The following is a 112841-nucleotide window of genomic DNA, read 5'->3' as shown; positions in this document are numbered from 1 at the left end:
GGTCCAGGAAGTGCTCGTGCAGATGGTCGACGTACTCGATCACGCGATCCTCCAGCGTTCCGCTGACCGCCACGTAGTCGAACATCGACAGGTGCTGCACCAGCTCACACAGTCCTACCCCGCCCGCGTGCGGACACACCGGTACGCCGAACTTCGCGGCCAGCAGCAGGATCGCGATGTTCTCGTTCACCCCGGCGACGCGGGCGCTGTCCAGCTGCAGCACGGACAGCGAACCGGCCTGCAGCATCTGCTTGAACACCACCCGGTTCTGTACGTGCTCACCGGTGGCGACCCGGGTCGGCGCGATCGCCTTCGCGATGGTCGCGTGGCCGAGGATGTCGTCCGGGCTGGTCGGTTCCTCGACCCACCAGACGTCGTACGGCGCCAGCGCCTCGATCCATGTGATGGCGTCGGCGACGTCCCAGCGCTGGTTGGCGTCGATCGCGATCCGGATGTCCGGGCCGACGGCCTCGCGAGCCAGCCGCATCCGGCGGATGTCGTCGTCGAGGTCGGCGCCGACCTTCAGCTTGATCTGGGTGAACCCCTCGGCGACCGCCTCGTGACACAGCCGGACCAGCTTGGCGTCGTCGTACCCGAGCCAGCCGGGCGTCGTCGTGTACGCCGGGTAGCCGCGCTCACGCAGCAGCGCCTCCCGCTCACCGCGACCGGCCTGGCCCTTGCGCAGGATCTCCAGTGCCTCGTCCGGGGTGAGCGCGTCGGTCAGGTAGCGGAAGTCGACCAGGTCGACGATCTGCTCGGGCGTCAGGTCGGACAGCAGCTTCCACAGCGGTACGCCGGCCCGCTTCGCGGCCAGGTCCCAGACCGCGTTGACGACCGCGCCGATCGCCATGTGCATGACGCCCTTCTCCGGGCCCAGCCAGCGCAGCTGCGAGTCGTGCACGAGCGACTTCCAGAAGCCGCCGAGATCGTTCAGCGTCGCCTCCAGGTCGAGCCCGACGACGTGGTCGCGCAGCGCCTCGATGGCGGCGGTCTGGACGTCGTTGCCCCGGCCGATCGTGAACGCGAACCCGTGACCTTCGAGCCCGTCGCCCGCGTCGGTGCGCAGGATCAGGTACGCCGCGGAGTAGTCCGGGTCGGTGTTCATCGCGTCGGAGCCGTCCAGGTCCAGCGACGTGGGGAAGCGGACGTCGTACGTCTCTAACTCGGTGAAACGTGCCATGGAGTGACCCGATCTGGTGCGGAGGGCGGTCTGTCAGAACGGATCCTATAGGATATGGGGGAGCTTCGGCAGGGGGTCCGGACCGCCCCCACTCACTAACACTGCGGAGTACCGGCCGGCTCACGCTCAGCGGCTGCTCGAGGCACCTCCCGGAGGGAGGTTGGTCAGTGGTGGCGGTCCGCGCTATACAGTCGTCTCCGTGGCAGAACTCCGGCTCGGTCAGCGCACGTTCGGGCCTGGCGAGTTCGCCGTGATGGCGATCGTGAACCGGACTCCGGACTCCTTCTTCGACCGGGGCGCGACGTACGCGACCGACGCGGCGTACGCGGCGATCGACCAGGCGGTCGCGGACGGCGCCGATCTGGTCGACATCGGCGGCGTGAAGGCCGGGTACGGCGAACCCGTCAGCGAGGACGAGGAGCTGCGGCGGACGGTCGACTTCGTCGCCGGCATCCGCGAGCGGCACCCGTCCCTGGTGATCAGCGTGGACACGTATCGCAGCGGCGTCGCCCGCCGCGTCGCCGAGGCCGGTGCCGACCTGCTCAACGACACCTGGGCGGGGTCCGATCCTGATCTCGTGCACGCCGCGGCCGAGTTCGGCGCGGGGCTGGTCTGCAGTCACGTCGGCGGACTCTCACCACGCACGGATCCACACCGGATGGCGTATGACGACGTGGTGGCCGACGTCATCCGTACGACGACCGCCCTCGCCGACCGCGCGGTCGCGGCCGGGGTGCGGCGGGACGGGATTCTGATCGACCCGACCCACGACTTCGGCAAGAACACCCTGCAGTCGCTGGAACTCACCAGGCGGCTCGACGAGTTGGCCGCGACCGGGTGGCCGGTGCTCGTCGCCGTGTCGAACAAGGACTTCATCGGCGAGACGCTGGAACTGCCGCCGGGTCAGCGGGGCAACGGCACGCTGGCCGCGTTGAGCATCTCGGCGTGGCTCGGCGCGCGGGTGTTCCGGGTGCACGACGTACCGGCCGCGCGGCAAGCGCTCGACCTGATCGCCGTACTGCGTGGGACCGCGCAGCCCGCTGGAACCCGAAGGAGCCTGGCCTGATGCGCCAACTCGAGGAACTGTCCGACGACGAACTGATCGAGGTCTACCGCGTCGAGGACCGCGCGGTCCCGCATCTGCGGGCAAACTTCGTCAGCAGCCTGGACGGCGCAGTCGAGATCGACGGCCAGTCCAAGGCGCTGTCGAGCGACTCCGACAGCCGGGTGTTCAGCGTGCTCCGGCGGCTGGCCGACGTGGTCCTGGTCGGTGCCGGCACGATTCGCGACGAGGGATACACCCCGCTGCGGTTGTCGGCGGCGAGCCGGGAGTGGCGGCAGGCCAATGGCCTGGCCGAGAACCCGACCCTCGCGGTGGTCTCCGGACGGCTCGAGCTGAGCCCGGTGAACCCGATCTTCCGGTCGGCCGAGCGGCCGATCGTGATCACGCACGCCGCCTCCCCGCCCGACCGCCGCGAGGCCCTGGCCGAGGTCGCCGACCTGGTCGTCCTGGGTGAAGCGGAGATCGATCTGCCCGCCGTGGTCGAGGAACTCGCCGCCCGCGGCATGCCGCAGATCCTCTCCGAAGGCGGCCCGCACCTGCTGGGCGCTCTGACCGCCGCCGACCTCCTCGACGAACTGTGCCTGGCTCTCGCGCCGCTCCTGGCCGGCCCCGGCTCCGGCCGCATCACCGCCGGTCTGCCCACCACTCTCACCCGCCGACTCAAGCTGGCAACGAGCCTGGCGGCCTCCGACGACTACCTCTTCTTCCGCTACCTCCGGGAGTCCTGACGTGCCCGTCGTCGCCGCCGCAGTCTGCCCCCACCCGCCCCTGCTGGTCCCGGAAGTAGCCACCGGCGCCGCCGCCGAGCTCGACGACCTGAGAGCCGCCTGCCTGGCAGTCGTCGATCGCTTAGCCGCCGCGGACCAGGTGGTAGTCATCGGTGCGGCGCCTACTGAAGGGGTGTACGACGGTTCAGCTGGTGGGGGATTCGGGGCCTATGGCGCCCCGTCGGTTCGGTTCGGGAGCGGCGAGCCGGTGCTGCCGCTCTCGCTGGCGATCGGCGGTTGGCTGCTCGAGCAGTCCAAGGCTGGTCACCTGGCTCGCACCTACCGCGCCGTGCCGGTGGACGCCCGGCCCGCGGACTGTGTTCAGCTGGGCAAGGAATTTGCTGACGGCAACGATCGGATCGGGTTGCTGGTGATGGGCGACGGCGCGCCCCGCCGCAGCGAGCACTCGCCGGTGCACCTGCATCCGCGCGCCGAGATCTTCGACGCCACCGTGGCACAAGCCTTCGCCGCCGCGGATGCCGACGTACTGGCCGCCCTCGACCCAGACTTGGCCGCAGAACTGCAAGCCGCCGGCCGCGCCCCCTGGCAGGTCCTCGCCGGGGCACTGGCCAACCTCAACGGCGAGCTCCTGCACGACGCAGCCCCGTACGGCGTCGGCTACTTCGTGGCCAGCTTCACCTAGTAGACCGGCACATCCGGCCAACGCGACGCGGTGTCAGCCAGGTCGCGACGACCGCCTGCGATCAGCTGCTCGACCAGCTCCACCCGAGCACCCCGTACGACGTCCACCGCGGCCTCGACGGTCTCGTGCGGGCCTGACCAGTTGCAGACCGCATCTCCGGCATACCAGTCACCGGCGGCAGAGCGTCGTACATGCGAGGCGGCCAGGCGAGCGGCGGGAAGTGCACAGTCGGCCAGCTGCACAACAGCATCAACAGCCACGACCGGCGCTCTCAGATCAAGCACCGGCCGAAGCTCAACCGCATCAGTGCGGACAAACTCGTAGCCGGCAGGCGCGCGCTCCGCCAGCCAGGCAAGAGCCTCTCCGGCTGTCTCCTGCAGCAGTGACGGATCGGCCAGCGTATGCACGCCGCACTGGCGGGTGTGCGTCGGCCGAAGCTCGTTCTGCCACAAACGGACCTGGAGTTCGTCGCGCCCCGACAAGCGCCGCCCGAGGATGCGGGCCAGGCCGACGACGTCGAAGTTCAGCTCGTCGGGAGTGCGTTTCCGTCCTGGCTCGAGCGGCCTGCCCGGCAGTGTCCCCCGAGTGGTCCACGGCCCGACATGCCACCGAGTCAGAACAGTCACGCAGAAGACCCTACAGAATCAGGCCTTGACGGGCGCATCCACACCGAAGGTCTTGGCGAGGTCGGTGAGGATCACCCAGGCGCCCTGCAGACCGACGGCGGTCATCCAGGTCAGGTCCTGCACCTCGTGCACCTTCGGGGCGAGCGGCTTCCAGAGCGGGTTGGCCTCGAACTCCGCCGCGGTCTTGGCGCCCACGCCCTTGTCGTCGGCGAAGGTGGTGACGAAGATCGCGTCCGCGTCGGCGTCCTTGATCCGCTCCGGGCCGATCTCCAGCGCGAAGCCGTCGACGTCCTGCGACTTCGGCCGGGCCAGGCCGGCGTCCTTCAGCACGATGCCGGAGAAGGTCGCCTTCTGGTACAGCCGGGTCGGGCCGTCGAGGAACCGGACCACCGAGACGGTCGGGTTCTTCGCCTTGGCGTTGATCGCGGTCCCGACGGCCTTGGCCGCGGTCTCGTACGCCGTGATCTCCTTGTCGGCCAGGGCTTCCTCGCCGAGCGCCTTGCCCTCGAGCCGGATGTTGTCCTTCCAGGTCGGCCCGGTGGTCTCCGACATGATCGTCGGCGCGATCTTGGACAGCTGCTCGTAGAGCTTCTCGTGCCGGACCTTGGCGGTGATGATCAGGTCCGGGTCGAGCTCGGCGATCTTCTCCAGGTTCGGCTCGGCCAGCGTGCCGACCGGCTGGGCGTCCTTGCCGAGCGTGTCGCGGTCGGCGCCGAGGTACTCCGGCAGCTTGTCCTTGATGCTGCGGTAGTCGGTGTAGCCGACGACCGGGGTGTCCAGGATCAGCGTCGCGTCGACGAAACTCGCGTCCAGGGCGACGACCCGCTTCGGCTTGGCCGGGATCTCGGTCTTGCCCATCGCGTGCTCGACCGTGCGCGGGAAGCCGGTGGACTCCGAGCCGGACGCCGCCGGGGTCTTGCCGTCGTCCGACGAGCCGCAGGCGGTCAGGGCCAGCGCGGCGACGGCGAACAGGGCGGTAATACGGTGCAGGCGCACGGGTCTCTCCTGGTGGGACATGGGGTCGCGTAGGGTGACTCACGACCACTGACAAGTAAGGCAAAGCTAACCTATGTCGTCCCCTGCTCGGCGCACAGTCGCGCTGATAGTGCTGATCGTCATACTCGCGCTGGTCTTTGTTGCCAGCTTGGCGTTCGGATCGCGCTGGCTCGGTCCGGGCGCGCTGTGGCACGCCCTGACAGCGAACGACGGCTCCGACCCGGACGTGATCATCCGGAGCCTGCGAGCGCCGCGGACGGTCGTTGCCGTGCTCATCGGTCTCTGCCTCGGTGTCGCCGGAGCCCTGATGCAGGGGCACACCCGCAACGCCCTCGCCGAGCCGGGCATCTTCGGTGTCAGCGCCGGAGCCGCCTTCGCTGTAGTCGTCGGACTACAGCTCGGAGTGGTCGACGCCGTTGGCGAAACAGTCTGGGTAGCGCTCGCGGGCGCCCTACTGGCGACGTACGGCGTGCAATGGCTCGCGTCGCGGGGGAGTGGTGCCAGTCCGGTCGGGCTGGCGCTGACAGGTGCTGCGGTGGCCGCGATGCTCGGCGCGATGACGTCGGCGATCGTCCTGCTGGACAACAACACTCTGGACGGCTACCGCTTCTGGGCGGTCGGTTCGGTGGCAGGTCGCGGTCTGGACGTCGCCGGGCAGGTGCTGCCGTTCGCAGTGCTCGGTCTGGTGCTTGCCGCAGTCAACGCTCGTGATCTCGACCTGCTGGCTCTTGGTGAGGATGTGGCCGCTGGTCTCGGGCTGTCGATCAACCGGGCTCGGCTGATCGGTCTGGGCGCGATCGGTCTGCTCACAGCGGCCGGAGTGGCGGCCTGTGGCCCGATCGGCTTCCTGGGCTTGCTGTCCGGCCATGTAGCCCGGCAGATCTTCGGTTCTCGCAACACCTGGTTGATTCCGGGCGCCGGACTGGTCGGTGCGAGCGCCATGGTGCTCGCGGACCTGGTCGGCCGGCTGGTTGGTGGTGCGGGCGAGCTACAAGCCGGCGTGGTGCTGGGCATCGTCGGTGCGCCGCTGTTCGTGCTGGTCGTTCGCCGTCGGGCGGTGGTGCTGTGAAATCCCGCACCGTCGTGTTCAGCCTGCTCTTCGCAGCAGTGGCGGTCGCTGCGGCCCTGCTCTCACTGAGCATCGGTACGTCGAAGGTCCCGCTCCCGGACGTGGTCGACGTACTGCTCGGTGGTGGTCGCCGTGGGCAACGACTGATCGTGCTGGACCTGCGGTTGCCGCGGGTCGCGACCGGACTGCTGGTCGGCATCGCGTTCGCCGTCTCAGGTGCCTTACTGCAAACGCTGTCGCGCAACGCGTTGGCCAGTCCGGACATCGTCGGCGTCAACTCAGGCGCTTCAGCCGGGGCGGTCGCGGTGATCGTGCTGGCCGGGACCGGCGGTGGCAACATCTCGGGGTTCGCCGGCAAGGTTGGGATCCCACTGGCTGCGGTCGTCGGCGGACTGCTCGCCACTGTGATCGTGGGCGTGCTGTCGATTCAGCGCGGTCAGGTCGACGGTGGCCGGGTCGTGCTGATCGGTGTCGGCATCGCCGCCGCGGCGAACTCGCTGGTCGCGTGGATGCTGGTCATCGGTGATGTGAACGACGCAGGCCGCGCTGCGGCCTGGCTGGCCGGCTCGCTCAACTCACGCGAGTGGAGTGACGCTATGCCGGTGCTGATCGCCGTCGTGGTGCTGTTGCCGGTAGCAATGATGTTCAACCGGGACTTGTCCGCCATGGTGCTCGGTGACGACGTGGCGTCCGCGCTGGGCGTGCGAGTGGCTCGCATTCGGTTGCTCCTGCTGATTGTGGCGACGGTCCTTGCGGCTATGGCGACTGCTGGTGCCGGTCCGATTGCGTTCGTCGCGCTGGTGGCACCACAGGTCGCGGTGCGGCTCACGCGGATGGAGCGGCCGCCGCTGGTGACGTCCGCGATGCTGGGCGCGGCGTTCGTCGTACTGGCTGATTTGGTTGCGCGCAACGGACTGGGCTGGCTTCACGTCGGGCCCTACGAGCTACCGGTGGGCGTGCTCACTGCCGCGGCCGGAGCGCCGTACCTGCTTCATTTGATCGGCCGTCAGCAGAAGGGGCGTTGACATGCACGTCGAGAACCTCACCCTCGCGTACGGCGCTGATGCGCCCGTGGTGTCCGGTCTGACACTGGAAGTGCCGGCCGGGCGCTTGACGGCGATCGTGGGACCGAACGGGTCCGGCAAGTCCACGCTGTTGCGAGGCATGAGCCGACTGATGGTGCCGCAGAGCGGGCAGGTGTTGCTGGACGGCGAGGACATCCACAAGCTGCCCGCCCGTGAGCTGGCGCGCAAACTCGGCGTACTGCCGCAAGGCCCGGTCACACCGGAAGGCATCACCGCGGCGGAGTTGGTGTCGCGCGGCCGGCACCCGCACCGCGGGCTGTTCGGGCGGCTGACCTCGGACGATGACGCGGCGATCGAGCAGGCGTTGGCTGCTGTCGAGCTGACCGAGCTGCGGGACCGCCCGGTCGATCAGTTGTCCGGTGGGCAGCGGCAGCGCGTCTGGATCGCCATGGTGCTGGCTCAGGGGACCGCTCACCTGCTGCTGGACGAGCCCACGACGTACCTCGATCTGGCGCACGCAGTGGACGTCATGAACGTCGTACATGCTGCAGCGCACACCTCCGGTCGCACAGTCGTCGTGGTGCTGCACGACCTCACGCTGGCTGCGCAGTACGCCGACCACCTGGTGGTGATGGGAGCCGGTGCGATCGCGGCTCAAGGCCGACCGGCCGAGGTCCTGACCGCTGAGCTGCTGGACGAGGTGTTCGGGCTCCAGGCGACGGTCGTGGAGGTCGGTGGCGCACCGGTCGTGGTGCCCGATCGTAGGCTGGCTGGGTGACCCACTCCGTTGATTCCCTCGTGGACATCCTGGCCGACTCGGTCGACTGGTTGTCCGTGCGTACGGCGGACGCCGTACCGGGACCGGACTGGGTGTCGTGCGCGCAGGTCGTCGCTGAGCAGCAGGCCGGCGGCGATCCGACTCTGGACTGGCGTAGCCGGGTGGCGGCCGACTATGCGCGTGAACATGCCATCGATCCGCCGACTCAGGTAGCGGCGATGTTCACGCTGATGTGGTACGTCCAAGTGCCCGCACTGGTGGCCGGAGTACTCGGTGCGGCGGTAGGGGTCACACCGGAGGTTTCCCCAGCGGCACTGGCGTTTCGGGTGCATCCGACCGCGCACTATCCGATCGAGGTCGCTCTGCTGTCGGATCGCGTCGTACCGGTGCAGACCGCAGCTGTGCAGCTGCAGCAGCATGCCAAGGCGTTTCTGGACTCATATCGGCCCGGTGTGAAGCTCGGCTCGCTGCAACGGTTCGGTGCGGTCGACGACGAAGTGCGGTCCGCGATCCGGCTTCCGCAACCGGCGCCGTACGCCGACGAAGCGGCCGCCGCATTCGGCGTTTCGCTCGAGCAAAAGCTCCGGACGTCCTGCTGCTACTTCTACGTCCTGCCCAGAGTGAACGCCTGCACCACCTGCCCCAGGTTCCGCTGACTGATTGAAGCGCTTCCACCAGGAAGTTCTTATCTGTAACGGAAAATGTCGGTGGCGCCGGGCAGAATGCCGGGCATGGCTCACATCCTGCAGGCGTCACCGACGAGTAATCCGGACTTGGTTGTCCAGTTCCGGCGCGAGAGCTACGGTCGCTGACGTGACCTCGTCCGGTGGTGCTCCGGCGACGACCCCGATCGGCTCCCGGGCCGAGGCCGAGGGCTATGTCGCGATGGTCTGTTTCAAGCACGGTCCTCCGCGCCTGCACGGCGTCGAGCTGGAGTGGACCGTGCATCATGCGGAGGATCCGCGCCGGCCGCTCGACGCCGACCGACTGAGCAAGGCACTGGGCGTGCATGCGCCCGCCACCCTGGTTCCCGGTAGCCCGCAGCTGCCGTTGGGCCGGGGCGCTCTGGTCACGGTGGAGCCGGGTGGCCAGGTGGAGATCTCCGGCCCCGCTTCCGCGTCGATCCAGCAGCTGGTCGACGACACCGCCGCCGACGCGGCCGAGCTGGCCGCGTTGTTGCAGTCCGAGGGTTTGACCCTCGGTGAGCACGGCCTGGACGCGTTCCGGACGCCGCGCCGCATTCTCACCGTCCCGCGCTACGCCGCGATGGAGCACGCCTTCGAGCGGCTCGGCCCGCACGGCCCCCGGATGATGTGCAGTACGGCGGGTCTGCAGGTCTGCCTCGACGCCGGTGCGGCGGACCAGACCGCACTGCGCTGGCGCGCCCTTCACGATCTCGGGCCGACCTTGATTGCCCTCTTCGCGAACTCGCGGCACCGAGCCGGGTCCGACACCGGCTGGGCCTCCGCGCGGACCGAGGCGACCTTCGGTACCTGTGCGCCGTTCACCGAGCCGCCGCCGCTGGACGGTGATCCGGCAGCCGCCTGGGCCCGGACCGCCATGGAGGCCCCGGTGCTGTGCCTGCGCCGCGGTGACAGCTGGATCGCACCCGACGGGCTGACCTTCGGCGACTGGGCCGATGGCCGGCTCCCCGGCGACAGACCGACGTACGACGACCTCGAATATCACCTGTCCACGCTGTTCCCGCCGGTGCGGCCGCGTGGCTACCTGGAGGTTCGCTACCTGGACACGCAGCCGGGGGATGGCTGGATCGCCCCCACGCTGCTGATCAGCGCCCTGATGTCCGATCCGGACCGAATCGACCAGGTGCTGGCCGCGGCCGAGCCCGGCGCAGGCCGCTGGTTCCCCGCCGCACGTGACGGCCTGAACGACAAACCGGTCGCCAAGGCGGCCACCGCCGTCGTCGACCTCGGCATCGACCTCCTCGACCGCATCAACGTCACCCCTGACCTTCGCGCTGCCGTCGCAACCCGGCTGCAGCAAGTCGTCGACAGCACCTCCGAAAGGCGAGCCTCATGAGTGAGCACCAACTCTCCGATCTGACCGATGAGGGGCTGCGAGCTTTCGTGGCTGAGCAGCTGGAGCGGTCACGGCGGCGGACTGCTCACCTGGCTGATGCGGTCGACACCGACGACCTGGTCAAGCAGCACTCCAAGTTGATGTCGCCGTTGATCTGGGACTACGCGCACATCGGCAACCAGGAGGAGCTCTGGCTGGTCCGCGATGTCGGTGGTCGCGAGCCGGTGCGGCAGGACATCGACGAGCTGTACGACGCGTTCATGCATCCGCGCGCGGATAGGCCGACGCTGCCGTTGCTGGGGCCGGTGGAGACGCGGGCCTATGTCGAAGAGGTGCGGGACAAGGTCCTCGACGTGCTCGACCACGTGAAGTTCGACGGTGGTCGCGAGCTGGTCGACAACGGGTTCGCGTTCGGGATGATCGTGCAGCACGAGCAGCAGCACGACGAGACGATGCTGGCGACCCACCAGCTGCGGCGCGGCGTACCGGTGCTGGATGCACCGCCACCGCCGGCCGGTCGGCGGTTGCCCGCCGCCGAGGTCTTTGTGCCGGGCGGCGTCTTCGAGATGGGGACGTCGGTCGAGCCGTGGGCGCTGGACAACGAGCGGCCGGCGCACGCCGTCCGGGTGGCGCCGTATGTGATCGACACCGTGCCGGTGAGCAATGCGGACTACCTGCGGTTCGTGACCGGTGGTGGGTATCAGGACCCGCAGTGGTGGTCCGATGCCGGGTGGGAGCACGTGCAGAAGGCGTCGCTGACCGGGCCGCGGTTCTGGGAGCTGGTGGACGGCGAGTGGTGGCAGCTGCGGTTCGGCAAGCGCGAGCAACTGCCGCTGGCGGAGCCGGTGATGCACGTCTGCTTCTACGAGGCCGAGGCGTATGCGAAGTGGGCCGGCAAACGGCTGCCGACCGAGGAGGAGTGGGAGTTCGCGGCGCGCTTCGACCCGGCGACCGGGCGGACGCGACGGTTCCCGTGGGGTGACGAGAGCCCGGGTCCGCAGCACGCGAACCTCGGTCAGCGGCACCTCGGCCCGGCGCCCGTCGGCGCCTACCCGGCCGGCGCCTCACCGCTCGGCGTCGAGCAGCTGATCGGTGATCTCTGGGAGTGGACGTCGAGCGACTTCACGCCGTACCCGGGCTTCCGTGCCTTCCCGTACGACGAGTATTCGCTGGTGTTCTTCGGACCGGAGTACAAGATTCTCCGCGGCGGGTCGTTCGCCACCGACGAAGTGGTTGCCCGCAGCACCTTCCGCAACTGGGACTACCCGATCCGGCGGCAGATCTTCGCCGGCTTCCGGTGCGCCCGGGATCCGCGGCCCGAGGAGCTGCGCGCCTGATGTGCCGCCATCTCGCCTACCTCGGCCCGCCGACCAGCCTCGCCGCCCTGGTGCTCGACCCGGAGCACTCGCTGTACGAGCAGTCCTGGGCGCCGAACGACATGCGCGGCGGCGGCACGGTGAACGCCGACGGCTTCGGCCTGGGCTGGTACGCCGCATCCGCCGCGATTGGTTCGGCGGTGGAGGCCGCGCCGGCTCCACGCCGCTACCGGCGCAACGTGCCGATCTGGTCTGATGACAACCTGCGCGACCTCGCCGAAGGAATCACCTCCACCGCGGTGATCGGCGCCGTACGGAACGGGACGGAAGCGATGCCGTACGGCGAGGCGACCGTGGCGCCGTTCCGCGACGGGCGCTGGTTGTTCAGCCACAACGGGAAGATCCCGGGCTGGCCGGAGTCGACGGTGAAGCTGGCCGAGCAGTTGCCGGTGGCCGACCTGTTGACGATGGGAGCGCCGGTCGACTCGGCGCTGCTGTGGGCCCTGATCTCCCACCGGCTGCGCGCGGGTGTCGCCGCCGCCGAGGCTGTCGCCTCCGTCGTTCAGGAGGTCGAGTCGGCCGCACCCAGTTCCCGGCTCAACGTCCTGCTCACCGATGGCGAGCAGCTCGTCGCCACCGCGTGGACCCATTCCCTGCACCTCCGCCGGACCGCCGACTCGACCACCGTCGCCTCAGAACCGTTCGGTACCGGGCACTGGGACGAACTCCCGGACCGCTCGTTGCTCCTGGCCACCGCCACCACCGTGAGCATCACCCCGATGGAAGGACCGCAGTGACTCAGATCGACGTCCACCTCACGCCGGACTATGCCGCTCGAACCCTCCGCGACGACGTCCGCGCCGGACTCACCGCCGATCCCAAATGGCTGCCACCGAAGTGGTTCTACGATGCCCGCGGCAGCGAGCTCTTCGAGGAGATCACCCGACTCCCCGAGTACTACCCGACCCGCGCCGAGCGCGAGATTCTGCAGGCCCGCAGCGGCGAGATCGCCGAGCTGACCAAGGCACGCACACTGGTCGAGCTCGGCTCCGGATCGTCGGAGAAGACCCGCCTGCTGCTCGACGGACTGCGTGATCACGGCACCCTGACCACCTTCGTCCCGCTCGACGTCTCCGAGACGGCGCTGCGGGAGGCGTCGGACGCGATCAACGCCGACTATCCGACCATCGACGTACACGGTGTTGTCGGTGATTTCACCGCCCACCTCGACAAGCTGCCCGGTGACTCACCGCGGCTGGTCGCCTTCCTCGGCGGCACGATCGGCAACCTGCTCCCGGACGAGCGCGCGACCTTCTACCGCTCGATCCGCGACGTCCTCGAGCCGGGGGAGTGGCTGCTCCTCGGCACTGACCTGGTCAAGGACCCCGCCACGCTGGTCGCGGCGTACGACGACGCCCAGGGTGTGACCGCGGAGTTCAACCGCAATGTGCTCCGGGTGATCAACCGGCAGCTCGGCGCCGACTTCGACGTGGACGCGTTCGAGCACGTCGCCCACTGGGACCCGGAGAACGAGTGGATCGAGATGCGCCTGCGCGCCACCAGCGCCCAACGCGTCCTGATCCCCGAGGTCCACCTCGAGGTCGACTTCGCCGAAGGCGAGATCCTGCACACCGAGATCTCCGCCAAGTTCCGTCCCGACGGCGTTACCGCCGAGCTCGGCGCCGCCGGCTTCGCCCCCACCGCCTGGTGGACCGACACCGGGTCCCGCTTCGCCCTCTCCCTCTGGCAAGCCGCCTGACCCTGCGGCCACCACCTCATCTTGTGTGAGGTGGTGGCCCGTGCAGGTCAGCCGCCGGACTTGATCAGGGCGTTGATCTTTTCGACGTAGGCGGGGAGGTTGCTGATCGGCTTCTTTCCGCTGAGGATGGGCTGGTACTCGGCGGTGGTGAGGTCACCGACCTGCTGGGCCCATTGGGTGGTGAAGCGGACGCCGACCGTCTTCTCGGCGGCCAGGTCGGCCTTGACCGTGTCGACGACCGTGGTCTGCTGGGCCTTGGTGAGCGAGTCGAAGTAGCTCGCCTGTGCCGGGGTGTAGGCCGGCGGCGCGACCGGGGAGGCCGGCAGGACAACATCCCAGACCTTGGTGTTGATGTACTGGAGCACCTTGAAGGTCGCGTCCTGGTCCTTCGTGTACTGCGGTGTGCAGATGCCGACCGAGTCGTACAGCGTGGCCGGCGTGGTCACCTTCGGGAACGGCGCGAACCCGTACTTCACCTTCGGCTTGTCGACCTGGAAGCCGGCCGCGAGCCACTGCCCACCGAACATCATCGGAATCTTGCCGGCCGCGAACAGCGACTGCGCGTTCGCGGCGTCGTACCCGGGCGGTGCGACCGAGCCGCTCTTGACCGCGTCGGCCAGCTTCTGCACACCTTCGGTGTACTTGGCGTCGGCCTCGGCCTTGGTCGGGTGGTTCACGTTGTCGGTGAACGGCGCGCCGCCGGCCGAGACGGCGTACATGCTCATCGTGAACGGGCCGTCGGGTCCGGTGAGCTGATCGGCGACCAGACCGTACTTCGCGCCGTTCTTGCCCTTCAGCTTCTCGGCGGCGGTGTACATCTCGTCCCAGGTCCAGCCGTCCTTGGGGACCTGCAGGCCGGCCGCGGTGAACGCGTCGGCGTTGTACCAGACGCCGTACGTGTTCATCAGCGACGGCAGTCCGCCCATCTGGCCGTCGGCGGTCTTCCAGTTCTCGATCGCGGAACCGACGAACTTGTCCGGACCGAAGTCGCCGGACAGCTTGCTGGTCCAGTCGACCAGCAGGCCCTGCTGGGTGTACTGCTGCTCGGTGTCGTTACCGCACCAGAACAGGTCCGGCAGCTTCTTCGCCTGGGTCAGCGACGACAGCTTGTCGCCGTACTGGCCACTCGGGGTGTCGAGCAGTTCGACCTTGATCTTGTCGTCCTTGAAGTCGGCCAGCGCCTTCTTGATCACGGCGTTGGTCTGGGTCGACTCCCACGTCATCACGGTGACGGTGACCGGCCCGTCGCTCGATCCCGAGTCCGAACCGCCGCAGGCCGACACGGCCAGCAGGCCGGCGCAGGCCAGCGCGGCGGAACCGATGAGCTTGGTCTTCACAGGTTTGTCCCTCATTTCTGGGTGGTGCTGCCGAGCGAGCCGAGGCCCTGGATGAAGTAGCGCTGCGCAACGAAGAAGAGCACCAACGGCGGCAGCATGTAGAGCAGGTTGGTGGCCATGTAGTAGCTCCAGTCCGGCGTCTTGCCGGCGAACGGCGAGATGAACGCCGCCATGCCGACCGACAGCGGCCATTTGCCGGAGGAGTAGAGGTAGACCAGCGGGTTGAGGTAGTCGTTCCACGAGGCCTGGAAGGCGAGGATCGCCATCGTGATCCAGGCCGGCCGGGTCAGCGGCAGCATCACCTGGGTGAAGATCCGCAGGTGCCCGGCGCCGTCGATCTTGGCCGCTTCGTCGATCGAGTACGGGATGGCCAGGAAGTACTGCCGGGCCAGGAAGATGAACAGCGGGTTCCCGCCCAGGAAGGCCGGCACGATCAGCGGCAGCCAGGTGTCGTACCAGCCGATGCTCTTGTACAGCTGGAAGAGCGGGATCAGCCCGACCACACCGGGGAGCAGCATGCTGCCGACGAACAGGTAGAACCACACCTTGCGGCCCGGGAAGCGCAACCGCGCGAGGGCGTAGCCGGTCATCATCGCGGTCATCACGCCGCCGAGCACGCTGAGCGCCGTGATGATGGTTGAGTTGAGCAACAGCCGCGGGAAGTGGATCACCTGCGGACCGTCGATGAAGTTGCGCCACGTCCATTCGCGGGGCAGCAGCCGCGGCGGGATCTCGAAGACGGCCGAGCCGCTCTTCAGGCCGATGGTGATCATCCACAACAGCGGCACGATCATCACGGCGGCCACGAACAGAGCCGTCACGTACCAGGCCGTCGTACCGATGAGACGGCCTGTGACAGGGCGCTGCTTTCGATCAGTCGGGAGTGTTGTCACTGTAGGTCCAAAGAGAGGTGAACTTCGCGGCGAGGGCGATGACGGCGATGATGATCAGGAACAACACCCAGACCTGTGCCGAGGCGTAGCCGAGCTGGGGGATCCGGCCGAGGTTGGGGAAGCCGTTGTTGTAGATCGACAGCATCAGCACGCTGGTGCTGAAGCCCGGACCACCGTTGGTGAGGATCTTCGGCTGGTTGAAGGTCTGCAGCGCGGCGGTGGTCTGCAGGATCACCTGCAGCAGGATGATCGGACTGATCGTCGGCAACGTGATCCGCGCGAACGCCGACCACGGACCGGCGCCGTCGACCTTGGCTGCTTCGTACAGCTCGGTCGGAACGGCCTGGAGAGCGGCCAGGAAGATGATCATCGTGCCGCCGACGCCCCACAACATCATCAGCACCACCGAGGGCATCGCCATCTTGGGGCTCTGCAGCCACAAGCTGGTCGGCAGTCCGAGGCGGTCGAGGACGGTGTTCAGGAGTCCGACCTGAGGATCCAGGATGAACTTCCAGAGCGTGATCGTGGCGACCGCCGGCAGAACAACCGGCAGATAGGCCAGCGTCCGGACGATCCGGACGCCGCGGAAGCGCTGGTTGCAGAACATCGCCAGTGCCAAACCGAGGATCAGTGAGAGCGGCACGTACAGGACCACCAGGTACCCGGTCGCGCGCAGAGCCGGCCAGAACGCCGGGTCGGTCGTGAACAGCCGGCGAAAGTTGCCGAGTCCAACGAAGACCGGATCGGCCAGGCCGTTGTACTTCGTCAGTGCGAGATAGAACGAGCGGATCAGCGGGTACGCGACGAACACCGTGAAGCCGATGATCGCCGGGGCGATGAACAGGTACGCCGCCATCGTGTCGGACCCGGCGCTGCGGCTGAGGCCGGCGCGGGGGCGACGGCGGGATCGATTCATCCGGCCTCCTGGACGGTAACGTTTCCAAGTTTTACTGTTGGGTGACGATGCCGTGTCGGGAAAAGGAAGTCAACCCTGTGTCCGAAACGTTTCCAAACACCTCCGGGGCCGCTCGGCCGACGATGATCGACGTGGCCCGGCGGGCCGGCGTCGGCCTCGGCACGGTCTCCCGGGTCGTGAACGGCGGGCACGGGGTCCGGGAGGAGACCGCCCAGCGGGTCCGCACCGCGATCGACGCCCTCGGCTTCCAGCGCAACGAGGTCGCTCGCGCGTTGCGGCCGGGGAAGAAGTCGTCGAGTCTCGCGCTCGTGCTCGGCGACCTGACCAACCCGTTCTACGCGACCATCGCGAAGGCCTCGCTCGAGGTCGCCGGGCAGTCCGGCTTCGCAGTCGTGCTGGGCAGTGTCGACGAGGATCCGGAGGGCGAGAAGCGAGCGATCCAGGAGCTGGTCAGTCGCCAGGTCGCCGGGCTGATGATCGTTCCGGACCAAGGGGATCACGCGTTCCTGGCCGGCGCCGGTGTCCCGGTGGTGTTCGTGGACCGGCCGGCGACCGGGATCGAGGCCGACATCGTGATGGTCGACAACGAGGGTGGCGGGCGGCTGGCCACCGAGCACCTGTTGGCGCAGGGGCACGAGCGGATCGCGATCCTGATGGCGCCGTCGTACTACACGACCGGTCGGCGACTTCGTGGTTTCCGGCGGGCGCATCGAGCCGCCGGGCTCGAGGTGGACGAGTCGCTGGTCGTGCAGCTGCCCGAGGGCAACGCGGAGTCCGCCGAGAAGGCGACCCGGGAGCTGATGTTGCGGCCCGATCCGCCGACCGCGATCTTCGCGTCGACCAACTTCCTCACCGAAGGTGTCCTGCGCGCGCTCGGTGAGCTGAAGCTCGAGCCCGCAGTGGTCGGCTTCGACGACTTCCGGCTGGCCGACATGCTGCCGACTCCGGTCACTGTGGTCGCCTCCGACATCGCTGAGCTGGGCCGCAGCGCTGCCCGCTTGCTGCTGGATCGAGCCGCCGGCACCGACCGTCGGCCGCCGCAGCGCATCGTGCTGCCCTGTGCGCTGATCGAGCGCGGTTCGGGGGAGCGGCCGCCGTCTGCTGGGAAGAGAAAAGGGCGCTGACCGAGCCTCGGAGTGGTTACTGTCGCCGAGTGTTCTACGAATCCTTCGGCAGTGGCCGCCCGATCGTGTTCCTGCCCGGCTGGGGTGGGAACAACGGTGAGGACCAAGCCATCCACGAACCTGTCTTCGCCCACCGCTCCGGCTGGCGCCGCATCTACGTGGACCCGCCCGGTACGAACAACCGCCCTGGCGAGCCGTCGATCACCGATCAGGACGGCATGCTCGACGCGATCGCGCAGACCATCGAGGACGCGCTGGGGGAGGAGGACTATGCGGTCGCCGGTACGTCGGCCGGTGGGCTCCACGCGCGCGGTCTGATCAAGCGCGACCCGGCACGAGTCCTCGGGCTGCTCCTGCGGGTGCCCGGTGTGGTTGCCGACCGCACCCTCCGCACGCTGCCGACGGACGAGCATCTCGACCGGTCGCCGGAGTACGTCGCCGCCGAGCAGGCCAAGGACGAGTTGTACTACGACCCCGCCGAGCGGTCGGCCGACCTGGAGTTCCTCGGGCGGATCCAGGCCGACCCGTCGACCTACGCGCTCCGCGACGATCCCGCCGTACGGTTCACGCGCCCGACGCTGATCGTGACCGGCCGCCAGGACACCGTCACCGGGTACGCCGACGCGTGGGGTCTGCTCGACGACTACCCGACCGCGACGTACGCCGTACTGGATCAGGAGGACCACGGCCTGCCAGTACGGCGACCCGCGCTCTATCAGGCGCTGGTCGCCGACTGGCTGGACCGGATGGAGGCTCAGAAGTTCGGGTAGGCCCAGCCGAGGTACTTGTTGAAGTAGGGCAGCTTGGCCAGGCCGATCTGGCTGTTGACGCTGGTCGCCCAGAAGTAGCCGTCGCCGCGGGCTACGCCGACGTGGCCGTACGGTGCGGCCAGGTCCCAGAACACCAGTGCGCCCTTGGGTGGGTTCAGGTCACCCGGGTGGGCGGCTCCGCGGGCGACGGCGTCGTTCCAGTCCGCCTTGGCCGACGCCCAGATGCCGGTCTTGCCGTACGAGTTCTCCGCCGCCATCTCGCAGTACCCCTGGAAGGCGGTCGAGCCGTTGCGAGCGGCGTACCAGGCGATGGCCTTGTCGGCGCGGGGGTTGCTCGCGCAGAGCGGGGCGACCAGGCCGCTGCTGCCGGTGTTCACGTAGGAGTCGGAGATGAAGCCCTTGCCGGGGATGTGGTCCCAGACGAGGCTGCGACCGTACTTGCCGGTCACCGGCTCGCCGTAGATCTGGCAGTCGATCTCGACCGCGCCGTTGGGCTGGGTGCCGACCGATCCGAAGCTGGTGGCGTTGCCGGACCGGATGGTCACGCCGGCCCCGCTGTCGGTGACGACGGTTCCGGTGGCGGCGTGGGCGGGGAGTGCCACGCCGCCGGCGACAGCGACGCCGGCGAGCAGGGCAGTGGTGGTGACGCGGGAGACGGTACGGAGGAGGGCGGTCCGCATGAGGGTGTTCCCTTCTGGAAGAAGTGCTTGTCTCGCAGGGAACCAAAGAGTGATGGCGTTGTCGCAGTGGGCAACGAACCGCCCGGCGGTGCCGGGCGGTCCGCCGGGCACTCAGAAGTTCGGTTGCGCCCAGCCCAGGTAGTTGGCGAAGTACGGCAGGCGTGCCTTGCCGATCCGGCCGTTCACGCTGGTGGCCCAGAAGTTGCCGTCACCGGTCGCGAGGCCGACGTGTCCGTAGCTGCTGATGTTCCAGAACACCAGTGCGCCCTTCGGCGGGTTGAGGTCACCGCGATGCGCGGCGCCCCGCCGTACGGCGTCGTTCCAGTTCGCGATGGCCGAGGCGTAGATGCCGGTCCGGCCGTACGAGTTCTCGACGGCCTTCTCGCAGTAGCCCTGGTACGCCGTCGATCCGTTGCGGTTGGCGAACCAGGCGACCGCGGTGTCGGCTCGCGACTGCGGTGCGGCGGAGCTGTGGACCGGTGCCGGAGCCGGTGCGGCGGTGGCGGTGGCGGTGGCGGGCAGGATGCCGGCGACCAGGGCGGTGCCGCCGAGCAGGGCCGAGACGGTGACGCGGGCCAGGAAAGATCTCATGATGATTGCCTTTCGCTGCGATGGGAGGGGCAGTTGCGACTGGCGAATTCGCTGTTACCCGAAGAGAATCAGTGCGTGATTGCGTTGTCGCAGTAGGCAACCGTAAAATGAAAACTATTCTCGCTAATTATCTGTAGGTTTTTCACCACGATCGAGGGCAGGATGGCGTCGTGAGACCAGCTCAGGCTCGCTTCGTGATCGGCTGCCGGATGCGGGAGCTCCGCGAGGCCGCCGGTGTGCCGCTGACCCGTGCCGCCGGGATGTCCGGCTGGGACAAGGGCCATCTGTCCCGGGTCGAACGCGGGCACACCAAACCCAGTCGCGAGTTGATCGAGTGGTACGACGCCTCGTTCGGCGCGCGGCAGGCGTTGATCAACCAGCTGATGGAGCTGGATGCCGCCGTCCGGGCCGGCCGGGACACGTCGCAGCGGGACTCGCGCCGGCAGGTTCAGCCGGTGTCGCTGGGCGGATCGGTGCCGGCCGACCACCATCCGGAGGACCGGGCCGAGCTGGTGGGGGAGACGGTGCCGGACGGGACGCAGGTCCGCCGCGACGAGACCTTCGAGAAGACCTGGCAGATCCGCAACAGCGGTGAGCGGCCATGGCGCGACCGGTGGCTGACCCGGCAGGGCGCCCCCGGCACTCCGGGCTGGCTGCGGTCGCCGGCGCGGGCACGCGTCCCCGACGCCGAGCCGGGGGAGGTGGTGGTCGTGACGATGCGGTTGCAGGCCCCGTCTCAGGTCGGGGCGTCGACGGCGTACTTCAAAATCACTGATGATGCCGGGCGCTTGTACTACCCCGGTCTGGAGTCGCCGCCGGTGTACTGCACGATCTTCACCGTCTACGACCTTTAGGGAATGCCCTTGTACTGGCTTTAGTACCTGGCCATCTGCCGCCTGTCCGGCTTACGTTGCTGCTTTCCTGCAACCCCGCCCGGACCACAGGAGCAGCAGTGCGCAAACCGCAGAAGATCGCAATGGCCTTGGCAGTGGCGCTTTTCGTGCCCCAGCTGGCCGTCAGCTCGGCCACGGCGGCACGCCCGGCCAGGGGTCCGGTGGACCCGCCGACGCCGTCCATCCCGCAGCGGTACCTCGACCAGCCGATCACCTGGTCGGTCTGTTCGTTCGATGCCGCCGTCAAGCGTTTGTACCCACAGGCGCCGACCACCAACTGTGCCAAGGTGAAGGTGCCGATGGACTGGGCGCACCCGAACGCGCATCCCGACGTCGAGGTCGCCGTCGCCTACAGCAAGGCCACCGGCAAGTCGAAGGGCCTGATGACCACGAACCCCGGTGGACCGGGTGGCGCGGGCCTCAGCCTGTCGGCGGCGCTCGCCGCGGAGAAGCCCCAGCTGTTCACCGACTTCGACCAGCTCGGCTTCGACCCGCGCGGCTTCGGAGCCAGTACGCCGTTGCAGTGCCTGACCACCACCGAGAAGCTGGCCGCGCTGCCGACGACTCCGGACTACAAGGAGCGCACCCGGCAGACGCACAAGGTCGAGGTGGCCGAGGCCGCGCTCCAGGCCGAGGCCTGCTCGGCGACGGAGTTCGGTCAGTTCGTCAGCAGCCAGCAGACCGTCTACGACATGGACTTCCTGCGCGCGCTCTTCAAGGCCCGCCAGCTCAACTTCATCGGCTACAGCTACGGCACCTGGCTCGGCGGCTGGTACGCCGACACCTACCCGCAGCGCGTCGGCCGGTTCGTGATCGACTCGAACATGGACTGGACCCACACCCAGTGGGAGAACACGAACTTCGACCCGTTCTCCGGCCAGCGCCGCCGCGACACCCAGCTGTTCCCGTGGATCGCCCGGCACGCCGACCAGATCCAGGGCCTCGGGTCCACGCCGAAGCAGGTGACCGCGTCGTACGACCGGATCCGCGCGAAGCTGGTCACGCTGGTCAAGGCCGGTACGTCGGAGGTCCGCGGTGACGATCTCGACGGCAAGATCTACAGCGTCATCTACGGCAACGTCCGGTTCATCCGTGGCACCGTCGACATCCTCGTGCACGACGAGTACACGAAGGACCCGTCGGCGTCGGGCAAGGTCGAACTGCGGCACGTCGAGAAGGCATGGGCCCGGCTCGCGCCCGAACTGCAGGCGTTCGACACCCTCGCCAACATCCGCGCCCGCTACCAGATCCCGGCGTCGGCCCTCACCGCCGCCCAGGCCGCGGCGGTCAGCACCGACTCGACCCGCTCGATCCTCGCCGACGCCCGCGAGGCCGCGCTCAAGTCGCCGTCGAGCGACGAGGTGTACAACCTCGGTGCCATCGGTACGACGGTCCGCTGCAACGACACCGCCTGGAACCACGACCCGAACTTCTACCTGCGCGAGTCCGACAAGATGGCCCGCAAATACAGCTTCTTCGGCTACATGAACGGCGTCTCGATGTGCGCCTTCTGGAAGTACAAGCCGCAGGACCGCAAGCTCGACCTGACCGGCTCGCCGCGGATCCTGATGGTCCAAGGCGAGCTCGACCCGGCCACGGCGTACGAGGGCGCCCTGCGCACCCACCAGGACACCGCCAAGGTGACCCGCTTCGTCGCCATCGACGACGAAGGCCAGCACGGCCAGTACGTCGGCTCCGCCTCCGCCTGCGCCGAAGCCATCGGCGACACCTTCGTCTTCACCGGCGAACTCCCCGCCCGCGACAAGGTCTGCGGCACCAGCCCGCTCCCCGCCGAACTGTCCGTCTACCCCGTCAACGGCCCGGTCGACGGCAACGCTGTCCATCTCCCGCGCTCCAAGTCCACCCCGCAGAAGGTGAACCCGCTGCTCCAGCAGGCGCTCGACACGATCGCTGCCGGCACGCTGCGGTAGTACTGCTCTGCGTTTCTAGAAGGGCCCGGCGTTCAGGCGCCGGGCCCTGCTTCTTTCTCGGCTGCGATCTCGGCGTCGAGTTCGGCGCGGCGGATCATCCAGCGGTCGGCGAGCCCCTTGACCTCGTCGGTGAGGAACTCGAAGAACCCCAGCGTGATGCGGACGCGCTCCTGGGCAGGCGTTCCGTCGCCGGCGGCATCGAGGACCTGACGCAGTGAGTTGGCCCACTGGATCAGGGCCTGGTTCTCGGACATCATCGACTGGTACCAGGAGTCGTCCTGGACGACGTACACGTCGCGGCGGCTGCCGGGCTCGCGCTCGCGGCTGGCCAGCCGCAGCTGGAGCAGGTAGTTGACCGCCCCGGAGACCGCCGCGGGGCTGGCCTGCAGCTGGTCGGAGAGCTCGGCCGCGGTCAGGCGGCCCGCCTCGCTGGTCAGGATGGCGGAGAAGACCCGGCCGGCCATCCGGGGCCAGCCCGTGTCGGCGAGCAGGTTGCCGAACTGCTCGGCGTACCGGCGGACGGCTTCGTCGTCGCGTTCTGCACTCACCGGCCCATCATCTCCTCTCGGCCCGCGGATTCGGAAGATTCACAATCTTCTGAATGAAGTGTACGTTATGAACCATGACATCAGCCATCGTGGTCTCCGGACTGCACAAGTCGTACGGCGCGACGCATGCCCTCGGCGGTCTCGACCTGGAGGTCGCCACCGGTGAGGTGCACGGATTCCTGGGCCCGAACGGCGCCGGGAAGTCCACCACCATCCGGGTACTGCTCGGGCTGCTCCGCGGTGACGAGGGCGACGTGTCGCTGCTCGGCGGGGACCCGTGGCACGACGCGGCCAAGCTGCACCGCCGGCTGGCCTACGTCCCCGGCGACGTCAACCTCTGGCCGAACCTGACCGGCGGTGAGGTCATCGACCTGCTGGGCCGGCTGCGTGGCGGGCTGGACCCGAAGAAGCGCGACGACCTGCTGCGCCGCTTCGACCTCGACCCGACCAAGAAGGGCCGCACGTACTCCAAGGGCAACCGTCAGAAGGTCGCATTGGTCGCAGCGCTCGCGTCTGACGTCGAGCTGCTCATTCTGGACGAGCCGACGTCCGGACTGGACCCGCTGATGGAGGAGGTGTTCCGGCAGTGCATCGAAGAGGAGCGGCAGCGTGACCGTACGGTCCTGCTCTCCAGCCACATCCTCTCCGAGGTCGAGGCGCTCTGTGACCGCGTCAGCATCATCAGGCGCGGCAAGGTCGTCGAAACCGGCACTCTGGCTGACCTGCGCCACCTCACCCGTACGTCGATCCACGCCGAACTGTCTGCCGCGCCAAACGGCCTTGCGTCGCTGCCAGGTGTGCACTCACTCGATGTCGAAGGCAACCGAGTGCACTGCGAGGTCGACACCGCCCAGCTCGACGCAGTGATGCGCCAGCTCGCCGCCAGCGGCATCAAGAGCCTGGTCGCGCAGCCACCGACCCTGGAAGAGCTCTTCCTGCGCCACTACGAGGACGATGCGGTGGCCGTCTCATGAGGGACTTCGTCGGTACGGCGACCCTGGTGCGGCTCGCACTGCGTCGGGACCGCATTCTGATCCCGACGTGGATCGTGGTGTTCGTCGTGATGGCCGCCGGCTCGGCCCAGGCCTCCATCGACCTCTACCCCGACGTCAACTCGCGCATCGAGGCCGCCCGGACCACCAACGCGTCTCCCGCGCTGGTGTCGCTCTACGGCCGCATCTTCGACGAGACCTCACTCGGTGAGCTCTCACTGTTCAAGCTGACCGCGTTCGGCGCCGTACTGGTCGGACTGCTCGCGTCGATCCTCGTCGTCCGCCACACGCGCTCCGAAGAGGAGTCCGGCCGCCTGGAACTGCTCAGCGCCGGCGTCCTCGGCCGGTACGCCGCCCTGGCCGCAGCACTGCTCGTATCGACGGGAACCGTTGTAGTGCTGGGCTTGCTGACCGCACTGGCCCTGATCGGCATCGGTCTCTCCGCCGCCGGCTCCCTCGCCTTCGGACTCGTCTGGACCTCCGCCGGACTCTCCTTCGCAGGTGTCGGCGCACTGGTCGCACAACTCAGCGAAGGCGCCCGCACCGCCAACGGCTTCACCGCCATCGCCCTCGGCGTCTCCTACATCCTGCGTGCGATCGGTGACTCCTCGGCCGACGGCAAGACCGAGTGGGTCTCCTGGCTGTCCCCGATCGGCTGGTCCCAGCAGATCCGCGCGTACGCCGGTGACCGGTACGTCGTCGTACTGCTGCCACTGGCCTTCCTTGCCGCCCTGGTCGCCGGCGCACTGGCCCTGACTCGCCGCCGAGACGTCGGTGCCGGCCTCGTCCGCCCGCGCCCCGGCCCAGCAGCCGCTGCCAAGTCTCTGCGCTCGCCCTTCGCGCTGGCCTGGCGCCTGCACCGAGGCGCCTTGTCCGGCTGGGCTTTCGCCTTCCTCCTCCTCGGCCTCCTGGTCGGCAACATCGCCAGCAACGTCGACGGCTTCGTCAGCAGCGCCAGCGCCCGCGAAATGGTCCAGAAACTCGGCGGCGTCCAAGCCATCACCGACGCCTTCCTCTCCACCGAGATGGGCATGGTCGGCCTGCTGGCCTCGGCGTACGGCATCCAAGCCGCCCTCCGCCTCCGCTCCGAAGAAACAGCCCTCCGAGCCGAACCTCTCCTCGCCACCAGCGTCACCCGCACCCGCTGGCTCGCCAGCCACGTCGCGATGGCGCTCCTCGGCACGACAGCCCTCATCCTCATCGCAGGCCTGGGCTCCGGCCTCTCCAGCGGCGCCTCCCTCGGCAACGTAGGCCATCAGGTCCCCCGGATGCTCGCCGCAGCCGCCGTCCAACTCCCCGCCATCTGGCTCGTCACCGCCCTCGTAGTAACCCTCTTCGGCCTGGCCCCCAAACTCATCACCGCCGCCTGGGCCCTCTACGGCCTCTTCCTCCTCCTGGGCCAGTTCGGCGCCCTCTTCAACCTCCCCCAGTCCCTCATCAACCTCAGCCCGTACGGCCACACCCCCCGCCTCCCCGGCGGCACCTTCACCCTCACCCCAGTCCTCACCGTCACCGCCATCGCCGCCGTCCTCCTAGCCCTAGGCGTATCCACCTTCCGCCGCCGAGACGTCGGCTAATCCGTTGCAACAAAGTGCAAAACAGTCCTCCGTGGTGCTCACCCCCTGTTAAGCTCCGCCCGCTCGGGGTGAGCGCCAGGGGAGGACTTTTCATGGGTACGCGACGCTGCCGCATGCCGTTCCGCAAGACGGTTACGGCTTTACTGACGGCCGTACTGGCGGTGTCGCTGCTGCAGGCAGTTCCAGCCACAGCGACTCCAGCCCCGAAGCCGCACGCCAAGACAGCGAAAGCGGCCGAGGCAGTCGAGGCCTGCGGTGCTGCACTGACCTGGCACACAGTGGTCGCGTGCGCGGAGCCCGCAGCCGAAACGGTCGACAGCTACCCGTTGCCGACGATCGATGCCACTGACCAAGTGGCGATCGTGCTCACCACGGCCGTCGACGGCGCCTGGCTCAGCGGTCGTCTGCGCGGCCCGGGCGGCGCGGTGGCGTGCTACGCCTACCCGGGAGACGTTCCCAAGGTGTGCAACGTCCAGCCTGGTAACTACACCCTGGACGTCGAGTCCAATAGCGAGCCCTCGCCCTACACCGTTTCCGTGGTCTCTGTTCGTACGGCGACCTGTGCGCCGCTGAGCGCAGGCGACCTCTCGCCGGCCTCGGCCGGGCGGAGCGGCGAGTTGGCGATCGAGATGGCCGCGGACTGCTACCAATTCGATGGAGCGGCAGGTGACGTCGTCAGGCTCGGCGCCGGCGCTGAGCGCGTCTATCTCTACGACGCTGACACCGAACTCGTCTGTCAGGCACAGCCCGGCACCCGCTGTGACCTCACCGGCAGCGGGCCCTACCGCGCGCTGGTCCTGCGGCCGCGGGCGAACGAGACGACCTACACGCTGCGCCTCGCCAAGCTCAACGCATCTGTCGGATGCGACACGATGTCCGCCGCGCCTTTCGGTGCACCCGGTGCGGCAACAGTCACAGGGACTCTGGCCGCGGAGGCTACGACCTGCCGCTCGGTCGCGCTGGCGGACGGTCTGGTCTGGTTGCGGTCTGCTTGGAAGCCGAGCACGGAGCGGCTCAGCAAGGTCGAGCTCTACAACGGCGCGGGTGAGCTGGTCTGTACCGACGCTCGCGATGTGGACTGCCGAATCTCCGCTGCAGGCGTGCACACAATCCTCTTCGACAACTCGGCGAACGACGCGGCTGCCACGTACAGCTTTGCCGCGGTCGGGCGCGGAGACGGCACCGGTTGCATGCCGACGGTCGGCACGAGCTGGGATCTGCCGCTGATCTCGGTGACCCCGGCGTCTGTGCTGCAAGTGGACTGCCAGCCGATCGATGCGGCAGCGGGCGACCGGATGAAGATCGAGTCATCGGCCGGGCAGGGCGTCGTGCGGGTCCTCGATGCGAACGACCTGACGGCCTGTGAGTTGCCATGGTCCGAGACCGAGTGCACTTTGTCGGGGACCGCGCCGTTCCGGATCGTCGTGACGGCTGGGGTCCCGCACCAGTTGGAGATCGGCCGACTGTCCAACGCGGCCGGCTGCACTCCGCTGACGATGACGAAGTTCGGCCAGGTCGGTGCGGTCGCGCCCGAGGGCAGCCGGTGCCGCGAGCTGACGGTCGGTACGGCGGCGACGTACGTGATCGATTCGGGTGTCGAACAGGGGGACGAGGCCACCAGCGGGAAGCCCGCCTACGGAGTCGACGGAAAGCCGGCGTGCACGAGACTTGTCAGGTGCGTTCTGCAGCCCGGCCGCTACGTCATCTTGGTGCCGTCCTCAGCCCACATCGCGACATTCCCGGTGACGGCGACCGACGGGTGCACGACTCAGGCTGCCGATGACTTCGTTCCGAAACGGGGGAGACTGGCCGACACCAGCCAGTTCGACTGTCTGACGTTGACCGCGCCGGCCGGTGCGGTGCTGAAGCCGCTCGAGCCTGCCGACCAGGCGAAGACCTCCGGTGTCGTCCTCGATGCGAACGGTACTGAGCTGTGCAGCTGGGGCAGGGACGTTCCTGCCTGCGCGTTGACCGGTACGGCGCCGTTCCGGGCGGTGATCGAGTCCGGTGAGTTCGCGCTTCCCGGGCCGTATGCTCTCGCATTTCCGCGGGTCGACCCGCCTGCGCGGTGTGCTGCCTTGCCACAGGGGGACTTCACCGCCCCTGGCGGGTCGACCGTCGCTCTGAACCCGGAGCGCTTCGCGACGTGTCTCCAGATTCCGGCCGCTGCCCACGCTGCGACCGAGGCAGTCCAGTACAGCCGCACGGCCGGTACCGGCCTGGCAGCGCTCGAGGTTCTGGACGCCGCTGGCGGTTCGGCGTGTGACTCACCGCAAAAGGTGGCGGCCTACGAGTTCTGCCGCCTCACCAAGGACCAGACGTATTCGGCGCTCCTGGTGGGCACCGACACCACGTCGACGTACCAGGTCGCCCGACGGGACATCACCGGCGGCGCCAAGGGATGCGGCGCGGTCGGCTCGACGACGGTCGGCAGTACAGCGGCCACCGCGACCGTCGACAAGAACCTGCTGCGCTGTCACAAGGTGACCGGTGCGGCGACCGACCGGTTCGTGTTCAACGTTCGCGACAAGAACTCGAGCACTGGGTTCGTCGTTGCCGATGCGGCCGGCGAACTGGGCTGCAGCTCGTGGGATCTCACGATGTGCCAGGCCGCGGGCAGTACGTCGTACCAGGTCGTGACGTGGAACGACGACACCGTTGCCCCGGCCACGGCGTACAAGCTCGAGGCTTTCCGGATTGCGACAGCAGCGGGTCCTGCACCGGAGTGCACCCGGGTCGCCAACTCGGGGTACGGCTTCGGACCGCTGACAGGTGAGTTGAACACCTCCCGGACCGCTGCTTGTGTGGTGTTCCCGATGGGAGCACGCCGGCAGTTGAACGGTAGCGCGGTGAACCAGGTGAGTTCCGGACCTGCTCCGCTGTTCCGTGACTACGGACCCGGCGGTGAATCGAACTGCATGTGGGCCGGTGAGCCCAGTGGCGAGTTCTACTGCACCGGCTCGGACTCCCCTTCGTGGACGGAGACCGGGTTGCTCTGGCTGCCGGAGAAGCCGGTTGTCTCCGCGCTGAAGTACACGACGAGCGCGACCTGTCCTCAGCCGCTCTGCGGCGGCGCAACGTTCGGCGTCAGCAGCGTCACCCCCGCCAGCGCGGCGGCAGGTGGTCCCGCGACGGTGACGGTCAAGGGGAAGTCACTGCATGTGAAGGACGTGGTGCGGTTCAAGGCGATCGGTAAGCCGGACTTGGCCGGTGTGGTGAAGTCGGTATCTGTCGATCGGACGGCGGCCACGGTCGTGGTTGACCTCAAGGGAGCCGCTCTCGGGGCACGGGACCTGGTGGTGGAGTCCTTCGCCGGCGGCTCCGGAACTGCGGCGAACGCGTTCACGGTGACTGCAGCGGCTCTGGTGAACACCCAGGCGCCGGCTCTGGTTGCACCGGTCCGGGTAGGGGCGGCGGTGAAGGTTTCGGTCGGCACCTGGTCGCCGGCGGCTACTTCGTACACCTACCAGTGGCGGGACAACGGCGCGGCGATCCGTGGGGCCGGGGCGGCGACGTATACGCCTGCGGCGGCGATGCTGGGCCACAAGCTGAGTGTGACGGTGACGGCTGCGCGGGCGGGGTATGCGAGCAAGGCTGTGACCACGGCTGCGGTTGCAGTGGCGACGGGGTTGGCGCCGAAGGCGACCAAGGGGCCGGTGGCGACGGGGACGTACAAGGTCGGGAAGACCGTCACCAGTACGGCGGGTACGTGGGCGCCGGCTTGTACGGCGGCGCGGTTCCAGTGGTATTCGGCGGGGAAGGCGGTGGCCGGTGGGACCAAGGCGTCGCTGGTGCTGACGAAAGCGATGGGGGCGAAGGCCTTGTACGTCGCTGTGACGTGTGCGCGGAGTGGACATGCGTCGGGGGTTGCTTCGACTCGGCCGGTGACTGTGGCTGTGTGACATCTCGCAGTGTGAGGCCCGCCCGGTGGTTGGGCGGGCCTTGCTGTTTACGATCGCGGGGTGTTCAGCGAGCGGTTGGTCGAGTTCTGGAGTGAGCGGCACTTGTGTGTTTTGAGCACGGTGCGGGCGGACGGGACTGTGCATGCGACGCCGGTGGGGGCGACGCTGGACGTCGAGAGCGGGGTGGTCCGGGTGATCTGCTCGGGGACGTCCTACAAGGCGCGGGCCATTAGGCGGCTGGGGGAGGCGGCGGTGGCGGTGACGCAGGTGGACGGGCGGTGGTGGAGCACGTTGGAGGGGCGTGCTGTCGTGGTGGACGAGCCGGAGCGGGTGCGGGACGCGGAGCGGCGTTATGCGCGGCGGTACAAGGAGCCGCGCGTGAATCCACAGCGGGTGGTCATCGAGATCACGGTGACGAAGGTGCTCGGCAATGGTGGTTGAGGTTGTCGGGATCGGGGCCGACGGGTGGGTGGGGTTGTCGCCGGTCGCGCAGGAGGTGATCAGCAAGGCTGAGGTGTTGCTGGGGAGCACGCGGCAGCTCGGACTGGTTCCAGCCGGTACGGCGGAGCGCCGGGCGTGGCCGTCGCCGTTGTCGGAGGCGTTGCCGGGGTTGCTGGCGGAGTACCGGGGACGGCGCGTTTGTGTGCTGGCCAGTGGCGATCCGACGTTCCATGGGATCGGTACGACGCTCGTTCGGTTGCTGGGGGCAAGTGCGGTGCGGGTGATTCCGCATCCGTCGAGTGTCTCGCTGGCCTGTGCGCGGTTGGGGTGGGCTCAGGAACAGGTGCAGGTGGTCAGCCTGGTGGGGCATCCGACTGAGCTGGTGCATCCGCAGGTGCAGCCGGGGCGGCGGTTGGTGGTGCTGAGCTGGGGTGCGCAGACTCCGGGCGAGGTGGCGGAGCTCCTGACAGAGCGCGGCTACGGCGCGAGTGAGTTCACGGTGCTGGAGCAGTTGGGCAGTCCGGGCGAGCGCGTGACCAGTACGACGGCTGACGCGTGGACCGGCGAGGTGGACCCGCTCAACGTGATCGGTGTGCTGTGTGCGGACGGACCGGTGTTGTCGACGGCGCCGGGGCTGCCGGATACGGCGTACGAGAGTGATGGGCAGCTGACGAAGCGTGAAGTGCGGGCGGTAACGCTGTCGCGGCTCGCGCCGGTGCCCGGGCAGTTGCTGTGGGATGTCGGTGGGGGAGCGGGCAGTATCGCGATCGAGTGGTCGCGGCATCACCCGTCCTGCCGGGCGATCGCGTTCGAGCGGGACGAGGAGCGGGTACGGCGGATCGAGCGGAACGTTGCCGCGCTCGGGGCGAAGGTGACGGTGGTGCACGGCGCGGCCCCTGCGGTGCTGCCGGTCTCCGAAGCGCAGGCAGGCGGTGCCGATGCACCCAGTGCGGTGTTTGTCGGCGGGGGCGCTACCGCGCCCGGCATGATCGAGGCCTGCTGGGCGGCGCTGCGGCCTGGCGGTCGGCTGGTGGTGAACGGGGTGACGCTGGAGACCGAGGTGCTGATTGCTCAGTGGTACAAGGAGCTGGGTGGCGATCTGGTGCGACTGGACGTCCAGCGAGCCTCAGCGGTCGGCGGAATGACCGGATGGCGTCCTGCGATGCCGGTGACGATTTGGAGTGTGACGAAGTGACTGTGCACTTCATCGGAGCCGGACCGGGTGCTGCCGACCTCATCACCATCAGAGGACGCGACCTGATCGTCACGTCACCGGTCTGCCTGTACGCCGGCGCGCTGGTGCCGGTCGAGCTCCTGGACCACTGCCCGGTCGGGGCGCGCAAGGTGGACACGGCCAACCTCGACCTCGACCAGATCGTCGCCGAGCTGGCAGCCGCGCACGAGGCCGGCCTGGACGTGGCGAGACTGCACTCAGGCGACCCGTCGGTGTTCAGTGCGATGGCTGAGCAGATGCGCCGGCTCGACGCGCTCAACATCCCGTACGACGTCACCCCCGGCGTACCGGCGTACGCGGCGGCCGCTGCGACGCTCAACCGGGAGCTGACCGTGCCGGAGGTCGGCCAGACGGTGATCCTCACCCGCGTCGGCGGCCGAGCCTCGAAGATGCCCGACGACGAGGACCTCAAGACGCTTGGTGCGAGCCGAGCGACGCTGGTGCTGCATCTGGCCGTCCAGCAGATCGACCGCGTGGTCGAGGAGCTCCTGCCGAACTATGGCGCCGACTGTCCGGTCGCAGTGGTCGCCAAGGCCTCACGGCATGACGAAGAGGTGCTGCGCGGCACCCTGGCCGACATTGCGGAGCAGGTGCAGGCCGCGGGCATTCGCCGTACGGCGGTGATCGTGGTGGGCAAGGTGCTGGCCGCGACGGAGTTCCGGGACAGCCACCTCTACTCGACGACCCGCGAGCGATGAAGGTCCTGCTGCTCGGCGGTACCGGCGAAGCCCGTGAGCTTGCCGCGCGGCTGACCGATATCGAGGTGGTGTCGTCATTGGCAGGCCGCACTCGGGAGCTGCAGCTGCCCAGGGGAGAGGTCCGCGTCGGCGGCTTCGGCGGCACCAAAGGTCTGACCGAATGGCTCCGGCACAACCCCGTGGATGCGGTCGTCGACGCGACCCATCCGTTCGCCGCGACGATGACCGAGCACGCGGTCGAAGCGACTCGCGCGGTCGGCGTACCGCTGCTAGTACTGCGTCGGCCGGGCTGGGTCGCGGGACCAGGCGACGACTGGCACTGGGCGGAGAGTGCCGAGGCCGCGGCCGAGTTGCTGCCGTCGTTGGGGTCCCGAGTGTTTCTCACGATCGGCCGCCAGGGGCTCGAGACGTTCGCCACCACCGGCCTCTGGACACTGGCGCGCTGCGTCGATGCACCCGAGCCGCCGCCGGCCTGGTGCACGCTGCTGCTCGACCGCGGCCCGTACGCCGTCGACGCCGAACTCGGCCTGCTGCAGCAGCACGCCATCGATGTCCTGGTCACGAAAGACAGTGGCGGACCGCAGACCGAAGCGAAACTCGCCGCCGCGCGGCAGCTCGCCGTACCGGTGGTGCTGATCCGTCGTCCACCGCTGCCGGCCGGTGCCGAAGTGGTGAAAACCGTGGCTGACGCGATCGCCTGGCTGCGGACTCGGTAGATTGACGCCATGGGGATTCAGATCGCGCCGAGCATCCTGGCCGCCGATTTCGCGCGGCTGGCCGACGAAGCGGCCGCCGTGTCGAATGCGGACTGGCTGCACGTCGACGTGATGGACAACCACTTCGTGCCGAACCTGACCTTGGGCCTGCCGGTGGTGGAGTCGTTGGCCAAGGCGACCGACACGCCGCTGGATCTGCACCTGATGATCGAGGATCCGGACCGCTGGGCACCCGACTACGTCGAGGCGGGCGCGTCCAGCGTCACCTTCCACGTGGAGGCGTGCCGGGCTCCGATCCGGACGGCGCGGGAGATCCGGGCCAAGGGCGCCCGGGCGGCGATGGCGCTCAAGCCGGCCACCCCGATCGAGCCGTACGAGGACATCCTGTCCGAGCTCGACATGATCCTGATCATGACGGTCGAGCCCGGCTTCGGCGGTCAGAAGTTCCTGGACGTGTGCGTGCCGAAGATCCGGCGTACCAAGGAGTTGCTGGACAAGCACGGCCTCGACCTGTGGATCGAGATCGACGGCGGCGTCTCGGCCGAGACGATCGAGCGGTGTGCCGAGGCCGGCGCCGATGTGTTCGTGGCCGGTTCGGCGGTCTACGCCGCGGACGATCCGAACGCGATGGTCGAGAAGCTACGCGACCTCGCCGCGAAGGCCGCTGGCTGATAGGTCCGCGGTCGACTGCTCGGGCGGGATCCTGAGCAGCAGAACCAGCGACAGCGCGGCGAGCGCGGTGGCGACCAGCCAGACATAGCGAACACCGAAGCTCTCGACGACAGCACCGGCCACCGCGGACCCGATCGCGGAACCACCCATCGCCGCGCTGCCCATCCAGCCGAACACCTCGGTTCGGACGGTGTCCGGTGTCAGCGCACCGAGGCGCTCGTACAGTGCGCCGATCGCTGGTGCCAGTGTCAGGCCGGAGACAGTCAGGGCAACCGCCAGTGACACCGGTGACCAGGTCGCGAACACGCACAACAGCATCCCGGCGGTGACCAGGGCAGTCCTGCGCCACAAGTACGACGTACGCCGCCCTGGCAGCGCACCCGCCACCGCACCGCCGACCAGGCTGCCGAACGCCCAGACGGCCTCCATGATCCCGGCGATCAGCCGGTTCCCGTGCTCGTCCGCGAAGGCGACGATGCCCAGTGAGATGCCGCTGAACGCCATGATCCACAGACCGAACGACAGGATCAACGGCAGCCGGTGGCGATGCCAGAGCAACTGACGTGCCGTCAGTGGCGGTGGCCCGTCCGCGTCGCGGGGGAGCGGCCGGGGTTGTCGGAGCGCGTACCACCAGATGAACACTGCGGACATCGATGCCGCCAGCAGCACGCCGAGCCGCGGGCTGGCCACGCTCACAGCTGTTGCCCCGAGCATCGGGCCGACGATGAACAGCAACTCCTGGGCGGTCGCATCCACCGAGTACGCCGTCCGCAGCGCGGGCCCCTGAACCACCCGCGGCCACGCGGCCCGCAAGGTCTGCATCACCGGCGGCACGAGCCCGCCGGCCAGGAACGTCAGGACCGGCAGCAAGCGGTAGAGCCCAGCGGGGACGGCCGCCACCAGCAGCAGCGCCACGCTCCACGACAGGCCGGTCAGCAGCAGCACCCCGCGAGCCCCACGCCGGTCGGCGGTGCGGGACCAGAGCGGGCCGGCAATCGCCATCCCGATCGAGTACGCCGCGGCAACGACTCCCGCCCAGCGGAACGATCCACTCAGGTCCTTGGCCAGAAACGCGACCGGCACCATGGTCGCGAGCACCGGCAGCCGGGCCAGCAAGGACGATGCCAGCAAACCCGGCACGCCACGCGTCCGCCACAGCTCGCGATACCCCGAAAGCTCCATGGCCGCATTCTGTCGGCCGCCTCCGACAATTACGATGGCTCGATGAGCGACCACAAGCCCGTCGAGAGCTGGCTGACCGACATGGACGGCGTGCTGGTGCACGAGGAGCGCGCGATCCCCGGCGCGGCGGACTTCATCGCGGCGCTGCAGGCCTCGGGCAAGAAGTTCCTGGTGCTGACCAACAACTCGATCTTCACGCCGCGCGATCTGCGCGCCCGGTTGCTTGCCGCGGGCATCGACATCCCCGAGGAGTCGATCTGGACCAGCGCGCTGGCCACGGCGCAGTTCCTCGACGACCAGCGCCCCGGCGGGACGGCGTACGTGATCGGCGAGGCGGGGCTGACGACGGCGCTGCACGAGATCGGCTACGTGCTGACCGATCGCGCGCCGGACTACGTGGTGCTCGGTGAGACCCGGACCTACTCGTTCGAGGCGATCACCAAGGCGATCCGGCTGATCGCGGACGGTGCGCGGTTCCTGGCCACCAACCCGGACCCGACCGGCCCGTCGCAGGAGGGTCCGCTGCCCGCGACCGGTTCGGTGGCGGCGCTGATCACCCGCGCGACCGGCGTCGCGCCGTACTTCGTCGGCAAGCCGAACCCGCTGATGATGCGCAGCGCGCTGAACCGGATCGAGGCGCACTCCGAGACGACGGTGATGATCGGTGACCGGATGGACACCGACATCATCAGCGGTCTCGAGGCCGGGCTGCGCAGTGTGCTCGTGCTGACCGGATCGACCGGTGAGCACGAGGTCGACCGGTTCCCCTACCGCCCGACGCGGATCGTGGAGTCGATCGCCGACGTCGTACCGCTGGTCACCGCGCTCGGCTAGCAGTTGAGCGTGCGGAAGCCGAAGCCTTGCGCCTTGAGCTTCTCGAGGATGCCCGGAAGCGCCGCGATGGTCTGACTGCGGTTGCCGCCGCCGTCATGCATCAGGATCACCGCACCGCTCTTCACGCCGCTCAGCACGCGCTTCTCGATCACCGCGACACCTGGCTTCGACCAGTCTCGCGAGTCGATCGTCCACAGCACCAGCTCTTTGCCGAGCTCCTTCGCCCGCTTCCGGACGGTCGCACTCACCCCGCCGTACGGCGGTCGCAGGCAGGTCGGCGTGGTGCCGGAGGCGGACTTGATCGCGGTGTCGGTGTCACCGACCTGCTTGCGGAAGCCCGCCGCGGTCTGGTGCCGGAGGTCGGCATGCGACCACGTGTGGTTCTGCACGCTGTGCCCGGCGGCCTGGATCGCCTTGGTCAGCTCCGGATGTTTCGCGACGTTCTTCCCGACCTCGAAGAACGTCGCCTTCGCGTCGTACTTCGCCAGCACCTCGAGCACCTTCGGCGTGTACGCCGGATCCGGCCCGTCGTCGAACGTCAGTACGACGTACTTGGCCGGAAGCGGCGTGGTCACCGGCGCAACGACCGCAGGTGGTGGCGCGGCCTGCGTGTGCGGGCGTGCGGCAACCACCACGATCGTCCCGATCACCGCACTGATGGCGACCAGGATCGCCAGCCCGGCCAACCGCTGACCGGTCCGCGTCAGTCGTGTCTCCATGCGTCCCCCAGGGCGGTGGGTGCCTCACAGTGCCCCCACCCTTCGGCAAGCATCCTGCAAAAGCTCGCCGCCCACACCGCTTCCGCGTCAACAAACCCGGATATCGGACGATTCAGAGCACCTGGGAGAGGAACTGCTGCAGCCGCGGTGACTCCGCGGCCGTGAAGATCTGATCCGGTACGCCGGACTCCACCACCACGCCGCGGTCCATGAAGGCGACCTGGTCGGCGACCTCGCGAGCGAAGCCCATCTCGTGGGTGACGACAACCATCGTCATTCCGGACTGCGCCAGGTCGGCCATCAGACCGAGCACGCCCTTGACGAGCTCCGGGTCCAGGGCCGACGTGGCCTCGTCGAAGAGCATCACCTCGGGCTTCATCGCCAGTGCCCGGGCGATTGCGACCCGCTGCTGCTGTCCACCGGAGAGGTTGCCGGGACGCGCCTCGGCCTTCTCCGACAACCCGACGAGCTCGAGTTGCGCCTTGGCCGCGGCCCGCGCCTCATCGAGCTCGAGCTTCTTGATCTTGCGCAGCGGCAGCGTGATGTTGTCGATCACGGTCTTGTGCGGGAACAGGTTGAAGTGCTGGAACACCATCCCGATCCGCCGCCGCAGGACGTCGGGATTCCCGCTCAGCACCGACTCGCCGCCGAGCCGGATATCGCCCGCGTCCGGCTCGAGCAGCCGGTTGACCGTCCGCAGCAACGTCGACTTGCCCGAACCTGACGGTCCGATCACACACGCCGTACGGCCGGCCGGAACGTCGAGGTCGACGCCGCGCAGCACCTTGTTCGTACCGAAAGCGAGCTCGACCCCGCGGACTTCGAGGCTCGCGGCGAGCTCAACGGTGGTCGGCATACGCGGGCTCCTCCAGTACGGCGGTGTCGGCGGGCCGGCCTTCACGCAACCGCTTGTCGATGTAGTTCACCAGATGCGTCAGTGGGACGGTGATCACCAGGTAGAAGATTCCGGCCAGCAGCAGCGGCGACAGGTTGCCGTCGGTCGCCGCGGAGTCCTGACCGATCCTGAAGAGCTCGCGCTGTGACGCGAGCAGGCCGAGGAAGTAGACCAGGCTGGACTCCTTCACCAGCGCGATGAACTGGTTGACCAGTGCGGGCAGCACCCGGCGAATCCCTTGCGGGATCACGACCAGCCGCATGCCGCTGGTGTAGCTGAAGCCGAGCGCTCGCGCGGCCTCCAGTTGGCCCTTCTCCACGCTCTGGATGCCGGATCGGAAGATCTCACCGATGTACGCCGACGCGATCAGCGACAGCGCCAGAATGCCCAGCGGGTACGGGTTCGGACCCCACCAGTGCCGAGTGATCGGTGACAGGCCCTGACCGATCAGCAGGATGGTCAGGATCGCGGGCAGACCGCGGAAGATGTCGGTGTAGATCTTGGCCGGCCAGCGCAGCCAGCGCTTGCGGGACAAGGACATCACCGCCACGACCATGCCGAGCACAGTGCCCAGCACGACCGAGGCGGCCGCCAGGATGAGCGTGTTGACCAGTCCCACCTTGAGCATCTCGGGCAGGACCGCCTTCATCGACTCCCAGTCGAGGAAGGTGTCGGTCAGCGTGGACCAGACATCCATCAGGCTTTGGGTGCCGTGAACTTGACGGTGCCGCTACCCGGCTTGAACGACTCCGGTACGGCGCGGCCCGGGTAGTACTGCTCGACCAGCTTCGTCCAGGTGCCGTCGGCAATGACCTCGTCGAGAGCCTTGTTCACGGCCTCGCGCAGCTTGTCGTTGCTCTTGGCCACCGCGTACGCCGTCGGCGCGGAACTCAGCTCCTTCGCGGCCAGAATCACCACGCCGCCGCCCTGCTCCTTGGCCATCTTCTCGCCGATCTCGGCCGGTGAGATCCAGGCGTCCGCCGTACCGGCCTTGAGCTGGCCGACGGCGGCGTTGTAGTTCGGTACGCGAACCGGATCGAGGTTCTTCTGCGTCGCGTAGTCGTCCTGGACGGTGCCCTGAACCACCACGACGCGCTTGCCGGCCAGCTGGTCGAACTTGGTGATCCCCGAGGTCTTGGTGGTGTTCAGACCGAGGTAGCCGAAGTCATAGCCATTGCTGAAGGCAACGGTCTTCTTGCGGGCCTCGGTGATCGTGATGGACGAGCTGCCGAGGTCGAACTGGCCGCTGTTCACCTGCGACAGCAGCGCGGAGAAGTCGGTCCCGACGAACTCCGGCTTGAGGTTCAGCTTGGCCGCGACCGCGGTGATCAGGTCGTTGTCGAACCCGGTGAACTTGCCGTCCTTGACGTACACGTTCGGCGGGGCGTCGGTGAGCGTCCCGATCCGCAACGTCCCGGTCTTGAGCAGACCGAGATCGGGGCCCGAGGCATCGGATTTGTCATCGCTGCCGCAGGCAACCAAGGCCAAGGCGAGCGTGGCAACGGCTCCGGCAGCGGTGATCCGCCGAAGGCGAGCACGGAAGGGGGCGCTGATGGCGCGCACGAGTTCTCCTCAGGTCGTTCGGGGTGGTACGCAGGGTGAACCACCCCGCGTCAGCAGCCAACACCACGTATCCGGCGGTCATTCCGTCCCGACACCCGCTGAGACGGCGCCGCAATGTCGACCGGACTTGTGTTATATGAGGCCGGCGCCCGGCTGTCCCGGGATGTGATCCAGGTCGTTGCGGCCCTTGCGCAGCGGTGCATACTGGGACCACGAGTGAACCCACTCGCGTGCTCCGGGGTCGGTGAAATTCCGAGCCGGCGGTGATAGTCCGCGACCCGGCTGCTGAAGTTGGCAGCCGGTTGACCTGGTGGAATTCCGGGACCGACGGTGAAAGTCCGGATGGGAGGCAGCACGCGATCGGCGGGAGAGCTCCGACGTTCGCGAAGTCGTGACGTGGGCCGTGGCCTGCGCGACGAGTGGGAGCGCCGGAGGTCTGGCGCCGGTCGCAGTTGTTTGTTTCTTCGGCCCCGGTGTGCGTCCGTGACGACGAGGGACCGTAAGTGACGAACGCAGGGCCTGACACGGCGCCGAACTCTGGGCCGAACTCTGGGCCGATCGACATCGCCTGGATGCGGCGGGCGATCGAGCTGGCTGCTCGTGGTGTCGGCAGCACCCACCCGAACCCGGTGGTCGGCTGCGTGATCACCGCTGCCGACGGCCTTCCGGCGGGGGAAGGATTCCACGCCGTCGCCGGTGGCCCGCATGCCGAGGTCGAGGCGCTGCGGATGGCGGGACCGCGCGCCCGCGGCGGTACGGCGTACGTGACACTGGAGCCGTGCAACCACACCGGCCGGACCGGGCCGTGTGCCGATGCGCTGATCGAGGCCGGCGTCAGCCGCGTGGTGTACGCCGTACCGGATCCGAACCGGCAGGCGTCCGGCGGTGGCGAGAAGCTGCGCAGCAAGAACATCCGGGTAGAGCAGGGCCTCCTGCAGGACGAGGCCGAGGCGGTCAACCACATCTGGCTGCACAGCGTGCGAACCGGGCGACCGTTCGTCACCTGGAAGTTCGCGACCACGCTGGACGGCCGGTCGGCCGCTCCCGACCGCAGCAGCAAGTGGATCACCGGGCCGGCCGCGCGAGCCGACGTACACCGTCATCGCGCTGAGTGCGACGCGATTGCGGTCGGCACGCAGACCGTGCTCTCCGACGATCCCGAGCTCACGGTCCGCGACGCGAACGACGTACCGGTGCCGCGGCAGCCGCTGCGGGTGGTCGTTGGCGACCGGGAGATCCCGGCCTCGGCCAAGGTCCGCAACGACCGGGCGCAGACGCTGCTGCTGCCCACTCACGACCCTGCCGAGGTGCTGCGGCAGCTGGATGACCGGCAGATCCGGCATCTCTGGCTCGAAGGCGGCCCGACGCTGGCCGCCGCGTTCATCCGCGCCGGCCTGGTCGATCAGATCGTCGCGTACGTCGCTCCGGCCGTCCTCGGCTCCGGCTTCGCCGCGATCGGCGACCTCGGTGCGGAATCGATCGACCACCTGCGGCGGTTCAACCTGACGGACGTGACGCGTCTCGGCGACGACGTCCGGCTGACGCTGTCACCTCTGGGAGGAAAGTAGATGTTCACCGGAATCATCGAGGAACTCGGCACCGTCGAGGCGCTCGACCTGCTCGACGGCGACGCGGCGCGGCTCACCATCCGCGGCCCCAAGGTGACCGAGGACGCCGGCCACGGCGACTCGATCGCGGTCAACGGCTGCTGCCTGACGGTCGTCGAGTACGGCGACGGTCTGTTCACCGCCGATGTGATGCGCGAGACGCTGCAGCGGACCAGCCTCGGCGCGGTCGAGAAGGGCTCGAAGGTCAACCTGGAGCGGGCGGTCACCGCGCACGCCCGGCTCGGCGGCCACATCGTGCAGGGGCACGTGGACGGCGTCGGCACGATCGCGAGCCGGACGCCGTCCGAGCACTGGGAGGACGTCCGGATCGCGGCCGGTCCGGAGATCCTCAAGTACATCGCCGAGAAGGGCTCGATCGCCGTCGACGGGGTTTCGCTGACCGTCACCGACGTCGACGACGTCACCGGCACCTTCGGGATCAGCCTGATCCCGACCACGCTCGAGCTCACCGTGCTCGGCGGCAACCAGGTCGGCGACACCGTCAACCTCGAGGTCGACGTGATCGCCAAGTACGTCGAGAGACTGCTCACCTCTGGAGGAGACAAATGAACGCGATCGACTGGTTGCTGCACGCGGAGGTGACGATCGCCGGCTCGCAGGTGCTGGTCCGGGAGATCGTCGGGAACGTGTTCGGGCTGGCCAGCGCGCTGTTCGGGATGCGTCGGCTGGTCTCGGCCTGGCCGGTGGGCATCATCGGCAACGTCCTGCTGTTCACCGTCTTCGTCGGCGGCATCTTCGACACGCCGCAGGACAAGGACCTCTGGGGTCAGGCCGGGCGGCAGGTCTTCTTCTTCATCCTCAGCGTCTACGGCTGGTACCAGTGGTACCAGACCCGTCACCGCGGTGCGGCGAAGGCGGTGACACCGCGCTGGGCGACGGGCCGGGAGCGCCTCGAGCTGCTCGGCATCGGCGTCGTGCTCTACGCGATCGGCTTCTTCGTCCTGCGGGCGCTGGGTTCCTGGGGGCCGCAGTGGGACGCGTGGATCCTGATGGGCTCGATCCTGGCGACGTACGGGATGGCGCGCGGGTTCGTCGAGTTCTGGCTGATCTGGATCGCGGTCGACGTGGTCGGCGTACCGCTACTGGTGCAGGCGAAGTTCTACCCGTCGGCCGCGATGTACGTGATCTACGGATTGTTCTGCGTCGTGGGCTTCGCGTCGTGGTGGAAGATTCAGAACCGGGAGCGGGTCACTCCGCCGGAAGCTGTGGTGGTGGGCTGACATGGGAGACGTACTCAAGCTCGACACGATCGAGCACGCGATCGACGAGATCCGGGCCGGGCGCCCGGTCGTCGTGGTCGACGACGAGGACCGGGAGAACGAGGGCGACCTGGTCTTCGCCGCCTCCAAGGCGACGCCGGAGTTGCTGGCGTTCCTGATCCGCTACAGCTCGGGCGTGGTCTGCGTGCCGATGGAGGGTGCGGAGCTGGACCGGCTCAGCATCCCGCTGATGACTCCGCACAATCGCGAGCGGATGCGGACGGCGTACACGATCTCGGTCGATGCGCGCGACGGCATCAGTACCGGGATCTCGGCGGCCGACCGGGCCCGGACGATTCGCGTGCTGTCCGATTCGGCCTCCGAGTCCTATGACCTGGTGCAGCCGGGACACATCTTTCCGCTGCGTGCGCGGGAGGGCGGCGTACTGGTTCGGCCTGGGCACACCGAGGCTTCGGTCGATCTCGCGCGGCTGGCCGGGCTGAACCCGACAGCCGTGATCTCCGAGCTGGTGAACGACGACGGCACGATGAAGCGCGGTCAGGACCTGCGCACCTTCGCCGACGAGCACGGGCTGGTACTGGTCTCGATCGACGACCTGATCCGGTACCGCCGGCGTACCGAGGTGCAGGTCGAGCGGGTGGCGACGACCACCCTGCCCACCCGGTACGGCGATTTTGTTGCCCACGGCTACCGAAACACGGTGGACGGATCGGAGCAGCTGGCGCTGGTCCGCGGCGACCTGAAGGACGGGCCCGCGCTGGTCCGGCTGCACTCGGAGTGCCTGACGGGTGACGTCTTCGGCTCGCTGCGGTGCGACTGCGGTCCGCAACTCGACGAGGCGCTGCGGCAGGTCGCGGCCGAAGGTGGTGTGGTGGTCTACCTCCGCGGTCACGAAGGTCGCGGGATCGGGCTGCTGCACAAGCTGCAGGCCTACGAACTGCAGGACGCCGGCCGGGACACGATCGAGGCGAATCTCGATCTCGGACTGCCCGCCGACGCGCGCGACTACGCTGCGGGCGCCCAGATTCTGGCCGACCTCGGTGTGAGCGAGGTGCGGCTGCTGACGAACAACCCGGACAAGGTGGCCGGCGTTCAGGGCCACGGGATCGACGTGGTCGAGCGGCGCGGCATCTCGATCGACCCGACCGAACACAACCTGCGCTACCTGCGCACCAAGCGCGACCGGATGGGCCACCACCTTCCCGGCGGCCTGCTGACCGAAGAGAACGGAGCCGGCTGATGTCGGGCAGTGGAGCACCAACGATCGAAGCCCCGCGCGCGGAAGGGGCCCGCGTCGCGATCGTCGCGGCGCTGTGGCACCCGAAGGTGACCGACTCCCTGGTCGCCGGCGCGATCCGTGCCCTCGACGACTCGGGCGTGACCGACTACAAGGTGATTCGCGTGCCGGGCTCCTTCGAGCTCCCGGTCGCGTCGTTGCACGCGGCCAAGGCCGGCTACGACGCCGTGATCGCTTTGGGTGTCGTCATCCGCGGTGACACCCCGCACTTCGAGTACGTCTGCCAGGCGACCACCGACGGCCTCATGCAGGTCGGCGTCAGCACCGGCGTACCGATCGGCTTCGGCGTCCTCACCTGCGACAACGACCCCCAGGCCCTCGACCGCGCCGGCCTCCCCGACAGCCGCGAGGACAAGGGCTACGAGGCCACTCAGGCGGCGCTGTCCACTCTGGTGGCCGTGCGAGGGTTGTGAGCTGTACCGAAGGACTGTTACTAGTGCCTGTCACAGCGCGCTTCCACGCCTGATCACCGGGTGCTGGTACGCGCTGCAGGCGACTATTAACAGTCCTTCGGTACGCCGCGGGTCTGAGCAGTCACCTCGTCCAGGAGTTGCTGGAGGGCGGTGGCTAGCTGGGTGCGGGCGGTGGGGGCGAGGGAGGCGACTAGTTCGGCTTCGCGGGTGAGGACCTGGTCGACGCTGCGTTCGATCAGGGCATGGCCGGCCGGGGTGAGCGTGACGACGACCGCGCGGGTGCCGTCGGAGGCGGGGCTGCGTGTGACCAGGCCAGTGTCCTCGGCCCGGGTGACGCGCTGCGAGATGGCTCCCGCCGTAACGAGCGTACGGCGGGCCAGCTCTCGAGTCGTCAGCTCGTACGGCGCTCCGGCACGGCGCAGCACGCTGAGCAGATCCAGCGTGGCCGGGTCGATGCCGAGGTCGGCGAGAACACGGCGGCGGTCGTCGGCGAACAGCTTGGCCAGCCGCCAGATCGGCGTGACGATCTCGATCGAATCGGTCGGTGTGCCGGGGCGCTCGCGTTCCCAGGCGCGGGCGATCTCCGCGGCGGGGTAGGGGCTGGGAGCGTCGAGCGGGTAGTTGTCGGTCACGGGCCCATGCTACGTTTAGGTCTAAACATTTAGGTCTAAACGTGAGGACGACAACTATGCGAACCATCGTGGTGACCGGGGGAGCGACCGGAATCGGACGGGCGACGGCGGAGCTGTTCCGGGCGAACGGCGACGACGTGGTGATCACCGGACGCCGGGCCGAGCCGCTGGCCAAGACCGCGGCGGAGCTGGGTGCCCGGGCGGTCGTGTGCGACGCGACCGACCCGGCGCAGATCGAGCAGTTGCTGGCCGAGTTGCCCGACCAGGTCGACGTACTGGTCAACAATGCCGGTGGCAACACCGACTTCGGCCGTCCCGAGGACAGCCTCAAGCAGGTGAAGGAGAACTGGCTGGCCAACCTCGAGGCCAACCTGATCAGCGCAGTACTGACGACCACCGCGCTCGCGCCGCGCCTGACCACGGCTGTCGTCCACCTCGGATCGATCGCGGGCGCCCGCGGCCCCGGCTCGTACGGCGCTTCCAAGGCCGCGCTCGCGCTGTGGAACGCCGACGTCGCCGCCGAGCTCGGTCCGCGTGGCATCACCTCGAACGTCGTCGCGCCGGGGTACACCGCGGAGACCGAGTTCTTCCAAGGCCGCCTCACCGAGGAGCGCCGCCAGACGTTGCTAGAGGCAACTATGACGAAGCGCGAGGGAGTGGTCGGCGACATCGCGGGCACCATCCACTTCCTCGCGTCCCCCGCCGCCAGGCACCTCACCGGTCAGGTCCTGCACGTGAACGGCGGTGCCCTGATCACCCGCTAGATCCGGGTGTGCGCCATCAACCAGTTGGTCACCCAGGTCTTGCCGCCGTCTTCGGAGAAGTCCTGTTGCCAGGCGGACTTGTCGGCGCCGGGCGTCCAGGTGAAGCGGACGTCGATCGGCCGGCCCTCCCAGACGTCGGGGCCTTCGAAGATGCCGAGTCCGTCGTCACCGAACGAGCCGACGACCGGGGTCTCCAGCTGGCCGCGGAGGCTGTTGATCCAGTGGATCGACCAGGTCTTCGTGGCGGGATTGAACAACCGCAACGTGGCGCCGCGGAAGCCTTCGGTCGGGAACCAGCCCTCGTCGAAGCTGATCGCCCCGTCGAAGTATGTCGTCACCTGCATCTCGGACTCGACCTCGTACCACTCGTGCGGCTCGCCGAGCGCAGGGCGACGGCGGCGGTTGGCCATGTGCCAGCGGCCGACCAGGAAGTCGAACTCACCAGTGACCTTCGGTACGTCGAGTGGCGGGGCCGGCGTGGTGCGGCGAGTGAAGTCCATCGTCCAGTTGGTCTCCCAGGTCGCGCCGCCGTCGTAGGAATAGGCCTGTTCCCAGTGGGCGGTCTGGACGGTGAGATCGGACCACTCGTAGCTGCAGAGGATCGGGCGGCCGTCCACGGCGTCCTCGCCCACCATGCGGCAGCGGGAGCCGTCAGCGGACCACTGGCCACGCACGGGCGGGTAGAGCTCCATCGTCGTGCTGTTCACCCACCAGATCGACCACTCCGAGGTCGTGGGGTCGAAGAGGCGGACGGAGAGCCCGTAAGTGCCTTTGGTCGGGAAGCGCATCTCGTCGATGCTGATCGCGCCGTCGAAGTAGGTCTTCGCGGTGGTGGTGCCGTCGTACTCGATCCATTCGCCGGCGATCAGCTGCCGGTGTCGGACGTCGAAGTCGCCGTTCAGGAAGTCGAAGTCGCCGGTCGCCTTGGTCCATGTCGTCATGAGGCTCAGCCTGACCGCAAAACCTGACAAGGCGTGGCAGTCTTTCCGGCTACTCTCAAGTCATGCGTTCGAGCCGGCTCTTGTCGATCCTGCTGTTGCTGCAGACCCGCAGACAGTTGACCGCGCGCGAGCTGGCCGACGAGCTCGAGGTGTCGCTGCGAACCATCTACCGCGACGTCGAGGCGCTGGCCGCAGCCGGAGTCCCCGTGTACGCCGACCAAGGCCGGGCCGGCGGATACCGGCTGGTCGAGGGCTACCGCACCCGGCTGACCGGACTGACCGAGCAGGAGGCCGCTGCACTCTTCCTGGTCGGCATGCCTGGACCGGCAGCCGCATTGGGCCTCACCGCCCAAACCAACGCGGCCGAGCTGAAGCTGCTCGCCGCACTGGCGCCCGACCAGCGTGACCGGGCCGGACGGCTCAAGAACCGCTTCCACCTCGACATGCCCGCCTGGTACGCCGACGCCGAGACCTCACCCCACCTGTCTGCCGTGGCGGACGCCGTACTGCATGACCGCCGGATCAAGGCCCGCTACCGCCGCTGGTCCGCACCGCGCGAGGTCGACCGGGTGCTCGAGCCGCACGGTCTCGTCCTGAAGAGCGGCAGCTGGTACGTCGTCGCCGCCACCGAGACCGGGATGCGCACGTACCGCGTCTCCAACATCCTCGAACTCACCCCGACCGACGAGCAGTTCACCCGGACCGGCGACTTCGACCTCGCGCGCTTCTGGCAGGACCACCTGCAGTACTTCGACCAGTCCCGCTTCACCGCCGAGGCCGTGGTCCGCGTCTCCGCCGACCTCGCCGCCCGCATGTACGACGTCTCGTTCCCGCTGCTCGTCGCCGCAGTAGCCGACGCCACGCCCGAGCCCGACGGCACTGTCGTCGTCACCCTGCCGATCGAGTCCATCGGCAACGCAGCCGCCAGCCTGGCCCGCTTCGGAAGCAACCTGGAAGTCCTGGAACCCCCGGAACTCCGGACCGAACTTGCCACGCTCGGCCGCACCCTCGCTGAGCTCTACGGCTCCTGATCGAACGAGCTGACGGCGCTCTGCCCTGCCTCGACAGTCCGCCGGACGAATCCCGCGATCAGGTCGAGCTCGTCCTCGGTGTAGTCGGCCAAGACCTCGTCCATCGCGCCGAGCATCGGCTGGTACAGCCGGAAGACCTCGACGCCACGATCGGGGAGCAGCCGGATCGTCACGCTGCGCCGGTCGGCCGCCGCGCGGTCCCGGACGATCCATCCGGCTCGCTCGAGCCGATCCAGGATCCCGGTCAGCGTGGCGGGGTGCAGCCCGGCCCGCTTGGCGAGCGCGCTCGGGGTGAGCGGGCCACTGCGTGACAGCACGTCCAGGCAGTCCAGGTCGACGTCCTTCAGCGCCAGCCGGCCGCCGACCTGATGGTTGAGCAGCGCGAGCTGGATCCGCAGGTCGCGGAGTCCGGCCTTGATGTCGTTCCCGGCCCGGCGGCGGTGACGCGCGTCACCCGATTGTGCCTGTTCCATAAATTATGAGTTCCGTACTATATGAGTTACAGATGACCTGGAAACCATAACCCAGGAGGGGTACGGATGAGGATCACAGTGTTCGGAGCGACCGGCGGGATCGGCGGCCACGTCGTTCAGCAGGCCTTGGCGGCGGGGCACGAGGTGACCGCGGTGGTGCGCGCCTCCTCGCCGTACGAGGTGCAGGGTGTCGAGGTCGTGCGCGTCGCCGGGCTGACCGAGGCGGATCCGCTGCTCGATGCGGTGGACGGCCGGGATGCGGTCATCTCCGGGGTAGGGCCTCGCACCGCCAAGTCGGGGGCGGTCGCGTCCGGAAGCACGCGGTCGATCCTGGCCGCCATGACGAAGACCGGCGTACGCCGCTTTGTCGCGGTGAGCGCTGCGCCGATCGGACCGACACCGCCGGGCGAGAGCTTCCTGAACCGCCGCCTGCTGCTGCCGATGATCAGGGCGATCGCCGCCGACGTGTACGCCGATCTCCGGGTGATGGAAGCCGATATCGCGAGCAGCGGCACCGACTGGACGGTCGTCCGGCCGCCCAAGCTGACCAAGCGGCCTCTCACGGGCAAGTACCGCACCAGCATCGGCGGCATCGTGCCGGCCGGCTACCTGATCGGCCGGGCCGACGTGGCCCACCTGATGCTGGCTGCCGTCGCAGACCCGGCGATGGTCGACCAGACAGTCGGGGTGGCGTACTGATGGACAGGCTCGTCCGCGCCGCCAGTCTGCTGTTCTCCGGCGCGGTGAGTCCCGCCAGGCGGACCTGAGCGGCGGGCGTCCGGAGCGAGCATCTAGGCTGGGCGGGCGATGAAGACCTTTGAGGAGCTGTTCGCCGAGCTGGGCGACAAGGCACGCACGCGTCCGGAGGGATCCGGCACCGTGGCGGAGCTCGATGCCGGCGTGCACACGATCGGCAAGAAGCTGGTCGAGGAGGCCGCCGAATCCTGGATGGCCGCCGAGCACGAGGGCAAGGACCGGGCCGCCGAAGAGCTGTCCCAGCTGCTGTACCACGCGCAGGTCATGATGATCGCGCTCGATCTGAAGCTCGAAGACGTCTACCGACATCTGTAGTCAGCACCTCACAGACCCGGTTCAAGTTTCGACAGATTGGGCAGTGCCATGCTGCGCGTCGCAGTACCGAACAAGGGCTCGCTGAGCGAGTCCGCGATCGAGATCCTCACCGAAGCCGGCTACAAACAGCGCCGGACCACCAAAGACCTCAGCCTGATCGACGTGGCGAACGAGGTGGAGTTCTACTACCTCCGCCCGCGCGACATCGCCGTGTACGTCGGCGAGGGCACCCTGGACGTCGGCATCTCCGGCCGTGACCTGGTGCTCGACTCGCACGCCGACGCGGACGTGATCATGGAGCTCGGCTTCGGCAGCTCCACCTTCCGGTTCGCCGGTCCGCCCGGGGTCGCGTCCTCGGTGAAGGACCTGTCCGGCAAGCGGATCGCCACCTCGTACGCCGGCGTCCTGACCGACCACCTCGCCGAGAACGGGGTCGACGCCTCCGTCGTCCGCCTCGACGGCGCGGTCGAGACGGCCGTCGCGCTCGGCGTGGCCGATGTCATCGCCGACGTCGTCGAGACCGGTACGACGCTGCGCCAGGCGGGCCTCGAGGTGTTCGGCGAACCGATCCTGCAGTCGCAGGCAGTCGTGCTCAAGCGCCACGGGGTGGAGAACCCGCCGGCCGGTCTGCAGCAGCTCGTTCGCCGGCTCGAAGGCGTCCTGATCGCGCGCAACTACGTGATGATGGACTACGACATCCCGGCCGACCAGATCGACGCGGCCACCGCGGTCGCGGCCGGTCTCGAGTCGCCGACGGTTTCGCCGCTGCACCGCGCCGGCTGGGTCGCCGTACGGGTGATGGTGCAGCGCGCCGAGGCGCAGCGCATCATGGATCAGCTCTGGGAGGTGGGCGCCCGTGCCATCCTCACCACCGATATCCACGCCTGCCGGATCTGAGATGACCACCGACCGGTTGTTCACGTTCCATCCGCGGAGCGTGGCGATCATGGCGGCGGTGATGGGGTTCTCGCTGATCGCGCTGTTCGCGGTGATCTGGACGCAGTTCGACGAGGGTACCAAGCAGACGTTCAGCTGGTTCCAGCGCCTGACCCTGCTGGCGTTCTTCGGCGCGATCCTGTGGATCCTCTACCGGATGGCGACGGTCCGCGTGTCGGCTTACGCGGACCGGATCCGGGTCCGCAACGTGTTCAAGTCGTACACGCTGCCCTGGTCGGACGTCAGCGCGCTCCGGTTCACCTCAGGCGACGCCTGGCTGCAGCTGTTCGATGCCGATGGCAACCGAATCGGCGTTCTCGCGGTGCAGGCCGCCGAGGGGCGCCGGGCGAGCACGGCCGCCAACGAACTGGCGGCCGTCGCCCGCGCCCATGGTGCGGGACCTACGAGGCTGACACCCGAAAGCTAGTTTCGTGTGACTGACCGGGCTCCAGGACGACCAGGTCCTGCCCGGTCACGAACGCGTCCGGCGGGCACGTCATCGGCTCGACGGCGAGCGCCGTACGGCCGATTGCGCTGCCGGTGTAGAGCTGCATCCAGGGCGTGTCGCCGCTCAGGGTCGACCGTGCGCCGGAGTCCGGGTCGGACAGGGTGACCGCCCAGCTGCCGCCGAGGCCGGTGAAGGCGTTGTCGATGTCGAGGTCGCCGAGCTGTCGCGCGGTCGAGAAGTCGAACGGCGATCCGGCGACCGGCGCGAGTCCGACCGGGGACAGTTGCTCCGGCGAGACCTCCAGCCATTGCTCGGCGGTGAACTCCAGCACGCACTCGTCGATCGGCCGGCCGACGCTGAGGTAGGGGTGAGCGCCATACCCGTACGGCGCCGCAGTCGCGCCGACGTTCGTGGCGGACGCGGTCACCGTCAGCTTCTCGTCGAGGTGGTAGTGCAGGCGGAGGTCGAGCTGGTGTGGGTAGCCGGGCTGACCTTGCAGGCGGTAGCCGACCTCTACGGTCGACGGGTCGGAGCCGTCGTCGAGGCGGTTCCAGTTCGCCCAGCGGGTGAGGCCGTGGATCGCGTTCCGGCGCGGCGGCTCGGTCAGGTACAGATGCTGGTCAACTCCACCGAAGCTGTACTTGCCGTCGGTGATCCGGTTCGGCCACGGGAACAGGTGCTGGCCGATTCCCGCATGCGCCGCTTCGTTCTCGGCGTACCCGAGCAGCACTTCGCGTCCCTCGAACGTGAGCCCGCGCAGTCCACCGCCCACGCTCACCACAGTCCCGGCGTACCCGCCGCCCGAAATCGTCCACTGGTCACCGCTCGGCAGCACGCTCATGCACCCATCCTCACAAACTGTTCCGTAGCGCTGTCCATCTGGGGCTGACCTGTTCGTGGTGATGCTGTAGACACGCCAACAGGAGGTAACACCGTGAAGTACTTGCTGCTGATCAACGCCGGCGAGCTCGACCTGTCCGGGGGAGCGGTCGGGTGTGAGCCCGAGGACTGGATGCGGTTCGACAAGGAGATCACGGACGTGGGAGTGGTCGTGGCGTCGGAGTCGCTGGCTGACCTGGTCACCCAGACTCGGGTGCAGGTGGACAACGACGGCAAGCGCACCGTGACGGATGGGCCCTTCGCCGAGACGCGCGAGGTGCTCGGTGGGTTCTACGTGATCGACGTACCGGACCTGGATGTCGCGCTCGACTGGGCGGCCAAGTGCCCGGGCTCGCGGGCCGGCGGTTCGGTCGTGGTGCGGCCGGTCGCGGAGTTCCCGGGGGTATGAGGGTGTCTGGGGAGTCCGCACCTACTGCGCGGCACTCGGCACGGCACCTCGCCGCACTGGTGCAAAGGGCTAGATGCTCCGCATCGAACCCTTCGCCCCAGCACACCGATGCACCGCACCGAGCACCTGCTCGCTACGGCGCCGACTCCCCAGACACCCTCTGACGATGGACCAGGTCGAGGCGGTCTTCCGGGAGGAGCGCGGCCGGTTGCTGGCCGCGCTGGCCCGGCGGTTCGGTGACCTCGACCTGGCCGAGGAGGTCGCGGCCGAGGCGATCGAGGCGGCGCTGGTCCGCTGGCCGGTGGACGGCGTACCGCCGAATCCGGGCGGTTGGCTGATGACGACCGCCCGGCGCAAGGCGGTCGATCGGCTGCGCCGGGACCAGGTGTACGCCGCGAAGCTCGCGATCCTGCAGGTGGACGCGGACCGGGCCGAGCCACCGCGCCCGGGCGGTGAGTTTCCGGACGACCGGCTCGAACTGTTCTTCACCTGCGCACACCCGGCGCTGGCCCCGGAGGACCGCGGGGCGCTGACGCTGCGCTGCCTGGCCGGACTCAGTACGCCGGAGGTCGCGCGAGCGTTCCTCGTTCCGGCCGCCACGATGGCGAAGCGGATCGTCCGGGCCAAGGCGCGGATCCGGGACGCCCGGATCCCGTTTCGGGTCCCGTCGGCGGATGAGCTGCCGGAGCGGTTGCCCGGCGTACTGCAGGTGATCTACTCCGTCTTCACCGAGGGGTACGCCGCCAGCTCGGGACCGTATCTGCAGAGGCTCGACCTCGCCGAGGAGGCGATCCGGCTCGCGCGCATCCTGCACAAGCTGCTGCCGGCGGAGCGCGAGGTCACCGGGCTGCTCGCGCTGATGCTGCTCGTGCACGCCCGCCGCGATGCGCGGAGCGGTCCCGACGATCAGGTGATCCTGCTCGAAGACCAGGACCGCAGCCGCTGGGACTCTTCCCACATCGAGGAAGGGCGCTCGCTCGTCGTCAGCGCTCTCACCGGCGGCCCAGCTGGCCCGTACGCCGTCCAGGCCGCGATCGCCGCCGTCCACGACGAGGCGCCGAGCTTCGCCGCGACCGACTGGCCGCAGATCGTCGCCCTGTACGACGTCCTGTCCGCCCTGGACCCGTCACCCGTGATCGCGCTCAACCGGGCGGCCGCGGTCGCCTTCCGTGACGGTCCTGAGGTTGCTCTCGACCTGCTCGACTCGCTGGCCGCCGAGCCTCGACTCCGCGACTACCACCCGTACGCCCTCGCCCGGGCCGACCTCCTGCACCGGCTGGACCGCCGTACCGAAGCCATCGCCGCCTACGAGCAGGCGTTGCAGCTCGCAGGCTCGGACCCCGAGCGCGTACACATCCACGCTCGCCTGAAGGCTCTTGGGGATAACTGACGGCTTGTCAGGGGTTGGGCCGGCTGCCAGCCTGACGGGTATGGAGAGCTTGTACGACGCGGCCGGTGGGATGGACGGGATGGTTCGGCTCGCGCATGCATGGCATGAGCGGGTGCTGGCCGACGAGGTGGTGAGCCATGCGTTCCGTCACGGGTTCCACCCGGACCACACCCAGCGGCTGGCGGCGTACTGGGCGGAGGCGCTCGGTGGGCCCGCGTGGGCGGACGGGGACGAGAGCACGGTGGTCTGGATGCACAGCGGGAACGGTGAGCATCTGGAGATGGATCGGCGCGCGATCGCCTGTTTCGACGAGGCGCTGGACGACGTGGGGCTCACCGGTGAGCTGAAGGACGTGCTGCACGACTACTTCGCTTGGGCGACGAACGTCTCGATGGCTCGGTACCACGGGTCGAAGGATCAGGTGCCGCGGGGACTGAGCGTTCCGCGGTGGTCGTGGGACGGGCTTCAGGAGGCCGCTGAGTGAGGTAGGGCTACCGACTTGGCCACTAGTTCGATGGCTGGGTCGTGGGGGAGCTCAGGGTTGCCGTCGACAACTACCTGGGCCCGGTCGCGGGTGGATTGCAGCGCGAAGTGGTCGCGTTCCCAGCGCATCCAGTCGAGCCAATGGTCACGCAGGGCCTCGCCGTCGCGCTCGATGCCGCGGTCGAGGCGAACCTCGTTGGTGGTCTCGATCCACAGGCGCAGGGACTGGAAGCGGTCGGCGTCGCGGTCGCAGGAGGTGACGCCTTCGACGATCAGCAGTTCGACCGTGACCGGTACGACGTGGAGTTCGGCGTACGCGGCCGTGTGCCAGTCGTAGCGGCGGTAACGACCTTCGCGGCCGTCGGCAAGCCGTTGCAGGACGTGGTCGCGGAGCAGGGCGAAACCGCGTTCGGCGCCGGACCAGCCGTCGTACAGGTCGTCCATGTGGATGACGTTGGTGTGCACGCCGCGGGCGGTGGCGCGGGCCTCGAAGCGGTCGGCGAGGGTGGACTTGCCGGAACCGGCCGGGCCGTCGATCGAGATCAGCCGGGTCCGGCCCAGCCGCGGGGGCGCGGCCTGGACGAGGTCGAGCAGGGAGTCCAGGGGGAGGAGGGTCTCAGTTGATTCCATGGCGCTTCAGGATGTCCTCGATCTCGTCGAACTCCGACGAATCCTGCTGTCCACCCTTGGCCTTGGGTTTCGCAGCTTTGGCAGGGGCAGCCGACGCGGGCGCCGGTCCGGTGGTGGTCAGCTCACCGGTTGGCTTGCTCTTCTTGGGTTCGCGGGGCGCGTCGCCGCGGCGGGACCGGGCGACGCCGGAAACGACGTACAGGACGACCGAGACGCCGAACAGCGCGACGCCCGCCCAGACGGTCGGCGAGAAGATCAGATGGGTGATCCAACTGACCGCTGACCGGACGACGTCCCAGACCAGTTCGAGCAGCCCGGTCAGGTAGAGCGAGACCGGGAGCAGTGACCAGGCCACACCGCGCGTCCCGGCCGCGAGCCCGCGCCGCCGCCAGGCCGCCCACGAGCCGATCAGGCCGAGCAACGTGAGGCCCACGCAGAACGGCAGCAGCGTCAAATCGTTGAAGTCAGGCACATACCCAGGCTCGCACAGTCAGGCCACGATCCAAGGGGGGAACAGCCCTGACGCCACCCTGAAACCGCGCTCCGGGGACAATAGGCGTGTGCAACCAGCAGAACGGCGTTTGGCATTCACAGGCTTCGACAACGACGACGGTACGGCGGACGCCGCGCTGGCGGCGGCGCTCGCGGCCGGCGATCACGGAGCGATGCTGGCCGCGCTGACCCGCGCCCGGCTGCTGGTCCCCGTGGTCGCGATGCTCGGCGAGGTCGAGTACGACGACCAGGGCCTGGCGCACGACAAGACCTCGGACATGGCGGTCGCGCTGCTCCAGGGCCAGGACGGCCGGAACGCGCTACTCGCCTTCACCGGCACCGAAAGCCTCGCCCGCTGGAGCGCCGAAGCCCGCCCGATGCCCGCCCAAACCCAGTTGGTGGCCACCGCCGCCATCCAGGAGGGCGCCGCCGCCATCGTCCTCGACATCGCGGGCCCCGCCGCCGGCGTGATCGAGGAAGACGACGTACGCCGCTTGGCCGCCGGCCTCCAGGTGGTTCGGCTGGAAGACGGCGGCTACGGCTGGATCGAGTCAGCCGACGGCTGAGGCCAGGGCGTCCATGGGCTTGGGGCGCATGGCGACCCGGCCGGTGATGGCGGTGGTGGGGAGGACCAGCAGCAGTACGACGGCGATCCAGGCGAGCAGGATCCACGGGGGACCGGAGGGGATCGGCCAGCCGCGGGTCGCGACGGCGATCGGGAGGACGGTGAAGGCGGCCGCGATCAGGCCGATCACCAGGCCGAGAGCCGCGATCACGAGGCCTTCGAGCATGAGCATTCGTGATACCTGGCGCCGGGTCGATCCGGTCAGGCGCTGGAGGCCGAACTCCCGGCGGCGGTCCAGTACGGCGACCGCGATCGTGTTCACGGAGGCGATCGCGGTGTAGGCGACCGCGATCCCGGCCAATAGGTAGGCGATGTACGCATCGACTCCGAGGCCGGCGTCGTAGCCTTCGCCGAGCAGTTCTCGGCCGCCGGCCGTGGTACCCGGCCACTGGGGAACGGCTTTCTTGTCGGAGGTCTTGATCAGCAGCATGCTCGGCAGGCCGGTTGTGGTGTGTGCGGCCAGCAGATCGGCGGGTAGCAGCAGCGGTTCGTAGCCGGACGGGCCCTCGGCCAGTGCCACGACCTTCACCTTCACCAGTGCGTTGTCGCCGAGCCGGACACCTAGCTCCGAACCCACGTCCACCTTGAGTTTCTGCGCCGTACCGGGTGGCAGGGCGATGGTCGAACCCCGCAGATCGTCCAGTGAACCCTTGGTGACCTTGCCTTTGTAGACCGGTCCGCTCAGACCGAGCAGTGGCCAGGCGTCGCTGGTGTGGGAGGCGTCGTACGGGGATTCGATCCAGCCCTTGCTGCGAACGAGTTCGGAGACGGCGGTGACGCCCGGCAGCGAACGAGCGCTCTCGGTGAGCGGCGCGGGGATGCCGCCGGTGGAGCTGGTGATGACGACGTCCGCGGCCAGGCTGCCGGTGGCCGCTTCGACGGCCGCCTTCTGCTGCGTGGTCTGGGCATAGATGTTGCCGAGGGCAATGGTTGTGGCGATGGTGATCGGGATCAGGATCGCCGCGAACTGGACGGCCCGGACCCGGAGATTGATCACGGCCAGGATCCCGCTGGTACCGCGCTTCTCGACGAGTGTGGTCAGTCGTGGGACCAGCGCTCGCTGGATCACCAGCGGGGCGAGGATCGCGACCGCGATCGAACCGGTCAGGCCCGCCGGTCCGCCGATCGCGGCGGCATTGGTCGGGCTCATGAAGAGTGTGGAGCCTGCGATCGACACGGTCACACCGGCGAAGACCAGGCCGACCAGGATCCGCACCCGGCCGAGCGCGACAGCCGGTACGGCGGCCTCCGCGAGCGCCTGGATCGGCCGGATCTGCGCGGCTCTGCCGGCGGCGATTCCGACCGTGACACGCAGTACGAGGAAGGTCAGCACCGCGGCTGCCGCGAAGGGCAACGGTCCCTGGTCGAACCGCAACTGCGGCGGCACGATCCCGCCATCGGCCAGCAACCCGAAGATCCAGCCCCCGGCGAACCGTCCGCACAGCAACCCGAGCACCAGTCCCAGCAGACCGACCACCATCGTCTCGGCGATCACCATCTTCGCCACCTGCCGCGGCGTCGCGCCACTCGCCCGCAGCAACGCCAGCTCCCGCCGCCGCTGCCGCACCGACAACCCGATCGTCGCCGACACCACCAGTGCCATCACCACAGCCACCATCCCACCGAAGACGCCGGACATGATGATCAACGGCAAGCTCGTCGCGATCCCGCGGTACTCCGCGACCCCGCGATCGTCGCCGGTGTACGCCTTCACTCCCGCCGGCAGCACGAACCCGCGCACCGCGGGCCACACGCCGATGGCATCAGGCGCAGGCGCCAACTGCTCAGCCTCCGAGTCCGCGAAGAAGATCGACGGTACGTCGACTGTCCGCTGCGCCGCCGCGATGCCGGCCACCGTGTACTCCCGTGGCACTCCACGCACCATCACATTCACGCGATCGCCGGGCTTGGCCGAGCCGGCCAGTCGCTCATCAAGCACCACGTGACCAGGTTGCGGCGCCCGCCCCGCGGTGAGGCTGTACGGAGTCAGCGGCGCGGAAGCCCACCCGTGCCCGATCAGAGCGTCACCTCCGGCCGCGGCGGTCCCCACACCTGCACCTACCGGACGGCCGGCACCGTTCGTCTGCAGGACCACCGCCGGGAACGAGCGGTCCGCGATCACCTTCTCGACTCCCGGCGTACTGGCCAGCTTGGCGGCCAGGTCCGCGTCGACGAGGTGGCGCTCCGGGAACGCGGCCGAGCCAGAGCCGTTCGGCGGATGGTACGCCGGGTCGCCGCTGACGATCACCGGTGCCGCGGCGAGGCGTTGGGGCGGGGCGTTCAGGCGGAGGCCGGTTTCAAGGAGACCGCCGGCGGCCGCCAGCAAGGCGCTGCCGAGGAACAGGGCGACGAAGATCGCCAGGAAGGCGGCGGTCCGGTGACGCAAGGTGGTGAGCGCAAGGCGAAACATGATGTGGTCTCCGAAGGATCGTGGCGGGGGAGAGGGTGGCCGGTTAGGAGTTGGCGGGGGAGAGGCTGAGGCGGGCTAGTTCGGCGGCGACGGTTTCGGCGGTGGGGTGGTTGGACTCGGAGACGATGCGGCCGTCGACCAGGAAGACGACGCGGTCGGCGTACGAGGCGGCTACCGGGTCGTGGGTGACCATGACGATGGTCTGGCCGAGTGCTCGGGACTGGTCCCGCAGCAGCGCCAGGACCTCCAGTGCGGTCACCGTGTCGAGCGCTCCGGTCGGTTCGTCGGCGAAGGTGATCGCGGCCCGCCCGGCCAGGGCGCGTGCGATCGCCACTCGCTGCTGTTGACCACCGGACAGCTCACTCGGGCGATGCCCGACGCGCTCGGCCAGACCGACACGTGTGATCACCTCGCTCACCCACGCGTCGTCCGGTGACTTCCCGGCCAGCGTCAGCGGCAGTACGACGTTCTGCCGCACTGTCAGCGCAGGCATCAAGTTGAACGACTGGAACACGAAGGCGACGTGCTCACGGCGCAGCTCGGTCAGAGCGGTCTCGTCGAGTCCGGTCAGCGACTGTCCGGCCAGCTGCACCTGACCAGAGGACGGCGTGTCCAGACCGGCCGCGCAGTGCAGCAGTGTGCTCTTGCCGGAGCCGGACGGCCCCATCACCGCAGTGAAGGAGCCGGCCGCGAATCCGTAGCTGACACCGTCCAGTGCGGTGACCGCGCCCGGACCGGTGCCGTAGACCTTGCGGACGTCGGTGAGCTGGACCGGGGCGTTCACACGCCGACCTGTACGTCGGTCTTGCGGTGGTACGACTCGTGCGTCCACCACAGGATCGCCACGATCATGCCGAGCCCCAGGTCGGACCAGAGCCACCACGGCCAGTCGAAGTGCCCGAAGACGGCCAGCGCCACCCAGATGACGAACTGTACGACGCAGGTGACCAGCCACAGACCAGTGAAGGCCCGTAGCGCCACAGTCAGACCGCGCGGCGGTGTCGCGTCGGCGATCCCGGCGAAGACCTGGCGGAGGTCACCGCGGTTCCGGGCGGCGCGGAGCAGCTCCTCCCGGTCGCCGGCAGCGGGCGGGGTCAGCGCACCCCGCCGTACGGCGCTGTCCAGCTTGGCGCCGGCCGAGCGGCGGTCGGACTCGCTCAGGGCGACCTGGTCGGGGAGCAACAGAGGATCAAGGAGAGTGTTCATGTGAAACAGCGTAGGGATTGAACAGTTTCCGGCGGCAGGGTCCGAGGGTGCCTCTTGAAGGTGGTGTTAGGCCCCCTGGCCCAGTGGTGCAGATGCGCAAAGATGGGGGAATGACCGCAGAGCTGCCACCCGGACTCGCACTGGCTTGGGGCGTCCAGCCCGTCCAGCGGCGTGGCCCGAAGCCAGGGCTGTCGGTCGAACAGATCGTCGACACCGGTGTCGAACTCGGCGACACCGGCGGTTTCGCGGCGATCTCGCTGCAGAAGATCGCGGCCCAGCTCGGCGTCACCACCAACGCGATGTACCGCTACGTGCGGTCCAAGGACGAGCTGATCGTGCTCGTCAACGAGAAGGCGCTCGGGGGCCCGCCCGAGCTACCGGCCGGCTGGCGTCCGGCAGCGACCGCGTGGGTGCATGCGCTGGTCGACCGGTACGCCGAGCGCCCGTGGCTGCTCGACGTACCGCTCCGAGGCGCGCCCAATACGCCGAACATGATGCGCTGGGCCGAGGTGATGCTGCAGGCCTTCGCCGAGACGCCGTTGAGTCAGCACGACGCTCTCGGCTGCCTGATGCTGCTCGACGGGTTCGCACGCAACTACGCGACGCTCGCTCGCCAGCTGGGCGCGAGCGACGACGTACCGGTGCAGGCCGAGCAGGTGGGCGCCTTCCTGGTCCCACGCCTCATCGAGCACGACTATCCGATGCTCGTGTCGCTCTACACCAACGCCGAGTACAACGACGGCCTGGACGACGACCTCGAGTTCGGCCTGACCCGCACCCTCGACGGCATCGAGGTCCTGATCAAGGCAGGGTGATGCGAACCGGCCCTTCGGTGCGCGCGGCCACCCACTGCAGGTGGAATTCGCTGCCGGGGGCAACTTCCGGCCGACGCTCCGGCTCGGTGCGCAGATTGACCGGTGCGGTCAGCGTGGTCACAGCCGGCTCAGCCGGTACGCCGTTCGCCCGCACCGAGGCGATGACGTCGGCCAACGCCTGCGCGGCCGGCTTGCGCTCGTGGTCGACAGTAAACAGGCCCAGGTCGTACTCACGGTCGGGGAAGTCCAGCAGCCGCCGGTCGATGTCGTGCGACGACCACCACGTCACGCCGTACAAGGCAGGGTTCGGCAGCACGTGCTCGACCGTCCGTCGGGTGAACTCGGCCTGCAGCTCCACCGGGATGTCGGGCCCAGGTACGCCGACCTCCTGCAGCCACACCGGCCGGGACGGATCCAGCGACGTCGCAGCCGCGAGCCCGACCAGGTAGTCGGCATGGCTGAGCGTCGCCGGACCCATCGGCCCGTCCACTCGCGAGACCCCGTTGAACACCCAGGAGTGGACCGTACTCAGGTCGCCGAGATCCACCGCGTCGGTTGGCAGGAACGGATGATCGGCCTTGTACCAGGCGTCGTCGAAGACCGAGTGCAACGCCAGTACGCCGGGCGCCGCCTTCCGCACGGTGTCCAGCAACTCGGTGGCCCACGACGTCGATGCCCCGGACGTGGTCGGGCTGTCCGGCCAGAGGTTGTTCACCTCGTTTCCGAGCGTGATCGCGAACAGGTTCGGCTTCTCGGCGACCGCGCGCGCCACGGTGTCGACGTACGCCGTCAGTCCGTCGCGGACGGTCGGGTCCTCGAACAGGCTGCTCTTGTGCCAGGTCAGCACCCACGACGGCAGGAAGTCGAAACTCGACAGATGCCCCTGGATCAGGTCGACCGCCACCGACAGCCCGTGCTCCGCGGCCGCGTCGATCGTGTCCAGCAGATCCGCGATCGCGCGCTCGCGGATGATCGCCCGGTTCGGCTGGATCCACGGCCAGACCGGGAACACCCGGACATGGTCCAGACCCAGCCCGGCCAGGTCCGCGAAGTCCCGCCGTACGGCGTCCCGGTCGTAGTCGAGCCAGCTGTAGAACCAGCCGCTCGAAGGAACGTAGTTCGCGCCGAACCGCGGATCCAAACCCATGATCCGCATGCTAAATCGGTTTAGGTACCAACAGCAACATCAGCTGGGTGGGGCGGTGGACTCGCGGACGGTGAGGACTGGGTCGGCGGTCCGGCGGTTGACGACGGTGGCGGGGTCGGCGATGACTTCGAGGAGCACCTCGGCGGCCTGGCGGCCGAAGTCGAAGGTGTCGCGGGACATCGCGGTCAGGGCGGGGTGCATGAGCTGGGTGAGGATGGAGTCGTCGAAGGCGACGATCGACAGGTCGCCGGGGACCGAGACGCCCATCTCCATCGCCACGCCGAGCCCGGCTACGGCCATCACGTCGCTGTCGTAGACGATCGCGGTCGGCCGGTCCGCCTGGGCGAGCAGCCGGCGGGTGGTCGCGGCGCCTTCGGCGTCGCTGAAGTCGGTGGTCAGCGATGGCGCGTCGAGCAGGCCGAGGCGCGGTGCAGCATCCCGTACGGCGCGGATCCGGCGCTGCGTGTGCTGGAAGACCGGCGTACCGGCGACGTGGGCGATGCGGCGGTGACCGAGCGCGGCCAGGTACTCGACGATCGTGAGCATGGCATCACGGTCGTCGGCCCACACTGAGGCGAGCTGACCCTTGCCGCCGCGGCCGCCGATCACCACGGCGGGCATTTCCAGCGCCTTGAGCTCGTCGATCCGGGGGTCGCGGACGGTCAGGTCGACCAGGATCACGCCGTCCACGCGATGCTCGGAGTTCCAGCGCCGGTACACCTCGATCTCGGCCTCGGTGTCCTCGACGATCAGCAGTTGCAGCGAGATCGACTCCGCGGACAACCCCGACTGCACGCCGGAGAGCAGGTGTGCGAAGAACGGTTCGACCCCGAGCGTGCGCGCCGGCCGGGCGATCACCATCCCGACCGAGTCCACCCGCGACGCTCCCAGGGCCCGTGCGGCGCTGTGCGGCCGCCAGGCCATCTGCTCGGCGATCCGCAGGATCCGCTCGCGCGTCGCCTCGCTGACCCCGGGCCGCCCGTTCAGCGCGAACGACACCGCGCCCTTGGACACTCCGGCCCGCTGCGCGATGTCCGCGATCGTCGGTCTGGCCACCGGCGTACCTCCTCACCCTTGACAGCGGATTCTACGATGTGAATAGTTCGGGAGCTATACCGGTTTATCAAACCCTGGAGAATCCCCATGCGTAGACGCCGTTCGGCGCTGGTGGCGCTGCTTGCCACCTCGGCTCTCACTCTGGCCGGCTGCGGCCTCGGCTCGTCCGACAACTCCGGTGACGGCGGCGCCAAGCCGACCGTCGGCGCGGATGCCCAGGTGACCGGCGAGGTCTCGTTCCAGACCTGGGCGCTGAAGCCCAAGTTCACGTCGTACGTCGAAGGCGTGATCAAGGCCTTCGAGGCGAAGTACCCGGGCACGAAGGTGACCTGGCTGGACCAGCCCGGTGACGGGTACGACAAGAAGGTGCTGAGCCAGGCGTCGGCCGGTCAGCTGCCCGATGTCACCAACCTGCCGCCGGACTTCGCGCTCCCGCTCGCCAAGCAGAACCTGCTGCTCGACGTCGGTGCGGCCGACCCGAAGATCAAGGACGAGTACGTCGAGGGTGGCGTGCAGGCGTACCAGTACCAGGGTCTCAACGGGACCTTCGGCTACCCCTGGTACCTGAACACCGACATCGACTACTGGAACTCGGAGAAGTTCGCCAAGGCCGGCCTGGACGCGAAGAACCCGCCGAAGACCTTCGACGAGCTGCTCGCGGCCGCGAAGACGATGCACGACAAGACCGGTGGCAAGGAATACCTGATGAGCCGGCTGCCCGGCATCGGTGACCTGACCAACGCGGGCGTGAAGATCCTGTCCGACGACGGGAAGAAGTTCACCTTCAACACCCCCGAGGCCGCCGCGCTGCTGGACAAGTACCGCGACGCCTACAAGGCCGGCTACCTGCCCCGCGACATCCTCACCCAGGAGTACCTGGGCAACTCCAAGCTCTTCACCCAGTCCAAGGTCGCCTGGACCACCGGTGGTGGCAACGCGATCCAGGACTTCACCAAGGACAACCCGTCGCTGAAGGGCAAGATCGTCCCGTCGCCGGCGCTCGACACCCCGCCGCTCTACGTGCAGGGCCTGTCGGTCTCGGCCAAGACCAAGAACCAGGCCGCCGCGATCGCGCTGGCCCGTTTCGTCACCAACGCCGAGAACCAGGCCGCGTTCGCGAAGATCGTCAACATCTTCCCGTCCACCAAGGCCTCGGCGAGCGACCCGTACTTCTCGAAGTCCGACGGTACGCCGGAGTCCGACGCGAAGGTGCTCGCGTTCGAGTCCTTGGCGAAAGCCAAGTCGCTCACGCCGGCGGTCATCAGCGGCGCGACCAACGACTTCATCGGCCAGCAGATCTCGCTCGCGATCGCCGGCAAGATCACCTCGCAGGCAGCCCTGGACGCGGCCGTGAACAAGGCCAACCAGCTCCTGACTCAGTAAGACTGAGCTCAAAGTAAGGACGTAATGCGCTACCAACGGTGGTTTACCCCGTGGGTGCTGGTGATTCCAGCACTCACGTGGCTGCTCGTCTTCAACCTGTGGCCGTCGGTGAACACGGTCATCCTGTCGTTCACCAACGCCAAGCCGCTGGGCGGCGGCACGTTCGTCGGGCTGAAGAACTTCGAGACCCTGCTGCACGACGAGCAGCTGCGCTGGGCGTTGCTGAACAGCGTCATCTACATGGTGGTCTGCCTGCCGTTCCTGACCATCCTGCCGCTGCTGCTCGCCGTACTGGTGGAGAAGAAGCTGCCCGGGATCACGTTCTTCCGGACGGCCTTCTACACCCCCGTCGTGGCCTCGGCCGTGGTGGTGGCGCTGATCTGGCAGTGGATCCTGGACGACCGCGGTCTGGTCAACGGGCTGGCCGAGAAGCTCGGCGTGATCTCCGGGCCGTTGCCGTTCCTGTCCGACCAGTGGTTGCTGCTGCTGAGTGCGATCAGCCTGACGATCTGGAAGGGGCTGGGGTACTACATGATCATCTACCTGGCCGCCCTCGGGAACGTCGGTCGTGAGCTGCACGAAGCCGCGGCGGTCGACGGCGCGAGCCCGCTGCGGCGGTTCATCCACATCACGATTCCGGGCGTCCGCGGCACGATGATCCTGATCTCGATCCTGATCTCGGTCTCGGCCCTGCGGGTCTTCTCAGAGCTGTTCATCCTGAGCGGCGGCAAGGGCGGCCCGGGCGGCCGGGACAACTCGGTCGTGATGCTGATCCAGCAGTACAGCCAAGGCTTCGAGGGCAACCTCGGCTACGCCTCGGCGCTGTCGATCGTGCTGTTCTTCGTCACGGTCGTCCCGATGCTCGTCCTGGCCCGTCTCAACCGTCGAGGAGCCGAGGCATGAGCACCGTAACGGATCCCGCGCGCCCGATCGCACTGCCGGATCAGCCCGGTACGCCGAAGCGGCGCGGCCGGAGCGGGGCGTTCGGCTTCAACACCGTGTCGCCGCGGGAGAAGGTGGCCCGGTACGTCCTGCTCGTCTTCGTGCTGCTGATCACGATCGGGCCGTTCCTCTGGCAGTTGTCCACCTCGCTCAAGGGCTCGGGCGAGGACATCTACACCCGGATCCCGCGGCTCCTTCCGTCGCAACCGACGTTCGACCACTACAAGGCGGTCGCCGACACGATCCCGGTCTGGGATTACGCGCGTAACTCGCTCGTGGTCGCCGTACTGGTTGTCGGCGGCAACATTATCGGCGCTTCGCTGGCCGGCTTCGCGATCTCGCGGCTGCAGTTCAAGGGCCGCAAGCTCGTGCTCGGGCTGTTCCTGGCCACGCTGGTACTGCCGGGTGAGGTCACGATCATCTCGCAGTACGTGACCGTGCGGGAGTTCGGCCTGGCGAACACGCTGTTCGGTGTCGCGCTGCCCGGCATGATCGGTGCGCTGAACGTGCTGCTGATGTACAACGCGTTCCGTTCGCTGCCGATCGAGGTCGACCAGGCCGCGATCGTCGACGGCGCCAACGCCTGGCAGCGGTTCATCTACATCGGCCTGCCGTCGGTCCGCGGAACCATCAGCGTGGTCGCGATCTTCGCCTTCATCGGCGCCTGGGACGACTTCCTCTGGCCGCTGATCGTGCTGACCGACCCCGACAAGTACACGCTGACCGTCGGTCTGCAGTACCTGTCCGGCACCTTCAGCAACAACCCCCGCCTGATCGCCGCCGGCACGATGATCGCCTTCATCCCGATCGTGATCGTCTTCGCCGTCTGCCAGCGCTTCTTCTTCAAGGGCGTCGAAGAAGGCGCCGTCAAGGGCTGACCTCTGAGGCCGAGCCGTAGCGAGCGCTGACGAACTGGCTCAGGCGGTCGGCGATGGAGGTCAGGGCTTCCCGGGCCGGGTGGCGGGAGTCCCAGGCGCTGATCAGGCGGACGGACAGGTCGCCGTCGCTGGTGCGGATCGGGCGTGGGAGCAGGTCGAACTGGGGGTCGTCGGAGACGACGGCGACCCCACGGCCGGCCGCTGCGAGCGCCTGCGCGACCGTACCGTCTGCGGCCTCGACTGCATCGGCGTAGGAGAGGCCCTCGCGCCGTAGGGCCGCTTCCAGAGAGATGCGGGAGCTGAAGGTGGGCGGTGGCAGGATCAGCCGCTCGTCGGCCAGCTCCTCGAGCCGCAGACGTGCCCGCCGCGCCCAGCGGTGTCCCTCCGGGACGCAAGCCCAGACCGGCAGCGCGGCCAGTGGCTTGGTCTCGTACGGCGCTCTGGCCGGCGTACTCGTCACGGCGAGATCCGCACCGCGCCCGAGGATCTCGGCGGCGGTCTGACCGTCGGCCTGGAAGACCTCGGGCGTCGGATCGTCGGCGTCGAGCGTGGCGATGAACGGCGCGACCACGTCCCGCAAGGTCGTCAGCGGAGCGCCGATGGTGATCCGGTCGAGCCGGCCCTGCGCCTGGTACGTCGCGGCAATCCGCAGAGCGTCGGCGCGCTCCAGCACTTCTCGGGCGAGGGGGAGCAGGGCCTGGCCGGCGCGGGTGGGTGTCAGCCGGCCGCCGGCCCGGTGGAACAGCTCGACGCCGAACTCCTGCTCGAGTTGCCGGAGCTGTCGGGACAGACCGGGCTGCGTGATGTGTAGCCGGTCGGCCGCGGCGGTGACCGTACCGGCGTCGACCGTCTGCACGAAGTACTGCAGGGTCCGCAGCTCCACCATGCCTCCTAAGCATGCACTTCCTGCTGAACAAGTATTGGACAGCATAGAGCGGCCGCCGAAGACTGGACGGATGACGATCGAACAGCGACGCATCCTGAAGACAGCGATTCCGGGGCCGGTCTCGGCGGAGCTGATGGCGCGCAAACACGCCGCGGTCGCGGCCGGGGTGGGGACGACCCTGCCCGTCTTCGCGGTCGCTGCCGAGGGCGGCGTCGTGGTCGATGCCGACGGCAACCAATTGATCGACCTCGGGTCCGGGATCGCGGTCACGACCGTCGGCGCCCGCGCGCCGCGCGTGGTCGAGGCGGTCAAGACGCAGCTCGACGCGTTCACCCATACCTGCTTCATGATCACGCCGTACGAGGGGTACGTCGCGGTCGCCGAAGCGTTGAACCGGCTGACCCCAGGTGATCACGAGAAGCGCACCGCACTGTTCAACTCCGGTGCCGAAGCGGTCGAGAACGCCGTCAAGATCGCCCGCGCCTACACCGGTCGGCAGGCGGTCGTCGTCTTCGACCACGCCTACCACGGCCGCACCAACCTGACCCTGGCGATGACGGCCAAGAACCAGCCGTACAAGCGCGGTTTCGGCCCGTTCGCGGCCGAGGTCTACCGGGCGCCGGTCTCGTACCCGTACCGCGACGGCGGGCTCGACGGCGCGACCGCCGCCGCCCGGGCGCTCGACGTGATCGAGAAGCAGGTCGGCGGGACCGAGGTGGCGGCCTTGGTGATCGAGCCGATCCAGGGTGAAGGCGGTTTCGTCGAACCTGCACCTGGTTTCCTGCCGGCACTGGCCGAGTGGTGCCGGGCGAACGGCGCGGTCTTCGTGGCAGACGAGGTACAGAGCGGCTTCGCGCGGACCGGCGATCTGTTCGCCTGCGATCACGAGGGCGTCGTACCGGACCTGGTCGCGACTGCCAAGGGGATCGCCGGCGGTCTGCCCTTGTCGGCGGTGACAGGTCGGGCGGAGATCATGGATGCCCCGCAGGTCGGCGGCCTCGGTGGCACGTACGGCGGCAATCCGCTGGCGTGCGCGGCCGCGCTGGCGGCGATCGAGACGATCGAGACGGACGGGCTGGTCGCACGCGCCCGGCAGGTCGAGGAGCTGATCAAGCCGCGCCTGCTGCTCGCCCAGAAGGAGGACGACCGAATCGGCGACGTCCGCGGCCGGGGCGCGATGATCGCGGTCGAGCTGGTGGGGCCGGGAACCTCCGAGCCTGCGCCGGAGCTCGCCAAGGCGGTCGCGACTGCTTGCCATCAGCAAGGAATCGTCGTGCTGACCTGCGGTACCTATGGCAACGTGCTGCGCTTCCTGCCGCCGCTGACGATCAGCGACGACCTGCTGGTCGAGGCCCTGGAGATCGTCGTAGCGTCGCTGCGGGAGATCTCGTGATCACTGTCCTGAACCCGGCCGACCTGACCGTCGTCGGCGAGGTCCCCGACTCCACTCCAGACGACGCGTCCGCAGCGGTCGATGCGGCCGCAAAAGCCTTCCCTGCTTGGGCTCGTACGGCGCCCCGAGCCCGATCCGAACTCCTGCACAAGACCTTCGAGCTGATGCTTCGTGACCGCGAGAAGCTGGCCGACCTGATCACTGCGGAGAACGGCAAGACCCGCGCCGATGCCTTGGCCGAGGTCACGTACGCCGCGGAGTTCTTCCGCTGGTACGCCGAAGAGGCGGTCCGCCCAGGTGGTGACTACGGCTCGGCTCCGGCCGGCGGCGTACGGACGATCGTCACCGCCAAACCGATCGGTGTCGCCGCCCTCGTGACCCCGTGGAACTTCCCGGCCGCGATGGCGACCCGCAAGATCGCGCCAGCCTTGGCCGCGGGCTGTACGGCGGTGCTGAAGCCGGCCGCCGAGACTCCACTGACCGCGTTGGCGATCGCCGGCCTCCTGGCCGAAGCAGGCGTTCCCGAAGGCGTCCTCACCGTCGTCACCACCAGTGATGCCGCCGGGGTGGTCTCCACCTGGCTGGCCGATCGGCGGGTGCGGGTGCTCTCGTTCACCGGCTCGACCGCCGTCGGCAAGACGCTTCTGCGCCAGGCCGCGGACCGGGTGGTGGTGACGGCGATGGAACTCGGCGGCAACGCGCCGTTCGTGGTCACCGAGGACGCCGACCTGGAGCAGGCGGTCGCGGGCGCGATGATCGCGAAGTTCCGCAACGGCGGCCAGGCCTGTACGGCGGCCAACCGGTTCTACGTACATGAGGCCGTGGCTGACCGGTTCACCGAACTGTTCGGTCGCGAGGTCGAGAAGGTTGCCGTCGGCCCGTTGATCTCGGATGCCGCGGTCGAGCGGGTGACCGCCGTGGTCGACGACGCGGTCGCGTCCGGAGCCCGGGTCACGCACCAGGCCGCCGTACCGGCCGCGGCTGGTCACTTCTACCCGCCGACGGTACTGCGGGATGTGCCGGACGACTCGACGTTGTTCACCGAGGAGATCTTCGGGCCGGTCGCGTCGATCGCGACCTGGTCCGACGACGGCGAACTCGTTGCCCGGGTCAACGATTCCGAGTACGGCTTGGCCGGCTACGTGTACGCCGGGGAGCTGGGCCGGGCGATCCGGATCAGCGAAGCGCTTGAGGTCGGCATGGTCGGCGTGAACCGTGGCCTGGTCTCGGATCCGTCGGCGCCGTTCGGCGGTGTGAAGCAGAGCGGCCTGGGGCGCGAGGGGGCGCGCCACGGTCTCCGCGAGTACCAGGAAACCCAGTACCTGAGCATCGATTGGCCGTAAATGGGGGGCGGCTACCCAGATTCCGTTGCCGGTGGGTGGGTGCGGTGGGGGTGCGGGAATCTGGGTGGTCGCGACCCATGTGGGGGCCGGCGGGAAACGGTTGACTTCTGGCTATCGGGAAGGCCGACCGGCCGACCGCCCCAAGGAACCGGAAACGGTTCCGGACCGAAGGAGAAAATCATGGCTGAGGTTCTCGACCTGCAGATCCTGTCCGAGGAGAACACCACCAGCCCGGTGCTGCACACCGACGGCTCGGGCGTCAGCTACAACTGCTGACCTTCGCGACACCCAGGGGGCCTGTGCCGAGTCGGCCCAGGCCCCCTTCCGTCTGTCCTGAGAGGGGTGCAGTGCCGATGATCGACTCGTTCCGGGCCTACACGATCAGTGACCCGCAGTACTACGACCGCGTCGAGCGGTCTTCCGAACCGGGCGCGTTCCTGGAGCTCCTGCGCGAGCGCGTCGGCGACCGCGCCGCCGTGGTGGACGGCGTCGGCATCTGGGCCCGTTGCCTGGACCGCCCGCTCAGCGAACTGCCGGAGTACGGCTGGAAGCTGCACCTCGCAGCGCGGCCGGACGACCTGGCCACGCTGATGAACGCGGTGATCGACGAGTACCTGATCGACTCGTTCAGCTTCAAGGTCATCCGCTCTCCGGAGCTCGGACTGGCTCAGTTGGCCCGCTGGTGGTCGCGTGGCGGCGCAGGCAAGGCGGTGACGGTCTACCCGCTGTCTGAAGAGCACGCCCGAGAGCTGGCCGACCGCCTGAGCAGGCGCGTCAGCGACCTGCACGGCGCACACGTACTAACCGATCGCCGGTACCCGGGGAGCGACGTGGTGCAGTACCGCTACGGCACCTTCCGCAAGCCTCCGGGCGTCGACGACGACGGCTATCCGATCAGCGTGGTCACCGGTCCGGATGGCAAGCCGTGGAACGACTCACGCACTCCCACCTTCACCCTGCCGTCCTGGGTCACCGACGACCCGTTCGCCGTACCGGCTGAGGGTGGTGAGCCCGACCCGACCGGTCTGCTCAAGCGGTACAAGGTCAAGTCAGTACTGCGGCACTCGCCGGCTGGCGGCGTCTATCTGGCGACCGGTCCGGACGGAGCGGAGTACGTGCTCAAGGAGGCTCGTCCGCACACAGCCTTCGCACCGGACGGCTCAGATGCGCCGGAGCGGCTGCAGCGCGAGTACGACTACCTCCAGCAGCTCGCAGGCACCGGTGTCGCGCCCGCTGGCGTGGAGCTGGCGACGGTGTGGGAGCACACGTTCCTGGTGCAGTCCAAGGTGCCTGGAATCACCATGCAGGTCTGGCTGTCGCGCAATCACCCGTTTGCGACCGGCAAGCCGGACTCTGCGTACCCTGCCCGCGCACAGGGGATTCTGCGGCAGATCCGGACCGCGCTCACGACCTGTCTGGAGCACGGCATCGTGTACTCCGACACGTCACTCACGAACATCATGATCGACGATGACGACGTCGTTCGGCTGGTCGACTTCGAAGCCTGCCGACCGGTCGGATCCGACCCTGCGCAGTATCCGCGCACCAGTGGCTTCGCCCCCGAGCCCGGTACGGCGGCCTGGTCGGACGACGCGGCCTATGTCGCGTACGGCGTCGACGCGATCGAGGCCGCGACGATCATGCCCCGCAACGCTCTGCTCGCCTTCCGCCCTGAGGTGTTCAGCCGAGCGCTCGAGGTGACCGCCCGCCAGCTCGACCTGCCGCTCAACGACCTCCCCGCACGTCTCGGCCTGCCGGTCGTGTCGGGAGAGCCAGAAGACCTGCTAACCGACACTCTGCGCGGCCTGCGGGCCGCTGCGACTCCGGAGCGGCGGGACAGGCTGTTCCCAGGCCACCCGGAGCAGTTCCAGAGCAACACGTTGTCCCTCGCGTACGGAGCGGCCGGCGTATTGCGCGCACTGCACCTGCTGGACGGTTCGGTATCGGCTGAGTGCACCGACTGGCTGCTGGCACGGCTCGACGAGAAGCGGCCGCTGCCCATGGGCCTGTACGTCGGCCGTGCGGGCATCGGGCTCGCCCTGCTGGAGCTGGGACTGGACGACCGCGGTCTGCTCGCCGGTGCGACGGCCGAAGCATTGAGCGGAGACAAGCGCGGCGGTCTGGCGACCGGACTGGCCGGTGTGGGTGTTGCGCAGCTGCACGCGCACCGGCTCACCGGTTCAGCCGAGCACCTCGACCAGGCTCGCGCGATTGCGGACCGGCTCATCGACCGCGCGTCTGACGACGGAACCGGACTGTGGTGGCAGCAGGCGGATCCGCATCCGCTCGGACTGCTGCACGGTTCGGCGGGCGTGGCGACGTACCTGACTGAGCTGGGGGTCGCTGTGGACGACTCCTTCCTGGTGAAGATGGGCCGGCGTGCACTGGGCTTCGACCTGGCCCACGCGCGGCCGCGGTTCAACGGGGGCATCGGGTTCGGCGCCTACACCGGCAGTTCGCCGTTCGAGCCGTACGTCGTCCGTGGCGGCTCGGGCGTTGGTCTCGCGGTCGCACACCACCTCCGGCTGACCGGAGACGAGACGCTGGTCGATCCGCTCTGGTCAATCGTGCGCGGTGTGGGCATGCCGTTCACCGTGAACCCTGGGTACTTCGCCGGGATGAGCGGGCTGATCGAATTCCTGCTCGAAGCCAAGGCAGCACTGCCGGACGATGCGGCCACGCTGGACGTGACGATCGGCCGGCTGGTCGAGCAGATCACCGCACTGCGTTGCGAGGACCCAACAGGCACTGGGTTCCCGGGTGATGGATTGATGCGGCAGAGCTGCGATGTGGCTTCCGGTAGCGCCGGGGTCGCGTTGACTCTGCACCGATTGCAGTACGGCGGGGAGACGCTCGACGTACGGTTCGGGCGGCCGGTGGGGGTGTTGAGCCATGTCGGGTGATCGCCTGGCCGTTGTGTGCACCGGCGCGAGCGCTGCACTGGATCTGCCGTCCCACTTGGCGCACTGGCGCCGTGAGGTGAGCGGACCGTTGTCGGTGATGCTGACGCACTCCTCGCTCACCTTCGTGCAGCCGTCCGCGGTTGCGTTGATCGCCGACGAGGTGATCGAGCCGCACGGCCCGGTGGTCAATCCGGTCGCTTTCGCCAACCGGGCCAGGCTTTTCGTGGTCGCACCGTGCTCAGCGAACTTCCTGGTCTCCGCTGCGCTTGGACTGGCCTCGTCACCCGCACTGACCGCCATGCTGGCCACGCCCGCACCGCGGATCGTGTTCCCGCACATGAACCCGCGAATGTGGCAGGCACGCACCACTCAGCAGGCCGTCCGCTCGCTCCGCGAACAGGACGTCGTCGTGGTGTCCCCGGAAGACACTGAGGTACTGACGCTGTGGAGCGGTGAATTCGAGCCCAGCAAGGCAATGCCGGCGCCAGTCCGGACCGCGGCGGTGATCGCTGCGCAGTGGCGGAACCTGGTTGCCGCATGAATAGCCGGACCGCGTTGCTGCGTGAGAACCGGGACTTCAGCCGGTTCTGGTGGGGACAGGCACTGACGGCGTTGGGTGCGCGCGTCAGCGACGTGTGCATCCCGCTGTTGGTGCTGGACCTGACCGGGTCGGCGCTCTGGGCCGGTGCGCTGCTCACGGTCCGGCTCATCGTGCTGAATGTTGCCCGGCTGCCAGCCGGTGCTCTCGCCGATCGATGGGACCGGCGGCGGGTGATGATCCTGGTCGACCTGATCCGCGCGGTCCTGTGGGCAGTACTGGCTGTGGCGGTCTTCGCCGGTGTGGCGTCGGTCTGGCCCCTCGTGGTCGTCGGAGTGGTCGACGGACTGGTCAGCTCGATCTACAACCCGTCGCTGGCGGCTGCGCTGCGGCACCTGGTCCGCCCGGACGACATCACCAAAGCCGTGTCGCTCAACGAGTCCCGCTCGTACGCCGCCAGTCTGCTCGGCCCTGCGGTCGGTGGTGGGCTGTATGCGGTCGCGCACTGGATTCCGTTCGCCATCAACGCGGTGACCTTCGTGCTGTGCACCTATCTGGTGTTCCGGATCTCCGCTGGTCTCGGTGGTCGCAATGCGTCGCAGGAACGACTCAGCACGGACATGTGGTCGGGTCTGCGCTACGTGTTCACGCAGCCTTTCCTGCGGACCCTGACGCTCTGGTCCGCCGTACTGAACTTCGCCACGGCCGCAGCGTTCTTCGGGATGGTGCCGATGCTGGTCACGTTGAAGACCCCGGCCGAGGTGATCGGTGCGATGTCCGCGGTCGTCGCAGCCGGTGCACTGCTCGGATCACTCGTCGCTCCCAAGCTGGTGGAGACAGGCGCGTTCCGAGCCGTCGTGGTTGGCGGTCTGGTGGTGGCCGGGGCTGTCACGGCAGTCGCCGTCGTGCCGTCGATGCCTGTCGTGGTTGGTGCACTGGCCCTGCTCGGCGCGACTGCACCGGTGCTGATCATCGCGATGACTGCTCAGGTCTACGACGTCATCGACGACTCGATGATGGCGCGGGCCCAGAGCACCATGACTCTCGTCGGCTCGCTCTTCTACCCGATCAGCACCCTCGTCATGGGCTGGCTGCTGCAGTACTACGGCCCAGGCCCGGCGTACGGCGTGATGGCCGCCGCGCTGGCCGGTGCCGTCCTGTTCACTCTGGCCCGGCCGGTCCGGGCCCAACTGTCACCCGAACCGGAGGCGTGTCATGCGTACTGAAGCTCTGTCCAGTCTGATTCCCGATGCCGCCGGCTTCCTGGACCAGCCGCCGACCGAGGCGGTCGCGTGGCGCGGCTCCTCGTCGCTGGACTTCGGTCTGGCCGCAGTGGGTGAGCTGATCGACCATGGCTCGTTGCAACGGCAGATGGTGAGCCTGGTCAAGGACGGCCAGCGCGTCGCGCCCGCGGCGTACACGTGGGCCGGTCAGCCGATCCAGCCCGGCTTCGCCGACGTTGTCCGTACGACGAAGGTCTCGGCGTACATCGGCGCCGGTGCGACCACTGTGCTCGAGTCGCTGCACCGCATCTGGAAGCCGATCGGCGACCTGTGCCGTCGGCTCAGCCACGAGACCGGACTGCCGATCAGCGCGAATGCGTACCTCACTCCGGCCGGCAGCCAGGGATTCGCGCACCACTACGACACGCACTCGGTGTTGATCGTGCAGACGGCCGGGAGCAAGACCTGGCAGCTGCATGCGCCGGTCTACAACGACCCGCTGGAGCACCAGCCGTGGGACGGCTCCAAAGTCACCGAGGCCGAGTGGGACCGCCTCCGCACCGGTACGCCGTTCCTGGAAGTGACTCTGAAACCAGGTGACAGCCTGTGGATTCCGCGCGGCTGGATCCACAACGGGTTCGCCACCGACGACCACTCGCTACACGTCAGCTTCTCGTTTCCGACGCTGACGCCGTACTGGCTGGCTGGTGAGCTCGTCCGGGCGCTCGGCTCGGAGCGGGCCTTCCGGGCCGAGCTGCCGTGGGGCTTCGGTCGCTCTGCCGATCTACGCGCCGAGGCGCTGGCCACGACCGCCAAGCTGCTGGCCGCTCACTTCGCCGCGCTCGTCCCGACCGACAACCAGGAGCTGGCCGACAGCTACCGGCGGTTCTCGCTGGAGTCGGCACGGCGCCCGATGGACAACTTCCTGCCTGCGCCGACGCTGGACACGCAGGTCCGTACGGTCGCCGAAGCGGCGGCGGGTGTCGACTGGACGCCCGCCGGCCGGCTGCGAGTCCACCTCGGCGACTCCATCGTCGAGTTCGAGGACGCCCCCGCCCGAGTAGTCGCCGAACTCCTCACCGCCGACTCCTCAACCCCCTGGACAGCCCGCACCCTCGAACTCCCCGAGCAGGACGCCCTGGACCTCGTCACCCTCCTGCTCCGCACCGGCCTGGCAGTCCGCGCCGCCATTTGATGGGTCCACCCACGAGCTTGTGGGTTGACCACCCGCATGCGGTGGGTGAACCCACAACGGGATGGGTCAACCCACCAAATGGGGGCGGCGGTCAGCGGCGGGCGGGGGAGGGGTAGACGGCTCCGGTGTACTTCTCGCCGGGGCCGGCGCCGGGCTCGTCCGGGATGCTGGAGGCTTCCTTGAAGGCGAGCTGCAGGGAGCGCAGGCCGTCGCGGAGCGGCGCGGCGTGGTGGTGACCGAGCGACGGCGCCGCGGCGTCGAGCAGGCCGGCCAGGGCGTCGATCAGCGAGCGCGCCTCGTCGAGATCCTTGTGCTCGGGCAGGTCCTCGGCCAGGCCGAGGTTGACGGCGGCCGCGCTCAGCAGGTGCAGGGCGGCGGTCGAAATGATCTCCACGCTGGGCACCTCGGCAATGTCGCGCGAGGGGGTTGCAGGCTGCGGAGTGGAGATGTCGTCGGTCATGGTGTTACTGTTGCACGGCGACCGATCCGGTCCAGTGGTGCCCCCTGGGTGGAATACCCGAGGAGCGCCGGTGGTTGGATCCAAGCGGAGGGCCACCTCCCACCCAGCTGATGAACAGTCGGCGGGTCCCGGTCAACACCGAGACTCCGGTCTTGGTGAAATCGTACGGCGTTCCGGCTGTTTGACGGTTGGTGCGCCGGGGATCAGGGAATTGGGCCTTCGTGTGTTAGTCGCACGGAGGCCTTCGTCGTTTCTCGAGGAGACCTCGAGCGACGAAGAGGTGGTACCGGATTCAGAACAACCCAGGAGGACCCATCACCATTGAACTGCGCGTCAACGAGCGCATCCGCGTTCCCGAGGTGCGGCTGGTCGGACCGAACGGTGAGCAGGTAGGCATCGTCCGGATCGAAGACGCACTGCGGTTGGCACAGGAAGCCGATCTCGACCTGGTCGAGGTTGCGGCCACGGCACGCCCGCCGGTCTGCAAGCTGATGGATTTCGGCAAGTACAAGTACGAGACCGCGCAGAAGGCGCGCGAGTCCCGCCGGAACCAGACCAACACCGTCATCAAAGAGATGAAGCTGCGGCCGAAGATCGACCCGCACGACTACGAGACCAAGAAGGGTCACGTCGTCCGCTTCCTCCGTGCCGGTGACAAGGTGAAGATCACCATCATGTTCCGCGGTCGCGAGCAGTCGCGGCCGGAGCTCGGCTTCCGGCTGCTGCAGCGGCTGGCCGAGGACGTCAGCGAGCTCGGCTTCGTGGAGTCGAACGCCCGCCAGGACGGCCGGAACATGATCATGGTTCTCGGACCGCACAAGAAGAAGTCCGAGGCGCGCGTGGACGTGGACGCCGAGAAGGCGAAGAAGGTCGCCGAGCGCGAGGCCGAGGTGGAAGCCGAGCGCGTCGAGCGTGCCGCCCAGGTCAAGGCGCACGAGGCCGAGGTCGCCGCCGGTGCCACGAAGAAGCCGAAGGGTCCGGCAGACAACCTCGACCCGGAGTGACGGTTCGCTCCGGCGCGGTTCCGCTGCCGGAGCACCGCACCACCGAGTTCGAGTCAACGAAGAACAATCCAGGAGTTCATTAGCCATGCCGAAGATGAAGACCCACTCGGGGATGAAGAAGCGCGTCCGCGTCACGGGCTCGGGCAAGCTGCGCCGCGAGCAGACGGGTGTCCGCCACCTCGCCGAGGCGAAGTCCTCGAAGCGCAAGCGCCGGCTGAGCGGCACGGTCGAGGTCGCGCCGTCGTTCGCCAAGAAGGCCAAGAAGCTTCTCGGCATCTGAGGCTCCCGCCTCGCGGGGCCTCGTGGCCCTTCCCCCGAACATCCGCCGTACCGGCCCAGCCCGGTCGCGGCGCAGAACCAAGGAGTAACACCTCATGGCACGCGTGAAGCGGGCAGTCAACGCCCACAAGAAGCGCCGGGTCGTACTCGAGCAGGCCAGCGGCTACCGCGGCCAGCGCTCGCGGCTGTACCGCAAGGCCAAGGAGCAGGTCACCCACTCGCTCGTCTACGCCTACCGTGACCGCAAGGCGCGCAAGGGCGACTTCCGCAAGCTGTGGATCCAGCGGATCAACGCTGCGGTCCGCGCCGAGGACCTGACCTACAACCGGTTCATCCAGGGTCTGCGCCTGGCCGAGGTCGAGGTGGACCGCAAGATCCTCGCCGACCTGGCCGTCAACGACCCGGCGGCGTTCTCCGCGCTGGTGCAGGTGGCCAAGGCCGCCCTGCCGGCCGACGTCAACGCGCCGGCCGTCTCGGCCTGAGTACTACCGGTTTCCTGAGTAACAGTCGAGTGGCGAGCCCTGGTCTGCTGACCGCGCAATCCGTGCGGATCAAGCAGGCCCGGCGGCTCGCCACTCGTGCGTTCCGGCGCAAGACCGGCCGCTTCCTGGCCGAAGGCCCGCAGGCGGTCCGCGAGGCGCTCGAGCACCGCGAGCTCGTCCTCGAGGTGTACGCCGAACCCTCCGTGGCCACCCGGCATCGCGATCTGCGCGACCTGGCCGCCGCGGCCGGCGTCCCGTGGTTCGACGTCGACCGGGCCGGCGCCGAGGCGCTGAGCGAGACGGTCACCTCCCAGGGCGTCGTGGCGGTCTGCTCACTCGTCGACATCTCGCTGGAGCAGGCGGTTCTCCCGACGGCCCGCCTGGTCGCGGCCGGCTTCCAGGTCCGCGATCCGGGCAACGTCGGCACCCTGATCCGTACGGCGGACGCCGCCGGCGCGGATGCCGTCGTACTGTCGACCGAGTCCGTCGACCCGCACAACCCGAAGGCCGTCCGGGCGAGCGTCGGAAGCATCTTCCACCTGCCGATCGCCGTCGAGGCCGACCTCGCCACCGCCGCCACCACCTGGCGTGCCCAGGGCCTGCAGGTCCTCGCCGCCGACGGCTACGGCACCACCGACCTCGACACCTGCATCGACGACGGCACCCTCGCCAAGCCCACGGTGTGGCTCTTCGGCAACGAGGCTCACGGCCTCCCCGACGGCTTCGACGCCTTCGTCGACCACTCCGTCAAGGTCCCCATCTACGGCCGCGCCGAGTCACTCAACCTGGCCACCGCCGCCGCCATCTGCCTCTACGCCTCGGCGCGAGCCCAACGCCGGTGACAGGCCTCCCGTTCGACCTGCCCGGCCGGTTCTGGCGGGGCAACCTGCACACCCACTCGTCGGAGTCCGACGGCGCCTTCTCGCCCGCCGAGACTGCGCGGATCTATCGCGAGGCGGGGTACGACTTCCTCGCGATCACCGATCACTTCCGGGCCGAGTACGACTTCCCGATGACCGACACCCGCAATCTGCGGACAGCTGCGTTCACGACGCTGATCGGCGCGGAACTGCACGCACCGCGGACGGAGGCGGGACCGTCCTGGCACATCGTCGCCGTAGGTCTGCCCCTGGACTTCGAGCAGCCTGCGGCGGGGGAGACCGGTCCGGAGCTCGCCCGGCGCGCCCGGGCAGCCGGGGCTTTCGTCGGCATGGCACATCCGTCCGCGTCTCTGCTGACGGCCGTGGACGCCGAGAGCCTGGACGCTGCCCACTCTGTCGAGGTTTACAACGCGCTGGCGGACCGGGAGAACCGGGGCGACAGCTGGCACCTCACCGACGTGTTGCTGAACCGCGGGCACCGGCTGACGGCGTACGCCGCGGACGACGCCCACCTGCAGCCGCAGGACCCGCCGCCGTGCGCGGCCTGGGTCCAGGTGCGCAGTGAGTCCCTCGAACCGGACGAACTGCTGACGGCACTGATCGCAGGGCACTTCTACTCCAGCACCGGTCCGGAGCTGTACGACGTCCGTCTGGACGGCGACGTGATGCGGGTGCGGTGCTCGGCGGCGGTGAAGGTGTTGCTCAGCGGCGGTGTGCCGGGAGCCCAGGTGGAGCAGGGCACCGGGCTGACCGAGTGTTCCTTGCCAGTGGCAATGTTTCGCGGCTCACACTGCCGGATCACGGTCGAGGACGCGGCCGGCGGGCGGGCCTGGACCAACCCGATCCATCTGCCCGCGGAACCGATTTCGTAGCCCCGCCGTCGATTAAGCTGCGGTTCCGACGAAAGGATGTTCCGGATGCTTTGGCCTGCGCTGCGTGCACTGTCTTACGGCGACCTGTCAGCTGAACAGCTCACCTGGCTGCGCGAGCGGTTCGGCCTGACCGACGGACCGCGCACTGAGGGACCGGGCGCCGCGCAGTCCCTCGCCCACCAGAGCCTCACCGACCCGGACGGTACGCCGGTCGTGCTCGACCTGGCGAGTACCGGCACGTCCGGCTGGGTGCTCACGCTGTTCCACACCGGTGCGCAGCCATCGGCCGCCTCTGTCGCGTCGCTGCGGACCGCGTTCCGCGACGCCATCGAGCAGCTCGGCCTGACGCTCGTCGAGATCGAGCCGGCCGCCACCGCGGACGAGGTGCTGGTCCCGTCGGCCGACCCTGGTGCACCGGACTCCGCCTTCGCCGCGCACTGGGAGCTGCCGGGTGAGCTCGACCAGGTGTGGTCGCACCTCGGCGTACTGCGGGACGCGCCGCGCGAGGTCAAGCAGGTCAAGCTGCGCGAGCTGATGGCGACGCCCGCCTGGCATGCCGCGCCGGCCGGCCTGCAGCAGGAGGCACAGGACTACTTGAATGGCCACTGAGCCACTGCCGCCGGTCGGGTCGGCGGAACGGCAGGAGCGGCAGCGCGTCGGTGAGGCGTTGCTGTACGACGACGGCAGAGTCACCACGACGCCGCAGGCGAAGACCATCGCCATCGAGACGTTGGCCGCGCGGATGCGCTCGTCGACACCCGAGCTCGTGCTCGCCTCGATGGGACTGACCGTCGGCAACGACATGGCCGCACGGCTGGGCGACAACCGGTACGTGCTGCTCCCGCACAACGAGCGCTACCCGTCGATGGGCGCCGACGTACTGCACGTCGACGAACTGCGGTCCGCGCAGTACCGCGAGCGGGCGGAGCACGCGGTCCGGATGGACTCCGAGCGTGCGGACCAGGTGGTCCGGATGATCGCGACGAGTGAGCTGATGGGCGCCTGGTCCTACGGGTCCAACAACAACGTGCGCGTGCTGGCGCTGCAGGAGGTCACCCGCGACGAGTTCGGGTTGCAGGGCGTCATGGACTGGCGGATGGACCCGAAGACCCGGTTCGCCGTCGACCTCGAGCTCGACTACAACCGCGACGCGCTGCGGGACTTCCTGCGGACGCAGTACGCGATGACTCAGGAGACGCTCGAGGCGCGCGGTATCACCGAGGTGATCTCGTACCGGGCACTCAGCTGGGAAGAAGGCGCGGAGCGGCCGGACTGGGTGCACGAGGACAACATCGGCACGGTGATCGAAGCACCGCAGCGACCGCTGGCCAGCTGGTCGGCGGACCGGCAGGTGGTCGCCGACTGGCTCGAGGAGCGTCGCGGTCATGGCGTGATCCTGGCCGCGCGGCACTCCGCGCAGGATGTCTTCTCGGTGCCGACGACCGGGATGGGCTATCTCGGCCAGAAGGAGTGGGTGACGCTTCCGGGCGACCATCGGGCCACTGTGGACGGCGTGGTCTCGCACCTGGGCGTCGGTGAGCGCGAGCAGTCGGCCGCTGCCGGCATCCGGCTCGGTGGCCCGGCGTTGGGAGGTGCCGTCGACCTGAGCAAGGCGGCGGCTGCGGCCGCCGGCCAGACGTGGCAGCCGTCGCCGCTCACCCTGCAGGAGAACGGACCTGATGCACTCGACCAGCGCATCGCGCGCATCCTCGACGGCGCCGAAGAGGCGCCGACCTGGTGGATGCGGGACGACTCCGGCTACGAGATCGCGCGGCGTGACATCGAGTTCCTGCAGATCAGCCCGCAGCAGCTTCGGTGGATGCTGACGGGTGAGGCACCGATGGGCCTGACCCCCGAGCTCTACCGTGAGTTCGGCAGCGAGATGCTGGAGGCGCTCGAGCGGGACGGCGTCGACCCCTCGCTGGCCGACATCCGGCTGAAGGGCACCGGTGCCCAGTTCTACTCAGGACCGCACAAGACGTTCCCGACCGAGGCCGAGCTGGCGGGCAACCCGGAGGCGCTGCAGAAGCTGCGGGACTGGTTCGGAGACGACCAGAACCGCCCGCTGCGCCGTCCGTACGACTCGATGTACCGCCTCGGTCTGGAGCCGGAGCCGAGCGACTTCGACCTGGACATCAACAGCACGGCCGCCGTCCGCGCCGCCCGGTCGAACTGGCGCGAACACCACAACGACCGCTACCCGGGCGACTTCATGGGCGGTCACGGCTATCTCGACAAGCAGGCCGTCGCCAGCTCGCTGCCCAACCTGTCGGAGTGGTCCAAGCGCTGGGAGGACAAGCTCGGCCGTCCGCTGTCACTCGGCGTCTTCGAGTCGTCCGGCCCGTTCGACGCCACCGTCCTGGGGCGTGAGCTGTCCTCACACTTCAAGGACAGCGACTGGATCATCCACAACCCCGGGACCCCGCAGGCCTGGAACACTCCGCAGTCCCGGATGGTCGAGTCCGCTGCCACCAGTACGCCGAAAACGCCCGTGCAGGCGGGAGTGACCGGCGTACAGGGTGAGCGTCCGGACCACCTTCGCCGTACTGCGGTGGACACGACTCGCGGCCGCGGCGGCGGGCGGGGCTGACTCAGCTGTAGGTATGCTGGCGGCAGCGCGCGCCAGGGCGCCTCTTCTCCGCGGCAAGCACTGAGTGCACCTGGATGTACGGCGAAATCTGCGATGGCCGGTGAACCCTTCGGGACGGCCTGAGTCAGCGGAGCGGGTTGTCCTGGAAGGAACGTCATGTCGACCATGCCGCTACCCGCCAAGGCGAGTCTCAGCCAGTTGCGCACACGCGCGAAAGAGTTGCGGAAGGCCGTGCTCAAGGGCCGTCCGGATGCGATCGAGCGAGCCCGGACGCACCACCCGGCGTACGGGGATCCCGCAAGTTTCACGCTGCGGGACGCGCAGCTGACCGTGGCCCGTGAGTACGGGGTGGCCAGCTGGGGTGAGCTGATGGAAAAGGTGGCCACCGAGCTGGTGGAGGGGCGTGAGCTGCACCGGTACTTCGGCGTGGAGCTCAACAACGAGACCTGGGACCTGCTCGATCAGATCGACGAGACCAGTCCGGTGCTCGATCAGGAACGCCTCCTGTACGGCGCCTATGCCGCCTGCCTGCATTGGCTCGAAGCAGGCAACGAGGCGAACCATGCCCGCGGTGAGCACCTGATCGCGCGGGTCGCGGTTCGGATCGGCCGGGGCGAGCTGGCGTTGCAGCACGCTCGTCGTTGTCTGCAACTGATCCAGACGCACCCCGAGCACATGTCCGACTGGGATGAACCCTTCGCCCGGGAAGCCCTGGCTCGAGCCCTGGCCGCCACCGGGGCACTGCCGCAGGCACGCGCCGAGCTCGAGCGCGCGCAGCAACTGACCGAGCGCGTCGCGGAGGCCGGCGACCGCGAGGTCCTGCACACGGAGCTGGCCAAACAACCCTGGTTCGGTCTCACGCTTTGACGCGGGCGGCGATGCCTTCGAGGACGATCTCCAGGCCGTAATTGAAGGAGTCGTAGAACATCCCGTCGATGTCGCCGGTGGTCCGGCGGCGGGCGGATTCGCGCATGATGGGGTCCGCGATCGTCTCGGTGCGGTCGCGGACCTCGGCGACGAGCTCGTCGAGGGACTGGCCGCCGCGGCGGGCCAGTTCGCGGGTGGCGACCTCGGCGCCGGTGTTGCCCAGGACGAACGACATCACGGTGCCGAGGGCGAAGTCGGCGTTCCGGCCGGTGATGCCGGCGGCGTCGATCAGGGCCAGACCGCGGGTACCCATCGTCATCGCGTTCGGGCCCTGACTCGGACGCGTGTACATGACCTCGGGTAGCCACGGGTGCCGCAGGATCACCGACCGCATGCTGTGCGCGAACAGCAGCAGGCCACTGCGCCAGCCAGCCAGCTCGGGACCGGGGATGTCGATCTCACCCCAGACCTCGTCGATGAGCAGATCGATCAGGTCGTCCTTGGTCGGGACGTGCCAGTAGAGGCTGGTGGCGCCGGAACCAAGCTTCGCGGCGAGCTTGCGGATGCTGAGGCCGGCCAGTCCTTCGGCGTCGAGGGCCTCCAGCGCCGTTCGCACGATCTGCTCACGGGTGAGCGTCTCGCGCGCCGGGGCCGCCTTCTGCTGCCGGGTCCAGATCGATTCCTTCACGCAGACCATCGTACTGGAACACTGTGCGAGTTGTGTCGTACAGTGTGCGAGTGACTAGTACACCGTTCGAGTCTCCCGTGTCCGAGACCACCGGCCATCCGCGCCGCTGGTGGATCCTGCTGATCCTGTGTCTGAGCCTGCTGGTGCTCGTCGTCGACAACACCGTGCTGAACCTGGCCATCCCGTCGCTGATGCGCGACCTGGGCGCCACTCCCGCCGACATCCAGTGGGTGATCGACGCCTACATCCTGGCCTTCGCCGGCCTGCTGCTGACCGCGGGCAGCCTGTCCGACCGGTTCGGTCGCCGCAAGATGCTGCTGATCGGTCTCGTGCTGTTCGGCGCCGCGTCGCTGCTGGCGACTGTGGCCGCGAATCCCTGGCAGCTGATCGCGTGCCGCGGGCTGATGGGAGTGGGCGGCTCGCTGCTGATGCCGAGCACGCTGTCGCTGCTGTTCACGGTGTTCCCGCCGGAAGAACAGCGCAAGGCGATGGCCGGCTGGTCGATGGTCGCGATGGTCGGCGTGATCGCCGGTCCGACCGTCGGCGGCGTCCTGCTGAACCACTTCTGGTGGGGCTCGATCTTCCTGCTGAACGTGCCGATCGCCGTGGTCGCGATCATCGGCGCGATCGTCCTGATCCCGGAGTCCCGCGGCCCGGCCCGCAACGTCGACCCGCTCGGCGCCGTACTGACGGTGATCGGGATGGCGTCGATCGTCTGGGCGATCATCGAGATCCCCACCAAGGGTTTCGGCTCGACCGAGGTCCTGGGCGGGCTGGCGCTCGGCGCGGTCGCGCTGACGGCGTTCGCGTTCTGGGAGAAGCGCAGTGCGCATCCGATGGTGCCGCTCGAGCTGTTCAAGGACCGCCGGTTCAGCGGGACCAGCTTCTCGATCGTGCTGCTGTCCTTCACCGCAGGCGGTCTGATGCTCGCGCTGACGCAGTACCTGCAGTTCGTGCTGGGCTACACCCCGCTCAAGGCCGGTCTGGCCCTGATTCCGTACGCCGTCGCTGCGACCGTCTTCAACGTTCTCGGCGCCACATTGGGCAAGAAACTCGCCGACCGGACCCTGATCGCGATCGGTCTGGCTGTGATCGGGGGCGCGTTCGCGATCCTGTCCCAGGTCTCCGGTACGACGGGCTACGGGCTGCTGATCGCGGGCCTGATGGTGATGGGGATCGGCGGTGGCCTGGCCGGCCCGGCGGCGTACACGTTGTTGATGCAGGCCGTCCCCGCCGAACACCGCGGTGTCGGCTCCGCCATGAACGACACCGTGCAGCAGACCGGCGGCGCGCTGTCGGTCGCCGTACTGGGCAGTGTCCTGGCCGGCGCCTACTCCGCCAACCTCCCGGACGCCGTACCCGAGGCAGCACGCGAGTCGATCGCCGCCACCCTCGCCCTCGGCCCCGAGTTCGCCGCGGCCGCCCGCGACTCCTTCACCGACGCCATGACCATCGCCATGACAGTAGGCCTGGTAGGCGCCCTCGCCGGCGCCCTGGTAGCCCTAGCCGTCCTCCCCCGCCGCCCACCCACAACCCCCGACGCCCCGACCCCCGACCCCGCCGAGACCAATTTCGCTGGCTAGGCAGCCAGATTGGGGGTTCTGCACTCATAACCAGGGTGCAGAACCCCCAAGGCGCGTGCCTAGCCAGTCAAATGGGCTAAGTGTGGACGGCCGATTCACGGTCTGGGGGCGGATCTTCTTAGACTGCAAGTCGCAGAAGTTCCGAACCGAGAGCGAGCCATGTCCGGTCCCAACACGCAGTACGACCCGGTCGAAGTGACGCCGTTGCATGCCGAAGCGCTGGAGCGGAGCCGTGACGAGGCGCTGAAGGCGTTTACCGAGGCGGCCGATCTGGCTGCCCTGCAGGAGGCCAAGGCGGCGCATCTGGGCGAGAAGTCGCCGATCGCGCTGGCGAACCGGGAGATCGGGGCGTTGCCGCCGCAGGGGCGCAAGGAGGCCGGGCAGCGGATCGGTTCCGCGCGCAAGGCGATCACCGAGGCGTTCGCGGCGCGGCTGGCGGTGCTGGAGGCCGAGCACGAGGAGCGGATGCTCGCCACCGAGCGAGTCGACGTGACGCTGCCGTGGCACACGCCGCAGCTCGGCGCGCGGCACCCGCTGTCGCTGATCTCCGAGCAGGTCGCCGACGTCTTCACCGCGCTTGGTTGGGATGTCGCCGAGGGTCCGGAGATCGAGGCCGAGTGGCTGAACTTCGACGCGCTGAACTTCCAGCCCGACCACCCCGCGCGGCAGATGCAGGACACCTTCTTCGTCGAGCCGGCCGGCTCCGGGAAGGTGCTGCGCACGCACACCTCGCCGGTGCAGGCGCGGTCGATGCTGACCCGCAAGCCGCCGATCTACGTGATCTGCCCCGGCCGGGTGTTCCGTACCGACGAGCTGGACGCGACCCACACGCCGGTCTTCTACCAGGTCGAGGGCCTGGTGGTGGACGAGGGCATCACGCTCGCGCACCTTAAGGGCACGCTCGATCACTTCGTCGTGTCGATGTTCGGCGAGGGCCTGGAGGCGCGGCTGCGGCCGAACTTCTTCCCGTTCACCGAGCCGTCGGCCGAGGTCGACCTGAAGTGCTTCGTCTGCCGCGGCGAGTCCGTCGGCAACCCGGACCGTCCCTGCCGCACCTGTGGCAGCGAGGGCTGGATCGAGTGGGGTGGCTGCGGTGTGGTCAACCCGCGCGTCCTGCAGGCCTGCGGCATCGACACCGACCGGTACTCCGGTTTCGCCTTCGGGATGGGCCTGGAGCGGACGCTGATGTTCCGCAACGGCGTCGAGGACATGCGGGACATGGTCGAGGGTGATGTGCGGTTCAGCCGCCAGTTCGGGATGGAGATCTGATGCGGGTCCCACTGTCGTGGCTTCGTGAGTACGTCGAGCTCCCGGCCGGGGTGACCGGTCGCGACCTCGGGGAGAAGCTGGTCCGCGCGGGTCTCGAGGTGGAGACCGTCGAGGAGTCCGAGCTGACCGGCCCGCTGGTCGTCGGCAAGGTCCTGACCTACGAGAACGAGCCGCAGAAGAACGGCAAGACCATCCGGTGGTGCTCGCTCGACATCGGCAAGGACGAGCCGCAGTGGGTCGTCTGCGGTGCGCACAACTTCGAGGTCGGCGACCTGGTCGTGGTCGTGCTCCCGGGCGCGGTCCTGCCGGGCGGATTCGCGATCTCCGCGCGCAAGACCTACGGGCACGTCTCCAACGGGATGATCTGCTCCAGCACCGAGCTCGGTCTGGGCGACGACGGTTCGGACGGCATCGTCGTCCTGGAGCCGGGTGAAGGGACGCCGGGTGACGACGCGATCGAGCTGCTGTCGCTGACCGACGACGTCCTCGACATCGCCGTCACTCCGGACCGCGGCTACTGCCTGTCGATCCGTGGTGTCGCCCGCGAGGCGGCCACGGCGTACGGGGTTGCGCTCAAGGACCCGGCCGAGTTGACGCTGACCGGATCCGGCTCGGGTGGTTATCCGGTGCGGGTCGACGACATGGAAGCCTGTACGGCGTTCGTGACGCGCACGGTGACCGGCATCGACGCGAAGGCGCTGTCGCCGCGCTGGCTGCAGAAGCGGCTGCTCGCGGCGGGCATGCGGCCGATCTCGATCGGTGTCGACGTGACCAACTACGTGATGCTCGAGCTCGGCCAGCCGATCCACGGCTACGACAAGAACCGGCTGAGCGGCGAGATCGTGGTTCGCCGGGCGACCTCCGGCGAGAAGCTGGTGACGCTCGACGACCAGACCCGCGAGCTCGACGCCGAGGACCTGCTCATCACCGACGACTCCGGCCCGATCGGTATCGCCGGCGTGATGGGCGGTGCCTCCACCGAGATCTCCGAGACCACCACCGACGTGGTGATCGAGGCCGCGCACTTCGACCCGATCGTGATCGCGCGCGCCTCGCGCCGGCACAAGCTGTCGTCGGAGGCGTCGCGCCGGTTCGAGCGCGAGGTCGACCCGAACCTGCCGCGGTACGCCGCCCAGCGGGTCGCCGAGCTGCTCGCCGAGCTCGCCGGCGGCACGATCCTCCCCGACGAGACCGTCGTCGACACCCACCCGCTGCCCGCTCCGGTCGTCATCCGCGGCGATCACCCGGCGCGTGTGTCGGGGGCGCCGATCTCGGTCGAGGAGACGATTCGCCACCTGGAGGCGGTCGGCTGCAAGGTCGATCCGGCCGCGAGCGGCGCTGCGCCCGCCCCACTGGCGGTCGGAGTGCACGCGTCGTCGCTCGATCACCACCCGCCCGGTGAGGGCTGCGAGGTGATCGAAGGGAACGCGTTGTGGAGCGTGACGCCGCCGTCGTGGCGTCCGGACCTGCGTGACCCTAACGACTTCGCTGAGGAAGTCATCCGGCTGTTCGGGTATGACAACGTGCCGTCGGTGCTGCCGCCGGCGCCGGGTGGTCAGGGGTTGACGATCTCGCAGCGGCGCCGCCGCCGGGTCGCGACCGCGCTGGTCGGCGCCGGACTGACCGAGGTCGTCTCGTACCCGTTCACCGGTACCGCGGACTTCGACGCGATGGGCCTGCCGGCGGACGACGTACGGCGTCAGACGGTCAAGCTCCTCAACCCGCTGTCGGACGAAGAGCCGTCGATGCAGACGACGCTGCTGGCGACCCTGCTCCGGACGGCCGAGCGCAACACCGGCCGCGGCCAGACCGACCTCGCGATCTTCCAGACCGGCCTGGTCTTCAAGCCCAAGGCGGAGACGAAGGCCGCGCCGCTGCTGCCGGTCGAGGGCCGGCCGAGCGACGCCGACATCCAGTCTCTGTACGACGCTCTGCCCGAGCAGCCGCTGCACGTCGGTGTCGTGCTGACCGGTGCTCTGACCCCGACCGGTTGGTGGGGCAAGGGCCGTCCGGCCGGTTGGGCCGACGCGGTTCAGATCGCTCGCTTGATCGCCTCGGCGGTCGGCGTCGAGCTGCTCGTGAAGAACGCCGAGCTCGCGCCCTGGCACCCGGGTCGCTGCGCGGAGTTCTCGGTCGACGGCAAGGTCGTCGGGCACGCCGGCGAGCTGCACCCGAAGGTCTGCCAGGCGTTCGGTCTCCCGGCCCGGTCGAGTGCGGTCGAGCTCGACCTGGACGCGCTGATCGCGGCTGGTCCGGATTCGGTGACCGCGGTGCCGTTCTCGTCGTATCCGGTGGCCAAGGAGGACGTGGCGCTGATCGTCGCGGCTGACGTGGCCGCGGCCGACGTCGAAGAAGCCCTGGCGGAAGGTGCGGGCGAGCTGCTGGAGTCCGTGCGGCTGTTCGACCTGTACACCGGTGAGCAGATCGGCGAGGGCAAGAAGTCGCTCGCGTTCGCACTCCGGTTCCGTGCCGCCGATCGAACCCTGAAGGACACCGAGGTCGCCGAGGCCCGCCAAGCCGCGGTCCAGGTGGCGGTGGAACGCTTCGGCGCCGTCCAGCGAGTCGGCTGACGCCATGAACACGCACACGGGGGTGAGCGGCGGCACCCGCAACTCACCCACGGGTCGCGGTAGGCACGCGGAGCGGACCGCCCCCACTCACCAACCCTTCCAACACCTGCGTCGGCACGCTCAGTCGGAGGCCGGAAACGACCACCGGCAGCACTTGGTGAGTGGCGCAGGTCCGGTCTGGGAGGCGGCGCTGTGAGCGGCGCACACCCGCGGGTGGCGGTTGCTGCGCCTAACGCGGCGGCGGCGGAGGCCGGCGTACGGGTTGCTGCTGAGGGTGGCAACGCGGTGGATGCGGCGATCGCGGCGACGCTCGTGACGATGGTGAACGAGATCGGCGTGGTCTCGCCGGCCTCGGGCGGGTTCGTCACGTTGCAGGTGGCGGGGGCCGAGGCGGTCACGATTGACGGCTGGGTGGAGATGCCCGGCCGCGGTCTGCCGCCGGAGTCGTTCGGTCGGGGCGTCTGGGACGTCACCACCGACTACGGCGGCGGTACGACGACCACCGTCGGACACGGCTCGGTCGCGACGCCGGGCGGTTTGAAGGCGCTCGACCTGGCACACCGCCGGTCCGGCAAAGCGCCTTGGCACGAGGTCGTGCAACCCGCAATCGAGGTGGCCCGCGACGGCTTCCCGCTCAGCCGGACCTCTGGCTACTACCTCGGGTTCACCCACGAGATCATCTTCGGCTGGCACCAACCGAGCCACCGGGTCGTGCACGACGAGGACGGCACGGTCATCAAGGCCGGCACCACCGTGATCATCCCGGAGCTCGCCGAGGCGCTGCAGCTGATCGCCCGTGACGGCGCCGAGACGCTCTACACCGGTGAGCTCGCCCAACTGCTGATCCGCGACATGGCCGAGAACGAAGGCATCCTCAACGCCGCCGACCTCGCCGCCTACGAGGCGATCGTTCGCCCGGCGCTGATGGTCCGGCAGAACGGCTGGCGTCTCGCTACCAACCCGCCCCCGGCGGTCGGGGGAGTGGCAGTCGCCGCGATGCTCGCGCTGCTCGACGGCGTCCCGGCCGACGGCAGCTGGAACCCCACCGAGCTCGAGCGGCTGGTCGACGTACAGCATGCGGTTCTCGGGCGGCGGCTCGCAGAGCTGGACGAGGAAGACGTTCGGCAGCTCGAAGGTCAGCGCCTGCTCGAGCTCGCCTCGGCCGGCGATCTGCGCGCCCTCACCTCGCCGAGCACAGCGACGGTGTCGGTAGTGGACGACGAGGGCGACGCGTGCGCGATCACGGTCTCGTCCGGCTACGGCTCCGGCGTACTGACTCCTGGCACCGGCATCTGGCTGAACAATGCACTCGGCGAGCAGGAGCTGCTGCACGGCGGCCCCCACAGCCTGGCGCCCGGTACCCGCCTCACCTCGAACATGGCACCCAGCGTGGCTCGCCGCGATAGCGATGGTGCGGTGCTCGCGATCAGCTCGCCCGGTTCGGACCGGATCCCGACCGCGCTCGCGCAGGTCTACGCGCTCTACACCCACGGCGGTCTGCCGCTAGCCGAGGCGGTCGAGCACCCGCGGCTGCACGTCCGGGTCCGCGACGATGTCGTCGTCGACTACGAAGACGACCTGCCCCTGGCCGGTACGACGAACCTCCCGACCCGGCCGATGCCGCCGCACTCGATGTACTTCGGTGGTGTCGCAGCCGCGTTCTGGGATCCGGCGGAAGGCTTGATCGCGGTCGGCGATCCCCGCCGCACGGGCGCTGTGGCGATCTCCCCGCCGGACTAACGCAGCTCGATCACGCTCGTTAGACAGTCGTGGACATCGACCCCGAGCTCTCCGTCGTGGTGCCGATGTACGACGAGGAAGCCGTGCTGCCGATGTTCTTCGAGCGCATGCACCCGCTGCTCGACAGCATCGGCCTGCCGTACGAGCTGCTCGTCGTCGACGACGGCAGCCGGGACCGCACGGCCGCTCTGCTGCTGGAGGCGGCCAAGGACTGGCCGCAGCTCCGGGTCGTCCGGTTGCTGCGCAACAGCGGTCACCAGGCCGCGCAGTCGGCCGGCTTCCGCAGCGCCCGCGGTCAGTACGTCGTCACGATCGACGCCGACCTGCAGGACCCGCCGGAGACGATCGCGGAGTTCCTGCACGTGATGCGCGAGCGCGATCTCGACGTCGTGTACGGCGTTCGCTCGGACCGCTCGAGTGATTCGTGGCCGAAGCGGACCACCGCGCGGATGTACTACCGGTTGATGTGCCGTCTGGTCGGCAAGCAGATCCCGTTCGACGCGGGCGATTTCCGGATGGTGTCGCGGCGGGTGGTGGACGCGGTGAACGCGCTGCCCGAGGATGGCCGGGTGTTCCGCCTGGTGATTCCGTGGCTCGGCTTCCCGAGTGCAGAGGTGACCTACATCCGCGCCGAGCGTGCGGCCGGGTCCACGAAGTACAACCTGACCAAGATGACCCGGCTGGCGTTCGACAGCGTGACCGCGTTCTCGGCGGCGCCGCTGCGGCTGGCGACTTGGCTCGGGCTGCTCGGTGGCCTGATGTCGGCGCTGTTCGTGGTCGGCGCGCTGGTGATCAAGCTGACCGGTCGTGGCGTTCCGGGCTGGACGTCGACCGTGCTGGCCGTCAGTGTGATCGGTGCGATCCAGCTGCTGTGCCTCGGGCTGCTCGGTGAGTACGTGGCGCGGTTGTTCCAGTCGAGTCAGCGCCGGCCGCAGTTCCTCGTCGGCTACGACAGCCTCGAAGACCAGAAACGTACGGAACCGGTAGCTACTCGGTGAGGCGGGCGCTGCCCTGGCTCCTCCCACTGCTCGTCGGCTTCCACACACTGGACGCTGTCCGGTACGGCGCGTACTTCACACTGGCGATCGCCTTGCCAGGAACCCTCCTGCTGCGGGCTGTCTGGCGCAGTCTGGGCAACTGGGCTGAGGACCTTGGCCTGGGTGCCATCGTCGGGGCAGCCTGGATGCTGGTCGGCTGGGCGCTGTTCACCGCCGCTGGCTGGCAGAGTTGGCTGGCCGTCTGGCCCCTGCTGACACTTGCTGCGTTCGCCCTGCCGCGGCTGCGCTCATATTGGCGCATTGCTCAGCCCGAACCGCTGCCACTGCAGTGGACGTGGGGGCTGGCGATTGCCTCGGCTCTGATGCTCGCAGCCACCATCCGCGGCGTCATGGCGTACCACGTCATGCCCCCGGACGGTACGTCGTACTACCAGGATCTGCTGTACCACCTCTCGATGGTGAACGAGCTGACGCGCGCTGTGCCGCCGGAGCTGCCACAGGTCGTGGGGGAGCGGCTCGAGTACCACTGGTTCGCGAACGCCGACATGGCGGCGGCTGTCGACATCACTCGACTGAGTCCGATCGTGGTGCTGTTTCGGTTGTGGCTGCTGCCATGGCTCGTGGTCGCGCTGCTGGTGTGCGCCACGCTCGCCCGGACGGTCAGCCGGACGTGGAGGACCGGAGTGCTCACGGCTGCCGCCTTGACTGCGCCGCAGCTGTACCTGCTTGTGGACACCAGCATCAACCTCAATCCGCCGGTGAGCTTCCTCAGTCCGTCGCAGACCTTCGGACTGATCGCCTGTGTTGCGGTCGGCATCTTCTTGATCGAGCTGCTGTTCCGCGACGGTCCCCGCGCGTTGTGGGTGCTCATCGTTGCGGTGGCGATCGTCGGTGGTGGATCGAAGCCCACAGTGCTGCCAGTGCTGGTCGGTGCGGTCGGCCTGGCCGCTCTGTACCAGTGGCGCGTGCGCACTGTCGTTGCTGGCGCACTACTGGTCGCTGTCGGCGCACTGACTCTGTTCACCGTTGCAGGCAGCACCAGTGGGTCGCAGATCCAGTTCCTGGCGGTTCTGAAGACCAGCCCCGGCTACACGAGTCTCACCGGCGACAGCACGCCCGCTGGCATTGGCGGACTCGTCGTACCGTCGCTGGTCCATGGCGCTGTCCTCGGCACCGCACTGATGGTTCTGAGCGTGCTGCTCCTGCAGGCCGCGTCGCTGGCCGGCTTCCTCGTCGTACGGCGTGATCCGGTGGCCTGGTTCCTGATCGGCGCGATGGTGGTCGGCTGGCTCGGCTACCTGTTCATCGACCACCCAGGGGTGAGCGAGTCGTACTTCCTTTACACCGCCACGCCGTTCAGCCTCGCGGCGGCGGGTTGGGTGGCGGCCACGGCGCGCAGGTGGCTGGTGATCGTCGTAGTGCTGCTGCTCGCAGTCCCGCCGGTGAAGAGCTTTGTGCAGAACGCGATCGCGGGTGACACCGAGGCAGGTCCGGTCTTCCGCTCCGCACCGCAGTGGGTCTACCCAGACGAACAGGCCAGCGCAGCCTGGCTGGCGCAGAACAGTGCGCCGACGGATGTGGTCGCCACCAACACGTGGTGCCGCCCGGTGGATGCGAAGACGCCCGGCTGCGATGCCCGTGGCTACATCGTCAGTGGTCTCGCGGGACGCCGTACGGTCATCGAGGGTTGGGCGTACACCAACGAAGCGATGGCCGAGCAAGGCGTCGGCGGCCGACGCTATACCGAGCAGCCGTCGCCTTGGCCCGACCGCGTCGCACTCGTCACCGAGGCCTTCGCCAACCCGACACCCGCCCTGCTGAATCGCCTCCACAACCAGTACGGCGTCCGCTGGCTCTACGCCGACGCCCGCGCCGGAACCGTGTCGGAGAAACTCGCCGAACTGGCGCCGTTGCGACACAGCAACGGCAAGGTCAAAATCTACGACCTCGGACAGTAGTGAGCCCGTAACATAGGGTCCGCGCAGGCCGTTAGGTCCTACGCAGGCCCGCCCGCCCCGGTGCCGATGCATGCGGAGACGTGAATGCTCGGGAGGGCGGCACCATGCGGGCGACACGACCTGTGGCGTTGGGTTTGCTGGCGTCTGTGGTGCTGGCGATGACAGGTGTGGAGACGGCCGCCTATCAGGTGCCGGTGCAGCCGTTCACGCAAGGCGATTCGGCGACCGCGACGATGCCGGGGTCAGGGCTGCGGCAGACGATCAGTGTGACCGGTGCGACCGAGCTGCTCGACGAGACCACCGCGGGCGTCCGGGGGACCGGGCCGACGACGTACAGCCCGCCGATCGCGCGGACGACGCCGGCGCAGGACCTGATCGTGAACACCGGCGACTGCGCGGCCATCGGGAGTTGCGGCGACCGTGGCACGGTGACTGTCGCGTTCAGTCGGCCGGTGCGCAACCCGGTGCTGCACCTGGCCGGCCTGGGCGGTGCGGTCACGCAGACCGTCAACGGCAAGCCGACCGCGCAGTCCGAGCTGCACTCCGTGCTCAGATTGACGACTTCGGGACTCAGCCTGAGCAAGGCGGGTCAAGGCAACAATCTGACGGTTACCAGCGACACCATCACCGCAACAAACCACGACGCTGGTCCGAACTGCATCAACAACAAGACGGGCACCGGTCCGGACGCCGGGGCGACGGCGGCCTGCGGTTCGGTGCGAGTGAACGGCGTCGTGACCACGGTCCGCTTCGACGTGACGGCGTACTTCACCAAGCACGCCAAGCTGGCCGCCTTCAACACCAGCTCCTCCGGCGACGCCTTCTCGGTGCTCGCTTCGGCCGGTGAGGACTTCGGCGACGCACCGGCGACGTACGGCGCGGCCTGGTCGGTGCTGAGCGACGTACGGCTCGGCAAGGACGTCACTGAGGACAACACGACAATTGCGAACGCGACGACCGGTCCGGCTGCACCCGATGCCGCTGACGACGGTGTGATGTTCCCGCCGCTGCGGACGAACGCCACGTCGTACGGGATCGAGGCGAAGCTCGCGGGTGCGTCGAAGCCCGGCCAGGTCTGCGCCTGGCTCGATCTCGACCGCAACGGCTCCTTCGAAGCGAACGAGCGGGCCTGTGCTGACTTCGCTGCCGGACAGGCGTCGATGAAGCTCAGCTGGGCCAAGTTCACCAAGCCGACGGCCGGTACGACGTACGCACGCCTGCGGATCGGGTACGGCGACAGCCAGGCGAAACCGACCGGTGCGGCCGACGCGGGCGAGGTCGAGGACTACGCGGTGCAGATCACGCCACCGCCTCCGCCGGTCCTGCACGACGACGTTGCCACTACCGCGTTCAACACCGACGTGATGGTCAAGGTGCTCGGCAACGACCTGCCTGGGGACCCGGCCGCGCCACTCCAGCCGAACTCACTGTGTCTGTTGGACGGCGAGAAGTGCGGCGTGCTGCTCAGTGTGGTCGGGCAGGCGAAGTACATCGCCAAGCCGGACGGCACGGTTGCTGTCGAGCCGGTGCCTGGTTTCGTCGGGGTCGGCAAGCCGGTGAGCTACCGAGTAGCCGACAGCAACGGAATCACGGCGACCGCCAAGCTGACCGTCACAGTCGCGCTCCCCGCAGCGCCGGTCGCGACACCCGACACCGCCAAGACACCGCAGAACGTCAGTCTGGCGCTCCGGCCGCTCGTCAACGACCAGGCGGCTCCCGGTGTGACGCTGGTACCGGGTTCAGTGGTGCTGCGCGATCCGGCGGACACCACGTTCAAAAAGACAGTCGTGATCGCGGGGGAGGGGCAGTACACAGCCAAGCCCACCGGCGCGGTCGATTTCGTGCCGGTGCGGCAGTTCACTGGGGTCGGGTCGAGCATCGGGTACCGCGTCACCGACACGACCGGTCAGACTGCTGAGTCGACTCTCACCGTCACAGTGACTCCGGTACAGCCAATCGCCAACGGGGACTCGGCTTCTACTGCCTTCGACACGGACACCGTCGTACCGGTGCTGGACAACGACCTGCCTGGCTCGCCGGACGCACCACTGGACCCCAGCACTCTGAAGCTGGTCGATCCGGTCAAGCACACGCTCGTCGACAAAGTGACGATTGCTGCTGAGGGCACGTACGTAGTGGCCGGCGGCAAGGTCGCGTTCCAGCCGACCCACGGCTTCCACGGTGTCGGTACGCCGCTGACCTACCAGGTGCTCGACAAGAACGGTACGGCGGCGCGGGCCGCGCTCACGGTCGCTGTCGACGCGCCTGCACCGCCGGTGGCGAACCCGGACACGATTGCCACGCTGCAAGGCCGGTCGCTCGTGGCTGCGGTCCTCGACAACGACAAGCCCGGCCCGACCGGCGCCGTACTGCGGCCGGACACGCTGCGGCTGATCCCGCCGACTCGCAGCGAGCCGGTGACGACGCTCGTCGTACCGGGGCAGGGCAAGTACACCGCGCGGCCCGACGGCAAGCTGCTGTTCGAGCCGGTCCCGGCCTTCAGCGGTACGGCGACACCCGTCAGCTATCAGGTAGCCGATACCAACGATGCGATCGGTCACGCGGTTCTGACCATGCGCGTCACGAAGGTGCAGCCTGATGCGTCGGATGACAGCGCAGCAACGGCGTACGACACCACGGTGCGGGTTGCGGTGCTGGCGAACGACCAGGCCGGCGACCCTGCGGTCCCGCTGGTGCCGAGCAGTGTGCAGGTGCTCGACCCGAAGACGCAGGAGCCGAAGACCACGGTCGTGGTGGACGGCGAGGCGACGTACACGGTGACGCCGGATGGCGAGATCACGGTCGACCCGCTGCCGACGTACGTCGGAGTGACGGCGGCATTGACCTATCGCGTCGCGGACGTCAACGGTACGACGGCCACCGCGAAGCTGACTGTCACTGTCGCAAAGCCGCCCGCGCCGACCGCGCGACCGGACACCGCGACTGGGAAGCAGAATGTCCCGTTCGACCTGGACCCGCTGGCAAACGACACCGCAGGGCGTGGGACCGGGCTCGATCCCCTCAGCGTTGCACTGCTCGATCCTGCGGACGGGTCGATGAAGAAGCTGGTGAAGGTCCCGGGGCAGGCGGCCTACAAGGTGAATCCGGACGGAACGGTGACTGTCGATCCGCTCCCGGGCTTCACCGGTGCGGCGACTGCGCTGACGTATCGCGTGCTGGACTGGTTCGACCAGGTGACGCGGTCGACGATCACGGTGACGGTCATGCCGATCACTCCGGTCGCGGTCGACGACACCGCGCGGACGCCGTTCGACAAGCCGGTGACGGTGCCAGTACTGACGAACGACAAGCCCGGCGACCCGACCGCGCCGCTGTTGCCGACCAGCCTGCTGCTCACCGATCCGGCCGATGGGTTGCTCAAGGCAACTGTCAGCATCGGGAACGAGGGCGTCTACAGCGTCGCCGGGGGAGCGGTCCGGTTCGATCCGGGCACGACCTTCCGTGGACCGGGGACACCGCTGACCTACCAGGTGGGTGACAGCAACGGGACGCTCACGACCGCCAAGCTGACGATCACGGTCGGCTTCCCGCCGGTCGCGATCGCGGACCGCGCCTCGACGCTGCAGGACCAGACGGTCAGCGTCAACGTGCTCTCCAACGACAGTCCGGGCACCGACGCGAAGCTCGATCCCGCTACCGTCGAGCTGCTCGGGCCGGGAGCCCGGGCGAAGGAGTTCGCGAAGACAATCACCGTGGATCGGCAGGGAACCTACACCGTCCAGCCGACCGGGATCGTGGTCTTCGATCCGCTACCGGCGTTCCACGGGCCGGCGACACCGGTCACCTATCGGGTCGCGGACTCCAACGGCACGTTCGGCGTCTCGACGTTGACGATGACGGTCACGCCGATCTGGCCGGTCGCGGTGGACGACTCGGCGATCACCCCGTTCAACCAGCCGATCACGGTCGACGTACTGGCCAACGACAAGGCCGGTGATCCGTCGGCGCCGCTGGTTGCCGCGAGTCTGGTGCTGAAGACGAAGGACGGTTTCGGGAAGACCCTCACGCAGGCCGGTGAAGGCACGTACGTCGTCACCGCCGAGGGGGCGATCACGTTCACTCCGGTCAAGGACTTCCAAGGACTGACGACGCCGGCGACGTACCGGATTGCCGACGACAACGGGACCACGGTGGAAGGCCTGCTGTTCCTGACCGTCGGCAAGGGGCCGGAGGCGGCGGCGGATGTGGCGACGACGAAGCAGAACGTCACGCTGACCGTCGATCCGCTGGACAATGACAAGCCCGGGACCGGCGCCGAGCTGGAGGAGAACTCGGTCGAGGTCTACTCCGTGAACACGCGAAGCTGGGTGCGGATCGCGGCGCTGACCGGGCAGGGCATCGTGACGGTGAACGAGTCGACCGGTCGGGTGGTGGTCGATCCGGTGCCGGCGTTCCGCGGCGTCCTGTCGATCGCCTATCGGGTGAAGGACTCGAGCGGGAACCTGGCAACGTCGACTCTCACGGTGACGGTCACTCCGGTGGTTCCAGTTGCTCAGGACGACCAGGCGGTGACGCCGTACGACACTGTGCTGACGGTGCCCGTGCTTGCGAACGACAAGCCGGGCGATCCGTCGGCGCCGCTGGGCGCGGTGCGGCTGCTCGATCCAGCGTCGGGTGATGCGGTGCCGGTGCTGGAGGTTGAGGGGCAGGGCCTGTTCACGGCCCAGCCGTCCGGTGGAGTGCGGTTCGCTCCGGCCGCCGGCTTCGTCGGTACGACGGTTCCAGTCGGCTATCAGGTGGTCGACGGCAACGGCACACTCGGTACGGCGACGTTGGTGGTGACGGTTCAGGCGCGGCCGGTGGCTAATCCGGATCAGGCTCGGACGAAGCAGCACCTGGCGGTGGTGATTGATCCGATCGCGAACGACGTACCGGGGCCTGGGGCGAAGCTGGATCCGGACACGTTGCTGCTGGTCGGGCCGGATGCGGCGCTGGTCAAGCAGGTCACCGTGGCCGGGCAGGGCGAGTACGTCGTTGCCGATGGCAAGGTGACGTTCAGTCCGGAGGCGCGGTTCACCGGCGGCACGCGGCCGGTGGCGTACGAGGTGAAGGACAGCAACCGGAACCGAGCCCGCTCCACGCTGAGCGTGACGGTGACGCCGATCGTGCCGGTGGTCCGCGACGACAGCGCCCGGACAGCCTTCGACACGGCTGTCCCTGTCGACGTGCTCAGCAACGACCGGCCCGGCGACGCGTCGGCGCCGCTGACCCCGGCGAGCGTCGTACTGCGTGATCCGGGCGACAGCCGCGACAAGAAGACCGTCACTGTGGCCGACGAGGGCGTCTTCGCAGTCGGCGAGGACGGTGTCATCACGTTCACCCCGGTGAAGGACTTCATCGGCTCGACCAGGTCGCTCGCCTACCGCGTCACCGACCAGAACGGCACCACCGGCAGCGCTTTGCTCGACGTCACCGTCGACCCACCCCGCCCGGCTGTAGCAGGCGCCGACTCTGCAACTGGTTCGCCGGACAGCGCAGTCGCCGTCAACCCGTCCCTGAACGACAGCGGCGGGTCCGCGCAGCCGATCTGCCTCCGCGTAGACCCCGCCACCTGCACCCGCACGGCAACCACCGAAGCCGGCACCTGGACCGTCGCCCCCGACGGCACCATCCGCCTCACCCCAGCCCCCGGCTTCACCGGTACCGCCAAACTCACCTACGAACGCCCAGGCGCCGCAGCCCCAGTCCGCTTCACGATCGCCGCCACCCCAACCCCCGACCCCCGCCCCCTGGCCCGAACCGAACTCCCCGCAACCGGCGGCCCACCCGTCATCCTTCTCACCCTCGGCTCCCTCCTCACCGCCCTGGGCGCCACCCTCGCCGCCCTGGCCCGCTCTCGCCGCTGACGCCGTACTGACGGACTGTTAGTACGCACACGTCGGCCCGCATGCTCAGGCGTGCGCACGGCGCAATTGGGCTTCCGGTGATGCCCTCTACCAGTCCTTCGGTACAGATCAGAGGTCGCGGACGAGCATGATCTCGTCGCGGTAGTCGTCGGGCGCGACTCGGACGGCTCGGGGGTGGCGGCCGACGATGCGGTAGCCGAGGGGTTGGTAGAAGTGCTCGAGGCCCAGACCGTCGCGGATGGTGAGTTGGAGTTGCTGGAGGCCGAGGTCGACGGCTGAGCCGCGGAGGCCTTCCATCAGGATGCGGCCGGCGCCGGTGCCCTGGTGTTTCGGATGGACCATCACGCGGAGCACTGTGCGCCAGTGCGCGTTCAGGGTGCTGTCGCGGTTGGCGAGGAGGCCCATGCCGGCGTAGCGCTCGCCGTCATGCAGTACGCCGAGCAGATCGACTCCACTCGCGACTCGGCCGAGCGTTTCGTCCAGGGTCTCAGCGACCCGCGAGACCGGTGCCGGGGCGACGAATCCCACGGCGCCGCCGGCGTCGGTCGCGGCGACCCAGGTGTCCAGCAGGTCGGCGCGCAACCCGGGATCGAGTGCCTCGGCCGGCTCCAACACCACGTACTTCACGGCACCTCCATGTGCGACTGAGTTGCACTTAGTCTAGAGCGTGCCGAGGCGGGACCGTGGTGAGTTTGTCGGGGTTGCGGATCAGGTAGAGCTCGGTGATCAGGTCGCCGGCGGTCTGCACGAACGCGACCGTGTCCGGCTCGTTGCCGAAGTAGGCGACGAACGCGGTCTCGCCGTTCAGCGTCGCCCGGCGGAGCTCGAAGCCCGGGTTCGACGTCATCACGCCGAACAGGAAGCGCGCGATCTTCTCCGGGCCGTAGATCGGCCGCAGCGCCGCGGTCTTCTTTCCGCCGCCGTCGCTGATCAGCACCGAGTCCGGCGCCAGCAACGCGACCACCTGGGCGAAGTCACCAGACCCGGCGGCCGCCATGAACTTCGTCGTCAGTTCGAGGTGTCGGGCCTTGTCGACCTGGTGCCGCGGCTGCCGCGCGTGCACGTGGTTCCGCGCCCGATGGGCGAGCTGCCGCACCGCAGCCTCGGACCGCCCGAGCGTTTCCGCGATCTCGTCGTACGGCAGGTCGAAGACCTCGCGCAGCACAAACGTCGCGCGCTCCAGCGGCGACAACGTCTCCAGTACGACGAGCATCGCCATACTCACCGAATCCGCCAGCTCGACCGCGGCCTCCGGATCGGCGTCCTGCACCATCGGCTCCGGCAACCACGGTCCGACGTACTGCTCACGCCGAGCCTTCTGCTGCCGAAGCCGGTTCAGCGCAAGCCGCGTCGTGATCCGGATCAGGTACGCCCGCACATCCCGCACCTCGTCATGATCCACACCCGCCCACCGCAACCACGCCTCCTGCACGACGTCCTCGGCATCGCTGGCACTCCCGACCACCCGGTACGCCGCGCCCACCAGCACAGCCCGATGCTCGTCGAACTCCCGCGCCAACGCGTCGTCCGCCATCCAACCCACCCCTCGAAGTCTGCCCTACCCACTCCGACACGACAGCCCGGCCAGTTGTGACATCGAGGGTCAGAACAAGTGCAGCTCGAGTACGCCGAGTCCGACGGCTACGAGGGCGGCTCCGCCGTAGGCCAGGGTTCCGCCGAGCGCCGGGTGGGAGTCGCGGAAGAGCGCGACCAGGCCGAGTCCGGCGAGCCAGCCGAGCAGGATGCTGGGGGCGAAGATCAAGGCGGCGAACACCACCGGGTTGCCGAACTGCTGGTTCGGGTCCGGATACAAGTGTTCGTGGACTCCGAGCGAGAGCACCGCCAGAATGCCAAGGACGGTCCAGCCGAGGTACACCAGATAGGCGAGCTTCATACCCTTCACCCTCCGGCCCGGAGCACCCCCGGCGCGTGAGTGCTTCTACCCGAAGCGGCTGAGTAGATCTTGGATATTTTTCCAGAGCATGGCATACTCATTCATATGAGCGTGAAGGTGGCGGTGGCCGGGGCCAGTGGATATGCGGGCGGCGAGTTGCTCCGGCTGCTGAGTTCGCACCCTGCGGTGGAGATCGGTGCACTCACCGCGGGCGGCAACGCCGGTACGGCGCTCGGCGCGCATCATCCACATCTCGTGCCACTGGCCGGGCGGATCCTTGTCGAGACCACGGCGGAGCAACTCGCCGGTCACGACGTGGTGTTCCTGGCGCTTCCGCACGGACAGTCCGCCGGACTCGCCGAGCAGCTCGGCGAGGACGTCACCGTGATCGACTGCGGCGCGGACTTCCGGTTGACGGAGGCCGAGACGTGGGTGGAGTTCTACGGTGGCGAGCATGCAGGCTCGTGGCCGTACGGGCTTCCGGAGCTGCCCGGTCAGCGGGACAAGCTCCGTGGTTCGCACCGGGTCGCCGTACCGGGGTGTTATCCGACTGTCTCCACCCTCGCGCTCCTCCCTGCTGTTCAGCGTGGGCTGGTCGACCCGGCCCAGCTCGTCGTGGTCGCGGTCAGCGGGACGTCCGGCGCGGGCAAGGCGCCGAAGCCGCATCTGCTCGGTGCGGAGGTGATGGGCTCCGCCTCGGCGTACGGCGTCGGTGGCGTGCACCGCCACACCCCCGAGATCGAGCAGAACCTCACCCCGTACGCCGCTGGTCCGGTGAGCGTCTCGTTCACCCCGGTGCTGGTGCCGATGTCGCGGGGGATCCTCGCGACGTGCAGTGCGCCGATCACCGAAGGCACTGACCTCGCGGCAGTCCGGCAGGCCTACGAAGAGGCGTACGCCGACGAGCCGTTCATTCACCTGCTGCCCGAGGGGCAGTGGCCGCAGACCCAGGCCACCCTCGGTGCGAACACTGTGCAGCTGCAGGTCACGATCGATCAGCGCATCGGCCGCGTCGTCGTCGTAGCCGCCATGGACAACCTCACCAAGGGCACCGCCGGCGCAGCCGTGCAGTGCATGAACCTGGCCACCGGTCTCGACGAGACCACGGCCCTGCCTCTCGTAGGAGTAGCCCCGTGACCCTCGCCGTCACTCCCGCCACCCAAGTCGATCGGAGCGCCGGAGTGACCGCGCCGGCCGGCTTCCGCGCGGCCGGGGTGATCGCCGGGATCAAGCCCGCCGGTACGCCGGACCTCACCGTGGTCGTCAACGACGGTCCGCACGACGTGGCTGCCGGTGTCTTCACCACCAACAAGGTGAAGGCCGCACCAGTGCTGTGGTCACAGCAGGTGCTGACTGCCGGCAAGCTCAAGGCAGTAGTGCTCAACTCCGGCGGTGCGAACGCATGCACCGGGCCAGAGGGTTTCCAGGACACGCACAAGACCGCAGAGAAGCTGGCTGAGGTTCTGAGCATCGGTGCGGTCGAGGTGGGCGTCTGCTCGACCGGTCTGATTGGTGAGCGGCTCCCGATGGACGCAGTGCTCTCCGGCATCGACAAAGCGGTCGCAGCGCTGGCCGACGGCCCAGAGGCCGGCCTCAACGCAGCCACGGCAGTCATGACGACCGACAACGTGCCGAAGCAGGCCGCGCTGAAGCACTCGGACGGCTGGAGCATCGGCGGGTTTGCCAAGGGCGCCGGGATGTGCGCGCCCAACATGGCCACGATGCTCAGCGTGATCACGACCGACGCCGTACTGGATCAGCCGCATCTCGACCACGCGCTGCGCAACGCGGTCGGCAAGACGTTCAACCGGCTCGATGTCGACGGCGGTACGTCGACCAACGACACCGTGCTGCTGTTGAGCTCTGGCGCTTCCGGCGTGACGGTCGGCCCGGACGAGTTCGAGGCCGCGCTGACGACCCTGGCTGCTGACCTGGTGAAGCAGTTGCAGGCCGACGCCGAGGGTGTCACCAAGCACGTCAGCATCACCGTGCAGAACGCAGCCACTGAGGCCGAGGCGCTGGCCGCCGCGAAGATCGTGGCCGAGGACAACCTCTGCAAGACCGCCTTCTTCGCCTCCGACCCGAACTGGGGCCGGATCGCGATGGCGGTCGGCAACGCCCCCACCGCCTTCGACCCGGCACTGCTCGACATCACCCTGAACGGCGCCCCGATCTGCATCGCCGGCGGCAAGGGCGTCGACCGCTCCGAGGCCGACATCAGCGGCCTGGAGATCGACGTCGTGATCGACCTGCACGCCGGTCCCGCCTCCGCGACCGTCCTCACCACGGATCTGTCGCACGCGTACGTCGAAGAGAACTCGGCGTACTCGTCATGAACATGGAAGCAGCAGTGGAGAAGGTCGCCGTACTGACCGAGGCCTTGCCGTGGCTGAAGCAGTTCCACGGCAAGACGATCGTGGTGAAGTACGGCGGGAACGCGATGGTCGACGACAAGCTCAAGCAGGCGTTCGCCGAGGACATCGTGTTCCTCCGGTACGCCGGGGTCCGGGTCGTCGTCGTCCACGGCGGCGGACCGCAGATCAGCGAGATGCTCGGCCGGCTCGGCATCGACAGCGAGTTCCGCGGCGGGCTGCGCGTCACCACGCCGGAGGCGATGGACGTCGTCGGCATGGTCCTGGTCGGCAAGGTCGGCCGCGAGCTGGTCAGCCTGCTGAACGCGCACGGACCGTTCGCGGTCGGCATGTCCGGTGAGGACGCCGGACTGTTCACCGCGGAGCGGCGAGGCGCGATGATCGACGGTGAGTCGGTCGACATCGGCCTGGTCGGTGATGTCGTGCACGTGCGGCCGGAGGCCGTGGTGGACCTGATCGACGCCGGCCGGATCCCGGTCGTCTCGACGATCGCCCCGGACGAGGACGGCCAGGCGCACAACGTGAACGCCGACACCGCGGCCGCCGCCCTCGCCTCCGCACTCGGCGCCGAGAAGCTCGTCGTACTGACCGATGTGGCCGGCCTCTACCGCAACTGGCCGGACAGCGAAGAGATCATCACCCAGATCGACACCACCGAACTGGCCGAGCTGCTCCCGTCGCTGTCGTCCGGCATGGTCCCGAAGATGGAAGCCTGTCTGCGCGCCGTCCAGGACGGCGTCTCCCGCGCCACCGTCATCGACGGCCGCGTCCCGCACTCCTTGCTGCTAGAGATCTTCACCGACGCCGGCTCTGGAACCCAGGTGATCCCTTCATGACCGAGTTGTTGACTGTTGACGGCACCCAGGCGGCGTTGACCGAGCGCTATGCCGGGGCGCTGATGAACACCTTCGGTGCGCCGAAGCGCGTGCTGATCCGGGGCGAGGGCGCCTACCTCTGGGATGCCGACGGCAACAAATACCTCGACCTGCTCGGCGGTCTGGCGGTGAACTGCCTCGGTCACGCACACCCGTTCGTGGTCTCCGCGGTGACTTCGCAGCTCGCGACCCTCGGGCACGTCTCCAACTTCTTCGCCTCCGCGCCGCAGATCGCCCTGGCCGAGAAACTGCTCGGTCTCTTCGAGGCCCCCGGCAAGGTGTTCTTCACGAACTCCGGTACCGAGGCGAACGAGGCCGCGTTCAAGATCACCCGGCGGACCGGCCGGACCAAGATCGTCTCCACCGTCGGCGCCTTCCACGGCCGCACGATGGGCGCACTCGCGGTGACCTGGAAGCCGGCGTACCGGGAGGCCTTCGCGCCGCTCCCCGGTGACGTCACCTTCGTCCCGTACGGCGATGCTGACGCGCTCGCGGCCGCGGTCGACGACGAGACGGCGGCCGTCGTACTGGAGCCGATCCAGGGTGAAAACGGTGTCGTCGTACCGCCGGACGGTTATCTGCAGGCGGCTCGGCGGATCACGTCCGAGCATGGTGCACTGCTGTGGCTCGACGAGATCCAGACCGGCGTCGGCCGAACCGGCGCGTGGTTCGCGTACCAGTCCGAGGGGATCACACCGGACATCGTGACGCTGGCCAAGGGCCTCGGCGCTGGGATACCGATCGGTGCCTGTGTCGGTCTCGGCGCGGCCGCGGACCTGCTGCAGCCCGGCAACCACGGTACGACGTTCGGCGGTAACCCGGTCGCGGCGATCGCCGGGCTCGCGGTGCTGACCGTGATCGAGCGGGACGGCCTGCTCGCCCAGGTCAATGCCGTCGGCAACCATCTCGCCTCGTCGCTGATCGCGCTCGACCACCCGCTGATCGCCGGCGTCCGCGGCCGCGGGCTCCTGCTCGCGATCGAGCTGACCCAGCCGGTCTCGGACCAGGTCGCCGCGCTCGCGCTGGAGGCCGGCTTCGTGATCAACAACCCGATCCCGAACGCGTTGCGGCTGGCGCCGCCGTACATCCTGAGCAAGGCTGACGCCGACAGCTTCGTCGCGGCCCTCCCCGGGCTGCTGGACCAGGTGCAGCTCCCATGACACCCGCGCCGTCCACCATGGATGCAGTTGCTCCCACGCCCGCCGCGCTCCCCGCGATCCTCACCTCAGGTTCGGAGGCCTCATGACCGTCCGGCATTTCCTCAGGGACGACGACCTCAGCCCGGTCGAGCAGGACGAGGTGCTGACGCTGGCCCAGCAGCTGACCACCGACCGATACGGGCATCAACCGCTGGCCGGGCCGAAGTCGGTCGCGGTGATCTTCGACAAGGCCTCGACGCGGACGCGGATCTCGTTCGCCGTCGGGATCGCCGAGCTCGGTGGCGCGTCGCTGATCATCGACGCGCAGAACTCGCAGATGGGTCGCGGCGAACCGATTGCCGACACCGCGCGCGTGCTCGACCGGCAGGTCGCGGCGATCGTCTGGCGGACCGCCGGGCAGACACGGATCGACGAGATGGCCGCGGCCTCGCGGGTGCCGGTGATCAACGCGCTCACCGATGAGTTCCACCCGTGCCAGATCCTCGCCGACCTGCTCACCGTCCGGCAGCACAAGGGCTCGACCGCCGGACTCAAGCTTGTCTACCTCGGCGACGGTGCCAACAACATGGCCCACTCGTACCTGCTCGGCGGCGTGACCGCCGGCATGCACGTGGTCGTCGCATCGCCCGCCGACTACCAGCCGGACGCGGCCGTCCTGGCGCGCGCTACCGAGATCGGCAACGAGACCGGCGGTTCGGTCGCCTGGACCGACGACCCGTACGCCGCGGTCGACGGCGCTGATGTCGTTGCCACCGACACGTGGGTGTCGATGGGGCAAGAGGCCGAGGCGGCGCTGCGTGAGGCGCCGTTCGTGCCGTTCGCGGTGACCGAACAACTGCTCGCCAAGGCCAACTCCGACGCGATCGTGCTGCACTGTCTCCCGGCGTACCGCGGCAAGGAGATCGAGGCCGCGGTCCTCGACGGGCCACAATCGGTCGTGTGGGACGAAGCCGAGAACCGGCTGCACGCGCAGAAGGCGCTGCTGTCGTGGCTGCTGGCAAGGAGTTTTGAAGGATGACCATCGCCGTACCGACTACCAAGACCGCGCGGCAGCAGCGGATCGTCGACCTGCTGGGGCGTCAGCCCGTGCGCTCGCAGACCGAGCTGGCCGACCTGCTGTCGGCTTCCGGGCTGGTGGTCGGCCAGGCGACGCTGTCCCGCGACCTGGTCGAGATCGGTGCGGTCAAGGTCCGCGACTCCTCCGGTCAGCAGGTGTACGCCGTACCGGGGGAGGGCGGTGACCGTACGCCGCGCGCCGGTGAGGCGGCGGCGTTCGAGGCCCGCCTGGCCCGCGTCGCGTCCGAGCTGCTGGTGTCGGCCGAGGGCAGCGCCAACCTGGTCATCCTGCGAACCCCGCCGGGAGCGGCCCAGTACCTCGCGTCGGCGATCGACCACGTGGGCCTGGACGACGTTCTCGGCACCATCGCCGGCGACGACACCGTCATGATCGTCAGCCGCAACCCCACCGGCGGCGAGGCTCTGGCCGCCCGCCTGCTGTCTCTGGCCGCGCGCGAACCCAGGTAGCGAACGCTCCCGCCGGCTCGCGCCAAGTACGAGGCGACGGCAGATCGGCGGAGGGACACGGGATGGACGACTGGTTCGCGGCACAGGTGGAACAGCACGGACCGGACGTCCACGCCTACCTGAGCCGCCGGACAGCCGACGGGGTCGCGGACGACCTGCTCGGTGACGTCTGGGTCGCAGCGTACGGCGGTCGCTCCGGTTTCGACCCGGATCGCGGCACCCCGCGGGCGTGGCTGTTCGGCGTCGCCCGGCACGTGCTGCACGGCTACTACCGCAAGCACCGCCTCCGCAGCACCATGGCCCGTGTCATCGGTATCGACCGGCCCCTGGACGAGACAGCCGCCATCGACGCCCGCCTGGACGCCGCAGCCCTCGCACCCCAACTCCGCGAAGGCCTACGCTCCCTCCCCGCCGCGGAACGCGACCTGCTCCTCCTGGTCGCCTGGGAGAACCTCACCCCCACCGAAGCCGCCCACGTCCTCGGCATCCCCGCCGGTACCGCCCGCTCCCGCCTCCACCGCGCCAGACAACGCATGGACGAACGCCTCTCCGGTTCGCCCCAAGTACAGGACGAACCCACCCGACAGGAGGCCGACCGATGACCGACGACAACTGGACCACCCTGCAGTCCGCAGGCAAGGTCCCGCCGCCCTCGCCCGAGGTGCTCGCCCACGCCGCCCAGCGCGTTGAAGCAGCACGCGACACCCGGCGCCGTATCGCGCGCCGCCGCGTCTTGGTGCCCGTCCTCGCCGCCACCGCCACGGCCGCAGTGATCGGTGTAGTGGCACTCGAGCGGCCGAGCACGCCCACCGCGATACCGGTCACCACCCCCTCCAGTTCCGCCACCTACCCTCCGAGCCGGTCCTTGGGCAACCCGAACCTTTCACCCTCCTGCGCGGTCAGCTACTCAGCCGTCGAGCTGGCGAAGCAGGAATTCGGCTTCGACGGCACGGTGCTGTCCGCAAAGCCGATCCCCCGGACGGCCTACTTCTGGGCGGTGACCTTCCAGGTGCACGAGTGGTATCGCCCTGGCCGCGGTGCCGGGCAAGTGACTGTGCAGATGCTCGGTGGACCGGACCCGCAGCAGTTGCTCAGCGAGCAGCCGAACTACAAGATCGGCGACCGGCTGCTGATGTCAGGTTCCATGGTCGACTCGCGCACCGGCAATGCGCTGAAGTATCCGGCCGGCTGGGGCTGCGGGTTCACCCGGATGTACGACGTACCGACCGCCGATACCTGGCGGAAGGTTTTCAGCAAGTGACTGAGAGGATGGCTTTGTGAGTTCAGGTGAGAGTGCGGCCCTGTGGGGCGGACGGTTCGCGGGTGGGCCGGCCGATGCGCTGGCGGCGTTGAGCAAGTCGACCCAGTTCGACTGGCGACTGGCGCCGTACGACATCGCGGGGTCGAAGGCCCACGCCAAGGTGCTGCACCGAGCGGGGCTGCTGACTGACGCGGACCTGGACGCCATGCTGGCTGGACTGGACGGTCTGCTGGCCGATGTCCTCAGCGGTGCGTTCCTGCCGGCCGAGGACGACGAGGACGTGCACACCGCGCTGGAGCGTGGGCTGCTGGAGCGCCTCGGTGCTGAGCTGGGCGGTCGGCTGCGTGCCGGGCGGTCCCGCAACGACCAGGTCGCGACGCTGTTCAAGAGCTACCTGCGCGAGCACGGCCGCGTCATCGCCCGCCTGGTCCTGGAGCAGGTCAACACGCTCGCCGACCAGGCCGAGAAGCACCTCGGTGTCGCGATGCCAGGTCGTACGCACCTGCAGCACGCGCAGCCCGTCCTGCTCTCGCACCACCTGCTCGCCCACGCTTGGCCGCTCATTCGCGACCTCGACCGGCTGGCCGACTGGGACGCCCGCGTGGCGGCCGATTCGCCGTACGGGTCGGGCGCTCTGGCCGGCAGCTCACTCGGACTGGACCCGCAGTACGTCGCGACCGAGCTCGGCTTCACGAACTCGTCGGCGAACTCGATCGACGGTACGGCGGCCCGGGACTTCGTCGCGGAGTTCGCGTTCGTCACCGCGCAGATCGGGATCGACCTGTCCCGGCAGGCCGAAGAGGTGATCATCTGGGCGACGAAGGAGTTCGGTTTCGTCGAGCTGGACGACGCGTTCTCGACCGGGTCGAGCATCATGCCGCAGAAGAAGAACCCGGACATCGCCGAGCTCGCGCGCGGCAAGGCCGGCCGGTTGATCGGCAACCTGAGCGGTCTGCTGGCGACGCTGAAGGCACAGCCGCTGGCCTACAACCGGGACCTGCAGGAGGACAAGGAGCCGGTCTTCGACTCCATCGACACTCTCGAGGTGCTGCTGCCCGCGTTCACCGGCATGATCCGGACGCTGCGCTTCAACACCGAGCGTCTGGAGGAGCTGGCCCCGCAGGGCTTCTCCCTCGCCACTGACATCGCCGAGTGGTTGGTGCGGCAACAGGTGCCGTTCCGCGTCGCGCATGAGCTGGCCGGCGCGTGCGTCCAGGAGTGCGAGAAGCGCGGGATCGAGCTGTGGGACCTCACTGACGAGGATCTGGCGGCGATCTCCCCCCTGCTCACCCCGGACGTCCGCACGGTGCTGACCGTCGAAGGATCGCTCGCCTCCCGCAACACCCGCGGTGGCACTTCCGTCGACCAGGTCACTCACCAGCTGGCCGAGCTGCACGCCCGCGCCGCCCAGTACACCGCCCGCCTCAGCTGAGCATGCGTCGTACCCAGCTAGCGGGGCCAGTCCTCGACGTGGCTCCGCAGCTGCTGGGCGCCGTCCTTCGAAGCACCACCCCCGAAGGCACCGTCGCGGTCCGCATCACCGAGGTCGAGGCCTACGACGGCCCGAACGACCCCGGCTCCCACGCCTACCGCGGCGAAACGCCCCGCAACGCCGTCATGTTCGGCCCACCGGGCTTCCTGTACGTGTACTTCACCTACGGCATGCACTTCTGCATGAACGTAGTCACCGGCCCCGCCGGCACCCCGTCCGCCGTACTACTCCGAGCAGGCGAGGTAGTCGAGGGGATAGAGCTGGCCCGCGCCCGCCGAGGCGCCCCACCCACCCCACCCTCGGCCACATCTTCGGCCGGTGCCGCAGCACCCCAGGCCGCACGCACACCCGGCATCACCTCGGCACGCAGCCGCCGGGTGCTTCCCGCCTCACCACCCAAACGACCCCGCGCCAACCCGGACCGCGATCTCGCGCGCGGTCCGGCACGCATGTGTGTTGCTCTCGGCATCGACCGCGCGCAGAACGCCGTCGACCTGCTGGCCAAGGACTCCCCGGTGCGCCTGCTCGATGGCCCCGGCTTCGACGGCACTCCGTCCATCGGGCCGCGCGTAGGGCTCCGCGAAGCGCCGGACTGGCCGTGGCGCTTCTGGATCCCCGACGACCCGACGGTCTCGCCCTACCGCCCGCACGTCCCCAAACGTCGTACCTAACGGTTCGCCAGCTCCACCACGAACTCCAGCTGCGGCAGCCCGTGTTCCACCTCCGGGTCCGGGAACAACCCGATGTGCTGCACCCCGGCAGCCTCCAGCTGCTCGATGTGCGACGCCGCGTCCTCCACAGTTCCGACCGCACCGATCGCCGTCCACCAGTCCACCGGCATCCCGACCAGGCCGGCCTCGCCGGACTCGTCGTACAGCTTCGCGAGCTCGTCGAAGAACGGCAGCGCCGTGATCCCGGCGTACCGCGTCCGGATCCGGTCCGCCAGCCACGGCGCAGTCCACTCGTACGCCGCTTTGCGGTCCTCCCGCACGCACATCGCCGTGAACACCGCGACCACGAAACCCTCCGGGTTCCCAGCGAGCTCCAGCGACTGCTTCACGTACGCCGGAGTGGCCGGCTCAGCGAGCACCAGTCCACCGCCAACCCGCCCGGCGAGCGCCATCGACTTCGGCCCCATCACGCCGAGCAGAATCGGCGGCGGCGTCACCGGGGGAGCGTCGAGCTGCACATCCTCCAGATGCACCGTCTTGCCCTCGAAGCTGACCTTCTCCCCAGCCAGCAACCGAGTGACCGTGGTTGTCACCTCATCCAGCGCAGTGAGCGGCGACTTCGGCCGCACACCCATCTGCCCCATCCACTCCTGCACCCCGTGCCCGATCCCCGGCAGGAAGCGCCCCGGCCCCAACGCGTCCAGAGTCGCGAACTCCATCGCCGTGACAGCCGCGGTTCGCGCCACCGCAGGCACGATGCCGAGTCCAACAGTCAGTCGCTCGGTCGACGCCAGCGCGGCTGCCACGAGGGACGGTCCGGCGGTGTAGAAGCAGTCCTCGATGATCCACAACTCATCGGCGCCACCGGCCTCGAGCCGGCGGGCCACATCGGTCACCAGGGCGGCGGGATAGGTCCGGGGGAAGCACATCCCGACAGCAGCAGGGGTCTGAGTCATGCGACGACCCTAGAACTCCGCACCGACAGTTCGGTAAAGGTCTGTCCAGAGGCCAGCTCAGGTGCGCATAGCGGCCCCGCCTGCGGGTAGGTTTCAGGTATGGCCCGTCCGCACTACGCGTCCCGTCTCGAGGACTGGTTCAACATCGGGGTGCAGGCGATTCTGCGACGCCGGGGCTGGCGCGAGCGAATCATCCCGCAGGTCGGTTACGGCACCACGGAGTTCGTCCGGGTGCTGGCCCGCGTCGTCCTGGGCCGGGACCCGCGCAATCAGCCGCGGTTCGACGAGGACCAGGTGGTGCGCGGCTGGCGTGTCTTCGTCACCGCGCCGGCTGTGAAGGTCGCTGTGACGGTGACGGTCGACGGCCAGACCTTCGAGGCCGTCACTGATCGCGGTGGCTTCGTGGACCTGACGGTTCCGGTGGTCCTGCCGCCGGGGTGGCATGAGATCAACCTGGGCGTGCACGGTGAGCGGCAGGCCAGAGCGAGCATTTTCGTGCCGGATCCGGACGCGACGTTCGGTCTGCTCAGCGACATCGACGACACCGTGATCCTGACGATGCTGCCGCGCCCGCTGATCGCAGCCTGGAACACGTTCGTCCGCGAGGAGCAGGCGCGCCGCGTGGTTCCGGGGATGGCCGAGATGTACCAGGAGCTGCTGGCCGACCACCCCGGTGCGCCGATCTTCTATCTGAGCACCGGCGCCTGGAACACGGCGCCGACGCTGACCCGCTTCCTCGCCCGGCACGGCTATCCGGTCGGTCCGCTCCTGATGACGGACTGGGGGCCGACCAACACCGGCTGGTTCCGCAGCGGCCAGGAGCACAAGCGCACCGCGCTGCGCCGGCTCGCGCGCGAGTTCCCGAACGTGCGCTGGGTGCTGATCGGTGACGACGGCCAGCACGACCCCCGGCTGTACGGCGACTTCGCGCAGTCGCACCCGGATCACGTGCGGGCGATCGGCATCCGTCAGCTGACTCCGGCCGAGCAGGTGCTGTCCCACGGTCTGCCCGTGCCGAACCAGGACCCCGGTGCACACGATCCGCACCGGCCGACGGCTGCGACCGTGCAAGGGCCGGACGGTCATGCGCTGCGACCGCAGTTGCGCGACATCCTCGCCCGGCACGAGCCCAGTTAGGTCCGGCTCCTCGTCGTACAGGACACTTGGGGTGTACCGACGTACTCGAGGAGAACAAGTGACCGACAGCGGGAGCGAACGCCGTACTCAGGTTCTGGATGACCTGGAGAGTCGCGGCCTGATCGCGCACCAGACCGATCCGGACGCGCTGCGCAGCGCCATGGCGGCCGGACCGATCACCTCGTATGTCGGCTTCGACCCCACGGCGCCGAGCCTGCACATGGGCAACCTGCTGCAGTTGCTGACGCTGCGCCGGCTCCAGCTGGCCGGTCACAATCCGATCGGTCTGGTCGGCGGCGCCACCGGCCTGATCGGTGACCCCAAGGAGAGCTCCGAGCGGGTGCTGAACCCGAAGGACGTCGTAGCCCAGTGGGTCGAGCGAGTCCGCGGGCAGGTGGAGAAGTTCGTCGACTTCGACGAGTCGCTCCCGAACCCGGCCCGGATCGTCAACAACTACGACTGGACCAAGGACCTCAACACTCTCGACTTCCTGCGAGACATCGGCAAGCACTTCCCGGTGAACCGGATGCTCGGTCGTGAGGTGGTCAAGGCACGGCTTGAGCAGGGGATCAGCTACACGGAGTTCAGCTACGTACTGCTGCAGTCGCTGGACTACCTCGAGCTGTACCGCCGGCACGGGTGCACACTGCAGACCGGCGGCAGCGACCAGTGGGGCAACCTGACCGCGGGGGTGGAGCTCATTCGACGCTCCGACTCCGGCAAGGCGCATGCACTGGCCACGCCACTGGTGACCAAGGCCGACGGTACGAAGTTCGGCAAGACGGAGTCCGGCACGGTGTGGCTCGATCGTGAGCTGACTTCGCCGTACGCCTTCTACCAGTTCTGGTTCAACACCGACGACCGCGACGTGATGCAGCTGGTGCGGTACTACACATTCCGTACGCCGGAGGAGATCGCGGAGCTTGAGCTGGCGACTGCCGAGCGACCGCATGCGCGGGAAGCGCAGCGAGTGCTCGCCGAGGACGTCACGACGTTGGTGCACGGTGAGGGGGAGACCCGCGCTGTGCAGGAGGCGTCGAAGGCGCTCTTCGGGCAGGGGGAGCTCGCCGCGTTGGACGGCGACACCTTGCGTGCAGCACTTCGCGAGGCACCGCATGTCGAGCTAGGCGCCGGCGAACCGATGCCGACGTACGGCGATCTGCTGGTGAAGTCCGGCCTGGTCGCGAGCAAGTCGGCCGCGCGGCGCACAGTCGCCGAGGGCGGTGGGTACCTCAACAACGAGAAGGTGAAGGACGCCGAGTACGTACCGGGGGCGGACGATCTGCTGCCTGGTGGCGTGCTCGTCCTGAGGCGTGGGAAGCGCTCGTTCGCCGGGGTGCTGCACTCCCACATCTAGGTTGCCGAGGGCAAATTACAGCCTTGTGATTCAGCCCACCGGGAACCGATTTGACCGTCTACCCGGCAGCCACGTAATGTTCTTCTTGTTGGAAGCGAGTGCAGGACGCTGAAGCGGCCGGACCTTCCAACCTCCTCGAAGCTCAAGCAGCTGAACCGCGTCTTCGGACTCGGGGCAGGCCACTGGCTCATGCGGAGAGTCGGAAAAATCAAGTCTTGACTTGGTGGATCCACTCCGGTAAAGTACTGCAGGTTGCCCCGGAAGCCCTGAACCGTGAGGTTCGGCTGCGGTGTGCGTCCGATTCTTGAGAACTCAACAGCGTGCCGAAAGTCAATGCCGAAATTTAGCATTTACCCCGTGCAGACATCTTTGGTGTCTGTTCGGATTCCTTTGAATGTAATTTCTGGATTCAAGTCAGTTTGATTTGTTTCTGATGTTCAAAGGATCAACTGAAGTTGTCGACTGTCCAGGCCTTTGGGTTTGGTTGTCATATTTTTCAACGGAGAGTTTGATCCTGGCTCAGGACGAACGCTGGCGGCGTGCTTAACACATGCAAGTCGAGCGGTAAGGCCCCTTCGGGGGTA

At 68.6% G+C, this 112841-nt stretch carries 108 protein-coding genes, 1 rRNA gene and 1 riboswitch (1 of these 110 running past the window's edge); of the genes, 77 read left to right on the top strand and 32 right to left on the bottom strand.

Annotation, left to right across the window (positions count from 1 at the left end; genetic code table 11):
- Positions 1-1180, bottom strand: partial view of an L-fuconate dehydratase gene (locus ABZS29_RS00545; RefSeq protein WP_355457173.1) — the 5' portion only. 137 nt of this gene lie to the left of the window's left edge; only the first 1180 of its 1317 coding nucleotides appear in the window; the start codon lies at positions 1178-1180; the stop codon falls past the left edge of the window.
- 253 nt (positions 1181-1433) lie between these two features.
- Here ABZS29_RS00545 and folP point away from each other — a divergent pair, with 253 nt between their 5' ends.
- From folP to ABZS29_RS00530, 3 genes are read left to right on the top strand one after another with little or no spacing between them, the layout of a single operon-like run.
- The gene (gene folP / locus ABZS29_RS00540) at positions 1434-2246 is read left to right on the top strand and encodes a dihydropteroate synthase (protein WP_355460804.1); all 813 of its coding nucleotides are present in this window, start codon (positions 1434-1436) and stop codon (positions 2244-2246) included.
- The gene (locus ABZS29_RS00535) at positions 2246-2971 is read left to right on the top strand and encodes a pyrimidine reductase family protein (protein ID WP_355457171.1); all 726 of its coding nucleotides are present in this window, start codon (positions 2246-2248) and stop codon (positions 2969-2971) included. The genes folP and ABZS29_RS00535 overlap by 1 nt, the downstream gene beginning before the upstream one ends.
- 1 nt (position 2972) lies before the next feature.
- On the top strand, positions 2973-3653 hold the full coding sequence (locus ABZS29_RS00530) for a hypothetical protein (RefSeq protein WP_355457169.1): 681 nt from the start codon (positions 2973-2975) through the stop codon (positions 3651-3653).
- Here ABZS29_RS00530 and ABZS29_RS00525 read toward each other — a convergent pair.
- The gene (locus ABZS29_RS00525; protein WP_355457168.1) at positions 3650-4279 is read right to left on the bottom strand and encodes a hypothetical protein; all 630 of its coding nucleotides are present in this window, start codon (positions 4277-4279) and stop codon (positions 3650-3652) included. The genes ABZS29_RS00530 and ABZS29_RS00525 overlap by 4 nt on opposite strands.
- Before the next feature lie 18 nt (positions 4280-4297).
- On the bottom strand, positions 4298-5275 hold the full coding sequence (locus ABZS29_RS00520) for an iron-siderophore ABC transporter substrate-binding protein (protein ID WP_355457166.1): 978 nt from the start codon (positions 5273-5275) through the stop codon (positions 4298-4300).
- 73 nt (positions 5276-5348) lie between these two features.
- Here ABZS29_RS00520 and ABZS29_RS00515 point away from each other — a divergent pair, with 73 nt between their 5' ends.
- The 8 genes from ABZS29_RS00515 (at position 5349) to egtD (ending at position 13262) form a co-directional block, all read left to right on the top strand.
- A complete protein-coding gene (locus ABZS29_RS00515) occupies positions 5349-6344 on the top strand; it encodes an iron ABC transporter permease (protein ID WP_355457165.1) in 996 nt (331 codons plus the stop codon).
- Positions 6341-7369 carry an iron chelate uptake ABC transporter family permease subunit gene (locus ABZS29_RS00510; protein WP_355457163.1) on the top strand — a complete coding sequence of 343 codons (1029 nt, stop codon included), beginning with the start codon at positions 6341-6343 and terminating at the stop codon, positions 7367-7369. The genes ABZS29_RS00515 and ABZS29_RS00510 overlap by 4 nt, the downstream gene beginning before the upstream one ends.
- A gap of 1 nt (position 7370) precedes the next feature.
- Entirely contained in the window at positions 7371-8147 is a 777-nt protein-coding gene (locus ABZS29_RS00505) for an ABC transporter ATP-binding protein (protein WP_355457161.1), read from the top strand.
- Entirely contained in the window at positions 8144-8803 is a 660-nt protein-coding gene (locus ABZS29_RS00500; protein WP_355457159.1) for a (2Fe-2S)-binding protein, read from the top strand. The genes ABZS29_RS00505 and ABZS29_RS00500 overlap by 4 nt, the downstream gene beginning before the upstream one ends.
- A 157-nt stretch (positions 8804-8960) precedes the next feature.
- Complete coding sequence (locus tag ABZS29_RS00495) at positions 8961-10187, top strand: glutamate-cysteine ligase family protein (protein ID WP_355457157.1); 1227 nt, start codon at positions 8961-8963, stop codon at positions 10185-10187.
- Positions 10184-11524, top strand: a complete 1341-nt coding sequence (gene egtB, locus ABZS29_RS00490; RefSeq protein ID WP_355457155.1) for an ergothioneine biosynthesis protein EgtB — start codon at positions 10184-10186, stop codon at positions 11522-11524. The genes ABZS29_RS00495 and egtB overlap by 4 nt, the downstream gene beginning before the upstream one ends.
- A complete protein-coding gene (gene egtC, locus ABZS29_RS00485) occupies positions 11524-12300 on the top strand; it encodes an ergothioneine biosynthesis protein EgtC (RefSeq protein WP_355457154.1) in 777 nt (258 codons plus the stop codon). Before egtB ends, egtC begins: the two co-directional genes overlap by 1 nt.
- Positions 12297-13262: an L-histidine N(alpha)-methyltransferase gene (gene egtD, locus ABZS29_RS00480; RefSeq protein WP_355457152.1), complete on the top strand. Its 966-nt coding sequence runs from the start codon at positions 12297-12299 to the stop codon at positions 13260-13262. Before egtC ends, egtD begins: the two co-directional genes overlap by 4 nt.
- 47 nt (positions 13263-13309) lie before the next feature.
- On the opposite strand, the gene ABZS29_RS00475 is transcribed toward egtD, so the two are convergent.
- Genes ABZS29_RS00475 through ABZS29_RS00465 form a run of 3 tightly spaced genes read right to left on the bottom strand, consistent with a single transcriptional unit; the run spans position 13310 to position 16408 of the window.
- Positions 13310-14599: a sugar ABC transporter substrate-binding protein gene (locus ABZS29_RS00475; protein WP_355457150.1), complete on the bottom strand. Its 1290-nt coding sequence runs from the start codon at positions 14597-14599 to the stop codon at positions 13310-13312.
- Between the two features lie 11 nt (positions 14600-14610).
- Positions 14611-15420, bottom strand: coding sequence for a carbohydrate ABC transporter permease (locus ABZS29_RS00470; RefSeq protein ID WP_355457148.1), 810 nt, complete (start codon positions 15418-15420; stop codon positions 14611-14613).
- A gap of 52 nt (positions 15421-15472) precedes the next feature.
- Positions 15473-16408 (bottom strand): sugar ABC transporter permease, encoded by a 936-nt coding sequence (locus ABZS29_RS00465; protein WP_355457147.1) that lies wholly within the window; start codon positions 16406-16408, stop codon positions 15473-15475.
- 77 nt (positions 16409-16485) lie between these two features.
- Here ABZS29_RS00465 and ABZS29_RS00460 point away from each other — a divergent pair, with 77 nt between their 5' ends.
- The gene (locus tag ABZS29_RS00460; protein ID WP_355457145.1) at positions 16486-17532 is read left to right on the top strand and encodes a LacI family DNA-binding transcriptional regulator; all 1047 of its coding nucleotides are present in this window, start codon (positions 16486-16488) and stop codon (positions 17530-17532) included.
- Between the two features lie 29 nt (positions 17533-17561).
- A complete protein-coding gene (locus ABZS29_RS00455; protein ID WP_355457143.1) occupies positions 17562-18302 on the top strand; it encodes an alpha/beta hydrolase in 741 nt (246 codons plus the stop codon).
- Here ABZS29_RS00455 and ABZS29_RS00450 read toward each other — a convergent pair.
- Positions 18287-18982: a CHAP domain-containing protein gene (locus ABZS29_RS00450; protein ID WP_355457142.1), complete on the bottom strand. Its 696-nt coding sequence runs from the start codon at positions 18980-18982 to the stop codon at positions 18287-18289. The genes ABZS29_RS00455 and ABZS29_RS00450 overlap by 16 nt on opposite strands.
- 111 nt (positions 18983-19093) lie before the next feature.
- The gene (locus tag ABZS29_RS00445; protein WP_355457140.1) at positions 19094-19573 is read right to left on the bottom strand and encodes a CHAP domain-containing protein; all 480 of its coding nucleotides are present in this window, start codon (positions 19571-19573) and stop codon (positions 19094-19096) included.
- 170 nt (positions 19574-19743) lie between these two features.
- Between ABZS29_RS00445 and ABZS29_RS00440 the strand changes: the two genes are divergently transcribed.
- Together ABZS29_RS00440 and ABZS29_RS00435 are read left to right on the top strand one after the other, a co-directional pair.
- A complete protein-coding gene (locus ABZS29_RS00440; RefSeq protein ID WP_355457138.1) occupies positions 19744-20427 on the top strand; it encodes an NBR1-Ig-like domain-containing protein in 684 nt (227 codons plus the stop codon).
- Positions 20428-20525: 98 nt separating this feature from the next.
- Positions 20526-22397 (top strand): alpha/beta hydrolase, encoded by a 1872-nt coding sequence (locus ABZS29_RS00435; RefSeq protein ID WP_355457136.1) that lies wholly within the window; start codon positions 20526-20528, stop codon positions 22395-22397.
- A gap of 32 nt (positions 22398-22429) precedes the next feature.
- On the opposite strand, the gene ABZS29_RS00430 is transcribed toward ABZS29_RS00435, so the two are convergent.
- A complete protein-coding gene (locus tag ABZS29_RS00430) occupies positions 22430-22945 on the bottom strand; it encodes a MarR family transcriptional regulator (RefSeq protein WP_355457134.1) in 516 nt (171 codons plus the stop codon).
- 74 nt (positions 22946-23019) lie between these two features.
- Between ABZS29_RS00430 and ABZS29_RS00425 the strand changes: the two genes are divergently transcribed.
- The 8 genes from ABZS29_RS00425 to rpe all read left to right on the top strand — a co-directional run bounded on the left by ABZS29_RS00425 (position 23020) and on the right by rpe (position 33177).
- Entirely contained in the window at positions 23020-23919 is a 900-nt protein-coding gene (locus ABZS29_RS00425) for an ABC transporter ATP-binding protein (protein ID WP_355457133.1), read from the top strand.
- On the top strand, positions 23916-25514 hold the full coding sequence (locus ABZS29_RS00420) for an ABC transporter permease (RefSeq protein WP_355457131.1): 1599 nt from the start codon (positions 23916-23918) through the stop codon (positions 25512-25514). The genes ABZS29_RS00425 and ABZS29_RS00420 overlap by 4 nt, the downstream gene beginning before the upstream one ends.
- Before the next feature lie 92 nt (positions 25515-25606).
- Positions 25607-29416: a hypothetical protein gene (locus ABZS29_RS00415; protein ID WP_355457129.1), complete on the top strand. Its 3810-nt coding sequence runs from the start codon at positions 25607-25609 to the stop codon at positions 29414-29416.
- A 60-nt stretch (positions 29417-29476) separates the two neighbouring features.
- Positions 29477-29857, top strand: a complete 381-nt coding sequence (locus ABZS29_RS00410; RefSeq protein ID WP_355457127.1) for a TIGR03618 family F420-dependent PPOX class oxidoreductase — start codon at positions 29477-29479, stop codon at positions 29855-29857.
- Positions 29847-31052: a precorrin-6y C5,15-methyltransferase (decarboxylating) subunit CbiE gene (gene cbiE / locus ABZS29_RS00405; RefSeq protein WP_355457126.1), complete on the top strand. Its 1206-nt coding sequence runs from the start codon at positions 29847-29849 to the stop codon at positions 31050-31052. The genes ABZS29_RS00410 and cbiE overlap by 11 nt, the downstream gene beginning before the upstream one ends.
- Complete coding sequence (gene cobM / locus ABZS29_RS00400; protein ID WP_355457124.1) at positions 31049-31789, top strand: precorrin-4 C(11)-methyltransferase; 741 nt, start codon at positions 31049-31051, stop codon at positions 31787-31789. The genes cbiE and cobM overlap by 4 nt, the downstream gene beginning before the upstream one ends.
- Positions 31786-32505, top strand: a complete 720-nt coding sequence (locus tag ABZS29_RS00395; RefSeq protein WP_355457122.1) for a cobalt-precorrin-6A reductase — start codon at positions 31786-31788, stop codon at positions 32503-32505. Before cobM ends, ABZS29_RS00395 begins: the two co-directional genes overlap by 4 nt.
- Positions 32506-32514: 9 nt before the next feature.
- Complete coding sequence (gene rpe, locus ABZS29_RS00390; RefSeq protein WP_355457120.1) at positions 32515-33177, top strand: ribulose-phosphate 3-epimerase; 663 nt, start codon at positions 32515-32517, stop codon at positions 33175-33177.
- On the opposite strand, the gene ABZS29_RS00385 is transcribed toward rpe, so the two are convergent.
- Positions 33145-34359 carry an MFS transporter gene (locus ABZS29_RS00385; RefSeq protein ID WP_355457118.1) on the bottom strand — a complete coding sequence of 405 codons (1215 nt, stop codon included), beginning with the start codon at positions 34357-34359 and terminating at the stop codon, positions 33145-33147. The genes rpe and ABZS29_RS00385 overlap by 33 nt on opposite strands.
- A 42-nt stretch (positions 34360-34401) precedes the next feature.
- Between ABZS29_RS00385 and ABZS29_RS00380 the strand changes: the two genes are divergently transcribed.
- Positions 34402-35193: an HAD-IIA family hydrolase gene (locus ABZS29_RS00380; RefSeq protein WP_355457117.1), complete on the top strand. Its 792-nt coding sequence runs from the start codon at positions 34402-34404 to the stop codon at positions 35191-35193.
- Here ABZS29_RS00380 and ABZS29_RS00375 read toward each other — a convergent pair.
- From ABZS29_RS00375 to ABZS29_RS00360, 4 genes are all read right to left on the bottom strand, one after another.
- A complete protein-coding gene (locus ABZS29_RS00375; protein ID WP_355457115.1) occupies positions 35190-35912 on the bottom strand; it encodes a polysaccharide deacetylase family protein in 723 nt (240 codons plus the stop codon). The two genes, ABZS29_RS00380 and ABZS29_RS00375, sit on opposite strands and share 4 nt — an antisense overlap.
- Before the next feature lie 112 nt (positions 35913-36024).
- On the bottom strand, positions 36025-36768 hold the full coding sequence (locus ABZS29_RS00370; protein WP_355457113.1) for an amino acid ABC transporter ATP-binding protein: 744 nt from the start codon (positions 36766-36768) through the stop codon (positions 36025-36027).
- On the bottom strand, positions 36752-37504 hold the full coding sequence (locus tag ABZS29_RS00365; RefSeq protein ID WP_355457111.1) for an amino acid ABC transporter permease: 753 nt from the start codon (positions 37502-37504) through the stop codon (positions 36752-36754). The genes ABZS29_RS00370 and ABZS29_RS00365 overlap by 17 nt, the downstream gene beginning before the upstream one ends.
- On the bottom strand, positions 37504-38370 hold the full coding sequence (locus ABZS29_RS00360; protein WP_355457109.1) for an ABC transporter substrate-binding protein: 867 nt from the start codon (positions 38368-38370) through the stop codon (positions 37504-37506). Before ABZS29_RS00360 ends, ABZS29_RS00365 begins: the two co-directional genes overlap by 1 nt.
- Before the next feature lie 226 nt (positions 38371-38596).
- Positions 38597-38730: riboswitch (FMN riboswitch) on the top strand.
- Between the two features lie 143 nt (positions 38731-38873).
- On the opposite strand from ABZS29_RS00360, the gene ribD reads away from it, so the two are divergent.
- Genes ribD through ribH form a run of 5 tightly spaced genes read left to right on the top strand, consistent with a single transcriptional unit; the run spans position 38874 to position 42928 of the window.
- A complete protein-coding gene (gene ribD, locus ABZS29_RS00355; protein WP_355457107.1) occupies positions 38874-39938 on the top strand; it encodes a bifunctional diaminohydroxyphosphoribosylaminopyrimidine deaminase/5-amino-6-(5-phosphoribosylamino)uracil reductase RibD in 1065 nt (354 codons plus the stop codon).
- Positions 39939-40547: a riboflavin synthase gene (locus ABZS29_RS00350; protein WP_355457105.1), complete on the top strand. Its 609-nt coding sequence runs from the start codon at positions 39939-39941 to the stop codon at positions 40545-40547.
- The gene (gene pnuC / locus ABZS29_RS00345; protein ID WP_355457103.1) at positions 40544-41218 is read left to right on the top strand and encodes a nicotinamide riboside transporter PnuC; all 675 of its coding nucleotides are present in this window, start codon (positions 40544-40546) and stop codon (positions 41216-41218) included. Before ABZS29_RS00350 ends, pnuC begins: the two co-directional genes overlap by 4 nt.
- A gap of 1 nt (position 41219) precedes the next feature.
- Entirely contained in the window at positions 41220-42458 is a 1239-nt protein-coding gene (locus tag ABZS29_RS00340; protein WP_355457101.1) for a bifunctional 3,4-dihydroxy-2-butanone-4-phosphate synthase/GTP cyclohydrolase II, read from the top strand.
- A complete protein-coding gene (ribH, locus tag ABZS29_RS00335) occupies positions 42458-42928 on the top strand; it encodes a 6,7-dimethyl-8-ribityllumazine synthase (protein ID WP_355457100.1) in 471 nt (156 codons plus the stop codon). Before ABZS29_RS00340 ends, ribH begins: the two co-directional genes overlap by 1 nt.
- An 86-nt stretch (positions 42929-43014) precedes the next feature.
- On the opposite strand, the gene ABZS29_RS00330 is transcribed toward ribH, so the two are convergent.
- Complete coding sequence (locus ABZS29_RS00330; protein WP_355457098.1) at positions 43015-43560, bottom strand: MarR family transcriptional regulator; 546 nt, start codon at positions 43558-43560, stop codon at positions 43015-43017.
- Positions 43561-43616: 56 nt separating this feature from the next.
- Here ABZS29_RS00330 and ABZS29_RS00325 point away from each other — a divergent pair, with 56 nt between their 5' ends.
- Positions 43617-44324: an SDR family oxidoreductase gene (locus ABZS29_RS00325; protein ID WP_355457096.1), complete on the top strand. Its 708-nt coding sequence runs from the start codon at positions 43617-43619 to the stop codon at positions 44322-44324.
- Here ABZS29_RS00325 and ABZS29_RS00320 read toward each other — a convergent pair.
- The gene (locus ABZS29_RS00320) at positions 44321-45265 is read right to left on the bottom strand and encodes a hypothetical protein (protein WP_355457095.1); all 945 of its coding nucleotides are present in this window, start codon (positions 45263-45265) and stop codon (positions 44321-44323) included. The two genes, ABZS29_RS00325 and ABZS29_RS00320, sit on opposite strands and share 4 nt — an antisense overlap.
- Positions 45266-45327: 62 nt before the next feature.
- On the opposite strand from ABZS29_RS00320, the gene ABZS29_RS00315 reads away from it, so the two are divergent.
- On the top strand, positions 45328-46296 hold the full coding sequence (locus ABZS29_RS00315; protein WP_355457094.1) for a WYL domain-containing protein: 969 nt from the start codon (positions 45328-45330) through the stop codon (positions 46294-46296).
- On the opposite strand, the gene ABZS29_RS00310 is transcribed toward ABZS29_RS00315, so the two are convergent.
- Positions 46284-46769, bottom strand: a complete 486-nt coding sequence (locus ABZS29_RS00310) for a MarR family transcriptional regulator (protein ID WP_355457092.1) — start codon at positions 46767-46769, stop codon at positions 46284-46286. The two genes, ABZS29_RS00315 and ABZS29_RS00310, sit on opposite strands and share 13 nt — an antisense overlap.
- Before the next feature lie 66 nt (positions 46770-46835).
- On the opposite strand from ABZS29_RS00310, the gene ABZS29_RS00305 reads away from it, so the two are divergent.
- From ABZS29_RS00305 to ABZS29_RS00290, 4 genes are all read left to right on the top strand, one after another.
- Complete coding sequence (locus ABZS29_RS00305) at positions 46836-47468, top strand: NAD(P)H-binding protein (RefSeq protein WP_355457091.1); 633 nt, start codon at positions 46836-46838, stop codon at positions 47466-47468.
- A gap of 108 nt (positions 47469-47576) precedes the next feature.
- The gene (locus ABZS29_RS00300; RefSeq protein ID WP_132407744.1) at positions 47577-47840 is read left to right on the top strand and encodes a phosphoribosyl-ATP diphosphatase; all 264 of its coding nucleotides are present in this window, start codon (positions 47577-47579) and stop codon (positions 47838-47840) included.
- 48 nt (positions 47841-47888) lie between these two features.
- A complete protein-coding gene (gene hisG / locus ABZS29_RS00295; protein ID WP_355457089.1) occupies positions 47889-48737 on the top strand; it encodes an ATP phosphoribosyltransferase in 849 nt (282 codons plus the stop codon).
- Between the two features lies 1 nt (position 48738).
- Complete coding sequence (locus ABZS29_RS00290) at positions 48739-49203, top strand: PH domain-containing protein (protein ID WP_355457087.1); 465 nt, start codon at positions 48739-48741, stop codon at positions 49201-49203.
- On the opposite strand, the gene ABZS29_RS00285 is transcribed toward ABZS29_RS00290, so the two are convergent.
- Entirely contained in the window at positions 49178-50065 is an 888-nt protein-coding gene (locus ABZS29_RS00285) for an aldose 1-epimerase family protein (RefSeq protein WP_355457085.1), read from the bottom strand. The genes ABZS29_RS00290 and ABZS29_RS00285 overlap by 26 nt on opposite strands.
- 93 nt (positions 50066-50158) lie before the next feature.
- On the opposite strand from ABZS29_RS00285, the gene ABZS29_RS00280 reads away from it, so the two are divergent.
- The 3 genes from ABZS29_RS00280 (at position 50159) to ABZS29_RS00270 (ending at position 52386) form a co-directional block, all read left to right on the top strand.
- A complete protein-coding gene (locus ABZS29_RS00280) occupies positions 50159-50512 on the top strand; it encodes a YciI family protein (RefSeq protein ID WP_355457083.1) in 354 nt (117 codons plus the stop codon).
- Positions 50513-50678: 166 nt separating this feature from the next.
- Positions 50679-51902 (top strand): RNA polymerase sigma factor, encoded by a 1224-nt coding sequence (locus ABZS29_RS00275; RefSeq protein ID WP_355457081.1) that lies wholly within the window; start codon positions 50679-50681, stop codon positions 51900-51902.
- Positions 51903-51942: 40 nt separating this feature from the next.
- Positions 51943-52386, top strand: a complete 444-nt coding sequence (locus ABZS29_RS00270) for an oxidoreductase (protein WP_355457080.1) — start codon at positions 51943-51945, stop codon at positions 52384-52386.
- Here ABZS29_RS00270 and ABZS29_RS00265 read toward each other — a convergent pair.
- Both ABZS29_RS00265 and ABZS29_RS00260 read right to left on the bottom strand, forming a co-directional pair.
- The gene (locus ABZS29_RS00265; protein ID WP_355457078.1) at positions 52368-53015 is read right to left on the bottom strand and encodes a hypothetical protein; all 648 of its coding nucleotides are present in this window, start codon (positions 53013-53015) and stop codon (positions 52368-52370) included. The two genes, ABZS29_RS00270 and ABZS29_RS00265, sit on opposite strands and share 19 nt — an antisense overlap.
- Positions 53002-53487, bottom strand: coding sequence for a hypothetical protein (locus ABZS29_RS00260; protein WP_355457076.1), 486 nt, complete (start codon positions 53485-53487; stop codon positions 53002-53004). The genes ABZS29_RS00265 and ABZS29_RS00260 overlap by 14 nt, the downstream gene beginning before the upstream one ends.
- Before the next feature lie 109 nt (positions 53488-53596).
- Between ABZS29_RS00260 and ABZS29_RS00255 the strand changes: the two genes are divergently transcribed.
- Complete coding sequence (locus ABZS29_RS00255; protein ID WP_355457075.1) at positions 53597-54073, top strand: SseB family protein; 477 nt, start codon at positions 53597-53599, stop codon at positions 54071-54073.
- Here the strand turns inward: ABZS29_RS00255 and ABZS29_RS00250 are convergent.
- The 3 genes from ABZS29_RS00250 to ABZS29_RS00240 are packed head-to-tail and all read right to left on the bottom strand — an operon-like array spanning position 54059 to position 57748.
- Positions 54059-56542, bottom strand: coding sequence for an FtsX-like permease family protein (locus ABZS29_RS00250; RefSeq protein ID WP_355457074.1), 2484 nt, complete (start codon positions 56540-56542; stop codon positions 54059-54061). The genes ABZS29_RS00255 and ABZS29_RS00250 overlap by 15 nt on opposite strands.
- 43 nt (positions 56543-56585) lie before the next feature.
- Entirely contained in the window at positions 56586-57326 is a 741-nt protein-coding gene (locus ABZS29_RS00245) for an ABC transporter ATP-binding protein (protein WP_355457072.1), read from the bottom strand.
- Positions 57323-57748 (bottom strand): hypothetical protein, encoded by a 426-nt coding sequence (locus ABZS29_RS00240; protein ID WP_355457070.1) that lies wholly within the window; start codon positions 57746-57748, stop codon positions 57323-57325. Before ABZS29_RS00240 ends, ABZS29_RS00245 begins: the two co-directional genes overlap by 4 nt.
- A gap of 110 nt (positions 57749-57858) precedes the next feature.
- Here ABZS29_RS00240 and ABZS29_RS00235 point away from each other — a divergent pair, with 110 nt between their 5' ends.
- The gene (locus ABZS29_RS00235; RefSeq protein WP_355457068.1) at positions 57859-58563 is read left to right on the top strand and encodes a TetR/AcrR family transcriptional regulator; all 705 of its coding nucleotides are present in this window, start codon (positions 57859-57861) and stop codon (positions 58561-58563) included.
- Here ABZS29_RS00235 and ABZS29_RS00230 read toward each other — a convergent pair.
- Together ABZS29_RS00230 and ABZS29_RS00225 are read right to left on the bottom strand one after the other, a co-directional pair.
- On the bottom strand, positions 58550-59710 hold the full coding sequence (locus ABZS29_RS00230) for a glycosyl hydrolase (RefSeq protein ID WP_355457066.1): 1161 nt from the start codon (positions 59708-59710) through the stop codon (positions 58550-58552). The two genes, ABZS29_RS00235 and ABZS29_RS00230, sit on opposite strands and share 14 nt — an antisense overlap.
- Before the next feature lie 39 nt (positions 59711-59749).
- A complete protein-coding gene (locus tag ABZS29_RS00225) occupies positions 59750-60766 on the bottom strand; it encodes a LacI family DNA-binding transcriptional regulator (protein ID WP_355457065.1) in 1017 nt (338 codons plus the stop codon).
- A gap of 87 nt (positions 60767-60853) precedes the next feature.
- Here ABZS29_RS00225 and ABZS29_RS00220 point away from each other — a divergent pair, with 87 nt between their 5' ends.
- From ABZS29_RS00220 to ABZS29_RS00210, 3 genes are read left to right on the top strand one after another with little or no spacing between them, the layout of a single operon-like run.
- Positions 60854-62149 carry a sugar ABC transporter substrate-binding protein gene (locus ABZS29_RS00220; RefSeq protein ID WP_355457063.1) on the top strand — a complete coding sequence of 432 codons (1296 nt, stop codon included), beginning with the start codon at positions 60854-60856 and terminating at the stop codon, positions 62147-62149.
- Positions 62150-62173: 24 nt separating this feature from the next.
- Entirely contained in the window at positions 62174-63052 is an 879-nt protein-coding gene (locus ABZS29_RS00215) for a sugar ABC transporter permease (protein WP_355457061.1), read from the top strand.
- The gene (locus ABZS29_RS00210) at positions 63049-63969 is read left to right on the top strand and encodes a carbohydrate ABC transporter permease (protein WP_355457059.1); all 921 of its coding nucleotides are present in this window, start codon (positions 63049-63051) and stop codon (positions 63967-63969) included. Before ABZS29_RS00215 ends, ABZS29_RS00210 begins: the two co-directional genes overlap by 4 nt.
- On the opposite strand, the gene ABZS29_RS00205 is transcribed toward ABZS29_RS00210, so the two are convergent.
- Positions 63959-64852, bottom strand: coding sequence for a LysR family transcriptional regulator (locus ABZS29_RS00205; RefSeq protein WP_355457057.1), 894 nt, complete (start codon positions 64850-64852; stop codon positions 63959-63961). The genes ABZS29_RS00210 and ABZS29_RS00205 overlap by 11 nt on opposite strands.
- A gap of 73 nt (positions 64853-64925) precedes the next feature.
- Here ABZS29_RS00205 and gabT point away from each other — a divergent pair, with 73 nt between their 5' ends.
- The 6 genes from gabT (at position 64926) to ABZS29_RS00175 (ending at position 73450) form a co-directional block, all read left to right on the top strand.
- Positions 64926-66248, top strand: coding sequence for a 4-aminobutyrate--2-oxoglutarate transaminase (gene gabT / locus ABZS29_RS00200; protein WP_355457055.1), 1323 nt, complete (start codon positions 64926-64928; stop codon positions 66246-66248).
- The gene (locus tag ABZS29_RS00195; protein ID WP_355457053.1) at positions 66245-67591 is read left to right on the top strand and encodes an NAD-dependent succinate-semialdehyde dehydrogenase; all 1347 of its coding nucleotides are present in this window, start codon (positions 66245-66247) and stop codon (positions 67589-67591) included. The genes gabT and ABZS29_RS00195 overlap by 4 nt, the downstream gene beginning before the upstream one ends.
- Positions 67592-67944: 353 nt before the next feature.
- Complete coding sequence (lanKC, locus tag ABZS29_RS00190) at positions 67945-70494, top strand: class III lanthionine synthetase LanKC (protein WP_355457051.1); 2550 nt, start codon at positions 67945-67947, stop codon at positions 70492-70494.
- The gene (locus ABZS29_RS00185) at positions 70484-71035 is read left to right on the top strand and encodes a flavoprotein (protein WP_355457049.1); all 552 of its coding nucleotides are present in this window, start codon (positions 70484-70486) and stop codon (positions 71033-71035) included. Before lanKC ends, ABZS29_RS00185 begins: the two co-directional genes overlap by 11 nt.
- Positions 71032-72258, top strand: a complete 1227-nt coding sequence (locus ABZS29_RS00180) for an MFS transporter (protein WP_355457047.1) — start codon at positions 71032-71034, stop codon at positions 72256-72258. The genes ABZS29_RS00185 and ABZS29_RS00180 overlap by 4 nt, the downstream gene beginning before the upstream one ends.
- Positions 72248-73450 carry a cupin domain-containing protein gene (locus tag ABZS29_RS00175; protein ID WP_355457046.1) on the top strand — a complete coding sequence of 401 codons (1203 nt, stop codon included), beginning with the start codon at positions 72248-72250 and terminating at the stop codon, positions 73448-73450. The genes ABZS29_RS00180 and ABZS29_RS00175 overlap by 11 nt, the downstream gene beginning before the upstream one ends.
- Before the next feature lie 91 nt (positions 73451-73541).
- Here ABZS29_RS00175 and ABZS29_RS00170 read toward each other — a convergent pair whose 3' ends face one another.
- Positions 73542-73910: a DUF1844 domain-containing protein gene (locus ABZS29_RS00170; RefSeq protein ID WP_355457044.1), complete on the bottom strand. Its 369-nt coding sequence runs from the start codon at positions 73908-73910 to the stop codon at positions 73542-73544.
- Positions 73911-74269: 359 nt separating this feature from the next.
- Between ABZS29_RS00170 and infC the strand changes: the two genes are divergently transcribed.
- The 8 genes from infC to ABZS29_RS00130 all read left to right on the top strand — a co-directional run bounded on the left by infC (position 74270) and on the right by ABZS29_RS00130 (position 80885).
- Positions 74270-74914, top strand: a complete 645-nt coding sequence (infC, locus tag ABZS29_RS00165; protein WP_355457042.1) for a translation initiation factor IF-3 — start codon at positions 74270-74272, stop codon at positions 74912-74914.
- 85 nt (positions 74915-74999) lie between these two features.
- Positions 75000-75194 (top strand): 50S ribosomal protein L35, encoded by a 195-nt coding sequence (gene rpmI / locus ABZS29_RS00160; protein WP_132169842.1) that lies wholly within the window; start codon positions 75000-75002, stop codon positions 75192-75194.
- Between the two features lie 94 nt (positions 75195-75288).
- Positions 75289-75675, top strand: a complete 387-nt coding sequence (rplT, locus tag ABZS29_RS00155) for a 50S ribosomal protein L20 (RefSeq protein WP_171676772.1) — start codon at positions 75289-75291, stop codon at positions 75673-75675.
- Positions 75676-75704: 29 nt separating this feature from the next.
- Positions 75705-76517: an RNA methyltransferase gene (locus ABZS29_RS00150; RefSeq protein WP_355457040.1), complete on the top strand. Its 813-nt coding sequence runs from the start codon at positions 75705-75707 to the stop codon at positions 76515-76517.
- Positions 76514-77428: a CehA/McbA family metallohydrolase gene (locus ABZS29_RS00145; protein ID WP_355457038.1), complete on the top strand. Its 915-nt coding sequence runs from the start codon at positions 76514-76516 to the stop codon at positions 77426-77428. The genes ABZS29_RS00150 and ABZS29_RS00145 overlap by 4 nt, the downstream gene beginning before the upstream one ends.
- Before the next feature lie 45 nt (positions 77429-77473).
- Positions 77474-78037, top strand: a complete 564-nt coding sequence (locus tag ABZS29_RS00140; RefSeq protein WP_355457036.1) for a hypothetical protein — start codon at positions 77474-77476, stop codon at positions 78035-78037.
- The gene (locus tag ABZS29_RS00135) at positions 78027-80018 is read left to right on the top strand and encodes a hypothetical protein (RefSeq protein WP_355457034.1); all 1992 of its coding nucleotides are present in this window, start codon (positions 78027-78029) and stop codon (positions 80016-80018) included. The genes ABZS29_RS00140 and ABZS29_RS00135 overlap by 11 nt, the downstream gene beginning before the upstream one ends.
- Positions 80019-80174: 156 nt before the next feature.
- On the top strand, positions 80175-80885 hold the full coding sequence (locus tag ABZS29_RS00130; protein WP_355457032.1) for a hypothetical protein: 711 nt from the start codon (positions 80175-80177) through the stop codon (positions 80883-80885).
- Here ABZS29_RS00130 and ABZS29_RS00125 read toward each other — a convergent pair.
- Positions 80875-81582 (bottom strand): TetR/AcrR family transcriptional regulator C-terminal domain-containing protein, encoded by a 708-nt coding sequence (locus ABZS29_RS00125; RefSeq protein ID WP_355457030.1) that lies wholly within the window; start codon positions 81580-81582, stop codon positions 80875-80877. The two genes, ABZS29_RS00130 and ABZS29_RS00125, sit on opposite strands and share 11 nt — an antisense overlap.
- Positions 81583-81623: 41 nt before the next feature.
- Here ABZS29_RS00125 and ABZS29_RS00120 point away from each other — a divergent pair, with 41 nt between their 5' ends.
- The 7 genes from ABZS29_RS00120 to ABZS29_RS00090 all read left to right on the top strand — a co-directional run bounded on the left by ABZS29_RS00120 (position 81624) and on the right by ABZS29_RS00090 (position 97558).
- On the top strand, positions 81624-83156 hold the full coding sequence (locus ABZS29_RS00120) for an MFS transporter (protein WP_355457028.1): 1533 nt from the start codon (positions 81624-81626) through the stop codon (positions 83154-83156).
- Between the two features lie 159 nt (positions 83157-83315).
- Positions 83316-84425: a phenylalanine--tRNA ligase subunit alpha gene (gene pheS / locus ABZS29_RS00115; protein WP_355457026.1), complete on the top strand. Its 1110-nt coding sequence runs from the start codon at positions 83316-83318 to the stop codon at positions 84423-84425.
- Complete coding sequence (gene pheT, locus ABZS29_RS00110) at positions 84425-86995, top strand: phenylalanine--tRNA ligase subunit beta (RefSeq protein ID WP_355457024.1); 2571 nt, start codon at positions 84425-84427, stop codon at positions 86993-86995. Before pheS ends, pheT begins: the two co-directional genes overlap by 1 nt.
- Positions 86996-87187: 192 nt before the next feature.
- Positions 87188-88735 carry a gamma-glutamyltransferase gene (locus ABZS29_RS00105; protein WP_355457022.1) on the top strand — a complete coding sequence of 516 codons (1548 nt, stop codon included), beginning with the start codon at positions 87188-87190 and terminating at the stop codon, positions 88733-88735.
- Between the two features lie 29 nt (positions 88736-88764).
- A complete protein-coding gene (locus tag ABZS29_RS00100) occupies positions 88765-89733 on the top strand; it encodes a glycosyltransferase family 2 protein (RefSeq protein ID WP_355457021.1) in 969 nt (322 codons plus the stop codon).
- Positions 89730-91691, top strand: a complete 1962-nt coding sequence (locus ABZS29_RS00095; RefSeq protein ID WP_355457019.1) for a hypothetical protein — start codon at positions 89730-89732, stop codon at positions 91689-91691. Before ABZS29_RS00100 ends, ABZS29_RS00095 begins: the two co-directional genes overlap by 4 nt.
- A 158-nt stretch (positions 91692-91849) precedes the next feature.
- Positions 91850-97558 carry a tandem-95 repeat protein gene (locus ABZS29_RS00090; protein ID WP_355457017.1) on the top strand — a complete coding sequence of 1903 codons (5709 nt, stop codon included), beginning with the start codon at positions 91850-91852 and terminating at the stop codon, positions 97556-97558.
- A 108-nt stretch (positions 97559-97666) separates the two neighbouring features.
- On the opposite strand, the gene ABZS29_RS00085 is transcribed toward ABZS29_RS00090, so the two are convergent.
- From ABZS29_RS00085 to ABZS29_RS00075, 3 genes are all read right to left on the bottom strand, one after another.
- Positions 97667-98185: a GNAT family N-acetyltransferase gene (locus tag ABZS29_RS00085; RefSeq protein WP_355457015.1), complete on the bottom strand. Its 519-nt coding sequence runs from the start codon at positions 98183-98185 to the stop codon at positions 97667-97669.
- Positions 98186-98213: 28 nt separating this feature from the next.
- Positions 98214-99092 carry an RNA polymerase sigma-70 factor gene (locus tag ABZS29_RS00080; protein ID WP_355457013.1) on the bottom strand — a complete coding sequence of 293 codons (879 nt, stop codon included), beginning with the start codon at positions 99090-99092 and terminating at the stop codon, positions 98214-98216.
- A 69-nt stretch (positions 99093-99161) separates the two neighbouring features.
- Entirely contained in the window at positions 99162-99452 is a 291-nt protein-coding gene (locus ABZS29_RS00075; protein ID WP_355457011.1) for a hypothetical protein, read from the bottom strand.
- Positions 99453-99557: 105 nt separating this feature from the next.
- On the opposite strand from ABZS29_RS00075, the gene argC reads away from it, so the two are divergent.
- The 10 genes from argC to ABZS29_RS00025 all read left to right on the top strand — a co-directional run bounded on the left by argC (position 99558) and on the right by ABZS29_RS00025 (position 108807).
- The gene (gene argC, locus ABZS29_RS00070; protein ID WP_355457009.1) at positions 99558-100589 is read left to right on the top strand and encodes an N-acetyl-gamma-glutamyl-phosphate reductase; all 1032 of its coding nucleotides are present in this window, start codon (positions 99558-99560) and stop codon (positions 100587-100589) included.
- Positions 100586-101788, top strand: a complete 1203-nt coding sequence (gene argJ / locus ABZS29_RS00065) for a bifunctional glutamate N-acetyltransferase/amino-acid acetyltransferase ArgJ (RefSeq protein ID WP_355457008.1) — start codon at positions 100586-100588, stop codon at positions 101786-101788. The genes argC and argJ overlap by 4 nt, the downstream gene beginning before the upstream one ends.
- Positions 101785-102660, top strand: a complete 876-nt coding sequence (argB, locus tag ABZS29_RS00060; protein WP_355457006.1) for an acetylglutamate kinase — start codon at positions 101785-101787, stop codon at positions 102658-102660. Before argJ ends, argB begins: the two co-directional genes overlap by 4 nt.
- A complete protein-coding gene (locus tag ABZS29_RS00055; protein WP_355457004.1) occupies positions 102657-103859 on the top strand; it encodes an acetylornithine transaminase in 1203 nt (400 codons plus the stop codon). Before argB ends, ABZS29_RS00055 begins: the two co-directional genes overlap by 4 nt.
- 82 nt (positions 103860-103941) lie before the next feature.
- Complete coding sequence (argF, locus tag ABZS29_RS00050) at positions 103942-104877, top strand: ornithine carbamoyltransferase (RefSeq protein WP_355457002.1); 936 nt, start codon at positions 103942-103944, stop codon at positions 104875-104877.
- The gene (locus ABZS29_RS00045) at positions 104874-105383 is read left to right on the top strand and encodes an arginine repressor (protein WP_355457000.1); all 510 of its coding nucleotides are present in this window, start codon (positions 104874-104876) and stop codon (positions 105381-105383) included. The genes argF and ABZS29_RS00045 overlap by 4 nt, the downstream gene beginning before the upstream one ends.
- A gap of 62 nt (positions 105384-105445) precedes the next feature.
- A complete protein-coding gene (locus ABZS29_RS00040; protein WP_355456998.1) occupies positions 105446-105985 on the top strand; it encodes a sigma-70 family RNA polymerase sigma factor in 540 nt (179 codons plus the stop codon).
- A complete protein-coding gene (locus ABZS29_RS00035; RefSeq protein WP_355456996.1) occupies positions 105982-106644 on the top strand; it encodes a hypothetical protein in 663 nt (220 codons plus the stop codon). The genes ABZS29_RS00040 and ABZS29_RS00035 overlap by 4 nt, the downstream gene beginning before the upstream one ends.
- 16 nt (positions 106645-106660) lie before the next feature.
- The gene (gene argH, locus ABZS29_RS00030; protein WP_355456995.1) at positions 106661-108076 is read left to right on the top strand and encodes an argininosuccinate lyase; all 1416 of its coding nucleotides are present in this window, start codon (positions 106661-106663) and stop codon (positions 108074-108076) included.
- A 2-nt stretch (positions 108077-108078) separates the two neighbouring features.
- Positions 108079-108807, top strand: coding sequence for a DNA-3-methyladenine glycosylase (locus ABZS29_RS00025; protein WP_355456994.1), 729 nt, complete (start codon positions 108079-108081; stop codon positions 108805-108807).
- Here ABZS29_RS00025 and ABZS29_RS00020 read toward each other — a convergent pair.
- Positions 108804-109763, bottom strand: a complete 960-nt coding sequence (locus ABZS29_RS00020) for an LLM class flavin-dependent oxidoreductase (RefSeq protein ID WP_355456992.1) — start codon at positions 109761-109763, stop codon at positions 108804-108806. The genes ABZS29_RS00025 and ABZS29_RS00020 overlap by 4 nt on opposite strands.
- Positions 109764-109862: 99 nt before the next feature.
- On the opposite strand from ABZS29_RS00020, the gene ABZS29_RS00015 reads away from it, so the two are divergent.
- The 3 genes from ABZS29_RS00015 to ABZS29_RS00005 all read left to right on the top strand — a co-directional run.
- Positions 109863-110900, top strand: a complete 1038-nt coding sequence (locus ABZS29_RS00015; RefSeq protein ID WP_355456991.1) for a phosphatase domain-containing protein — start codon at positions 109863-109865, stop codon at positions 110898-110900.
- A gap of 58 nt (positions 110901-110958) precedes the next feature.
- Positions 110959-112257 (top strand): tyrosine--tRNA ligase, encoded by a 1299-nt coding sequence (gene tyrS / locus ABZS29_RS00010; RefSeq protein ID WP_355456989.1) that lies wholly within the window; start codon positions 110959-110961, stop codon positions 112255-112257.
- Between the two features lie 496 nt (positions 112258-112753).
- Positions 112754-112841, top strand: a 16S ribosomal RNA gene (locus ABZS29_RS00005); the annotation flags it as partial.

This window comes from Kribbella sp. NPDC005582, assembly GCF_040605415.1.
Classification (GTDB): Bacteria; Actinomycetota; Actinomycetes; order Propionibacteriales; family Kribbellaceae; genus Kribbella.
Note: the sequence above shows the minus strand (reverse complement) of the source record. Positions and strands in the feature narration are given on the sequence as shown.

What these genes read in the sequence shown, in the direction of transcription:
- folP (WP_355460804.1), top strand. Translation starts at nt 1,434, where the DNA reads ATGGCGATCGTGAACCGGACTCCGGACTCCTTCTTCGACCGGGGCGCG.
- ABZS29_RS00535 (WP_355457171.1), top strand. Translation starts at nt 2,246, where the DNA reads ATGCGCCAACTCGAGGAACTGTCCGACGACGAACTGATCGAGGTCTAC.
- ABZS29_RS00515 (WP_355457165.1), top strand. Translation starts at nt 5,349, where the DNA reads ATGTCGTCCCCTGCTCGGCGCACAGTCGCGCTGATAGTGCTGATCGTC.
- ABZS29_RS00505 (WP_355457161.1), top strand. Translation starts at nt 7,371, where the DNA reads ATGCACGTCGAGAACCTCACCCTCGCGTACGGCGCTGATGCGCCCGTG.
- egtB (WP_355457155.1), top strand. Translation starts at nt 10,184, where the DNA reads ATGAGTGAGCACCAACTCTCCGATCTGACCGATGAGGGGCTGCGAGCT.
- egtC (WP_355457154.1), top strand. Translation starts at nt 11,524, where the DNA reads ATGTGCCGCCATCTCGCCTACCTCGGCCCGCCGACCAGCCTCGCCGCC.
- ABZS29_RS00465 (WP_355457147.1), bottom strand. Translation starts at nt 16,408, where the DNA reads ATGAATCGATCCCGCCGTCGCCCCCGCGCCGGCCTCAGCCGCAGCGCC.
- ABZS29_RS00450 (WP_355457142.1), bottom strand. Translation starts at nt 18,982, where the DNA reads ATGCGGACCGCCCTCCTCCGTACCGTCTCCCGCGTCACCACCACTGCC.
- ABZS29_RS00445 (WP_355457140.1), bottom strand. Translation starts at nt 19,573, where the DNA reads ATGAGATCTTTCCTGGCCCGCGTCACCGTCTCGGCCCTGCTCGGCGGC.
- ABZS29_RS00425 (WP_355457133.1), top strand. Translation starts at nt 23,020, where the DNA reads ATGACATCAGCCATCGTGGTCTCCGGACTGCACAAGTCGTACGGCGCG.
- ABZS29_RS00420 (WP_355457131.1), top strand. Translation starts at nt 23,916, where the DNA reads ATGAGGGACTTCGTCGGTACGGCGACCCTGGTGCGGCTCGCACTGCGT.
- ABZS29_RS00415 (WP_355457129.1), top strand. Translation starts at nt 25,607, where the DNA reads ATGGGTACGCGACGCTGCCGCATGCCGTTCCGCAAGACGGTTACGGCT.
- cbiE (WP_355457126.1), top strand. Translation starts at nt 29,847, where the DNA reads ATGGTGGTTGAGGTTGTCGGGATCGGGGCCGACGGGTGGGTGGGGTTG.
- ABZS29_RS00395 (WP_355457122.1), top strand. Translation starts at nt 31,786, where the DNA reads ATGAAGGTCCTGCTGCTCGGCGGTACCGGCGAAGCCCGTGAGCTTGCC.
- rpe (WP_355457120.1), top strand. Translation starts at nt 32,515, where the DNA reads ATGGGGATTCAGATCGCGCCGAGCATCCTGGCCGCCGATTTCGCGCGG.
- ABZS29_RS00385 (WP_355457118.1), bottom strand. Translation starts at nt 34,359, where the DNA reads ATGGAGCTTTCGGGGTATCGCGAGCTGTGGCGGACGCGTGGCGTGCCG.
- ABZS29_RS00380 (WP_355457117.1), top strand. Translation starts at nt 34,402, where the DNA reads ATGAGCGACCACAAGCCCGTCGAGAGCTGGCTGACCGACATGGACGGC.
- ABZS29_RS00375 (WP_355457115.1), bottom strand. Translation starts at nt 35,912, where the DNA reads ATGGAGACACGACTGACGCGGACCGGTCAGCGGTTGGCCGGGCTGGCG.
- ABZS29_RS00370 (WP_355457113.1), bottom strand. Translation starts at nt 36,768, where the DNA reads ATGCCGACCACCGTTGAGCTCGCCGCGAGCCTCGAAGTCCGCGGGGTC.
- ABZS29_RS00365 (WP_355457111.1), bottom strand. Translation starts at nt 37,504, where the DNA reads ATGGATGTCTGGTCCACGCTGACCGACACCTTCCTCGACTGGGAGTCG.
- ABZS29_RS00350 (WP_355457105.1), top strand. Translation starts at nt 39,939, where the DNA reads ATGTTCACCGGAATCATCGAGGAACTCGGCACCGTCGAGGCGCTCGAC.
- pnuC (WP_355457103.1), top strand. Translation starts at nt 40,544, where the DNA reads ATGAACGCGATCGACTGGTTGCTGCACGCGGAGGTGACGATCGCCGGC.
- ABZS29_RS00340 (WP_355457101.1), top strand. Translation starts at nt 41,220, where the DNA reads ATGGGAGACGTACTCAAGCTCGACACGATCGAGCACGCGATCGACGAG.
- ribH (WP_355457100.1), top strand. Translation starts at nt 42,458, where the DNA reads ATGTCGGGCAGTGGAGCACCAACGATCGAAGCCCCGCGCGCGGAAGGG.
- ABZS29_RS00325 (WP_355457096.1), top strand. Translation starts at nt 43,617, where the DNA reads ATGCGAACCATCGTGGTGACCGGGGGAGCGACCGGAATCGGACGGGCG.
- ABZS29_RS00320 (WP_355457095.1), bottom strand. Translation starts at nt 45,265, where the DNA reads ATGACGACATGGACCAAGGCGACCGGCGACTTCGACTTCCTGAACGGC.
- ABZS29_RS00315 (WP_355457094.1), top strand. Translation starts at nt 45,328, where the DNA reads ATGCGTTCGAGCCGGCTCTTGTCGATCCTGCTGTTGCTGCAGACCCGC.
- ABZS29_RS00310 (WP_355457092.1), bottom strand. Translation starts at nt 46,769, where the DNA reads ATGGAACAGGCACAATCGGGTGACGCGCGTCACCGCCGCCGGGCCGGG.
- ABZS29_RS00305 (WP_355457091.1), top strand. Translation starts at nt 46,836, where the DNA reads ATGAGGATCACAGTGTTCGGAGCGACCGGCGGGATCGGCGGCCACGTC.
- ABZS29_RS00300 (WP_132407744.1), top strand. Translation starts at nt 47,577, where the DNA reads ATGAAGACCTTTGAGGAGCTGTTCGCCGAGCTGGGCGACAAGGCACGC.
- hisG (WP_355457089.1), top strand. Translation starts at nt 47,889, where the DNA reads ATGCTGCGCGTCGCAGTACCGAACAAGGGCTCGCTGAGCGAGTCCGCG.
- ABZS29_RS00290 (WP_355457087.1), top strand. Translation starts at nt 48,739, where the DNA reads ATGACCACCGACCGGTTGTTCACGTTCCATCCGCGGAGCGTGGCGATC.
- ABZS29_RS00285 (WP_355457085.1), bottom strand. Translation starts at nt 50,065, where the DNA reads ATGAGCGTGCTGCCGAGCGGTGACCAGTGGACGATTTCGGGCGGCGGG.
- ABZS29_RS00275 (WP_355457081.1), top strand. Translation starts at nt 50,679, where the DNA reads ATGGACCAGGTCGAGGCGGTCTTCCGGGAGGAGCGCGGCCGGTTGCTG.
- ABZS29_RS00270 (WP_355457080.1), top strand. Translation starts at nt 51,943, where the DNA reads ATGGAGAGCTTGTACGACGCGGCCGGTGGGATGGACGGGATGGTTCGG.
- ABZS29_RS00265 (WP_355457078.1), bottom strand. Translation starts at nt 53,015, where the DNA reads ATGGAATCAACTGAGACCCTCCTCCCCCTGGACTCCCTGCTCGACCTC.
- ABZS29_RS00250 (WP_355457074.1), bottom strand. Translation starts at nt 56,542, where the DNA reads ATGTTTCGCCTTGCGCTCACCACCTTGCGTCACCGGACCGCCGCCTTC.
- ABZS29_RS00240 (WP_355457070.1), bottom strand. Translation starts at nt 57,748, where the DNA reads ATGAACACTCTCCTTGATCCTCTGTTGCTCCCCGACCAGGTCGCCCTG.
- ABZS29_RS00235 (WP_355457068.1), top strand. Translation starts at nt 57,859, where the DNA reads ATGACCGCAGAGCTGCCACCCGGACTCGCACTGGCTTGGGGCGTCCAG.
- ABZS29_RS00230 (WP_355457066.1), bottom strand. Translation starts at nt 59,710, where the DNA reads ATGGGTTTGGATCCGCGGTTCGGCGCGAACTACGTTCCTTCGAGCGGC.
- ABZS29_RS00220 (WP_355457063.1), top strand. Translation starts at nt 60,854, where the DNA reads ATGCGTAGACGCCGTTCGGCGCTGGTGGCGCTGCTTGCCACCTCGGCT.
- ABZS29_RS00215 (WP_355457061.1), top strand. Translation starts at nt 62,174, where the DNA reads ATGCGCTACCAACGGTGGTTTACCCCGTGGGTGCTGGTGATTCCAGCA.
- ABZS29_RS00210 (WP_355457059.1), top strand. Translation starts at nt 63,049, where the DNA reads ATGAGCACCGTAACGGATCCCGCGCGCCCGATCGCACTGCCGGATCAG.
- gabT (WP_355457055.1), top strand. Translation starts at nt 64,926, where the DNA reads ATGACGATCGAACAGCGACGCATCCTGAAGACAGCGATTCCGGGGCCG.
- lanKC (WP_355457051.1), top strand. Translation starts at nt 67,945, where the DNA reads ATGATCGACTCGTTCCGGGCCTACACGATCAGTGACCCGCAGTACTAC.
- ABZS29_RS00185 (WP_355457049.1), top strand. Translation starts at nt 70,484, where the DNA reads ATGTCGGGTGATCGCCTGGCCGTTGTGTGCACCGGCGCGAGCGCTGCA.
- ABZS29_RS00180 (WP_355457047.1), top strand. Translation starts at nt 71,032, where the DNA reads ATGAATAGCCGGACCGCGTTGCTGCGTGAGAACCGGGACTTCAGCCGG.
- ABZS29_RS00175 (WP_355457046.1), top strand. Translation starts at nt 72,248, where the DNA reads ATGCGTACTGAAGCTCTGTCCAGTCTGATTCCCGATGCCGCCGGCTTC.
- ABZS29_RS00170 (WP_355457044.1), bottom strand. Translation starts at nt 73,910, where the DNA reads ATGACCGACGACATCTCCACTCCGCAGCCTGCAACCCCCTCGCGCGAC.
- rpmI (WP_132169842.1), top strand. Translation starts at nt 75,000, where the DNA reads ATGCCGAAGATGAAGACCCACTCGGGGATGAAGAAGCGCGTCCGCGTC.
- rplT (WP_171676772.1), top strand. Translation starts at nt 75,289, where the DNA reads ATGGCACGCGTGAAGCGGGCAGTCAACGCCCACAAGAAGCGCCGGGTC.
- ABZS29_RS00140 (WP_355457036.1), top strand. Translation starts at nt 77,474, where the DNA reads ATGCTTTGGCCTGCGCTGCGTGCACTGTCTTACGGCGACCTGTCAGCT.
- ABZS29_RS00135 (WP_355457034.1), top strand. Translation starts at nt 78,027, where the DNA reads ATGGCCACTGAGCCACTGCCGCCGGTCGGGTCGGCGGAACGGCAGGAG.
- ABZS29_RS00130 (WP_355457032.1), top strand. Translation starts at nt 80,175, where the DNA reads ATGTCGACCATGCCGCTACCCGCCAAGGCGAGTCTCAGCCAGTTGCGC.
- ABZS29_RS00125 (WP_355457030.1), bottom strand. Translation starts at nt 81,582, where the DNA reads ATGGTCTGCGTGAAGGAATCGATCTGGACCCGGCAGCAGAAGGCGGCC.
- pheS (WP_355457026.1), top strand. Translation starts at nt 83,316, where the DNA reads ATGTCCGGTCCCAACACGCAGTACGACCCGGTCGAAGTGACGCCGTTG.
- pheT (WP_355457024.1), top strand. Translation starts at nt 84,425, where the DNA reads ATGCGGGTCCCACTGTCGTGGCTTCGTGAGTACGTCGAGCTCCCGGCC.
- ABZS29_RS00090 (WP_355457017.1), top strand. Translation starts at nt 91,850, where the DNA reads ATGACAGGTGTGGAGACGGCCGCCTATCAGGTGCCGGTGCAGCCGTTC.
- ABZS29_RS00080 (WP_355457013.1), bottom strand. Translation starts at nt 99,092, where the DNA reads ATGGCGGACGACGCGTTGGCGCGGGAGTTCGACGAGCATCGGGCTGTG.
- ABZS29_RS00075 (WP_355457011.1), bottom strand. Translation starts at nt 99,452, where the DNA reads ATGAAGCTCGCCTATCTGGTGTACCTCGGCTGGACCGTCCTTGGCATT.
- argC (WP_355457009.1), top strand. Translation starts at nt 99,558, where the DNA reads ATGAGCGTGAAGGTGGCGGTGGCCGGGGCCAGTGGATATGCGGGCGGC.
- argB (WP_355457006.1), top strand. Translation starts at nt 101,785, where the DNA reads ATGAACATGGAAGCAGCAGTGGAGAAGGTCGCCGTACTGACCGAGGCC.
- ABZS29_RS00055 (WP_355457004.1), top strand. Translation starts at nt 102,657, where the DNA reads ATGACCGAGTTGTTGACTGTTGACGGCACCCAGGCGGCGTTGACCGAG.
- argF (WP_355457002.1), top strand. Translation starts at nt 103,942, where the DNA reads ATGACCGTCCGGCATTTCCTCAGGGACGACGACCTCAGCCCGGTCGAG.
- ABZS29_RS00045 (WP_355457000.1), top strand. Translation starts at nt 104,874, where the DNA reads ATGACCATCGCCGTACCGACTACCAAGACCGCGCGGCAGCAGCGGATC.
- ABZS29_RS00040 (WP_355456998.1), top strand. Translation starts at nt 105,446, where the DNA reads ATGGACGACTGGTTCGCGGCACAGGTGGAACAGCACGGACCGGACGTC.
- ABZS29_RS00035 (WP_355456996.1), top strand. Translation starts at nt 105,982, where the DNA reads ATGACCGACGACAACTGGACCACCCTGCAGTCCGCAGGCAAGGTCCCG.
- ABZS29_RS00025 (WP_355456994.1), top strand. Translation starts at nt 108,079, where the DNA reads ATGCGTCGTACCCAGCTAGCGGGGCCAGTCCTCGACGTGGCTCCGCAG.
- ABZS29_RS00020 (WP_355456992.1), bottom strand. Translation starts at nt 109,763, where the DNA reads ATGACTCAGACCCCTGCTGCTGTCGGGATGTGCTTCCCCCGGACCTAT.
- ABZS29_RS00015 (WP_355456991.1), top strand. Translation starts at nt 109,863, where the DNA reads ATGGCCCGTCCGCACTACGCGTCCCGTCTCGAGGACTGGTTCAACATC.